The organism is Myceligenerans cantabricum (genome assembly GCF_054777735.1).
Genome location: NZ_BAAHAJ010000008.1, coordinates 1 through 112,248, shown reverse-complemented (window position 1 = coordinate 112,248; position 112,248 = coordinate 1). Strand labels below are relative to the sequence as shown.

At 72.6% G+C, this 112,248-nt stretch carries 101 protein-coding genes and 2 tRNA genes (1 of these 103 only partly in view); 48 read left to right on the top strand and 55 right to left on the bottom strand.

Translation table 11 applies throughout. The annotated features are described in order from the left end of the window. Together ACYU96_RS07715 and ACYU96_RS07710 are read left to right on the top strand one after the other, a co-directional pair. On the top strand, positions 1-543 hold the 3' portion of the coding sequence (locus ACYU96_RS07715; RefSeq protein ID WP_460751185.1) for a putative F420-0 ABC transporter permease subunit. It extends 522 nt beyond the left edge of the window; the window shows 543 of its 1,065 coding nt (coding positions 523-1,065); its start codon lies beyond the left edge, outside the window; the stop codon is at positions 541-543. After that, a complete protein-coding gene (locus ACYU96_RS07710; RefSeq protein WP_460751182.1) occupies positions 540-1,343 on the top strand; it encodes a putative F420-0 ABC transporter ATP-binding protein in 804 nt (267 codons plus the stop codon). Before ACYU96_RS07715 ends, ACYU96_RS07710 begins: the two co-directional genes overlap by 4 nt. A 21-nt stretch (positions 1,344-1,364) precedes the next feature. On the opposite strand, the gene ACYU96_RS07705 is transcribed toward ACYU96_RS07710, so the two are convergent. The 4 genes from ACYU96_RS07705 to ACYU96_RS07690 are packed head-to-tail and all read right to left on the bottom strand — an operon-like array spanning position 1,365 to position 5,222. After that, a complete protein-coding gene (locus tag ACYU96_RS07705; RefSeq protein ID WP_460751180.1) occupies positions 1,365-2,219 on the bottom strand; it encodes a PaaX family transcriptional regulator in 855 nt (284 codons plus the stop codon). Further along, positions 2,216-3,496 (bottom strand): kynureninase, encoded by a 1,281-nt coding sequence (locus ACYU96_RS07700; RefSeq protein ID WP_460751177.1) that lies wholly within the window; start codon positions 3,494-3,496, stop codon positions 2,216-2,218. The genes ACYU96_RS07705 and ACYU96_RS07700 overlap by 4 nt, the downstream gene beginning before the upstream one ends. Beyond that, the gene (locus ACYU96_RS07695) at positions 3,493-4,365 is read right to left on the bottom strand and encodes a hydrolase (protein ID WP_460751174.1); all 873 of its coding nucleotides are present in this window, start codon (positions 4,363-4,365) and stop codon (positions 3,493-3,495) included. The genes ACYU96_RS07700 and ACYU96_RS07695 overlap by 4 nt, the downstream gene beginning before the upstream one ends. Next, a complete protein-coding gene (locus tag ACYU96_RS07690) occupies positions 4,365-5,222 on the bottom strand; it encodes a tryptophan 2,3-dioxygenase (RefSeq protein ID WP_460751171.1) in 858 nt (285 codons plus the stop codon). Before ACYU96_RS07690 ends, ACYU96_RS07695 begins: the two co-directional genes overlap by 1 nt. A gap of 113 nt (positions 5,223-5,335) precedes the next feature. On the opposite strand from ACYU96_RS07690, the gene ACYU96_RS07685 reads away from it, so the two are divergent. Continuing rightward, positions 5,336-5,752 carry a PNPOx family protein gene (locus tag ACYU96_RS07685; RefSeq protein WP_460751168.1) on the top strand — a complete coding sequence of 139 codons (417 nt, stop codon included), beginning with the start codon at positions 5,336-5,338 and terminating at the stop codon, positions 5,750-5,752. Further along, positions 5,745-6,230 (top strand): GNAT family N-acetyltransferase, encoded by a 486-nt coding sequence (locus tag ACYU96_RS07680; RefSeq protein ID WP_460751165.1) that lies wholly within the window; start codon positions 5,745-5,747, stop codon positions 6,228-6,230. The genes ACYU96_RS07685 and ACYU96_RS07680 overlap by 8 nt, the downstream gene beginning before the upstream one ends. Before the next feature lie 36 nt (positions 6,231-6,266). On the opposite strand, the gene ACYU96_RS07675 is transcribed toward ACYU96_RS07680, so the two are convergent. Then, entirely contained in the window at positions 6,267-9,422 is a 3,156-nt protein-coding gene (locus ACYU96_RS07675) for a DUF5979 domain-containing protein (protein WP_460751162.1), read from the bottom strand. 305 nt (positions 9,423-9,727) lie between these two features. Here ACYU96_RS07675 and ACYU96_RS07670 point away from each other — a divergent pair, with 305 nt between their 5' ends. After that, positions 9,728-10,546, top strand: coding sequence for a hypothetical protein (locus ACYU96_RS07670; protein WP_460751159.1), 819 nt, complete (start codon positions 9,728-9,730; stop codon positions 10,544-10,546). A gap of 72 nt (positions 10,547-10,618) precedes the next feature. Here ACYU96_RS07670 and ACYU96_RS07665 read toward each other — a convergent pair whose 3' ends face one another. Continuing rightward, positions 10,619-10,885, bottom strand: coding sequence for a hypothetical protein (locus tag ACYU96_RS07665; RefSeq protein ID WP_460751156.1), 267 nt, complete (start codon positions 10,883-10,885; stop codon positions 10,619-10,621). A 146-nt stretch (positions 10,886-11,031) separates the two neighbouring features. Here ACYU96_RS07665 and ACYU96_RS07660 point away from each other — a divergent pair, with 146 nt between their 5' ends. Beyond that, entirely contained in the window at positions 11,032-11,163 is a 132-nt protein-coding gene (locus ACYU96_RS07660; RefSeq protein WP_460751153.1) for a hypothetical protein, read from the top strand. 4 nt (positions 11,164-11,167) lie between these two features. Beyond that, positions 11,168-11,734, top strand: coding sequence for an HhH-GPD-type base excision DNA repair protein (locus ACYU96_RS07655; RefSeq protein ID WP_460751150.1), 567 nt, complete (start codon positions 11,168-11,170; stop codon positions 11,732-11,734). Positions 11,735-11,814: 80 nt separating this feature from the next. On the opposite strand, the gene ACYU96_RS07650 is transcribed toward ACYU96_RS07655, so the two are convergent. From ACYU96_RS07650 to ACYU96_RS07640, 3 genes are all read right to left on the bottom strand, one after another. Continuing rightward, positions 11,815-12,063 (bottom strand): nucleotidyl transferase AbiEii/AbiGii toxin family protein, encoded by a 249-nt coding sequence (locus ACYU96_RS07650; protein WP_460751147.1) that lies wholly within the window; start codon positions 12,061-12,063, stop codon positions 11,815-11,817. A gap of 38 nt (positions 12,064-12,101) precedes the next feature. Next, entirely contained in the window at positions 12,102-13,199 is a 1,098-nt protein-coding gene (locus ACYU96_RS07645) for a fatty acid desaturase family protein (protein WP_460751144.1), read from the bottom strand. 61 nt (positions 13,200-13,260) lie between these two features. Next, positions 13,261-14,475: a sensor histidine kinase gene (locus ACYU96_RS07640; protein ID WP_460751141.1), complete on the bottom strand. Its 1,215-nt coding sequence runs from the start codon at positions 14,473-14,475 to the stop codon at positions 13,261-13,263. A gap of 126 nt (positions 14,476-14,601) precedes the next feature. On the opposite strand from ACYU96_RS07640, the gene ACYU96_RS07635 reads away from it, so the two are divergent. Beyond that, positions 14,602-15,291: a response regulator gene (locus ACYU96_RS07635; RefSeq protein ID WP_460751138.1), complete on the top strand. Its 690-nt coding sequence runs from the start codon at positions 14,602-14,604 to the stop codon at positions 15,289-15,291. A gap of 49 nt (positions 15,292-15,340) precedes the next feature. Here ACYU96_RS07635 and ACYU96_RS07630 read toward each other — a convergent pair whose 3' ends face one another. After that, positions 15,341-16,213 (bottom strand): aldo/keto reductase family oxidoreductase, encoded by an 873-nt coding sequence (locus tag ACYU96_RS07630; protein WP_460751135.1) that lies wholly within the window; start codon positions 16,211-16,213, stop codon positions 15,341-15,343. A 132-nt stretch (positions 16,214-16,345) separates the two neighbouring features. Between ACYU96_RS07630 and ACYU96_RS07625 the strand changes: the two genes are divergently transcribed. Continuing rightward, positions 16,346-16,789, top strand: a complete 444-nt coding sequence (locus tag ACYU96_RS07625) for a winged helix-turn-helix transcriptional regulator (RefSeq protein WP_460751132.1) — start codon at positions 16,346-16,348, stop codon at positions 16,787-16,789. Between the two features lie 29 nt (positions 16,790-16,818). On the opposite strand, the gene ACYU96_RS07620 is transcribed toward ACYU96_RS07625, so the two are convergent. After that, the gene (locus ACYU96_RS07620; protein ID WP_460751129.1) at positions 16,819-17,373 is read right to left on the bottom strand and encodes a TetR/AcrR family transcriptional regulator; all 555 of its coding nucleotides are present in this window, start codon (positions 17,371-17,373) and stop codon (positions 16,819-16,821) included. 91 nt (positions 17,374-17,464) lie between these two features. On the opposite strand from ACYU96_RS07620, the gene ACYU96_RS07615 reads away from it, so the two are divergent. Beyond that, complete coding sequence (locus ACYU96_RS07615) at positions 17,465-19,030, top strand: MFS transporter (RefSeq protein ID WP_460751126.1); 1,566 nt, start codon at positions 17,465-17,467, stop codon at positions 19,028-19,030. Between the two features lie 102 nt (positions 19,031-19,132). Here ACYU96_RS07615 and ACYU96_RS07610 read toward each other — a convergent pair whose 3' ends face one another. Beyond that, positions 19,133-20,056 (bottom strand): glycoside hydrolase family 19 protein, encoded by a 924-nt coding sequence (locus ACYU96_RS07610; RefSeq protein ID WP_460751123.1) that lies wholly within the window; start codon positions 20,054-20,056, stop codon positions 19,133-19,135. Positions 20,057-20,295: 239 nt separating this feature from the next. On the opposite strand from ACYU96_RS07610, the gene ACYU96_RS07605 reads away from it, so the two are divergent. The 3 genes from ACYU96_RS07605 (at position 20,296) to ACYU96_RS07595 (ending at position 22,100) form a co-directional block, all read left to right on the top strand. Continuing rightward, positions 20,296-20,910: a DUF4126 domain-containing protein gene (locus ACYU96_RS07605; protein WP_460751120.1), complete on the top strand. Its 615-nt coding sequence runs from the start codon at positions 20,296-20,298 to the stop codon at positions 20,908-20,910. Positions 20,911-20,991: 81 nt separating this feature from the next. Beyond that, positions 20,992-21,621 carry a 1-acyl-sn-glycerol-3-phosphate acyltransferase gene (locus ACYU96_RS07600; protein WP_460751117.1) on the top strand — a complete coding sequence of 210 codons (630 nt, stop codon included), beginning with the start codon at positions 20,992-20,994 and terminating at the stop codon, positions 21,619-21,621. Continuing rightward, the gene (locus tag ACYU96_RS07595; RefSeq protein WP_460751114.1) at positions 21,618-22,100 is read left to right on the top strand and encodes a GNAT family N-acetyltransferase; all 483 of its coding nucleotides are present in this window, start codon (positions 21,618-21,620) and stop codon (positions 22,098-22,100) included. Before ACYU96_RS07600 ends, ACYU96_RS07595 begins: the two co-directional genes overlap by 4 nt. A 64-nt stretch (positions 22,101-22,164) precedes the next feature. Here ACYU96_RS07595 and ACYU96_RS07590 read toward each other — a convergent pair whose 3' ends face one another. The 4 genes from ACYU96_RS07590 to ACYU96_RS07575 all read right to left on the bottom strand — a co-directional run bounded on the left by ACYU96_RS07590 (position 22,165) and on the right by ACYU96_RS07575 (position 24,383). Beyond that, entirely contained in the window at positions 22,165-22,878 is a 714-nt protein-coding gene (locus ACYU96_RS07590; RefSeq protein WP_460751111.1) for a hypothetical protein, read from the bottom strand. A gap of 64 nt (positions 22,879-22,942) precedes the next feature. Then, the gene (locus ACYU96_RS07585) at positions 22,943-23,260 is read right to left on the bottom strand and encodes a YkvA family protein (protein WP_460751108.1); all 318 of its coding nucleotides are present in this window, start codon (positions 23,258-23,260) and stop codon (positions 22,943-22,945) included. A 76-nt stretch (positions 23,261-23,336) separates the two neighbouring features. Then, on the bottom strand, positions 23,337-24,017 hold the full coding sequence (locus ACYU96_RS07580; RefSeq protein ID WP_460751106.1) for a YdcF family protein: 681 nt from the start codon (positions 24,015-24,017) through the stop codon (positions 23,337-23,339). Between the two features lie 156 nt (positions 24,018-24,173). After that, positions 24,174-24,383, bottom strand: coding sequence for a helix-turn-helix domain-containing protein (locus tag ACYU96_RS07575; protein ID WP_460751103.1), 210 nt, complete (start codon positions 24,381-24,383; stop codon positions 24,174-24,176). A 215-nt stretch (positions 24,384-24,598) separates the two neighbouring features. On the opposite strand from ACYU96_RS07575, the gene ACYU96_RS07570 reads away from it, so the two are divergent. From ACYU96_RS07570 to ACYU96_RS07560, 3 genes are read left to right on the top strand one after another with little or no spacing between them, the layout of a single operon-like run. Beyond that, entirely contained in the window at positions 24,599-26,068 is a 1,470-nt protein-coding gene (locus tag ACYU96_RS07570; protein WP_460751100.1) for a DUF3375 domain-containing protein, read from the top strand. Continuing rightward, the gene (locus tag ACYU96_RS07565) at positions 26,065-26,832 is read left to right on the top strand and encodes a DUF4194 domain-containing protein (RefSeq protein ID WP_460751097.1); all 768 of its coding nucleotides are present in this window, start codon (positions 26,065-26,067) and stop codon (positions 26,830-26,832) included. Before ACYU96_RS07570 ends, ACYU96_RS07565 begins: the two co-directional genes overlap by 4 nt. Positions 26,833-26,834: 2 nt before the next feature. Then, positions 26,835-30,137, top strand: a complete 3,303-nt coding sequence (locus ACYU96_RS07560) for an ATP-binding protein (RefSeq protein WP_460751941.1) — start codon at positions 26,835-26,837, stop codon at positions 30,135-30,137. Between the two features lie 16 nt (positions 30,138-30,153). Here ACYU96_RS07560 and cofE read toward each other — a convergent pair whose 3' ends face one another. Both cofE and ACYU96_RS07550 read right to left on the bottom strand, forming a co-directional pair. Then, positions 30,154-30,942: a coenzyme F420-0:L-glutamate ligase gene (gene cofE / locus ACYU96_RS07555; RefSeq protein ID WP_460751094.1), complete on the bottom strand. Its 789-nt coding sequence runs from the start codon at positions 30,940-30,942 to the stop codon at positions 30,154-30,156. Positions 30,943-30,983: 41 nt separating this feature from the next. Continuing rightward, positions 30,984-31,973: a TIGR03557 family F420-dependent LLM class oxidoreductase gene (locus ACYU96_RS07550; RefSeq protein WP_460751092.1), complete on the bottom strand. Its 990-nt coding sequence runs from the start codon at positions 31,971-31,973 to the stop codon at positions 30,984-30,986. A gap of 241 nt (positions 31,974-32,214) precedes the next feature. Between ACYU96_RS07550 and ACYU96_RS07545 the strand changes: the two genes are divergently transcribed. Next, positions 32,215-32,727, top strand: coding sequence for a hypothetical protein (locus ACYU96_RS07545; protein ID WP_460751089.1), 513 nt, complete (start codon positions 32,215-32,217; stop codon positions 32,725-32,727). Positions 32,728-32,864: 137 nt separating this feature from the next. Further along, complete coding sequence (gene valS / locus ACYU96_RS07540; RefSeq protein WP_460751939.1) at positions 32,865-35,597, top strand: valine--tRNA ligase; 2,733 nt, start codon at positions 32,865-32,867, stop codon at positions 35,595-35,597. A 112-nt stretch (positions 35,598-35,709) separates the two neighbouring features. Here the strand turns inward: valS and ACYU96_RS07535 are convergent, their stop codons facing one another. The 3 genes from ACYU96_RS07535 to ACYU96_RS07525 form a co-directional block, all read right to left on the bottom strand. Then, a complete protein-coding gene (locus ACYU96_RS07535; RefSeq protein ID WP_460751087.1) occupies positions 35,710-36,249 on the bottom strand; it encodes a DUF1877 family protein in 540 nt (179 codons plus the stop codon). 202 nt (positions 36,250-36,451) lie between these two features. After that, on the bottom strand, positions 36,452-37,687 hold the full coding sequence (locus tag ACYU96_RS07530) for a baeRF2 domain-containing protein (protein WP_460751084.1): 1,236 nt from the start codon (positions 37,685-37,687) through the stop codon (positions 36,452-36,454). A gap of 175 nt (positions 37,688-37,862) precedes the next feature. After that, positions 37,863-38,207: a chorismate mutase gene (locus ACYU96_RS07525; protein ID WP_460751081.1), complete on the bottom strand. Its 345-nt coding sequence runs from the start codon at positions 38,205-38,207 to the stop codon at positions 37,863-37,865. A 195-nt stretch (positions 38,208-38,402) separates the two neighbouring features. Here ACYU96_RS07525 and ACYU96_RS07520 point away from each other — a divergent pair, with 195 nt between their 5' ends. Then, complete coding sequence (locus ACYU96_RS07520; protein ID WP_460751079.1) at positions 38,403-40,232, top strand: AMP-dependent synthetase/ligase; 1,830 nt, start codon at positions 38,403-38,405, stop codon at positions 40,230-40,232. A 58-nt stretch (positions 40,233-40,290) separates the two neighbouring features. Here the strand turns inward: ACYU96_RS07520 and clpX are convergent, their stop codons facing one another. The 4 genes from clpX to tig all read right to left on the bottom strand — a co-directional run bounded on the left by clpX (position 40,291) and on the right by tig (position 44,906). Continuing rightward, entirely contained in the window at positions 40,291-41,580 is a 1,290-nt protein-coding gene (gene clpX / locus ACYU96_RS07515; protein WP_460751076.1) for an ATP-dependent Clp protease ATP-binding subunit ClpX, read from the bottom strand. Between the two features lie 293 nt (positions 41,581-41,873). Beyond that, positions 41,874-42,587 (bottom strand): ATP-dependent Clp protease proteolytic subunit, encoded by a 714-nt coding sequence (locus ACYU96_RS07510; RefSeq protein WP_460751074.1) that lies wholly within the window; start codon positions 42,585-42,587, stop codon positions 41,874-41,876. 37 nt (positions 42,588-42,624) lie between these two features. Beyond that, a complete protein-coding gene (locus ACYU96_RS07505; protein ID WP_460751071.1) occupies positions 42,625-43,257 on the bottom strand; it encodes an ATP-dependent Clp protease proteolytic subunit in 633 nt (210 codons plus the stop codon). A 254-nt stretch (positions 43,258-43,511) separates the two neighbouring features. Continuing rightward, positions 43,512-44,906 carry a trigger factor gene (gene tig / locus ACYU96_RS07500; protein ID WP_460751068.1) on the bottom strand — a complete coding sequence of 465 codons (1,395 nt, stop codon included), beginning with the start codon at positions 44,904-44,906 and terminating at the stop codon, positions 43,512-43,514. Positions 44,907-45,197: 291 nt separating this feature from the next. Between tig and ACYU96_RS07495 the strand changes: the two genes are divergently transcribed. Both ACYU96_RS07495 and ACYU96_RS07490 read left to right on the top strand, forming a co-directional pair. After that, a complete protein-coding gene (locus tag ACYU96_RS07495; RefSeq protein WP_460751065.1) occupies positions 45,198-45,635 on the top strand; it encodes an Lrp/AsnC family transcriptional regulator in 438 nt (145 codons plus the stop codon). A gap of 113 nt (positions 45,636-45,748) precedes the next feature. Beyond that, on the top strand, positions 45,749-46,972 hold the full coding sequence (locus ACYU96_RS07490; protein WP_460751062.1) for an MFS transporter: 1,224 nt from the start codon (positions 45,749-45,751) through the stop codon (positions 46,970-46,972). Here ACYU96_RS07490 and ACYU96_RS07485 read toward each other — a convergent pair. Then, positions 46,871-47,779, bottom strand: coding sequence for a helix-turn-helix domain-containing protein (locus ACYU96_RS07485; protein WP_460751059.1), 909 nt, complete (start codon positions 47,777-47,779; stop codon positions 46,871-46,873). The genes ACYU96_RS07490 and ACYU96_RS07485 overlap by 102 nt on opposite strands. 191 nt (positions 47,780-47,970) lie before the next feature. On the opposite strand from ACYU96_RS07485, the gene ACYU96_RS07480 reads away from it, so the two are divergent. The 7 genes from ACYU96_RS07480 (at position 47,971) to ACYU96_RS07450 (ending at position 54,245) form a co-directional block, all read left to right on the top strand. Beyond that, the gene (locus tag ACYU96_RS07480) at positions 47,971-48,615 is read left to right on the top strand and encodes an MBL fold metallo-hydrolase (protein ID WP_460751057.1); all 645 of its coding nucleotides are present in this window, start codon (positions 47,971-47,973) and stop codon (positions 48,613-48,615) included. Between the two features lie 894 nt (positions 48,616-49,509). After that, positions 49,510-50,211 (top strand): CHRD domain-containing protein, encoded by a 702-nt coding sequence (locus ACYU96_RS07475; protein ID WP_460751054.1) that lies wholly within the window; start codon positions 49,510-49,512, stop codon positions 50,209-50,211. A 50-nt stretch (positions 50,212-50,261) separates the two neighbouring features. Beyond that, positions 50,262-50,882 (top strand): class F sortase, encoded by a 621-nt coding sequence (locus ACYU96_RS07470; protein ID WP_460751052.1) that lies wholly within the window; start codon positions 50,262-50,264, stop codon positions 50,880-50,882. Positions 50,883-51,256: 374 nt separating this feature from the next. After that, positions 51,257-51,733, top strand: coding sequence for a GbsR/MarR family transcriptional regulator (locus ACYU96_RS07465; protein ID WP_460751050.1), 477 nt, complete (start codon positions 51,257-51,259; stop codon positions 51,731-51,733). A gap of 3 nt (positions 51,734-51,736) precedes the next feature. Beyond that, a complete protein-coding gene (locus ACYU96_RS07460) occupies positions 51,737-52,654 on the top strand; it encodes an ABC transporter ATP-binding protein (protein WP_460751047.1) in 918 nt (305 codons plus the stop codon). Next, positions 52,644-53,420, top strand: a complete 777-nt coding sequence (locus ACYU96_RS07455; protein WP_460751044.1) for an ABC transporter permease subunit — start codon at positions 52,644-52,646, stop codon at positions 53,418-53,420. Before ACYU96_RS07460 ends, ACYU96_RS07455 begins: the two co-directional genes overlap by 11 nt. Before the next feature lie 3 nt (positions 53,421-53,423). Next, positions 53,424-54,245, top strand: a complete 822-nt coding sequence (locus tag ACYU96_RS07450) for an ABC transporter permease subunit (protein WP_460751041.1) — start codon at positions 53,424-53,426, stop codon at positions 54,243-54,245. A gap of 257 nt (positions 54,246-54,502) precedes the next feature. On the opposite strand, the gene ACYU96_RS07445 is transcribed toward ACYU96_RS07450, so the two are convergent. Continuing rightward, a tRNA-Pro gene (locus ACYU96_RS07445) sits at positions 54,503-54,576 on the bottom strand. A 220-nt stretch (positions 54,577-54,796) separates the two neighbouring features. Here ACYU96_RS07445 and ACYU96_RS07440 point away from each other — a divergent pair. After that, positions 54,797-54,867: transfer RNA gene (locus ACYU96_RS07440), tRNA-Gly, on the top strand. 94 nt (positions 54,868-54,961) lie between these two features. On the opposite strand, the gene ACYU96_RS07435 is transcribed toward ACYU96_RS07440, so the two are convergent. From ACYU96_RS07435 to ACYU96_RS07425, 3 genes are all read right to left on the bottom strand, one after another. Then, positions 54,962-55,213, bottom strand: a complete 252-nt coding sequence (locus ACYU96_RS07435; RefSeq protein ID WP_460751038.1) for a hypothetical protein — start codon at positions 55,211-55,213, stop codon at positions 54,962-54,964. 91 nt (positions 55,214-55,304) lie between these two features. Next, positions 55,305-55,718, bottom strand: a complete 414-nt coding sequence (locus ACYU96_RS07430) for a nitroreductase/quinone reductase family protein (protein WP_460751035.1) — start codon at positions 55,716-55,718, stop codon at positions 55,305-55,307. Further along, entirely contained in the window at positions 55,718-56,497 is a 780-nt protein-coding gene (locus ACYU96_RS07425; protein ID WP_460751032.1) for a glucose 1-dehydrogenase, read from the bottom strand. The genes ACYU96_RS07430 and ACYU96_RS07425 overlap by 1 nt, the downstream gene beginning before the upstream one ends. A gap of 113 nt (positions 56,498-56,610) precedes the next feature. On the opposite strand from ACYU96_RS07425, the gene ACYU96_RS07420 reads away from it, so the two are divergent. The 3 genes from ACYU96_RS07420 (at position 56,611) to ACYU96_RS07410 (ending at position 62,265) form a co-directional block, all read left to right on the top strand. Further along, the gene (locus ACYU96_RS07420) at positions 56,611-57,234 is read left to right on the top strand and encodes a TetR/AcrR family transcriptional regulator (protein WP_460751029.1); all 624 of its coding nucleotides are present in this window, start codon (positions 56,611-56,613) and stop codon (positions 57,232-57,234) included. A gap of 247 nt (positions 57,235-57,481) precedes the next feature. After that, entirely contained in the window at positions 57,482-61,432 is a 3,951-nt protein-coding gene (locus ACYU96_RS07415; protein WP_460751026.1) for an NACHT and WD repeat domain-containing protein, read from the top strand. A 296-nt stretch (positions 61,433-61,728) separates the two neighbouring features. Further along, a complete protein-coding gene (locus tag ACYU96_RS07410) occupies positions 61,729-62,265 on the top strand; it encodes a putative immunity protein (protein ID WP_460751023.1) in 537 nt (178 codons plus the stop codon). 58 nt (positions 62,266-62,323) lie between these two features. On the opposite strand, the gene ACYU96_RS07405 is transcribed toward ACYU96_RS07410, so the two are convergent. Next, the gene (locus tag ACYU96_RS07405) at positions 62,324-62,818 is read right to left on the bottom strand and encodes a hypothetical protein (protein ID WP_460751021.1); all 495 of its coding nucleotides are present in this window, start codon (positions 62,816-62,818) and stop codon (positions 62,324-62,326) included. Between the two features lie 145 nt (positions 62,819-62,963). On the opposite strand from ACYU96_RS07405, the gene ACYU96_RS07400 reads away from it, so the two are divergent. Continuing rightward, on the top strand, positions 62,964-64,349 hold the full coding sequence (locus ACYU96_RS07400; protein ID WP_460751017.1) for a glutamate decarboxylase: 1,386 nt from the start codon (positions 62,964-62,966) through the stop codon (positions 64,347-64,349). An 84-nt stretch (positions 64,350-64,433) separates the two neighbouring features. Here ACYU96_RS07400 and ACYU96_RS07395 read toward each other — a convergent pair whose 3' ends face one another. Continuing rightward, positions 64,434-64,979, bottom strand: coding sequence for a YbhB/YbcL family Raf kinase inhibitor-like protein (locus ACYU96_RS07395; RefSeq protein ID WP_460751014.1), 546 nt, complete (start codon positions 64,977-64,979; stop codon positions 64,434-64,436). A 187-nt stretch (positions 64,980-65,166) separates the two neighbouring features. On the opposite strand from ACYU96_RS07395, the gene ACYU96_RS07390 reads away from it, so the two are divergent. The 5 genes from ACYU96_RS07390 to ACYU96_RS07370 all read left to right on the top strand — a co-directional run bounded on the left by ACYU96_RS07390 (position 65,167) and on the right by ACYU96_RS07370 (position 72,918). Beyond that, a complete protein-coding gene (locus ACYU96_RS07390; protein ID WP_460751012.1) occupies positions 65,167-66,390 on the top strand; it encodes an MFS transporter in 1,224 nt (407 codons plus the stop codon). A 179-nt stretch (positions 66,391-66,569) separates the two neighbouring features. Continuing rightward, entirely contained in the window at positions 66,570-67,025 is a 456-nt protein-coding gene (locus ACYU96_RS07385) for a MarR family winged helix-turn-helix transcriptional regulator (RefSeq protein WP_460751936.1), read from the top strand. Positions 67,026-67,199: 174 nt separating this feature from the next. Continuing rightward, complete coding sequence (locus ACYU96_RS07380; RefSeq protein ID WP_460751009.1) at positions 67,200-70,988, top strand: hypothetical protein; 3,789 nt, start codon at positions 67,200-67,202, stop codon at positions 70,986-70,988. A gap of 105 nt (positions 70,989-71,093) precedes the next feature. Further along, entirely contained in the window at positions 71,094-72,587 is a 1,494-nt protein-coding gene (locus ACYU96_RS07375) for a hypothetical protein (protein WP_460751006.1), read from the top strand. 76 nt (positions 72,588-72,663) lie between these two features. Beyond that, on the top strand, positions 72,664-72,918 hold the full coding sequence (locus ACYU96_RS07370; protein ID WP_460751002.1) for an acyl carrier protein: 255 nt from the start codon (positions 72,664-72,666) through the stop codon (positions 72,916-72,918). 88 nt (positions 72,919-73,006) lie between these two features. On the opposite strand, the gene ACYU96_RS07365 is transcribed toward ACYU96_RS07370, so the two are convergent. From ACYU96_RS07365 to ACYU96_RS07345, 5 genes are all read right to left on the bottom strand, one after another. Next, the gene (locus ACYU96_RS07365; protein WP_460750999.1) at positions 73,007-73,954 is read right to left on the bottom strand and encodes a carbohydrate ABC transporter permease; all 948 of its coding nucleotides are present in this window, start codon (positions 73,952-73,954) and stop codon (positions 73,007-73,009) included. Next, positions 73,944-74,783 (bottom strand): carbohydrate ABC transporter permease, encoded by an 840-nt coding sequence (locus tag ACYU96_RS07360; RefSeq protein WP_460750996.1) that lies wholly within the window; start codon positions 74,781-74,783, stop codon positions 73,944-73,946. The genes ACYU96_RS07365 and ACYU96_RS07360 overlap by 11 nt, the downstream gene beginning before the upstream one ends. A 101-nt stretch (positions 74,784-74,884) precedes the next feature. Continuing rightward, positions 74,885-76,195 carry an ABC transporter substrate-binding protein gene (locus ACYU96_RS07355; protein WP_460750994.1) on the bottom strand — a complete coding sequence of 437 codons (1,311 nt, stop codon included), beginning with the start codon at positions 76,193-76,195 and terminating at the stop codon, positions 74,885-74,887. Positions 76,196-76,272: 77 nt separating this feature from the next. Beyond that, the gene (locus ACYU96_RS07350; RefSeq protein ID WP_460750991.1) at positions 76,273-77,898 is read right to left on the bottom strand and encodes an FAD-dependent oxidoreductase; all 1,626 of its coding nucleotides are present in this window, start codon (positions 77,896-77,898) and stop codon (positions 76,273-76,275) included. Beyond that, complete coding sequence (locus ACYU96_RS07345) at positions 77,895-79,001, bottom strand: LacI family DNA-binding transcriptional regulator (protein ID WP_460750988.1); 1,107 nt, start codon at positions 78,999-79,001, stop codon at positions 77,895-77,897. Before ACYU96_RS07345 ends, ACYU96_RS07350 begins: the two co-directional genes overlap by 4 nt. Before the next feature lie 241 nt (positions 79,002-79,242). On the opposite strand from ACYU96_RS07345, the gene ACYU96_RS07340 reads away from it, so the two are divergent. Next, on the top strand, positions 79,243-80,271 hold the full coding sequence (locus ACYU96_RS07340) for an ArsR/SmtB family transcription factor (protein ID WP_460750985.1): 1,029 nt from the start codon (positions 79,243-79,245) through the stop codon (positions 80,269-80,271). Between the two features lie 17 nt (positions 80,272-80,288). On the opposite strand, the gene ACYU96_RS07335 is transcribed toward ACYU96_RS07340, so the two are convergent. Together ACYU96_RS07335 and ACYU96_RS07330 are read right to left on the bottom strand one after the other, a co-directional pair. Next, positions 80,289-81,701, bottom strand: a complete 1,413-nt coding sequence (locus tag ACYU96_RS07335) for a PepSY-associated TM helix domain-containing protein (protein WP_460750983.1) — start codon at positions 81,699-81,701, stop codon at positions 80,289-80,291. Between the two features lie 271 nt (positions 81,702-81,972). Beyond that, positions 81,973-82,677: a hypothetical protein gene (locus tag ACYU96_RS07330; protein WP_460750981.1), complete on the bottom strand. Its 705-nt coding sequence runs from the start codon at positions 82,675-82,677 to the stop codon at positions 81,973-81,975. A gap of 118 nt (positions 82,678-82,795) precedes the next feature. Between ACYU96_RS07330 and ACYU96_RS07325 the strand changes: the two genes are divergently transcribed. Further along, positions 82,796-83,455 (top strand): SDR family oxidoreductase, encoded by a 660-nt coding sequence (locus ACYU96_RS07325; protein ID WP_460750978.1) that lies wholly within the window; start codon positions 82,796-82,798, stop codon positions 83,453-83,455. Positions 83,456-83,486: 31 nt separating this feature from the next. Here ACYU96_RS07325 and ACYU96_RS07320 read toward each other — a convergent pair whose 3' ends face one another. Then, on the bottom strand, positions 83,487-84,098 hold the full coding sequence (locus tag ACYU96_RS07320; RefSeq protein WP_460750975.1) for a TetR family transcriptional regulator: 612 nt from the start codon (positions 84,096-84,098) through the stop codon (positions 83,487-83,489). 106 nt (positions 84,099-84,204) lie between these two features. Between ACYU96_RS07320 and ACYU96_RS07315 the strand changes: the two genes are divergently transcribed. Next, positions 84,205-86,139, top strand: coding sequence for an RICIN domain-containing protein (locus ACYU96_RS07315; RefSeq protein WP_460750973.1), 1,935 nt, complete (start codon positions 84,205-84,207; stop codon positions 86,137-86,139). Between the two features lie 3 nt (positions 86,140-86,142). On the opposite strand, the gene paaE is transcribed toward ACYU96_RS07315, so the two are convergent. From paaE to ACYU96_RS07285, 6 genes are all read right to left on the bottom strand, one after another. Next, positions 86,143-87,222: a 1,2-phenylacetyl-CoA epoxidase subunit PaaE gene (paaE, locus tag ACYU96_RS07310; RefSeq protein WP_460750970.1), complete on the bottom strand. Its 1,080-nt coding sequence runs from the start codon at positions 87,220-87,222 to the stop codon at positions 86,143-86,145. Next, the gene (gene paaD, locus ACYU96_RS07305; protein WP_460751933.1) at positions 87,222-87,806 is read right to left on the bottom strand and encodes a 1,2-phenylacetyl-CoA epoxidase subunit PaaD; all 585 of its coding nucleotides are present in this window, start codon (positions 87,804-87,806) and stop codon (positions 87,222-87,224) included. The genes paaE and paaD overlap by 1 nt, the downstream gene beginning before the upstream one ends. Before the next feature lie 38 nt (positions 87,807-87,844). Next, positions 87,845-88,798: a 1,2-phenylacetyl-CoA epoxidase subunit PaaC gene (gene paaC / locus ACYU96_RS07300; RefSeq protein ID WP_460750967.1), complete on the bottom strand. Its 954-nt coding sequence runs from the start codon at positions 88,796-88,798 to the stop codon at positions 87,845-87,847. 14 nt (positions 88,799-88,812) lie between these two features. Continuing rightward, complete coding sequence (gene paaB / locus ACYU96_RS07295) at positions 88,813-89,109, bottom strand: 1,2-phenylacetyl-CoA epoxidase subunit PaaB (protein ID WP_460750965.1); 297 nt, start codon at positions 89,107-89,109, stop codon at positions 88,813-88,815. 82 nt (positions 89,110-89,191) lie between these two features. Then, entirely contained in the window at positions 89,192-90,187 is a 996-nt protein-coding gene (gene paaA / locus ACYU96_RS07290; RefSeq protein WP_460750962.1) for a 1,2-phenylacetyl-CoA epoxidase subunit PaaA, read from the bottom strand. Between the two features lie 259 nt (positions 90,188-90,446). Continuing rightward, a complete protein-coding gene (locus ACYU96_RS07285; protein WP_460750959.1) occupies positions 90,447-91,094 on the bottom strand; it encodes an RICIN domain-containing protein in 648 nt (215 codons plus the stop codon). A 297-nt stretch (positions 91,095-91,391) separates the two neighbouring features. On the opposite strand from ACYU96_RS07285, the gene ACYU96_RS07280 reads away from it, so the two are divergent. The 4 genes from ACYU96_RS07280 to epsC all read left to right on the top strand — a co-directional run bounded on the left by ACYU96_RS07280 (position 91,392) and on the right by epsC (position 95,247). Beyond that, entirely contained in the window at positions 91,392-92,450 is a 1,059-nt protein-coding gene (locus ACYU96_RS07280) for a lytic polysaccharide monooxygenase auxiliary activity family 9 protein (protein WP_460750957.1), read from the top strand. A gap of 232 nt (positions 92,451-92,682) precedes the next feature. Next, entirely contained in the window at positions 92,683-93,423 is a 741-nt protein-coding gene (locus ACYU96_RS07275; protein WP_460750954.1) for a recombinase family protein, read from the top strand. 289 nt (positions 93,424-93,712) lie between these two features. Then, a complete protein-coding gene (gene cysK, locus ACYU96_RS07270; RefSeq protein WP_460750952.1) occupies positions 93,713-94,648 on the top strand; it encodes a cysteine synthase A in 936 nt (311 codons plus the stop codon). Further along, positions 94,648-95,247, top strand: coding sequence for a serine O-acetyltransferase EpsC (epsC, locus tag ACYU96_RS07265; protein ID WP_460750949.1), 600 nt, complete (start codon positions 94,648-94,650; stop codon positions 95,245-95,247). Before cysK ends, epsC begins: the two co-directional genes overlap by 1 nt. A 149-nt stretch (positions 95,248-95,396) precedes the next feature. On the opposite strand, the gene ACYU96_RS07260 is transcribed toward epsC, so the two are convergent. Further along, entirely contained in the window at positions 95,397-95,783 is a 387-nt protein-coding gene (locus tag ACYU96_RS07260) for an MmcQ/YjbR family DNA-binding protein (protein WP_460750947.1), read from the bottom strand. Between the two features lie 127 nt (positions 95,784-95,910). Between ACYU96_RS07260 and ACYU96_RS07255 the strand changes: the two genes are divergently transcribed. Beyond that, the gene (locus ACYU96_RS07255) at positions 95,911-97,065 is read left to right on the top strand and encodes an LLM class F420-dependent oxidoreductase (protein ID WP_460750944.1); all 1,155 of its coding nucleotides are present in this window, start codon (positions 95,911-95,913) and stop codon (positions 97,063-97,065) included. A gap of 52 nt (positions 97,066-97,117) precedes the next feature. After that, positions 97,118-97,585, top strand: coding sequence for an MGMT family protein (locus tag ACYU96_RS07250; protein ID WP_460750941.1), 468 nt, complete (start codon positions 97,118-97,120; stop codon positions 97,583-97,585). A gap of 243 nt (positions 97,586-97,828) precedes the next feature. Here the strand turns inward: ACYU96_RS07250 and ACYU96_RS07245 are convergent, their stop codons facing one another. Both ACYU96_RS07245 and ACYU96_RS07240 read right to left on the bottom strand, forming a co-directional pair. Next, positions 97,829-98,854 carry an Fpg/Nei family DNA glycosylase gene (locus ACYU96_RS07245; protein ID WP_460750939.1) on the bottom strand — a complete coding sequence of 342 codons (1,026 nt, stop codon included), beginning with the start codon at positions 98,852-98,854 and terminating at the stop codon, positions 97,829-97,831. A gap of 1 nt (position 98,855) precedes the next feature. Further along, the gene (locus tag ACYU96_RS07240; protein ID WP_460750936.1) at positions 98,856-99,305 is read right to left on the bottom strand and encodes a ribose-5-phosphate isomerase; all 450 of its coding nucleotides are present in this window, start codon (positions 99,303-99,305) and stop codon (positions 98,856-98,858) included. A gap of 85 nt (positions 99,306-99,390) precedes the next feature. On the opposite strand from ACYU96_RS07240, the gene ACYU96_RS07235 reads away from it, so the two are divergent. Then, positions 99,391-101,379: a M13 family metallopeptidase gene (locus tag ACYU96_RS07235; protein WP_460750933.1), complete on the top strand. Its 1,989-nt coding sequence runs from the start codon at positions 99,391-99,393 to the stop codon at positions 101,377-101,379. Positions 101,380-101,714: 335 nt separating this feature from the next. Here the strand turns inward: ACYU96_RS07235 and ACYU96_RS07230 are convergent, their stop codons facing one another. The 6 genes from ACYU96_RS07230 to ACYU96_RS07205 form a co-directional block, all read right to left on the bottom strand. Further along, positions 101,715-106,052 (bottom strand): GH92 family glycosyl hydrolase, encoded by a 4,338-nt coding sequence (locus tag ACYU96_RS07230; RefSeq protein ID WP_460750930.1) that lies wholly within the window; start codon positions 106,050-106,052, stop codon positions 101,715-101,717. A 180-nt stretch (positions 106,053-106,232) separates the two neighbouring features. Further along, positions 106,233-107,210, bottom strand: coding sequence for a LacI family DNA-binding transcriptional regulator (locus ACYU96_RS07225; RefSeq protein ID WP_460750927.1), 978 nt, complete (start codon positions 107,208-107,210; stop codon positions 106,233-106,235). A gap of 41 nt (positions 107,211-107,251) precedes the next feature. Further along, the gene (locus ACYU96_RS07220) at positions 107,252-108,487 is read right to left on the bottom strand and encodes a sugar ABC transporter permease (RefSeq protein ID WP_460750925.1); all 1,236 of its coding nucleotides are present in this window, start codon (positions 108,485-108,487) and stop codon (positions 107,252-107,254) included. A 142-nt stretch (positions 108,488-108,629) separates the two neighbouring features. Continuing rightward, on the bottom strand, positions 108,630-109,364 hold the full coding sequence (locus ACYU96_RS07215) for an ATP-binding cassette domain-containing protein (protein WP_460751931.1): 735 nt from the start codon (positions 109,362-109,364) through the stop codon (positions 108,630-108,632). Between the two features lie 134 nt (positions 109,365-109,498). Then, on the bottom strand, positions 109,499-110,671 hold the full coding sequence (locus ACYU96_RS07210) for a substrate-binding domain-containing protein (protein ID WP_460750922.1): 1,173 nt from the start codon (positions 110,669-110,671) through the stop codon (positions 109,499-109,501). Continuing rightward, positions 110,668-111,786, bottom strand: coding sequence for an ROK family transcriptional regulator (locus ACYU96_RS07205; RefSeq protein ID WP_460750920.1), 1,119 nt, complete (start codon positions 111,784-111,786; stop codon positions 110,668-110,670). The genes ACYU96_RS07210 and ACYU96_RS07205 overlap by 4 nt, the downstream gene beginning before the upstream one ends. Positions 111,787-112,248: the final 462 nt, after the last annotated feature.

Genomic DNA, 112,248 nt, shown 5'->3' with positions numbered 1-112,248 from the left:
GCGATCAGCCAGATGTGCTCGGCGGCCGTGTCGTTCGTGATCTTCTGGTCGGTCAAGGGTGACGCGTTCCGCGAGGTGATGAGCTGGCTGATGGGTTCGGTCGGGTCCGCGGACTGGGTCTCCGTGGCCGTCACGGGCGCGGCGACGCTGGTGCTGGGGACGGGTCTGATGCTGTGCGGGTCGATCCTGGACGCGTTCACGTTCGGCACGACGGCGGCGGCGACCCTGGGCATCGACGTGCAGCGGGTGCGCTGGGGGCTGCTGGTCGCCGTCGCGCTGCTGACGGGTGCGCTCGTCTCGCAGAGCGGGTCGATCGGGTTCGTCGGGCTGATCCTGCCGCACGCCGTGCGGCTCGTGACCGGCGCCCGGCACCGGCTCCTGCTGCCGCTGTCCGCGCTGGCCGGGGCGTCGTTCCTGGTCTGGGCGGACACCCTGGCCCGGACGATCTTCGCCCCGCGTGAGCTCCCGGTGGGCATCGTCACGGCCGCGATCGGTGCCCCGGTCTTCGCGTTCCTCCTCTGGAAGGGCAGGACCCGCACATGAACGACGACGACCGGCCCGCCGGCGGGCTCGCGGCCGAACGCGTCTCGTGGGGCGTGGACGGGCGGCTGATCCTCGACGGGATCGGCGTGCGCGCGCCCGCCGGGAGCGTGACCGGGCTGCTCGGGCCGAACGGGTCCGGGAAGTCGACCCTGCTGCGGGCCGTGGCGGGCGTCGTGCCCCCGGACGGTGGCGACGTCGTGTTCGACGGCGACGACCTCCTGCGCATGGGCCGCCGCGCCCGCGCCCGGACGCTCGCGTTCGTCGAGCAGGACGCGAGCACCGACCTGCCCGTCACCGTGCGCGACGCCGTCCTGCTGGGCCGTATCCCCCACCGCGCCCTGCTCGCGGGCAGCTCCGGCGAGGACCGCGAGGTCGCCGGCCGCGCCCTGCGGCGGGCCGGTGCCGCCGACCTCGCGAACCGCGACATCGCCACGCTGTCCGGCGGCGAGCGCCAGCGCGTGCACCTGGCCCGGGCGCTCGCCCAGACGCCGCGCCTGCTCCTGCTGGACGAGCCCACCAACCACCTGGACGTCGCGGCGCAGCTGCACACCATGGCGGTGCTGCGCACGCTCGCCGACGACGGCGTCAGCGTGCTCGCGGCCCTGCACGACCTCAACCTGGCGGCGACGTCCTGCGACCACGTGGTCCTGATCGCGGCCGGGAGGGTCGTCGCGGCCGGCCCGACGTCCCAGGTCCTGACGCCGGAGGTGATCGACCCGGTCTACGGCGTCAGCAGCGACGTCCTCACCCATCCCCGCACGGGGCTCCCGGTCCTCACCTTCGCCCCCGCTCGCGCCTGAGCTCCGGACGTCACTCCCCGCTCAGCGGAAGGCGGCGGCGGCGATCTGCGTGGCGTGGGTGTTCGCCGCGTCCCGGGCCACGTGGGTCAGGCGGGCGAACAGGTCCGCGCTGCGGGCGCCCGGCCAGTCCGGCGGCAGCAGGGACGGCGGCAGCCCCGGGTCCCGGTACGGGACGAGACGCCAGGCGTCCAGGGCGCGGATCCAGGTGCGGAACGCGTCGGCGGGCTCGGGCTGCGGCCCCTCGTCGAGCAGGCGGGCGATCGGTTCGGCGTGCCCCTCGAGGAACCGGTCGTGCAGCTCCCGGAGCGCGGGCAGGTCCCACCAGCGGGCGACGGCGGCCGCGGGGCCGCCCGGGTAGCGGATCTCGGAGGCGAGGAAGATCGTCGCCCGGCCCGTCATCCCGAGCTCGTCGAGGACCAGCGCGACCTCGTCGGCGAGGCGTTCCGGGCAGATCCACAGCCCCGACGACACGGAGCCGCAACCGATCATCGCGAGCCGTCGCCGGAGCCGGTGCCGCAGGTCCCGCTTCTCCTCGGGCACGCTCCATGAGACGAGGCACCAGCGGCCGGCGTCGTCCCCCGCGCCGCGCGCGCCGAAGATCCGCTGGTCGCCGCGGGCGAGCATGTCGCGCGCGGCCGGGGCGACGGCGTAGCCGGCGACCCCGTCGCGGGGCTCGGCGACCAGCAGCCCCTTGGCCTTGACCCGTCCGAGGGCGGTGCGCGTCCGCGTGGCCGGGACACCGAGTTCGGACATCAGCGTGACCGTCGCGGAGACCGGCATCCATCCGCCCTGGTCCCGCAGGGTAGCGCCGACGACGGTCCGCAGCAGCGACGTGGCGCTGCCCGGACGGGACTCGAGGTCGTCGAGGACCGTCACGGCCGGGCGTCGGCACCGGGATCGCGCAAGGCCTCGGCGACCAGCGCCAGGCCCCGCGCGACCTCGGTGAAGGACGTGCTCAACGGCGACAGCCCGATCCGCATCCCGGCGGGCGGACGGAAGTCGGGCACGACGCCCCACTTCCACAGCAGCGCCGTCGCCGCCCGGAACCCCGGGTGCTCCAGCATGACGTGGCTGCCGCGCTCGGCGGCGTCGCGCGGCGAGACCACGCGGACCCCGAGGGGAGCGAGGTGCTCGTCCGCGGCCTCGACCACGAACTCGGTCAGCGCGACGGACTTGGCGCGGACCGCGTCCACGCCCGCCTCCTCGATCAGGGCGAGCATGTCCCGCATCGGCAGCATCCCGAGCACCGGCGGCGTCCCGCTGACGAAGCGCCGGATCCCGGCCGCGGGCTCGTAGTCGGGACCCATCTCGAAGGGGTCGGCCGCCCCCATCCAGCCCTGGACCGGCTGGCGCAGCTCGTCCTGCAGCTCGCGCGCGACATAGCCGAACGCGGGCGCGCCCGGCCCGCCGTTGAGGTACTTGTACGTACATCCCACCGCGAGGTCCGCGCCGCAGGCGTCGAGCTCCACGGGCACCGAGCCCGCCGAGTGGCACAGGTCCCACAGCACGAGCGCCCCGGCGTCGTGCGCGACGCGCGTGATCGCCGGCATGTCGGCGACGTAGGCGGACTTGAACGCGACGTGGCTCAGCAGCACCAGCGCGGTGCGCTCCGAGACGGCGGCCGCGGCGTCGTCCACCGTCACGCCGCGCGCCGGGTCCGGCTCGATCCAGCGGACGGTCATCCCGCGCTCGGCGGCGATGCCCTCGAGGACGAACCTGTCGGTCGGGAAGTTCTCGGTGTCGGCGACGATCTCGTCGCGGCCGGGGCGCGCCCCGACGGCGGCCCGCGCGAGCTTGTACAGCATCACGGTGGTCGAGTCGGCGACCACCGTCTGGCCCGCGGCGGCGCCCAGCGCCACCCGGCCGATGGTGTCGCCGAGCTCCGTGGGGGCGTCCATCCAGCCCTCGTCCCACGCGCGGATGAGGCGGGACGCCCAGACCTCGTCCAGGAAGCCGGCGAGGCTGTCGCGCGTGGCGCGCAGCGGGCGCCCGAGCGAGTTCCCGTCGAGGTAGGCGACCAGGCCAGGGCTGTCGGCGAACCGGTCCCGGTGGTGCGCCAGCGGGTCGGTGGCGTCGAGCGCGGCAGCCCGCTCCGCGAGCGCGGGCGGCGTGAGCGCGACGGCGTCCGGCACGTCCGTGTCCGGTGCCGTCACGACAGCGCCTCCAGGTCCGCGGGGGTGAGGCGGCGGGCGTCCGCGAGCCAGGTGACCAGCTCGTCGGCGGTCTCCGGACGGGAGTGCGGCGAGATGAGCGCGCGCCCGGGGACGATCCGGTCCGGGTCGCCGCCCACCACGGCGCGCAGCAGCGCCTTCCCGGCCAGGCCGGCCTCGCCCAGCAGCTCGATCTCCCGCTCGTGCACGCCGACCGGCGCATCCCCGTTGCCCATGTCCGTGCCGTACGCGACGGCGCCGCCGGCGGCGGCGAACCGGCTCACGTTGTCGAGTGCGGTCGCGAGCGCCTCGCCGTCGTGGAGCGCCAGCGTGGAGATCCAGGTGGTGCGGCCCGCCGACGCGCGCAGCAGCTTGTCCGGCAGCGGCTCCGACCACGGCGCGTGCACGAGCACCTCGGCGCCGGCACCGAGCGCGCGGGCGGCCTGGCCGGTGCCCTCGGCGTGCACCACGGCGGGGAGCCCGGCCGCGCGGGCGGCACGGACGAGGGCCACCAGCGTGACGTCGTCGAGCAGCGGCATGCCGGCATGCAGCGCGATCTTCACGAACGACGCGCCCGCGGCGACGACGTCGGCCACCGCGCGCCGCGCGTCCTCGCGGCCGGACACGGACCGGACGGCGGCCCGGGGCGCCCAGGCGCGCCCGCTCGGGTAGCCCCCGGGGGCGGTGTGGAACGGGCCGGCGAAGCGCACGACGACCCCGGCGGGCGGCGCCTTCGCGATGGCCGCCACGATCATCGGGTCCCAGCCGAGGTCGTGCACCTCGGCGAGCACGGACCCGGCGAGCCGCTCCGGGTCCACCAGCCCGAGGTGCACGTGACGGTCGACAACGGCCGGCAGCAGCGACTGCGCCATCAGGCACCGACCTCCGTCCGCACCGAGATGAGCTCCGGGAAGAACGTGAGCTCCAGCGCGCGCTGGAGGAAGTCCACGCCGGAGGACCCGCCCGTGCCGGTCTTGAACCCGATGGTGCGCTGCACCGTGCGCAGGTGCCGGAACCGCCAGAGCTGGAACGCGTCCTCGAGGTCCACGAGGTCCTCGCACGCCTCGTAGACGTCCCAGTGGGCCGTGGGCTCCTGGTAGATCCCCTGGAGCACCGGGATCAGGTCCGCGTGCTCGACCCAGGGCTCCGTCACGTCACGGTCCAGGATCGCCTGCGGCACGGCGTGGCCGCGCCGGGCGAGCAGGCGGAGGAATGCGTCGTAGATCGTGGGCTCGTGCAGCAGCCCGTCGAGCATCTCGTAGGCCGCAGGGTTCCCGCGGAACACCGGCAGCATCTTCGCGTTCTTGTTGCCGAGGACGAACTCGACCGCACGGTACTGGTACGACTGGAACCCCGAGGACGAGCCCAGCACGCCCCGGAACTCGGCGTACTCGCTCGGCGTCAGCGTCGCCAGGACCGACCACTGCTCGGTGATGGTGCGCTGGATGTGCTTGACGCGCGCGACCGCCTTGAGCCCGCGCAGCAGGTCGTCCGCGTCGAGGTGCGCGCGGGCGGCACGGAGCTCGTGGAGCACCAGCTTGAGCCACAGCTCGGTGGTCTGGTGCTGGATGATGAACAGCAGCTCGTCGTGGTGCTCGGGATCGCTCGCCGGGTGCTGCGCCGCCAGGATCTCGTCCAAGGCCAGGTAGGAGGCGTAGTCCATCTCCTCCCGGAAGTCTGTCCGGATGCCTTTCTCCAGGGGGCGTACCCCCGCCGTCGTCGTCTTCATCACGCCCTTTCCCTTCCCAACCGACCATAACGCCAACCTGACGACCGGCACGAATCTGAGAGACGTCGCACGGCGGCTCGCCACGGGACCCCCTTCTCGCCATGATGTACGGCATGGACCTTCCTGAGCCCGTCGCCGCCCTGGCCAAGACCGTCAACCCCGCCTTCGAGAAGGTTGCGCACGGCTTCCCGCCGTTCGCCGTCGTCCACCACACCGGCCGCACCACCGGACAGGACTACACGACACCGGTGACCGCGTTCGCCGGCCGCGACCCCGACTCCGCGGAGATCCTCGCCGTCGTCCCGCTCCCCTGGGGCCCGCGGACCGACTGGATGCGGAACATCACCGGCGCCGGGTCGTTCGTGATGACCCGGGGGTCGGACGACTTCTCCGTCGACCTGCTGCGCGTCCTGCCGGCGGAGGAGGCGGTGACGATCCTCGCGCCCGTGCCTCGCCAGCTGCTGCAGACCTTCGCCGTGGAGGAGTGCCTGGTCGGCCGGCTGCGCCGGGTACCTTCGGCACATGCCTGAGCTCACGCTGCGCGACGCCACCATCGACGACGCCCCCGCGATCGCGGCCGTCCACTGGACCGGCCGGCGCGCCGTCTACCTGCCGCTCGTCCCCGAGGAGCGCTGGGCCACGGACACGCAGCAGGCGAGCATCGAGGGCTGGCGGCGCCGGCTCGTCGCGGGCGAGACGCCGCTCGTGGCCGAGGTGGACGGGCTCGTGGTCGGGTTCACCGTCGTCGGACGGGCGGCGCCGCGGCTCGGGCACGCGCCGAAGCGCGACCTCGCCCTGCACGAGCTGTGGGTGATGCCCGAGGCGCACGGCAGCGGGGTCAGCCGCACCCTGCTGGACGCCGCCCTCCCGCCCGCGCGGTCCGCCGAGCTGTGGATCGCGGCCGCGAACACGGGCGCGCGGAAGTTCTTCCAGAAGAACGGCTTCCTGCCCGACGCCGCGAACGCCACCGGCGAGGACGGTGTCCTCGAGGTCCGGCTCGTGCGCTGAGGTCCGCCGCGGCGCGTCCGTGGCTGGTCCGGGCCGTCAGGGGTGGCGGCCGCGGAGCGTCACCAGGGCGCCGCCGATCAGGAGGAACGCCGCCGATGCCGTGATCAGCACCAGGAGGCTGGCCGCGCCCGTGACCGGCATGCCCGTCCCGGGGGCCGACGCCTGGGCGGCTGAGGTCGGGCTCGGGGCCGGATCCGGCGGAGCGGGGGACGGCGAGGGTGACGCCGGATCGGGGCCCGGGGCGGGCGCCAGGCCGGGAACCGTGGCCGGCGACGCCGCCGTCTCCGCCACGACCACGCCGACCTCGGCGCCCGCCCCGATCTCGAAGGCGACCGTGTCGCCGTCCACCGGGACGCCGTCCACCGTGAGGGCCGGATCGCCCCGGACCACGCCGTCGACCTCCGGCAGCACCACCTCGGAGACCGTGATCTCGGCCCCGGCAGCCAGCTCGTCCGAGGTCCAGGTCTCGCCGACGACGACGGCGGCCGTGGCGGGCTCCCCCTCGACGGCGTACCCGACCGTGAACTCCGTACCCGGCGGGACGCCCCCGGCCGACTCTCCCGCCGCTGCCTTCTCCACCGTGAACGTGCCCGGCAGGTGCTCGGCCGTGCTCGTCGCGACGACCTCGGCCACGGTCCCTGCCCCGATCAGGAACGAGGCCCTGTCGCCGTCCACCGGATCGCCGTCCACGCTGAGCACGACGTCGCCCCACTCCACGCCGGGCACGTCCGGGCGGTCCCCGGTCTCCCGCACCACGACCCCGGTCCCGGCCGGCAGGTCGCCGGACGTGACCACGGCTCCGCCGGCGGTCACCACGAAGGGCTCCCAGGTGCCGCCGCCGTCGGCCGAGTACTCCAGCGCGAGCTCCGTGCCCGGCGGCACGTCGCCGGCCGCCTCGCCCGCCAGGGCCCTGCTCGCCGCGAACGCCCCGGGCGCGAGGTGCGCCGTGCCGGTCACCGACACCCCTGTGGTGGTGCCCGCCCCCAGGACGACCCACGACGGGGCGACGACGGGATCGCCCCACTCGACGCCCTCGACCTCCGGCAGCGGGCCCTCGCGCAGCAGCACCTCGGTGCCCGGCGGCAGGTCGCCGGACGTGACGGACCGGCCGACCGGCACGGACAGGCCCGCCCAGGACTCGCCGCCGTCGAGGGAGTACTCGACGACGAGCTCCGTCCCGTCCGGCACGGTGGCGGCGGCCTCGCCCTGGAGGGTCGTGGTCACGGTGAACCTGCCCGGCGCGACCGCGGCGGTGTCGGCGATGGTGACCTGCGACACCGGCTCGTCACGGGGCGCGGGCCGGGCGACGTTCGCGAGCCCCACGTCGACCACGGTCCCCTCACCCCGGACCATGAACGACGCGCACCCGGTGCCGGGATCGACCCGCACCCCGTCGCCGGACGACGTCGGATCGCCCCACTCCACACCGGGGGGCGGGGCCGGCAGGTCGGTCTCGCACAGCAGCACCCGCGTGCCCGTCGGGAGGTCCGGAGACACGGCCGGCGCGGGCGTGCCGTCGCCGTCGCCGTCGTACGGCACCGGAAGGTCGGTCCAGGTGGCGCCGTCGTCCACGGAGTACTCCGCGGTGAACACCGCGCCGTCGGGCACCTGTCCGGCGGCCTCGCCCGTGACCGATGTCGTCACCGAGAAAGCCGCCGCGGAGAGCCGGCTGGTCACCTGGACCGTGAGCGGCGTCGCCCCGGCGGCGTCGATCAGCGTGACCGGCCCCTCCGGTACGGAGGTGACCTCCTTGACGGCGTCCGGCACGGCCCCGGCGACCTCGACCGTCGTCCCGAGCGGGAACCAGACCGTGGTGGCGGGTACCGTCCCGTCCTCGCCGACCTGGACGGTGAGGACGCCGTCGGCGACACCGTCCGGGTCGGCCACGGTGACGAGGTCGGCGTTCGCCTCGAACCCCGCCACGTCGTCGAACGTGAACGCCGCGGCCTCGTCCGGCGCGTCCGGCACGTCCGGCCCGACGGCCAGGCCGCGGAAGTCGGACGTGTCCAGCGTGAGGTCGAACGTGGTGCCGGGCAGCGCGGCCCCGCCCTCCGGATCGATCAGCTGCTCGACCCGCAGCGGGGCGTACGCGACGAACCCGGCGTCGATCGAGTGGTCGTCCTCCCCGGGACCGCCCGGCGTGAAGCCGTACTCCCCCGCCGCCGTGTCCGGGTCGGAGTCGTGCCGGTGGGCGTCCTGCGCGTCGTCTGCCGGGTCGTGCGGGTCGTCGCCCGCCGTCACCTGCGTCTGCGTGAACGGCACCGTCGCCCACGGCGCCGTGACGGTGGTGCCCCACAGGACGACGGTCAGCTCGCCGTCCTCGGGCTTCACGAAGCGGACCGTGTACGCGGCACCGGGCTCCAGGGGCACGGGGCGCGCCTCGCCGGACTCGCGCGACGAGAAGGAGTAGGTGCCGTCCTCCCGCGTGGTCCGCGTACCGACGACGTCGCCCGCGGCGTCGAGGAGCTCGACGGTGACGCCGCCGATGCCGGGCTCGTCCGCACCCTGGAGGCCGTCCTGGTCGGCGTCGAACCAGACGCGGTTGCCGATCCCGACCGGAGCCGGGGGCGGGATCACGTCGAGCGGATCGGTGCGGTGGTCGCCGGGACGCACGAGGCCGTGGTCGACGGTGCCGGACCCGGCCGGCACGAACTGCACCGAGGTCGCGCCTCCGGCGAGGTCCCCGGCGAACCACGACTGGTAGCCCTCCGGGGCGTCGGAGAACGTGACCCGCAGCCGTGCGGTGCTCTCGCCCTCCTTGACGAACGGCACCGACCCGGTCTGCTCGGTGAACTCGGCCTCGGTCATCGACCAGTGGCCGTCGGACTCCCAGTACCAGTGGCCGGGCGTGACGTCCGGGTCCGCGGGGTCGTTCGGGTCCTCGGGGGTGTCGGCCGGGGTGCCCGGCTCCCACGCCTGCGCCCGCTCGGTGCGGGTGGTCGCGGAGCGGCCGAGGGCGTCCGTCACCGTCACCGTGACGTCCCCGACCCCGCGCTCCCGGAAGCCGTCGGTGGCGTCGTCGTCGAAGACCCCGTCGCCGTCGGCGTCCTCGAAGGCCCGTCCCGCCGCGACCACGTCCTCGGGTGCCGCCAGCGTCGGCGGTACGGCCGCCGGAGCGACCACCAGCACCGCGGTGAGGATCAGGACGACCGCCGTCGCTGCACGGCGCGGGTGTCGAGCGCTTCCGGACATCACACGACCCATGGTTCTCCCGTGGAACGGTAGGGAATATCGAATCCGTCAGACCGGAATTGACGGTAGCGGCAATTCATCGGATGCGCTCAGCGAAGAGATGCCTACACTTCAGCCATGGCACCGAAGAGGGCATTCGCGTCATTCATCAGGCATTCCTGCGCCTCCGGACCAGCCGATTCCGGAATTTACGGAGGACAATGCGTCAAGCACGACAGCATTGTGCGCGGCAATACCGTGACCGGCGACGAGCTGCTCCGCGGCGTTCCCGCGACCGCTCGCCCCGCCGACCCGGGCGGTGCCCGGTGAGCCGGGGCGACGGGCGCCGCGAGCGCCCGCCCCTGCGCGTGGCCCGGCCCGCGGCGGGCGCCGTGGTCGCGGTGCTGCTCCTGGTCCTGACCGCGGCCGGCTGCACCAGTGGCAGCGAGGCGTCCGCCCCGTCGCCGGGCCCGGCCCGCCCGGTGACCGTCGCGGAGTCCGAGCTGCTGGCGGGCGTCCGCTCCGGGAACGTCGAGGCGGGCAGCCGCGCGATCACCGCGGAGTACGACGAGCAGGGCCACGAGGTGCGCCTCGAGGGCTGGGTCGACTACACGACACGCACGGGCTACGGGCTCGTGTCGACCGACGGCAGGGCCACCGACCGCGTGATGTGGGACGGCCGCCTCGTCGCCATGACCGACGGCGACCGGCTGGGCAAGCCGCTGAGGTCGCTCGACGGCTGGGCCGCGGCCCCGCTCGACCCGAGCACGTCCCCGCTCTCCGCCGTGCTCGCGGTGCTCGCCGGGCTCGGCGCGGACCGGCCCGAGGACCCGCGGCTCGTCCGCCAGGGCGGAGCGCTGTGGCTGCGGGCGGACGAGGCGGCGGGGCACGAGGTGCAGGTCTTCGCGGGGCCGACGAGCGCGCCGGCGAAGGCCGGGGGCAGTGAGGGCGGCAGCGCGGGCGACGTCGCGCCGGTCGACCCCGACGACGCCGGCATCCGGTACTGGGTGGGCGACGACGGCCTCGCGCACCGCGTGGACGTCCGGCTCGGGGACGAGTGGGCCGAGGTGACGCTCGAGAACGACGACGTCAAGGTCCCGCCGCTGCTCGCCGACATCGACCTCGACGAGCAGCGCCGTTCGTGAGCGCGGTCCCGTACCGTGCGGCGCCGAGCCCACCGGCGCCGAGGGCACGGCCGGGAGCCGCCGTACGCCGCGTCAGTCCTTGTCCACCGGCGAGCCCGGGTCCTCCCCGGAAGGCGTGGCCTCCTCGCCGTCGTCCGGCCGCCTGGTGCGGAAGACCATCGCGAGCACCGGGAACAGCCCGATCCCGAGCGCCATGAACGCCATGTTGTCGAGCGCCACGCCCAGAGCGACTCCGATACCCACCCCAAGCGCGACACCCAGGCCCCAGTTCCAGTCGTTCGTCGAGGTCGCCGAGCCCTCAGCACTCCTGGGCCGTTCCTCCGCGTCGTCGTCCGCCATCCCTCCACGGTAGGCGGTCGCCGCGGCCATGACCTCCCTCGTCAGGCGGAGTTCTGGGCAGCAGCGGGCGGCAGCGGGCGGCAGCGGGCGGCGCTCGCGCACGATCAGGCGCGCCTGCCGGAGGCTGCCGGAGTGACAATGGGCTCATGGCTACCGAGCTCTGGATCACCGGCGACCCCGACACGGCCCGATTGCCGAGCGACGACCCGATCGCGTTGCTCACGGGGATGTTGTTGGACCACAAGATCCGCCGGCCATGCACAGCATTCGGAGGGTGACTACATGTCTTTCCAGGTCACAGGACTACCCGAGGCCGACGCCGTCCTCAATGAGCATCCCTTCGCGGTGATGGTCGCGATGCTGCTGGATCAGCAGTACGGGATGGAGCACGCGTTCCGGGGGCCGTGGAAGATCAAGTCCCGGCTCGGGTCGATCGACCCGGGCGTGATCGCCGAGACCGACCCCGACGAGTTCGTCACCATGGCCACCACTGCGCCCGCGATCCACCGCTACGGACGCTCCATGGCAGGCCGGGTCCAGGACCTTGCCCAACACGTCGTCGACGAGTACGACGGCGACGCCACCCGCATCTGGCGCGAGGCCACCTCCGGCGACGACCTCTTCGCCCGGGTCCGGGCCCTGCCCGGATACGGCGACCAGAAGACCAAGGTCTTCATCGCCCTCCTCGCCAAACAGATGAACATCCGCCCCGAGGGCTGGGAGAAAGCCGCCGGCGACTACGCCCTGGACGGCTACCGCTCCGTCGCCGACGTCACCAGCCCCGAAACCCTCCAGAGGGTCCGCGACTTCAAGAAGGCCAAGAAGGCGGCAGCCAAGGCCGCGGGCTGATGCAGACGCTCAGGCCGGTCCTGGGTACCGGTTGCGCGGGCTTGCGTGAGCCCGCGCGACCGGCGATCCGTCGGAGACACCTACGCGGTCGCCGAAGCCACCCCGTGGCACCCGCCACGTGCGTGCCTCGGGATCCCACGTGCGGCCCTCGGAGCTGCCGTCAAGTGCTGGGCCTGTGAAGTCGCGGCAGCCAGGTCGGACTGGCGGATGTACCGAGTCCGAGCGACGGCGGCGACGTCGACGAGGTCTCGCCGGCGAGTGTTCGCGGTGCCGCGTTCGACGGCGGTGACGATCTTCTCGGCGAGGACCATGTGATCCGGGTAGCCCATCAGCCGCACAACACCACCGAGCAACCCTCGACGCCCGGTCAGCGGTACTGCGCCGCGATCGGGCACTCCATCGGGTCGGAGTGGCCGAGCCCCACACGGTTGAGGTACTGGATCACGATCCGGTAGGACTCCAGCAGCCCGGTCTCCGTGTACCGGATGCCCCGCTCGGCGCAGAACTCGCGCACGATCAGGCGCGCCTGCCGAAGGTTGCCGGACGACATGCGCGGGAACACGTGGTGCTCCACCTGGAGGTTGAGGCCCCCCATCGCCCAGTCGACGAACCGGCCGCCGCGGATGTTGCGAGACGTGAGCACCTGCCGGCGCAGGAAGTCCACGTCGGCGTCCTTCGGGAGCAGCGGCATGCCCTTGTGGTTCGGGGCGAACGCCGCACCCATGTACAGGCCGAACGCCATCAGCTGCACCACGAGGAAGGCTGCGCCGAGCCAGGGCCCGAGGGTCGCGATCACGAGCAGCGGGAAGCCGACGAGCCGGATGCCGAGCAGCCAGCCCTCGGCGGCCCGGTGCTTGATCGCCGGCGTGGTGACCAGGCTGTGGATGGCGGTCGCGTGGAACACGGGCCCGAACATCGTGAGCAGCGGGAAGAACAGCCAGCCCTGCCGCCGGGTCACCCAGCCGAGCAGGCCGGTGCGGCCCGTCTCCTCGCCGGGGACGAACACGAGCGCGCCGGTGGCGATGTCGCCGTCCTTGCCGATCACGTTGGGGTTGCCGTGGTGCTTGTTGTGCTTGCGGGTCCACCACCCGTAGCTGAGCCCGACCACGAAGTTGCCGATGATCCGGGAGTACCAGGCGTTGCGGGACCCGCTGACGAAGATCTGCTGGTGGGCGCCGTCGTGCGCGAGGAACGCGCCCTGGGTGAAGACCACGGCGAAGCCCACGGCCACGAGCAGCTGCCACCACGTCTGGCCCAGCGTCAGCAGCAGGACGAGCATGACGGCCAGCTCGGCGGCGAGGGCCACGGTCCGCCAGACGTACCAGCCGGGCCGGCGCGCCATGAGACCCGCGTCGGAGACGCGGCGCATGAGATCGAAGTAGTCGTTGGTCTGCGGATTGCGGGCAGAGCGGGTCCGGGCCGGCCGGACCGGCCGTGCCGCGCGAACCGGGGCATCGATCGTCATAGGTGCAACGTAGAAAGGAGGTGGTGCCGAGCGCGTCCCTCCCGGGAGCCAACTTCGCCCCCTACCTGAGTAGCGGGTCCTCGTCCTCGACGACGGGGATGACGGCGGTGAGCTCGAAGCCACCGCCGGCCGTCTCGCCCGCCGTCACGGAGCCGCGGAGGGCGCCGACGCGCTCGCGGATGCCGGCCAGCCCGAGCCGGGCGCCGGGGGCGGGCTCGGCGACCCTCTCGGGGGCGGTGTTGGTGACGCGGACGGTGACGTCGTGCCCGTCCTCGGACACGGTGACCACGACGGACGAGCCCGGGGCGTGCCGCAGGGCGTTGCTCAGGGCCTCCTGGACCACTCGGAACGCGGTGAGCCCGACGGCCTCGGGAACCTCGGCGTCGGTGCCCGAGTAGGCGATGTCGGCGCCGGAGGCGCGGGTGGAGTCGACGAGGCCGGCCACGTCGGGCAGGCCGGGCAGGGGCGCGGTGGGGGCGGTGTCGTGCCCGCGCAGGATGCCGAGCAGGCCGCGCATCTCCCCCAGCGCGCGCCGGGACGAGGCGGCAATCTCCTCGAACTCCTGCTGGACGCCGTCGTCGAGGCCGGCGCGGCGGTAGCGGGCCGTGGTGGCCTGGACAGTGATGACGGACATGGAGTGGGCGACGATGTCGTGCAGCTCGCGGGCGATGCGGTTGCGTTCCTCGAGCTCACGGCGCCGGGTGACCTCGGCGGCGCTGAGCCGCTGGGCCTCCTCGACGCGGCCGACGCTGGCGATCCAGAGCCGGACGAGCAGCCCGACCAGGGCGAACGCACCGCTCACCGAGAGCAGCACGACGCCGTTGGCGACCACGGCGTCGTCGGCGTCGTGGTGGATGGCGGCCGGTGCCAGGACGGTGAGCATCGCCCCGGCCGACCAGAGGGACGCCGCCCAGTACCAGGAATGGCGCAGCGCGAGGACGAACACGGTGAGGCAGTGCGCGAGCAGCACGGTGACCGGCCAGGGCCACGGCCACTCGGGCGCCGCGCCGGCGGTGATCGGGATCAGGATCAGCGCCCCGGCGATCGACGCGCCCAGGCCCGCCCAGGGCCACCGGACCGCCAGGGGGGCGGCGGCACAGTGCAGGAGGGTGCCGGCCATGGCCGCCGAGGGGTGGGTGCCGTAGCCGGACGCCGTCAGCGGCCAGCCGACGGCGACGAGCACGACCGTGCCGACCGAGACCACCGTCCACAGCCACACGACCGCGCGGCGTTCGGGCGAGACGGTGACGCCGTCGGTCCGTGTCAGGGCGCGCATGACCGCAGAGAAGCGGGATTCGTGAGGGCGGTCCATCACCGTCAGACTAGGCGCCCGGCAGGGCCGCCGCGTCACTCTGGAGTATCCACTTCGGGGAGCGGCAGGACACCGGGATAGGTTGAGATCATGGTCCCCACCTCCGACACACCCGAGCGGGACGTCCGGGTCCTGGTCGTCGACGACCAGTCGATGATCCGCGCCGGCTTCGCCGCGCTGCTGGACGCCCGCCAGGGCATCACGGTGGTCGGGACCGCCGACGACGGCGCGGGCATCACCGACGTCGTCCGCCGCACCCGCCCCGACGTCGTGCTCATGGACATCCGTATGCCGAAGGTGAACGGCCTGGACGCGACCCGCGCGATCCTCGCCATGCCCGGCACGCCGCCGAAGGTGATCATGCTGACCACGTTCGACGCCGACGACTACGTGTTCGCCGCGCTGCGGGCGGGCGCGAGCGGGTTCCTGCTGAAGGACTCCCCGCCGGAGGAGCTCACGCACGCGGTCCGCGTGGTGGCCGACGGCGAGGCGCTCCTGTCCCCCAAGGTCACGCGGGCGCTCATCGCCGACTACACCGCGGTGCCGGACGCCCGCGCCCAGCCCGACACCACGCTCTCCGGCCTGACCGACCGTGAGCTGGACGTGATGCGTCAGGTCGCCACCGGGCTGTCGAACGCCGAGATCGCCGACACCCTGGTCCTCGCCGAGCAGACGGTCAAGTCGCACGTGTCACGCATCCTGAACAAGCTCGGGCTGCGCGACCGGACCCAGATGGTCGTGCGGGCCTACGAGTCGGGGCTGGTCCGCGCGAAGCGGTAGGACCGGCCTCCCGGGGAGGGAGGCCGGTCGGCCCGCCCGCGCCCGGGAGCTACCGGCCGATCCGGTCCAGCGTCGCGAGATCGTCGTCCGAGAGCACGAGCCCCGCCCCGGCGACGTTCTCGCGCAGGTGCGCCACGGACGAGGTGCCAGGGATCAGCAGGATGTTCGGCGAACGCCGCAGGAGCCAGGCCAGGGCGACCGCCATCGGCGTGGCGTCCAGGCGGGAGGCCACCGCGGAGAGCGCCGAGGACTGGAGCGGGCTGAACCCGCCCAGGGGGAAGAACGGCACGTAGGCGACGCCGTCCGCGGCGAGCCGGTCGACCAGGGCGTCGTCGTGCCGGTGGGCGAGGTTGTACCAGTTCTGCACGCAGACGACCGGTGCGATCGCCTGCGCCTCCGCCACCTGCTCCGGCGTCGCGTTGCTCACCCCGAGATGGCGGACGACGCCCTCTCGTCGCAGCTCGGCGAGCGTCTCGAAGGCCTCGGCCAGCGGCTCGGGCCGGGGGCCCGTGGCGTCGCCGAGGCGGAGGTTCACGACGTCGAGCACGTCCGTGCCGAGGGACTCGAGGTTCTCCTCCACGGCACGGCGCAGGTCGTCGGGACGCCGGGCCGGCGGCCATCCGCCCTGCGCGTCCCGGGTCGCGCCGACCTTGGTGACCACGTGCAGCGACCCGGGGTACGGGTGCAGGGCCTCCCGGACGAGCCGGTTGGTGACCCGGGGCCCGTAGGCCTCGCTGGTGTCGATGTGGGTGATGCCCAGCTCGACGGCCTCCCGGAGCACGGCGAGCGCGCCGTCGTGGTCGGCGGGCGGGCCCAGGACTCCGGGGCCGGCCAGCTGCATCGCGCCGTACCCGAACCGGGTCACCGGGAGGTCGCCGAGCATCCAGGTGCCTCCGGGAAGGGGTGTCGAAGCGGTGTTCATCGCGCAGTACCTCTCGTCAGGGATCAGGGGTGGCGCCTCGCGGCTCCGTGCCCCAGTATTCGAAGGTGACTTCCTGAGGGGAAGTAGCCACCTCGAAGTGTGTAACCCACCCACGAGTACCTGGAGTCAGTGATGGCCACCACGACCGCGAGACAGCAGAAGGCCGACGCGAAGGCGCGGTACGACGCGTTCCTCGCCGCCTGTCCCAGCCGCCGGCTGCTCGACCGGATCTCCGACAAGTGGGTCACCCTGGTCCTGTGCGCGCTCGGCGGTGACGCCGTAGCCCACGCCGAGCCGGGCGAGCGGGGCCGGCCGCGGCCGCTGAGGTACTCCGAGCTCGCCCGCCTGATCGCCGGCGTCAGCCAGAAGATGCTGACCCAGACCTTGCGCTCCCTGGAACGCGACGGCCTGGTCACCCGCACCGTGACCCCGACCGTGCCGGTCACGGTGACCTACGAGCTGACCGACCTCGGCCTCTCCCTGCACCACCTGACCCGCGGCCTTCGCGCGTGGGCCGAGACCCACATGGACGAGGTCCTGACGCACCGCGCGGCCGGCGACGGCGCCGGCGGCTGAGACCCGGCGGGGCGCCCGCCGACCCGCCGCTACACGTACGTCATCTCCAGCAGCCGGTCCCGCAGCGTCGCCAGCTCGGCCGGGGACGGCTCGTCGCCCCACATCGGCTGGGCGGCGGCGCCGTCCGCTGCGGCGACCACCAGCGACAGCAGGCCGTCGGGCAGGCCGTCCTCCCGGAGATCCCGGCGCCACCGGCGCGAGTCCTGCTGGGCCAGCTCGCCCACCGCCTCGATGGTGGACAGGTGCGCGATGAGCGCCAGCTCCTCGCGGGCCGCGGCGGCGTCCTTCGCTGCGTCGACGCTCGCGCGGACATAGGCCCGCACGAGCCGGCCGGGCGCCTCGTCGTCCGCGTCGACGTCGGCCAGGACGGCGGCTCGGAACCGCTCCAGGCGGTCGACCACCAGGGCTCGCAGCAGCGCGTCCTTGCCCGCGAAGTGGTACAGCAGGCCGCCCTTGGACACCCCGGCGCGGCGTGCGACGTCGTCGAGCGATCCGGAGACGCCACGATCGCGCACCACGCGCGCCGCCGCGTCCAGCAGCGCGCGGCGCGTCGCTTCCCGGTCCCGTCCCGCAACCCTGCTCACCCGCTGCACCCTCTCCCGGCTCGGCCGCCCCACCCTGTCACAACAACCCCGTGAGCGCTTACTGTACCGTCCAGACGGTACAGTAGCGCCCATGATCACGACCGTGCACGCCACCGAGATGTCCACCAGGCGCCGGTGGGCCGCGCTCGCCGTCCTCGTCCTGGCGGTCGGCCTGCTCGCGATCGACGGGACCGTCCTGTACCTGGCCGTCCCCTCGCTCACCCGCGACCTCGCCGCGACCGCCACCCAGGTGCTCTGGATCGGCGACGTCTACTCGCTCGCGATCGCCGGCCTCCTGGTCACCATGGGCACCCTCGCCGACCGGGTCGGGCGCAAGCGGCTCCTCCTGGTCGGGGCCTGCGCCTTCGGTGCCGCCTCGGCGCTCGCCGCGTTCGCACCCACCGCCGAGGTGCTCATCGCCGCCCGGCTGCTGCTCGGCGTCGCGGGGGCGACCCTCATGCCGTCGACCCTGTCCCTGATCCGCACGATCTTCCCCGACGCGGGGGAGCGCACGAAGGCCATCGCTATCTGGTCCGCGGCCGCCGGAGCGGGAGCCGCGGCCGGGCCGCTCGTGGGCGGCGCGCTGCTGGAGCACTTCTGGTGGGGGTCGGTCTTCCTCGTCAACCTCCCGGTGGTCCTGGTCCTCGTCGGCGCGGGGAGCGTCCTGCTGCCGGAGTCGCGCGACCCCGCCCCGGGCCGGCTCGACCTGGTCTCGGCGGCGCTGTCGTTCGCCGCGATCATGCCGCTGGTCTACGGCGTCAAGCACGCGGTGAGCGACGGCCTCGACGCCACCACGGCCGCCGCGCTCCTGGTGGCGGTCGGCGCCGGCGTCACGTTCGTCCGCCGTCAGCGGCACCTCCGGGCCCGCTCGCGCTCACCCATGCTCGACATCGACCTGTTCCGCGTGCCCGCGTTCACCGGGGCGGTGCTCGCCAACCTCATCGCGATCTTCGCCCTCACCGGCCTGCTGTTCTTCTTCTCGCAGTACCTCCAGCTCGTGCGCGGGTTCAGCCCGCTGGTGGCCGGGCTGGCGGAGCTGCCCGCGACCATCGCCTCCATCGCCGTCGTGGCCCTGGTGGGCGTGGCCGTGACACGTCTGGGGCGCGGGCGCGCGATCGCCGCCGGGCTGGCGGCCACCGGTCTCGGCATGGCCGCGGTCGCGGCGGCCGAGGGCGCCGACCACTACGCGTGGCTCGCTCTCGCCCTGGTGCCCACGGGACTGGGCGTCGGCCTGGCGATGACCCTGACCACGGACGCCGTCGTCTCTGCGGTCCCGCCGGCCAAGGCGGGCGCCGCGTCCGCGATCTCCGAGACCGCCTACGAGCTGGGCGCCGCGTTCGGCATCGCGCTGCTCGGGTCGCTCGTCACGGTGGGCTACCGCGCCCGCGTGACGGTCCCGCAGGATGTGCCCGGCGACGTCGGCGCGCGCGTGTCCGACTCGCTCGCGTCCGCCGTAGCCGCCGCGGGCGACCGGCCCGAGGTCCTCGATGCCGCCCGCGACGCCTTCGTGGGGGCGCTGCAGACCGCCTGCCTGGTGGCCTCGGTGCTGACCCTGGCCGCCGCGGTCGTGTCCTGGCGGCTCATCCCGTCCGAGCCCGCCACCCGGTCCCGCCCGGCCGCTCGGGCGCGGGACCGGGCCAGGAACCGGACGCCGTAGCGAGCCCGGCCGGATGCGGGAGAGGGCTCGGGCGTGCAGCAGTGCGAGCGGGGCGGGTGCCGGTCCGGCACCCGCCCCGCCCTGCGACTCGGACCTGCCGGATCAGCAGCTCAGGTTGCCCCCGGGATCCACCCCGAGCAGCCCGGTGAAGTGCCGGTAGGTGTCGATCCGGCTCTGCACCTGGGCCGGGTTCCCGCCGTTGCACTCGATGGAGCCGTTGATGCTGCGGATCGTCTCGCCGAACCCGGCACCGTTCACCATGGCCGCGTGCGGCGTCATGGTGCCCGGCCCGCTCTGGGTGTTCCAGTACCAGAGCCCGGTCTTCCAGGCGACGGCCGAGTCGTTCTGCACCAGGCTCGGGTTGTGCAGCAGGTCGAGACCGAGCGCGTCACCCGCGGCCTTGTAGTTGAAGTTCCAGCTGAGCTGGATCGGGCCGCGCCCGTAGTACTGGGCGTTGCCCGCCGGGCAGCCGTAGGGCTGCGACGTGTCGCAGTAGTGCGGGTAGTTCGCGGTGTTCTGCTCCACGATGTGAACCAGGCCGCCCGTCTCGTGCGAGACGTTGGCGAGGAACGCTGCCGCCTCCCGCTTCGCGACGGCGTCACCACCGGCCGAGGCGAAGTCCGGGTACGCGCTCAGCGCGGCGACGAGCCCGCCGTAGGTGTAGAACGAGTTCCGCTGGGGGAAGAACTGGTTGAACTGCGCCTCGCTGACGACGAAACCGTCGCTGCCGCCGTCGTCACCGCCACCATCGTCACCACCGCCGTCGCAGGCTCCGATCCGCTCCCACACGCCCCACTCACCCGTGGTGCCGGGCTCCTCGCCCTGGGTCCACCACTTGGCCCGCCAGGCGCTGCCGTTGTGGGTCGCGGAGTCGCCGCCGACATACACGGCGCCGCTGTTCCAGCCGCCCGCGCTGCACTCGGCCGGCGCGGCCTGGGCCGCGATGCCCGGAATGAGGGCCGCTCCTGTCGCCAGGATCGCGGCAGTGAGAGCTGCGAGCAGGAAAGGCTTTCGACGGGATCTCACGTAAACCACCTCGGTCCGTGTTCTGAGGGTGCCGCAAAATGTTCTGCGGCCTATTTGTTTGCGACCCTAGCAACAGCTTTGACCAGCACGAATGAGGGATTCCCACATGAGCGGCAGGGCCGGGAGCGTACGGTCCGTCGCGACGCGCCGCAGCGAGCGGGCCGGACGCGCAAGATCACGGATCGGACAAGGACGGCATTTCGTGGTGCGGTGTCGGTGTCCCGTGGAACACTCGGCGCATGCTCGAACTTGCCACCGGTAGTGGCCTGGCCATGGCAGCCGGGGTCAACGCCTGGATCCCGCTGCTCCTGCTCGGACTGCTCTCCCGGTTCAGCGACCTGCTCACGCTGCCGTCCGGCTGGGGCTGGCTCGAGAACCCCTGGGTGATGGCGATCCTCGCGGTGCTCCTGGTGCTGGAGATGACGGCCGACAAGATCCCCGCCCTGGACTCCTTCAACGACGTCCTGCAGACGTTCATCCGGCCGACGGCGGGCGGCATCGCCTTCGGCGCCGGGTCGGCGTCGGAGACGGTGACGGTCCAGGACCCGGAGGCGCTCCTGGCGGGCGGCGAGTGGATCACCGTGGTCATCGGCATCGCGCTGGCGCTCGTCGTGCACGCGGCCAAGGCGGGCGGCCGCGTCATCACGAACACCATCAGCGGTGGGACCGCCGCGCCGGTGATGAGCACGGTGGAGGACGTCGCCGCCGTCGGCGTCTCGTTCCTCGGGATCACGCTGCCGTTCCTCATGATCCCCGTGCTCATCCTGTTCGCGGTCGGGCTGTTCATGATCGTGCGCGGGGTACGCAAGCACCGGCGTCTGAAGCAGATCGACCAGGCGTACGAGACGGCCTGAGCCGGCGGGCCACCCGGTACGGCCGGGCGGCGCAGGTCTGCCAGACTGGGATACCGCTCTCCCCCGAGACCAAGGAAGCCCATGCCTCGCACCAGCCCGTCCGCCGTCACCCGCGCCCTGGGGCGCGCGGGAGCGCGACTGATCTGGCTCTCCACCGGGTATCGACTCTCTCCCAGCACGGCACCGGACCGGCCCACGATCTTCGTCGGTGCGCCGCACACGTCGAACACGGACTTCTTCCTGATGCTCGCGATCGCGTGGGAGATGAACCTGCACATCAAGTTCCTCATCAAGGACTCGTGGCTGCGCGGCCCGTTCGGCGGGGTGATCAGGGCGCTCGGCGGGGTCGCCGTGGACCGGAGCGACCCCTCCGCCGTGGTCGACCAGCTCCTGCACGGCATGCGGTCCGGCACGGTGTCGCACCTGGTCGTCACCCCGGAGGGGACGCGCGGTGCGGGTTCTGGCTACTGGAAGTCAGGCTTCTACCGGATCGCCCGCGCCGCCGGGATGCCGGTGACGCTGGGCTACGTCGACGGCGACCGGCGGCTCGTGGGCCTCGGCCCGTCCCTGGAGATGACGGGCGACGTGCGGGCGGACATGGACCGCGTCCGCGCGTTCTACGCGGACAAGTCGGGTGTGCGGCCGGAGAACCGCGTCGAGCCCCGCCTCCGTTCGGAGGACGGCCCGCAGGAGAACGAGGCCGCTGCGTGAGGCTGCGGACGGCCCGGCTCGCCGACGCCGCCGCCGGCGCCCGGGTGCACCATGCCACCTGGGTCGCCACCTACGGTGACGTCCTCCCCGCCGAGTTCTGGGAGACCAACACGCTCGAGGCGCGGGTCAGTGCCTGGCAGCGGCTGCTCGTGCGCGGCTTCGCGCCGACGCTCGCCGAGGTCGACGGCGAGGTGGTCGGCCTGGCGCACGCCGCCGGGGCGGCCACCCAGTACGGCGTGACGCCGGTCCGCGACACACAGCTCTGGATGCTCTACGTGCTGGACGCGCACCACGGGACGGGTGTCGGCCAGGCGCTGCTCGACGCCGTCGTCCCGCCGGACGAGCCGTGCCAGCTCTGGGTCGCCGAGGACAACCCCCGCGCCCGGCGCTTCTACGAACGCAACGGGTTCGCCCTGGAGGGTGCCCGGATCACCGGAGAGGACCTCCCCGACGTCACCGAGCTGCGCATGACCCGCTGACGCCCCTGGGCTTCGACGTCATGGACTTCGTCGACGACCCGTTCGTCCACAGGCGGCCTGGCGGTCACTCCTCGAGCTTGCGGGCTTCCTCTTCCGACTTGGCGGCGCCGTCCTCGTCGCCGCCCCGGCGCAGCAGCCCGGCGAGAGAACGCAGCGAGAGCGCACTGTCGGACTTCGCCAGCGACGCCGCCGCGCCCGCCGCACCGGCCACGCCGCCTCCGGCGTTCTTCCACAGCCCCATGGCCTCCTGCGCGACGTCCACCACCTTGTCGCGCTCCTCCGCGCCCACGAGGTTCGCGCCGAGGTCGGAGATCGCCTTCTCCATCGCCTCGCGCTGCTTGCTCGGGTCGTCGTCGAGGCTCTTGAAGAGCTTGACCGCGTCGGTCGCGAGGGCCGAGGTCTCCTTCTTGTCGTCACCTCGCTGCGTCATGGCGCTGCCGAAGGACAGGAGTGCGACCGCGAACTTCGAGACCGCGCCGCCCTGGTCGCCGGGGATCCGCTCGGCGCCCCGCTCGACGAGCGCGTGCAGGCGCTCGGCGGCGTGACCCTGGAGACCGTTGCCGGCGCGATCGGTGTCGGTGGGCTCCACCTCCGCGGGCTCCACCGCAGCGGCGGGCGCTGCGGTCGTGTCGTCGGCTGGGGCCGCGTGCGTCGCGACGTCGTCCTCGTGACCGGCGTCGACGTCGGGTGCCTCCGTCCCGACCTCGGCCGGCTCCACGGCCTCCGCCACACTCTGCTCCGCACCCGGCTCGTTCACCGTCTCACTCCCCTTAGTCATGATGGAAGTGAAAATACCAGAACCGGGCAAACAGCCGGGGTCACTACATGTCCCGCAAGGACGCTTACTTCCGCCTCTTCCCCGGGACGGCGCCCGGGTCCACGATGATCTTGGCCCCCTTGCCCGTGGGCCCCTGCGAACCCGTCGGTTTCGCGGTGCCCGGCGCCGCGTCCCCGGCACCCTTGGCGCCGCCGCCCCCCGCCTTCGCGGCCCGGGCCGCGCGGAACGACTGGACTGCCTTGTAGAGGGTGAACCCGGCGACCACCACGGCCACCGCGTCGTCGGACAGGCCGAGGATCGGGATGGCATCGGGGATCAGATCGATCGGGCTCGCAATCGTCCCGATCGACGCCGCGAGCGCGATGATCTGCTTCCAGTTCATGCGTGCGAACGTAACGGAATTCTGTGCGACTCGCCAGGCTTGCCCTCAAAGTCCGTGATGCGATCTCGCGACGGCGTCAGACGTGCACCGGCTCCTCGGGCACCAGCCGGCTCGTGTAGCCGGCCGCGACGAGCCGGTCGAACGCGCTCTGCACGTCGCCGGGCACCTCCTGGCCGCCCGCGATGAAGCCCTTCTCGGCGTACACGGTGAGCCGCTGGGTGTCGCCGACGAGCATGTCGATCACCCGGTCCACGTCGCCGATGCTGGACACGTACTCGTCGAGGGGCAACGGCGGGGAGACGCAGTAGGCCTCCACCTCCGGCCACACGATCTGGCACGTCGCATAGACGCGCCGCTGATGGTACGGCTTGGTGACGAACATCACCGAGCCCGCGTGGATCTGGTGCTCGCGGAGCAGCTTGCGGCTGTACTCGACGTTCTCCGCCGTGTTGCGCGCCAGCGGCTCGATCAGGACGGCGTCGTCCGGCACGCCCTGCGCGACGGCCCGGTCGCGGTATCCCACCGCCTCGCCGTGCGGGAACGCCTCGAGCGTGGTGGTCGCGTTCGCACCGGTAAAGAGAATCTTGGGGAAGTACCCGCGGTGGTACAGGTCGGCCGTGTAGTCCGCCACCCCTGTGTCGTGGCCGCCCAGGCCGATGCACACGTCGACAGGACGGGGAGCCTGCTGCAGGTCGTGGAACGCCCACAGCATCTCGACGTCCTCCCGCACAGCGGCGGGGATCATGACGTTCGGCATATCTGGACCATACGACCCAGAGCGCCGCACGGCATGGGCAGACGACATGGCCTCTCCCGGATACCGTGGGTCACGGGCCTCTTCATTCATGTCGCGAGCGCTTCCGATCGTTGACCAGCGGCATGCGGATACAACGTAGCGGAAGAAACGCGCATCTCACGACTCGTTCTCCTCCTCGGGCTCCGCGTCCAGGTCGAACCCGCCGGCCTCCACGACCCGCTGCAGCAGCGCGAAGGTCGGCTCGAACTTCCCCGACTCGATCCGGCTGACCGTGGACCTCGAGACGCCGGCCAGGTCGGCGAGGAGGCTCATGCTCAGCCCTCGTTCCCTCCGGATACGAGCGACGATCTCGGATGCTGTGCTCACGGGTATTCCTCCGCGCTGTGGTGCCTGCCTGGACGCACGACAAGGTCTGCCGGTCGATTCCCCGCCGGCAGACCTTGTCTAGCCCTGAGCCTATTCATCTAGTTTTCCGCTGTCACGTCCAAAGGTCCGACGTCCCGCGAAATGTTGCGGCCCATAACGACGTCAGGTATTGCTTCCCACATAACGGTCAGCGAAACCCAGTACCCTCTGCGCGTATGAGCACCGTCTCGACCGCGCGCACCGCGCGCCGCCTCGCCGCCGAGCATCCTGCCTGGATGCTGCTGCGATCGAGGCACGCGGCGGGCGCCGTCGCGCTGCTCGGACGGCACCTCGCCCGCGGCACGCGGCGCATCGGCGAGAACGAGCTCGTCACGCGGCTCGAGGACGACATCGCCGAGCTGCGGCGCCAGGGCTTCGAGCTCGCGCACTCAGCGAGACCGCAGGTCACCGAGTGGCTGCGCGACGGCGTCCTGGTGCGCCGTCCGACGGTGCGGCCCGACGGCGCCCCTGGCCCCGAGCAGCTCGAGCTGTCCGACGGCGGCCTCGCCGCGGTCACGTTCGTCGCCCGTCTCGCGCGCCCGCACCCGGTGGCCACCCCCACCCGGCTCGCCATCGTGCTGGACGCCCTGCGTGACCTCGCCGACGCCGCGGAGACCGACCCCGAGGCCCGCCTCGCGGCCCTGCGCGCGCAGCGGGACCGGCTCGACACCGAGATCGACCGCGTCCGGCGCGGTGCCGCCCCGCCCCTGCACCCCGCCGACGCCGCCGAGCGCGCCCGCGAGGTCCTCGCGCTCGCCACCGACATCCCGGCCGACCTGCTGCGCGTGCGCGCGACGCTGGCTGCCACCGACGCCGAGCTGCGCCGGGGCCTCACCGAGTCGAGCCGTACCCGGGACGCCTTCGTCGACGACGTGTTCCGCGGCGTCGACCACCTCGCCGAGACGCCCGCGGGGCGGAACATCGCGGGCCTCGGTGACGTGCTCGACGCCGGAGAGCACGACGCCGTCGAGCACGTCACCCGGCTCCTGCGCGCCCCCGGCACCGCCGCGGAGCTCACGCCGTCCGAGGTGAACGCCCTGCGCAGACTGGTGCCGGAGCTGCGCGCGGCCACGGACGACGCCACCGGCACGATGACGGCCCTGCGCCGCGCGCTCCAGCGCGCCGCCAGGTCCGGCGACCTCCCCCAGGAGCAGGCCCTCGCCGGCCGGCTCCGCGAGGCCGAGGCCACCGCCCTGGAGCTCGCCGACGACGTGCTGCCGCAGGTGCCGACCCGTCTGACCCTGAGGCTCGGCGCCGTCGCCCCGGCCTCCCCCGCCGGCCTGCGGCCGCACGATCCCGCCGACGACCGCCCCGCACCGCTCGTGCGCCCCCGGCCGCCGGCCCCCGGCGCCCCCGCCGACCTCTCCGCGCTGCGCGCGCTCGCCCGGTCCGCCGAGATCGACGAGGACGAGCTGCGCGGCAACGTGAACGACGTCGTGACCCGCCAGGGCACCGCCACGATCGGCGAGGTGCTCCGCGCCCACCCCGCGACGCAGGGCCTGGCGAGCGTCGTCGGGCTGCTCTCGCTCGCCGAGCGCCACGGACGCCGTGGCAGCGGCAGCGAGGACATCGCCTGGCCGGGCGCCACCGGTAGCCTGCGGAACGCCCGCATTCCCCGCCACCGCTTCGAGGAGCCCGTCCCGTGACCGGACCCATGGAACATCTGAGCAGCTCCCGCCCCGGCGGGAGCGGGCAGGCCCGTGTCGTGCGCCCTCCCCGGTCCGACGACACGGCGCAGCACCCCGTGGCTCCCGCTGCCGCGGTCACGGCCGAACCCGGCCGTGACCTCCCGGTGCCGACGGCGGAGCACGACCCGGCCGGGGACGAACCGGCCGCGCGCCTCTGGCAGGGCGATCCCGGCACGCTGCCGGCGGCCGCCCGGCGGGCGCTGGCAGCCCTGGTCCGCGGCCCGTACCTGTCGGGCGCGGACGACGACGAGACCTGGCGCGACCTGCTGGCCCACCTCGACGCCGTCCGCGCGCGGCTCGCCGACATGTACCTGGACGTGGTTCTGGACCACGACGACCAGATCGCGTTCGTGCGCGACGCCACGGCCGCGACGGACGCGCCGCCGGTGGTGCGCGAGGTGCCGCTGTCGTTCCTCGACACCGTCCTGCTGCTGCACCTGCGCACGCGCCTGCTGGAGTCGCCCGGCCAGGACGTGGTGGCCGACCTCGACGACGTCAGCGACCGCCTGCACCCGTTCCGGCGCCGCAGCGGCGTCGACGGCATGGGGTTCGACGCGGGGCTCGAAGCCGGGTGGGACCGGCTCGTCGCGGCGGGGATCCTCCGGCCGTCCGGCTCGGGCCGGCGCTGCGTCGTGTCACCCGTCCTGCGCACCCTCTTCGGAGCCGACGAGATCCAGGCCGTCCAGGCCGAGTACGCCCGACTCAGCAGGGAGGGGCTGTGAGCATGCAGAGCACCGGCACGCACCCGGGACAGTGGCGCCTCGCCCGCGTCGAGGTCGTCAACTGGGGGACGTTCACCGGCCACCACCGCATTGACGTCGCACGGCAGGGCTTCCTGCTCACGGGGCACTCGGGCTCGGGCAAGTCGTCGCTGGTCGACGCCGTGGCCGCGGTCCTCACGCCGCCCGCGGACCTGCGGTTCAACGCCGCCGCGGCCGCCGCCGTCGCGGGCGGGCGGGGCGACCGGTCGGTGACCAGCTACGTGCGCGGCGCCTGGCGGCACCGCACCGACGACGCCACGGGCGAGGCCGTCGCCGAGACCCTGCGTCCCGGGACGACGTGGAGCGGGGTCCTGCTGCGCTACGACGACGGCACCGGCCAGGTCGCGACGCTCGTGCGCCTCATGCTGCTGCGACGTGCCGCGGCACAGGCCTCGGACATGTACGTGTATCAGCCGGGCGCGGTCGACCTGCTCGACCTCGAACCGTTCGTGCGCACCGGGCTCGACGCCCCCGGACTGCGCGCGCACCTTCCCGAGGCCACGGTGTCGGACCGGCACGCCGGGTTCGCGTCGGCGTTCAGCGAGCGCCTCGGCGTGGGCGACCCGAGCGCGCTCGTGCTGCTGCACCGGACACAGTCGGCGAAGAACCTGGGCAGCCTGGACAGCCTCTTCCGGGACTACATGCTCGACGAGCCGATCACGTTCGGCCTGGCCGAGGCCGCCTCGCAGCAGTTCGCCGAGGTGTCGCGCGCCCACACCCGGATCGCGGAGGCGCGGCGCCAGCTCGAGGCCCTCGACCAGCTCGCGCCCCTGTGCCGGCGGTACGACGACGGCGCCGCCTCCGCGGTCCAGGCCGCGACGCTGCACGGGTCGCTGGAGCCGTACCGGGACGCGCTCAAGCTGGAGCTCGCCACGGCCGCGCTCGGTGACGCGCAGCGCTACGAGGACACGGCCGCCCACGACCGTGACGCCGCCGACGCCGAGGTGGAACAGGCACTGAGCGCGCACCGGCAGGCGGTGAACGTCACGCAGGTGCGCGGCGGCCAGGCGATGGCGACGCAGGGCGACCGCCTGCAGCGGGCGGGCGAGATCGCGGCGGGCATCCGCACCCGGCGCGGGGAGCTCGCGGCGGACCTGCGGTCGGTGGGCCTGGCCGCCCCGGACTCGTACGCCGAGTTCTCGGCGCTCCGCGAGCTCGCTCGCTCGGAGCTGGCCGCCGGTGAGGGCGCCGACGCCCTGACGGGGTCGCTGCCCGTGCTCACCGGGCCGGTGGCGCAGATGCGCAAGGCGCACGAGACGCGGGCGGCGGTCGCCATCGCGCACGCCGAGATCTCCGCACAGGTGCAGGCGCTGCGGACGTCGGGCAGCAACCTCCCGGCCGACCTGCTGGCCGCACGGCGCGCGCTGTGCGAGGCGACGGGGATCGCCGAGTCGGCGCTGCGGTTCGCCGCGGAGCTCATCGAGATCCGGCCCGGCGAGGAGCGCTGGACGGGCGCCGTCGAGCGGGTGCTGCGTCCGCTCGCGACGACCCTGCTCGTGCCGTCGGCGCACCGCGAGGCGGTGCGGTACGCGGTGGACTCCGCGGACCTCGGCACGCGCCTGGAGTACCGGGTGGTGAGTGTGCGCCAGGACGCACCGCGCGCGGCGTCGGCGCCGGACTCCCTGATCCACAAGGTCCGGGTGGCCGACGGCCCGGCGTCGGGCTGGCTGCAGCGTCACCTGTCGGACTACGACTACCTCTGCGTCGAGGACGCCTCCGGGTTCGACGACGCGGAGCGCGCGGTCACGCCCGCCGGCCAGGTCAAGCACGCGAGCGACCACGTGACCAAGGACGACGCGGCGGGCGACCCGGCCACGTGGATCCTCGGCACGGACGTCACCGACAAGCTCGACCACCTGCTCGGCAAGGCCCGCGACGTGCAGGCCCGCCTCACCGCGGCCGAGGACGCGGTCGCCGCCGCGACGAACGCCGAGCGAGACCGCCTGCAGCGCGCGTTCGCCCTGCGACAGGTGCAGCGCCGCGAGTGGCGCGACGTCGACATCGAGACGGCCGAGCAGGACCTGGCGGAGGCACAGCACACGTTCGACTCGCTGCTCAGCGGCACCCAGGACCTCGCCGCCGCCGAGCACGACGTCGCGGCCGCCGAGCGACGGCTGACCGCCGCACGCCTCACCTCGGCCGCCGCCGCGGACGTGCTCGCCGAGGCCCGGGCCGCGCGGCGCGCGATCGAGCGGGTGGTGAAGGAGCTGCGCGGCACGGGGTCCGGCACGATCCCGGACGCGCACCGGGCCGAGCTGGAGCGGCGCTACGCGCAGGTCCGGCCGACGGTCACGCACGAGGTGGTGGACGAGGTCTCGCTCGTCGTGTCCCGCACGCTCGACGGCGAGCGGGAGGCCGGGCTGCGCACGTCGGGCGCGGCCGAGCGGGAGATCAGCGCGCTGCTCGGGGAGTTCCGGCGGAGCTGGCCCGCGCTCACGCGCGACCTCAGCGGGAACGTCGGGGACCGCGGGCGCTACCTCGGGCTCGCCGAGGAGATCCGCACCCGGCGCCTGCCCGAGCTGGAGGCCGAGCTGGAGCAGATGCTGCTGCGGGGCGCGCAGCGCGCGCTCGACCGGCTCGCCGCCGAGATCCGGCAGGCCCCGTCGGTGATCCGGGAGCGGATCGTGCCGGTGAACGAGTCGCTGCGCCGCTCCGCGTACGGTCCCGGCCGCTACCTGGAGATCCGGGTCAAGGAGCAGCAGCCCGCTGCCGTGCGGGAGTTCCTGGACGCGCTGGACGGTCTCGCGGCGGACCGTGCCGCGTCGATGCCCCGGCTGGAGCGCCTGATGCGCCGGCTCGCGTCGGCGGACCCGGCGGACCGGGCGTGGCGCGACCTGTGCCTGGACACGCGGCGGCACGTGCGCTTCACGGGCGTCGAGCTGGACGGCGCGGGCATGACGCTGGACGTGCACGAGTCGTCCGCCGGGCTGTCCGGCGGACAGCGCCAGAAGCTCGTGGTGTTCTGCCTGGCCGCGGCCCTGCGCTACCGCCTCGCGGTGTCGGACGACGGCACCCCTGCGTACGGGTCGGTGATTCTGGACGAGGCCTTCGACAAGGCCGACACCGCGTTCACGCGCACCGCGATGGACACGTTCCGGGACTTCGGGTTCCACATGATCCTGGCGACCCCGCTCAAGCTGCTCCAGACGCTGGAGGAGTACGTGGGCGGCGTCGGCCTGGCGACGTGCACGGACGGGCGTGACTCGCGGATCGACGTCGTCGCCCTGGACCGGGCCCAGGTCGCCGAGCCCACGCCCACCGCGTAGCGGTCCGCCGCGACGGTCAGCGAGGTCCCGCCGGGGTCCGGGCGTCGGCGAGACCGCGCTCGTAGGCCTCGCGGGAGCCCTCTCGGAAGAGGTCGTCGGTGCTGGGGCGCACCAGGGAACGCGCGCCCGGGCCGTCGTCGTCGGACACGTACCGCGCGAGGCCGCGGACGACGGCGACCGCGCGCCCCGTCGCCTTGCCCCGGACCAGCTCCGTGGCGGAGGCCACCTCGTCGGCCACGGCCGTGACCGTGACGTTCAGGGGCCTGCCGTGGCTGTCGGTGCCGCCGCGCAGGTCGTCGGTGGGTGAGAGGCCGGCGGCGCCGACGGCGATGTCCACGAGGGCGTCGCGCCAGGGCCGGCCGGCGGTGTCCGTGACGACGACCCCCAGCCGGTCCAGCCCGAACCGGCCCTGCAGCGCGGCCCGGATCCGGCGCGCGGACTCGTCCGGGTCCTGCGGCAGCAGCAGGATCGTGCCCTCGGGGGTGTTCGACGCGTCCACCCCCGCCGCGGCCATCACCAGGCCGAGCCGGTTCTCCACGATCCGCAGCGGCGGCACGCCGGGGCGCTCGCGCGTCGCGACGACGCGGACGGTCTCGTCGGTGATCGCCTGCTCACGGTCGTCGGCCGCGACCACCCGGCCCTCCGCCTTCGAGACGATCTTCGAGGTCACGGCGACGACGTCGCCGTCGGCGGGCCGGTCGTCACGGTCCTGCGCGGCGAGCAGGTCGCCGATCACGACGCCGAGGTCGGTTCCGGGTGCGATCTCGGGCAGCCCGTCGGGCGCCCATACGCTGAGGCGGTGCATGGCGGCATTGTCTCCCGCGTGCCGTCCGGTCCCGGTAAGGCTCAGTGCGTGAGCCCCGGCAGGACCTCGGCCGCGTAGGCGTCGACCCAGGCCCGGGTGCCGGGGCCGGCGTCGTGCACGTAGATCCGGTCGAACCCCAGGTCGAGCAGGCTCTGCAGGTGCTTGCGGTGCGCCGCGAGATCGTCGGAGACGAGCACGCGGCCCGCGAAGTCCTCCGGCCGGAGCAGACGTGCCACGACGGCGACGTCGTGCGGTGAGCGGAGGTCGGAGCGGGGCAGGCGGGCCGACCCGACGGGCGGGTTCGCCAGCAGGTTCTCCTCGGCCTGCGCGGGGTCCGGCGCCCACGAGACCGGGACCTGGACCACCTTCGGCATCGTGTCCGGGTCCTTCCCGGCCTCGCGTGCCCCCGCGGCGAACCGGTCCAGCAGCACCTGGAGACGTTCGGGCGGCGCGGCCATCGTGATCAGGCCGTCGGCCTGGCGGCCGGCGCGCCGCGCGGTGACGGGCCCGCCCGTGGCGACGAGGACCTCGGGGGCCGTGTCCGGCGCGGTCCACAGCCGGGTCGCCTCCAGCCGGAAGTACTGGCCGGCGAACCGGACGTCGCGCCCGGAGGGTGCCGCGAACAGCTTCTTGACGAGGTCGACCGCCTCGAACAGCCGCGCGATCCGCCCCGGTGCCTCCGGCCAGTAGCCGCCGGTGACGTGCTCGTCGACGGCGTCGCCGCTCGCCACGCCCAGCCAGTGCCGCCCGGGGTTCATCGCCGCGAGCGTCGCCGACGCCTGCGCGAGCACCGCCGGGTGCATCCGGTTCCCGGGGACGGCGACCGGGCCGAGATCACCGGCGGTCCGCTCCCCCACGGCACCGAGCACGTCCCAGACGAACCCCGCCTGCCCCTGCCGCGGCGTCCAGGGCTGGAACCGGTCGGTGGCCATGACGCCGGACAGGCCCCGCGCCTCCGCGTACGCCGCCAGTTCCACCGCGTCCCGCGGGTGCAGCGTCTCGAGCATCGCCGCCAGACCGATCGTCGCCACGGTGCGACCCTATCCCGACCGCCCGAGCAGGTTCACGAAGACACCGATCACGGTCACGGTCGGGGTCGGGGTCATCTCCACGCGACGACACCCACGGCGGGACGGGGAGAAGTCCCCGCTGCGCACACCATGCCTGGCCACGACAAGGCGCGACGCGCCCTGGTAGCGTCCCCGACCTGAGGGGCAGGGACGTCACCTGGCCCGATGCTGGTGAACGCGACCAAGGAGACGGATGCGGTCCATGTTTCAGCTGCGACGGACCGGCGTGGTGCTGTTCGGCGTCGGTGTGCTGGCGTCGTGCTCGGGCGGCTCGGAGGCCGGGCCCCTGGAGCAGCCGCCGGAGCCTGCTTCCGCGACGACGGAGTACACCGCCGCCTACGACGACGTCGTCGACGCGCTCGAGCACTCGGCTCCCGACGTCGAGTGGACGGCGGAGGACCGCTTCCCGCAGCTCACCGAGCAGGACGACGGCCGGTGCGTGCTCGTGCTCGCCGAGAGCCTGAGCGAGGGCGACCTGTACGAGTCCACCGGAGGTCTCGCCGACCTGGCCGCCGATCTCGACCCGGTGCTGGAGAAGCACGGCTTCGACCCGCTGTCCGCCGTGATCTACCCCGAGAACGGGGGCGACGTGTACGTGTCGGCGACCGACCCGACCGGCTGGGAGCTCGAGGTCGCGGCGTACCCGCCGGTCGTCGAGATCTCCGGACCGGTCGAGACCGACGAGTGCGACGAGAGCGTCCTCGGGGAGTCGTGAGACCCTCGCGGACCCGAGAGGCCCGCACAGCGGTCGGATCCCATCCGGGCTGTGGATGACGGAGCGCCGGGCGGTGCGGAGTCTGGGACACTTGTCGCATGAGTACTCCGATCCCCGCCGGGCACACGGACCCGGCCATGACCACCGCCGACGCATCTGAGACGACCCTGTCGCACCCGGCCTCCGCGGCCGCCGGTGCCGACGTCGTCCGCGCGGTGGTCAAGGGGGTACCCGATCGGGTGAGCACGGACGGGCTGGAGGAGAAGCTCGACGCGCGCTGGAGCGACGAGAGCACGTTCGCGTTCGACCGCAGCAGGACCCGTGAGCAGATCTTCTCGATCGACACGCCGCCGCCCACGGTGTCCGGCGCGCTGCACGTGGGCCACGTGTTCTCCTACACGCACACCGACGTGGTCGCCCGCTACAAGCGCATGTGCGGGTACGAGGTGTTCTACCCGATGGGCTGGGACGACAACGGCCTGCCCACCGAGCGCCGCGTGCAGAACTACTACGGCGTGCGCTGCGACCCGTCGCTGCCCTACGTGGAGGGCTTCGAGCCGCCGCACGAGGGCACCGACGGCAAGAACGTGAAGCCCGCCGACCAGGTGCCGGTCAGCCGCCGCAACTTCATCGAGCTCTGCGAGCGCCTCACGACGGAGGACGAGCAGAAGTTCGAGGAGGTGTGGCGCCGGCTCGGCCTGTCGGTCGACTGGTCGCAGACGTACCAGACCATCGAGGCGAGCTCGATCGCGACGGCCCAGCGGGCGTTCACCCGCAACCTCGCGCGCGGCGAGGCCTACCAGGCCGAGGCGCCGGGGCTGTGGGACGTGACGTTCCAGACGGCGGTCGCGCAGGCCGAGTTGGAGGCGCGGGACTACCCGGGGCACTACCACAAGGTGGCGTTCGGCCGGCCTGACGGGGAGAGCGTGTTCATCGAGACCACGCGCCCGGAGCTGATCCCGGCCGTGGTGGCGCTCATCGCCCACCCGGACGACGAGCGCTACCAGCACCTGTTCGGCACGACGGCGACGTCCCCGCTGTTCGGCGTCGAGGTGCCGGTGCTGGCGCACCACGCGGCCGAGCCGGACAAGGGCGCGGGTATCGCGATGTGCTGCACCTTCGGCGACCTGACCGACGTGCAGTGGTGGCGTGAGCTGCGGCTGCCGATGCGCTCCATCGTGCAGCGCGACGGCCGGATCACCCGCGAGGTGCCCGCCTGGATCGAGGGCGGTGCCGGCGAGGCCTTGTTCGGCGAGATCTCCGGCATGACGACGTTCAGCGCGCGCAAGGCGATCGTCGATGCGCTGCGTACCTCGGGCGACCTGGCGGGCGAGCCGGTGGCGACGCAGCGCATGGCGAACTTCTACGAGAAGGGCGACAAGCCGCTGGAGATCGTCACGTCGCGCCAGTGGTACATCCGCAACGGCGGCAAGGACGTGAAGCTGCGCGACGAGCTGCTGGCCCGTGGCAAGGAGCTCGACTTCCACCCCGACCACATGCGCGTGCGCTACGAGAACTGGGTGGGCGGGCTGAACGGCGACTGGCTGATCAGCCGGCAGCGGTTCTTCGGCGTGCCGATCCCCCTCTGGTACCCGGTGCTGGCCTCCGGCGAGGTGGACCACGAGAACCCGATCGTGCCCCCCGAGGAGCACCTTCCGGTGGACCCGACGTCGGAGGCACCCACGGGCTACGCCGAGAACCAGCGCGGCCAGGCCGGCGGGTTCGTGGGCGACGCCGACGTGATGGACACCTGGGCGACGTCGTCGCTCACCCCGCAGATCGTGGGCGGCTGGGAGCGCGACGAGGACCTGTGGCCGCGCGTGTTCCCGATGGACCTGCGCCCACAGGGCCAGGACATCATCCGCACCTGGCTGTTCTCCAGCGTGGTGCGCGCGCACCTCGAGAACGACGCGCTGCCCTGGAAGAACGCGACGATCAGCGGCTGGATCCTCGACCCGGACCGCAAGAAGATGTCGAAGTCCAAGGGCAACGTGGTCACGCCGATGGGCCTGCTCGTGGAGCACGGCTCGGACGCGGTGCGCTACTGGGCCGCGTCCGCTCGGCTCGGCGCGGACGCCGCGTTCGAGGTGGGCCAGATGAAGGTCGGCCGCCGCCTGGCGATCAAGGTGCTCAACGCGTCGAAGTTCGCACTGTCCTTCGGGCTGGACCCGGAGTCCGGCACGGGAGAGGTCCTGCTGGACCCGTCCGCCGTGACCGTCGACCTCGACCGTGCGATGCTCGCCGGCCTCGCGACGGTGACCGAGCAGGCCACGGCCGCGCTGGAGGCGTACGACCACACGCGGGCGCTCGAAGTGACCGAGACGTTCTTCTGGACGTTCTGCGACGACTACCTGGAGCTCGTCAAGGACCGGGCCTACGGGGGCGCGGACGCGGAGCCCTCGGCCGAGACCGTCTCGGCGCGCACCGCGCTGGCGATCGCGCTGGACACGGTGCTCCGCCTGCTGGCACCGTATCTGCCGTTCGCCACGGAAGAGGTGTGGTCCTGGTGGCGTGAGGGCACCGTGCACCGCGCCGACTGGCCGACGGCGGAGCCCCTGCGGGCGGCCGCCGCGGGTGCCGAGGCAAGCCACCTGGCCGCGGCAGGCAACGCGCTGGCGGCGCTCCGCAAGGTCAAGTCGGAGGCGAAGACGTCGATGCGGGCCCCCGTGCTCGCCGCCACCCTCACCGTGCCCGCGGAGAGCCTGCCGGCCGTCGAGGCGGCCGTCGGCGACGTCCGCGCGGCGGGCCGGGTGACCGGTGACCTGACCCTGGTCGCGGCCACCAGCGGCGAGTTCGACCTGACGGTCCAGGGCGGCATCGTGACGTCCGGCGTCGAGCTCGGTGAGCCGGAGCCCCGCAAGAAGGGCTGACACGACGGCGGGTCTCGCCGCCTCCGGCCGTCGTGCCCGAGGCGGCGAGACCCGCCGTCCTGCTGTACCGAGGCGACCGGCCCCGTCGGTCGAGTCAGTCGAGTCAGTCGAGTCAGTTGAGCATCAGGACGACCGCGTCGCCGGCGTCGGCGGCCGCGGTGAAGAACTGGCCGAGCTCGTCATAGACACCGGCGAGGACGTCGATCCGCTCCTCCGGCGGGTGCTCCGTCGGGTCCGGACAGCCCTCGCACACCGCGACGTCGTAGTGGGTCGCCAGCTCGTCGAACGGCGTCCCGGTGAAGAACCCGGCGGCGACGGCGACGGCGTCGGACGGGAGCAGGCGGGCGGTGCCGATCGCGCCCGGGAGGCCCAGCGGTTCACCACCCTGGACGACGTCGATCCCCAGACCGCCGTGCTCCCGCAGGAGCCCGTGCAGGCCACCCCAGGCGAGGCCGATGGTGAAGTACTGCGCCTCGGTGGGCGGGACGTCGCGCTCCACCCACTCGTCGGCGAGCGCTTCGACGCGCGCAGCCACCCACTCGTCGTCGCCGGACGCCCTGGCCGCGTCGTCTGCGCCGAGCCGTGCGTATTCGCAGTGGACTCCGCTCAACGCCGCGGCGAGGCTCGGTCGGTACCCCTCGTAGTTGCCCATGGCCGGGCACGCTAGCGACTCACGTCACACGGCGGGTCGGGCATAACGAACAGACCGTCCGCAACGCCTCTGAACGCCAGCACCCTTTACAAACGCTTCACATTCGTGGGCGTTTGCGAAGCGGCTTCACAGAAGGCACACCGGACGTAGCGGTCAGAGGCGTCGCCGACGGGGACGTCGCGGCCGGACGGTCCCGAGCCGTTCAGGCGCGCTCACCACGCAGCCGGACGTCGTCCCCCGACATGGCCGCCGCGACCTCGCGCGGGGTGTCCTCGTCGTGCCAGCGGAGCGTCGCGGCGACACCGTCGGTGATGCCGCCAGGCCCCACGCCCACCGAACCCTCGGGAGAGAACGTGAGCCCGGCGTCCTGGCCGATCGCCGCGCGGACCAGCGCCACGGCGGCCGGCAGCTCCTCGATGCCGTCGCGCACCCCCAGCGCCTCGAGCCCCGCGCGGTCCTGCGCGATGTGTACCGGGTCCGGCCCGATCCAGAGGGTGCGCCCGTTCATCCGCCCGGTGCCGGCCCCGTACTCCTCGTCCAGGACGAGCTCTGCCACCTGCCCGCGCCCGAGCACGGCGACGACGTCGCCCACCGACGCGACCGCGCCCTCGTCGCGCCCGAGACCCTGCCGCAGGTCCGCGAGCACGCGCTCGCGCCGTCGCTCGCGAAAGCTGTCCAGCGCCTCGGCGACCCGCTCGGCGAACACGCTGCCCGCCGCGCCGTTCGACCCCGTGCCGCCGACGTCCGCGAGGCCGCCCCGGACTCCTCCGGGAAGCTCGACGCAGCTGTCGGAGACGAGGCGGTGCAGAGACTCGCGCACGCGCGAGACGCTGCGCGTGTCGCCCGTGAGGACCACGAGCTCAGGCTTGTGCTCCTCCACACGGCGCCCTATCTCGGCCGCGACCGCCGTCGCGTTCCGCTCCCAGGAGTCCTCGGCCCGGGCCTCGATCCGCGCTTGCCCCGTGCCGGGCGAGCCAGGCTTCCCGATCTCGTCGTGCGGGGCGGTGTACTGCTGGTGCGAACGACCGTCCCTGCCCGCCCGCGTGAAGTCGACGCCCTGCCGATCGATGGCCGCCACCAGCAGCTCCACCGTCTCGTCCGCGGCGCGCACCGCCTGGAGCAGCTCGGGCACCGGGGACCAGGTCGCCGTGGTCGACGTCGGCGGCTCCTGCAGCACGCGGTCCACCAGCACACCGGTGTCGTCGGCGATCACGACGCGGCCGTGGGGTCCCGCCTGCCAGGTCGGTCGGTCGACCGCCTCCTCGACACGGTCCAGCACACCGGCCGGCGCCCCCTGTGCCGCGAGCGACTTCCGCGCGGCGCGCCACCGGTTCGCGACGTCGCGATCAGCGGCCTTGTCGGACGGCGTGGCGTCCAGGTACAGGGTGGCGAACGGTCCCGGGTGTCCGAGGAGCGGCTTGAGCCAGTCGATCTTCATTCCGGCCTCCTGGTCCGACGGTGATCCTCATCGATCCCTCCAGCCTCCGACGAATCGCTGGCCGACGCCACCCCTGAACCAGGATTTTTCTTGGCGATCTCATGACAATGAGGAGGACGCCGGGTGCCGCCTGCGGCTCCGGGCAGAGAGCTCCCCTCGATCAGAAGGCATCTCTTCAAGCGTAGGTGTCGAGCTCCGGCATCGTCTCCCCGGCGTGCTCGCGCGCGATCAGCTCGTGTCGCCGGATGACCTCGCTGACGATGAACTGCCGGAACTGCACGGCGAAGTCCGGGTCGAGCCCCGAGGCCTCCGCGATCCCCGTGAGCCGGTCGATCTGCTGGGCGTCGCGCGAAGGGTCCGCCGGCGGGAGGTGGCCCACGGCCTTGAGCTCCCCCACCTGACGGGTCAGCTCGAAGCGTTCAGCCAGCAGATGCACCAGGGCCGCGTCGATGTTGTCGATGCTCGCGCGCAGGCGGAGGATCTCCGTGGGCATCCGCGAAGCGGCAGGATCCGAGGTCATGAACACGAGGCTAACCCCGCGCGCGAGGTCGGGCTCGCTCGTGCCGGTCCTCGGACCGCAGGACCTGTGCGAGTTCTGTCACGGGTCGTACCCGGGGGTACAGTCTGGTTCGCACGCCTGCGACCGGAGGCCGGTGCGCGGGAAGCGCGACCCGGCCCCGTCCCACACCCCCTTCATCCAGCGGAGCTCAGCACCATGACAGCAGCCTCCACACCGGCCGTGGTGAACGTGCCCGAGGGCACCAGCATCAACACGATCCTGCGGGACCGTGTCGCCCGGGCCGGCGGCGAGACGCTGATCGAGCGTCGCGACACCCTCGACGGTCCGTGGATCCCGGTCACCGCGACCGCGTTCGAGCACGAGGTCCTGGCGGTGGCCCGCGGGTTGATCGCCCGGGGCGTCGGCCAGGGTGACCGGATCGGGATCATGTCCCGCACCCGCTACGAGTGGACGCTGCTCGACTTCGCGATCTGGGCCGCCGGGGCCGTCCCCGTCCCGGTGTACGAGACCTCCTCGGCCGACCAGGTCCGGTGGATCTGCTCCGACGCCGGAGTCCGGCTGGTCTTCGCCGAGTCCGCCGGGCACGACGAGACCATCGGGCGGGTCCGGCACACGCTCCCGGGTCTGGAGGACGTCCTCGTCATCGACGACGGCGCGGTGGCCGACCTGCGCGACGCGGGCTCGCACCTGCCCGTGCTGGCCGTCACCGAGCGCCGCGACGCCGTGCGCCGGGACGACCTCGCCACGATCATCTACACCTCGGGCTCCACGGGTCGCCCCAAAGGCGTCGAGATCACCCACGGCGCCTTCGCGCACCTGACGATGAACGCCGCCGTGGCGATCCCGGAGATGCTCGCCGCCCCGGGGTCCCGCACCCTGCTGTTCCTTCCGCTCGCGCACGTGTTCGCGCGCTTCGTGCAGGTCGCCGTCGTCGCGGGGAACTCGGTGCTCGGCCATGCGCCGGACGTCAAGAACCTCGTCGCCGACCTCGGCACCTTCCGGCCCACCTACCTGCTCGCCGTCCCGCGCGTGTTCGAGAAGGTGTTCAACTCGGCGGAGGCCAAGGCGTCCGCCTCCCCCGTGCGGCGCGCGATCTTCTCGTGGGCGGTCCAGGTCGCCGCGAGCTTCTCGACCGCCCTGGACACCCCGTCGGGACCGGGAGCCCGCCTGCGTCTGTCGCACGGCATCGCCGACCGGCTCGTCTACTCCCGGCTCCGCGCCGGCCTGGGCGGGCGCCTGGAGTGGGCGGTGTCCGGCGGCGCGCCGCTCGGCGAGCGGCTCGGGCACTTCTTCCGTGGCGTCGGCGTGACGATCCTCGAGGGCTACGGCCTGACGGAGACCACCGCGCCGACGTCGGTCAACCGGCCGGCGCACACGAAGATCGGGACGGTCGGACCGCCGCTGCCGGGCACGTCCGTCGCGATCGCCGACGACGGCGAGGTGCTGCTCGCCGGGCCGCACCTCTTCCGCGGCTATCACCATCAGCCGCAGCTCTCGGCGGAGGCCCTGGTCGACGGCTGGTTCCGCACCGGCGACCTCGGGACGCTCGACGAGGACGGGTTCCTGCGGATCACGGGACGCAAGAAGGAGATCATCGTCACCGCGGGCGGCAAGAACGTCGCGCCGGCTCCGCTGGAGGACGCCGTGCGCTCGCACCCGCTCGTCAGCCAGGTGGTCGCCGTGGGCGACCAGCGGCCGTTCGTCGGCGCCCTCGTCACCCTGGACCCCGAGATGCTGCCCGGCTGGTGCGCCAACCGCGGGCTGCCGCACCTGAGCGTCTCCGAGGCGCGGGTGCACCCCGCGGTGCTCAAGGCGCTGGACGAGGCGGTCCAGCAGGCGAACGCCACCGTGTCCCAGGCCGAGTCGATCCGCAAGGTGAACGTCCTGGACTTCGACTTCACCGAGCAGAACGGCTACCTGACGCCGTCGACCAAGGTGAAGCGCGGCATGGTGATCGAGGACCTCGCCCACCTGGTGGACGAGCTCTACGCCACGAGCGACCCGGCCCCGGCCGCCGCCCCGTAGGGCTCGGCCGGCCGCCGGGGCCGCGACGTCTCCGGTGCGAGGCAGCCTCGCGCGGCGGTCAGGCCGACTTCTCGCGGGGCTGGCGGCCGCGGACCGTGCTGCGTCGCGGGACCACCGTCGGGTTGACGTTCTCCAGCACGACGTCACGCGTGATGACCACGCGTTCGATGTCGTCCCGGCTCGGCACGTCGAACATGACCTGCTGCAGCACCTCTTCGAGGATGGCTCGCAGGCCGCGGGCGCCGGTGCCCCGGAGCAGAGCCTGGTCGGCGATCGCCCCGACGGCGTCTTCCTCGAACTGGAGCTCGACACCGTCGATCTGGAACATGCGCTGGTACTGCTTCACGAGCGCGTTGCGCGGCTCCGTGAGGATGCGGACCAGGGCGCCCTGGTCGAGCGGCGACACCGACGCCACGACCGGCAGGCGCCCGATGAACTCGGGGATCAGGCCGTACTTCTGCAGGTCCTCGGGACGGACCTCGGCGAACAGGTCCTCGTCCGTCCCCGTCTCCATCGGCGCGGCGAACCCGATGCCGCGCTTGCGGGCGCGGGACGCCACGATGTCGTCCAGCCCGGCGAACGCGCCGGCGACGATGAACAGCACGTTCGTGGTGTCGATCTGGATGAACTCCTGGTGCGGGTGCTTCCGCCCGCCCTGCGGCGGGACCGAGGCGCTCGTCCCCTCGATGATCTTCAGCAGCGCCTGCTGCACGCCCTCCCCGGACACGTCACGGGTGATCGAGGGGTTCTCCGCCTTGCGGGCCACCTTGTCGACCTCGTCGATGTAGATGATCCCGGTCTCGGCCTTCTTGACGTCGAAGTCGGCGGCCTGGATGAGCTTCAGCAGGATGTTCTCGACGTCCTCGCCCACGTAGCCGGCCTCGGTCAGCGCCGTGGCGTCGGCGATGGCGAACGGGACGTTGAGCATCTTGGCGAGCGTCTGGGCCAGGTATGTCTTGCCCGTGCCGGTGGGCCCGATCAGCAGGATGTTCGACTTCGCGATCTCCACCTGGTCGGCGTCCTCCTGGCTCCCGGGCGCCTTCGGGCCGGTGCTCGCCTGGATCCGCTTGTAGTGGTTGTAGACCGCGACGGCCAGGGCCCGCTTGGCGGAATCCTGGCCGATGATGTATTGCTCGAGGAACTCGAAGATCTCGCGAGGCTTCGGCAGCTCGATGAGCCCGACCTCCGCCGACTCGTTCATCTCCTCGTCGATGATCTCGTTGCAGAGCTCGATGCACTCGTTGCAGATATAGACGCCAGGGCCCGCGATCAGCTTGATGACCTGCTTCTGGGACTTGCCGCAGAAGTTGCACTTCAGCAGCTCAGCGCCGTCGCCGATACGCGCCACGTGTTCGTCTCCTCGCTCCTGCGCTCTTCCGAGCGGTCCGGGCTCTGGTCGGGCGATCCTGTCTCGTCGGGAAACTTCCAGATCTCCAGGCGGGGCCGCCGGCCCCAGGTCGACTACCTTCTATTGGACACCACCGGAGGCCGGGTTGTCAGCCAGCCCTTCGGCGGGTCGTACAGGTGCAGTTTTCGCCCGCACCCGCAAGATTGCCATGATTTCGGCGGCGTGTCTCGTTTTTCCGCCCGCCGTGTCGCGGTGTGCCGGGGAGCGACCTCCCCGGCACAGCGCGACCGTGGTCAGGAGGCCGGGAGGGCCAGCGGCTTGCGCGACTCCAGCACCTGGTCGACCAGGCCGTAGTCCTTCGCCTCGGCGGCGGTGAGGATCTTGTCGCGCTCGATGTCGTCGCGGACCGCCTCCTGGGACTTGCCGGAGTGCCGCGCCAGGGTCTCCTCGAGCCACTCCCGCATCCGGATGAGCTCGTTGGCATGGATCTCGATGTCCGACGCCTGCGCGTAGCCACCGCCCTCCATCGCCGGCTGGTGGATGAGCACGCGGGCGTTCGGCAGCGCGAGACGCTTGCCCGGCTGGCCCGCCGCGAGCAGCACGGCCGCCGCGGAGGCGGCCTGCCCGAGGCAGACCGTCTGGATCTGCGGCTTGATGTACTGCATCGTGTCGTACAGCGCCGTCATGGCCGTGAACGAGCCGCCGGGGCTGTTGATGTACAGGATGATGTCGCGGTCCGGGTCCTGGGACTCCAGGACGAGGAGCTGCGCCATCACGTCGTCGGCGGACGCGTCGTCCACCTGGACGCCCAAGAAGATGATGCGGTCCTCGAACAGCTTGGTGTACGGGTCCTGCCGCTTGAATCCGTAGGCGGTGCGCTCCTCGAACTGGGGCAGCACGTAACGGTTCGACGGCGCGCCGTACGGCAGTCCGACACCGCCGGGACGGCGTGCGGACGAACCGGCCAGGCGTTCGGCCGCCGCCAGGAACTGGGCTTCAGGGCTCACTGTGGTCTCCTCGATCCTCGAAGTCTTCTCGGCGCCGTCAGGACGCGCTGTTCATGCCGCCGCCGCCGGCCAGGGCCGCGTTCTCGACGACGTGGTCGATGAAGCCGTACTCGAGCGCCTCGGGCGCCGTGAACCACTTGTCCCGGTCGCTGTCGCGGGTGACCTCCTCCAGCGTGTGGCCGGTCTGCTCCGCCGTGAGCCCCGCGAGCACCTTCTTCATGTGCATGATCAGCTCGGCGTTGATCCGCACGTCGGTCGCGGTACCCCCGATGCCGCCGGAGGGCTGGTGCATCATCACCCGGGCGTGCGGGGTCGCGTAGCGCTTGCTCTTCGCGCCGGAGCTGAGCAGGAACTGACCCATCGAGGCCGCCATGCCCATGGCCACGGTCGCCACGTCGGGCTGCACGAACTGCATGGTGTCGTAGATCGCCATACCGGCGGTGATGGAGCCGCCGGGGCTGTTGATGTAGAGCCAGATGTCCTTGGTCGGGTCCTCGGCCGCGAGAAGCATCATCTGGGCGCAGATCGCGTTGGCGTTGTCGTCACGCACCTCCGAGCCGAGCCAGATGATGCGTTCCTTCAGGAGCCGGTTGTAGATCGAGTCGTTGAGGCCCAGGTTCGACCCCTCCCCCCGCGCCACCGGCCCAGCGTCTGTCCGCAGATCGTTCACGTCCCACTCCTCAGTGTCCGGCAGGTTCCTGGTCAAGCATGTCGATCGACCCTAACGCGCCCGCTGCCGCCGGAACTCCCTCGTAGGCCTTCGTTTCGCCGACAGCGCACGTGCGCTGCCCTCGGCGTAATCCGGAGGGTCGCGCGGGCGCGCCCGCCGCCGATCGCGGCCACCCGGGGACGACGACGCCCGGGGCCCCTCCCTGCGGAAGGCCACCCCGGGCGTCGTCGTGCACGGCCCGGCGGACGGTCAGGTCACGCCTTGGCCGGGGCCTCGGACTGCTCGCCCTCCGGCTGCTCGCCCTCGCCCTCCGCGTCGGCGGCGGCCTGCGCGTCGGCCATCGCCTGCTCCAGCGCCGACTGCTGGTCGTCGATCTCGTCCGAGCCGATGAACTCGGCCAGGTCCACGACGTTGCCCGCCGTGTCCTTGACCTCGATCTGGCGCAGCGCCACGGCCAGCGCCTTCGAACGCGCGACCTCGCCGACCATCGCCGGGACCTGGCCGCCCTGCTCGAGCGTCTGGATGAACTGCTGCGGCTCCATGCCGTACTGCTGCGACATGCTGACCAGGTACTCCACGAGCTCGCCCTGGCCGACCTTGACCTCGAGCTTCTCGGCGAGCGTGTCCAGCAGGATCTGGTTCTTCAGCGCCTTGGTCGCGTCCACGGTGACCTCGGCACGGTGCTCGTCGTCCTCCAGGCGGCTCTCCTGCTCCAGGTGACGGTGCACCTCGGCCTCGACCACGCCGGACGGGACCGGGACCTCGACGGTCTCGAGCAGCTTCTCCAGGAGGGCGTCTCGCGCGGCGACGGCCTGGTCCGAGCCCTTGCCCTGGGCGGCCTGCGTGCGCAGGTCCTCCTTGAGCTCGTCGAGCGTGTCGAACTCGGAGGCGAGCTGGGCGAAGTCGTCGTCGGCCTCGGGGAGGTCGCGCTGCTTCACGCTGGTCGCGGTGACGGTGACGTTCGCGTCCTGGCCCTCGTGGTCGCCGCCGGCGAGCGGCGCCGTGAAGGTGGTGGTCTCGTCGGCCGACAGGCCGGTCAGCGCCTCGTCCAGGCCCTCGAGCATGTTGCCCGAGCCGATCTGGTAGGACACGCCGGAGACCGAGTCGACCTCCTCGTCGCCGATCGTGGCGTTCAGGTCGATGACGACGTAGTCGCCGTCGGCGGCCGGGCGGTCCACGCCGACCAGCGTGCCGAACCGCTCACGGAGCGCGTCGAGCCGCTCGGTGACGTCCTCGTCCGTGACGGCCGCCGCGTCGACCCGCAGGTCGATGCTGTCCAGCTCGGGGAGCTCCAGCTCCGGGCGGATCTCGACGTCGGCCGTGAACTTCAGCTGGCCCTCGCCGGCCTTGACCGGGACCTCGGTGACGTCCACCGACGGCTGCGCGAGCGGGCGCAGCTCGTTCTCGGTGAGCGCCTGGCGGTAGAAGTCGTTGAGACCGTCGTTCACGGCGTGCTCCACGACGGCGCCCCAGCCGACCCGCTGGTCGATGATGCGCGGGGGGACCTTGCCCTTGCGGAAGCCGGGAATGTTCACCTGCTCCGCGATGTGCTTGTAGGCGTGGTCGATGCTCGGCACGAGCTCGTCGTAGTCCACCTCGACAGTCAGCTTGACCTTGGTGGGGTCCAGGGTCTCGACGGCGCTCTTCACTTCGTTGGTCTCCAGAGGATCGGTGGTGCGCTCACCCGGGAGCCTGGGGCCGTAGAGAAGTCACGACGACAGGAGCCACCTGGCGGGCGCGGGGATGCAGAATCGTGCGACAGGTGCACGGCTATCCCGATGATCTTACGCCCCACGGCCGTTCCTGCCGAATGCGCCGGACAACGTCACGACGCGGCCCTCCCACGCCCCACGGATGCTCGATCGCCGACGACGCCGGGCACCGGGCGCGCACGCGACCGGCGGCTTGCACCCGCCTCCCGCACGGCACACCATGCGCACATGGACGAGCTGAACCGGGCGATCGTCGAGCACCTGCTGCGCGACGGGCGTGCCACGTACCAGGAGGTCGGCAACTCCGTGGGGCTGTCGGCACCGGCCGTGAAGCGCCGCGTCGACCTCATGGTCGCGCGCGGGGAGATCGCCGGGTTCACCGTGCACGTCACGCCGGAGGCGATGGGCTGGACGCTGGAGGGCTACGTCGAGATCTTCTGCGACGGCATCGTCGCTCCCGCCGTGCTCCGCCGCGACCTGTCCCCGATCCCGGAGGTGGTCCGGGTGGCGACCGTCACCGGCGACGCCGACGCCATGGTGCACGTCGTCGCCGCCGACATGGCCGGGATCGAGCGCACGGTGGAGCGCATCCGGTCCGCCACGCACGTCGTCAAGACCCGCACCTCGATCGTGATGTCGCGCGTGGTGGACCGGCCCGAGGCCTGAGCCCACCGGGCACGGGGACGCCCCCGCCCGGGCCGGAGCGCGGCCGGCCGGTCGATCAACAACGTCCGCCGTACGATCAACCACCGCACGCACACCACGCCCAGGCTCGAGACATGCCTACACAGAGCGCCACCCCGGCCGGCGCGCCCCCGCCGGCCGCCCCGCCGGCCGCCCCGGCCATCCCGACCACGACGGAGCCGACCGCTTCGCCCCGGACGAGCTGGACGCCGCTGGTCGCGCTCAGCTCCGGGATCGCGATCCTCGTCGCGAGCGAGTTCCTGCCCGCCAGCGTCCTGCCGTCGCTCGCGGCCGACATCGGGGTCAGCGAGGGCACGGCGGGCCTGGCCGTCGCCGTGACGGCGATCGCCGGGGCGTTCACCGCACCGAGCATCGCCGTCCTCCTCCCCCGCACCGACCGGCGCACGGTGCTGGTCGGGCTGCTCGCGGCGGCAACCCTGTCGAACCTGGCGGTCGCCGTCGCGCCCGGCTTCGCCCTGCTGCTGATCGGCCGGCTCCTGCTCGGTGTCGCCGTCGCCGGATACTGGTCGTTCGCGTTCGGCGCCGGCACGCACGCGGTACCCGGCAAGGAGCGCGTGGTGTCGTCGGCGATCTCGTTCGGCGTCAGCATCGCGACCGTGCTCGGCGTCCCCCTCGGCTCCCTCGTGGGTGACGCCGTCGGCTGGCGGACCGCGTTCGGGGGCGCCGCCGTGCTCACCGCGCTCAGCGCGGTGGCGCTCGCCGTCGCCATGCCCTCCGTCCCGGCCCATCCGACGGCCGGCCTGCGGATGCTGCGGGAGGCCCTGCGCAACAGGCGGCTGATGGCCGGCATCGGCTGCGTCGTCCTCGTCGCGTTCGGCAACTTCGCGGCCTACCCGTACATCCGTATCGCGATCGAGCGCGTCGAGCCTGGCGCCGCGACCGGGATGCTCCTGGCATGGGGTGCGGGTGCGGTCGCGGGGACCGTCGTCGCCGGGCTGCTCGCACGGTGGCTGCGGCCGCTGGCCGCGGCCGCGCCCGTCGCGCTCGGCCTCGCCCTGGTGCTCGCGGCGACCGCGGAGTCCGTGCCGGTCCTGACGCTCGCGGTGGTCCTGTGGGGGTTCTCGTTCAACATGATCCCCGTCATCACGCAGCTCTGGGGTGCGCGGGTCGAGCCCGCGCGGGCCGAGTCGGCCATGTCGCTCACCGTCACGGCGTTCCAGGTGGCGATCACCGTGGGCGCCGCGCTGGGCGGGACCCTACTGGACGGGTACGGCGTCGGGCCGCTGCTGATGGTCGGCGCGGGGGCCGCGGTGGCGGCGGGGCTCGGCTGGGCGTTCCTGCGGATACCCCAGCGCTGACCGTCCGGAGAACGCCGTGCCGGCCAGCGCGGCCGCACCCGGTGCCACGGCGTCGGGTGCGGCCCGCCAGGCGAGCGGCGAGCTGCCGTGGTCGGCGGCGAACGCCCTGCTGAACGCGGCCACCGAGCCGTACCCGACCTCGAACGCGACCCGCGTCACCGGCAGGCACTGCCGCGCGAGCAGCGTGCGGGCGTGGTTCATGCGGGCCTCGCGCAGGATCCGCATCGGGCTGTACCCGGTCGCGCGGCGGAAGCGCTCCGTCAGCGCGGAGCGCGACAGGTGCACCAGACCCGCCATCCGGTCGAGGGTCCACTGCTCGCCCGGCGCGGCCGCGAGCGCCGCGACCACCTCGGCGACCTGCGCGTCGTCGGCCGCGCCGCGCGGCTCCGCGCCCCGGCCACCGAGCCCCTCGGCCTCGTGCCACACCGATGAGATCGCCGCACCGAGGAGGCCGGCGTAGGCCTCCGCGAACAGGTCGGCCTTGCACTGCACCGTGAGCGGGCAGGTCGTCACGAGCGTGACGATGGCGTCGTGCTCCCGTGCGAAACCGCGCAGGAGCAGCGGGCGTGGCAGCGGCGTGTCCGGGACGGACCGCCGCAGGTCTCCGTACACGAGGTCCGTCTCGACGTCGGCCGTGAGCCGGTGCGCCGTCCGCGGGCCGACGAGGACGGCGTCGCCCGGCAGGACCTGCGTGCGACCGTCCGCCGTCTCGAGCGTCACGGCACCGGACAGGACCAGCGCCCACAGCGCGGCGGGCCCCGACGGGGCCGTACCGACCGACAGCTTCTCGCGCCGCAGCGCCGTCATCTTCCACTCCACACGAGACGGAGCCACGACGGGGCGTCCGGTATTCCCGGCAGTCCCGCGGCCCCGGGCTCGGGCTCGGGGCCGTCTTCTCGTTTCGCCGCCGTCTCGCCCGCTCTGCCCCGGTGGCGACCCCGGACGTCTTCCGTTCGAACCCGCATAGTCTGAGGCCACCCGACGGAAGGACCGAGGCCATGGACCTGACCAAGCACGCCCACGCGTGCGTGAGCCTGGACAAGGACGGAGGCCGGCTCGTGGTCGACCCTGGTGCGTTCACGCCGGACGCCGCGCAGGTGGTCGCCGCGGCCGACGCGGTGCTGATCACCCACGAGCACGCCGACCACGTCGACGAGGACGTGATCACCGCTGCCCTGGCCACCCGTCCGGGGCTGACCGTCCACGGCCCGGACGCCGTGGTGAGCCGGTGGCGCGGCGAGCACCCCGGCCAGGTCGTCGCGGTGGCCGGCAGCGACCGGTTCACGACCGCGGGGTTCGACGTCGTCGCGCACGGCGCCACGCACGCGGAGATCCACACCGACATCCCCCGCCCGGCGAACGTCGGCTACCTGATCGACGACACCGTCTACCACCCCGGCGACGCGTACCACGTCCCGTCCGCGGCGGTCGGCACGCTCCTCCTGCCGACCAGCGGCCCCTGGACCAAGCTGAGCCTGGCGGCGGACTACGTGCGCGCGGTCCGGCCCGGGCGGCTCGTCCAGATCCACGAGGCCATGCTCAGCGAGATCGGGCAGCAGGCCACGGCACGGTTCCTCAGCCCCGCGATGCTGACCGAGGTTCCCCTGACGATCCTTCCGCCCGGCACGACCATCACGCTCTGACTCAGCACGGTCCAGCGGGAGGACCGCCCACCGGACGAGGTCCTGCCTCGTCGCCGAGAGGTCGGTCTCGTCCAGGGCGCCGACGAAGTGCTGCACGCCGGCCGCAAGAACAGGAGCATCCTTCCCGGGAAGGCACCTGCCGGCCGGGTGGTCCAGGTGCTGGGCTCGGGCCGGGGCGATGCCGTTCCGGTAGCCCCCACCGCGGCCTGCAGCCGGGACCTGACGCCGTCGGACATTCCCCGTTCGCGGCGCTCCCGTGCAATCAAGAATTCCTTGAATCCGACGATATTCAGCTCAGATCTCGTGTGACCTGGCGAGCCAGGTTTCGGCGCATTTGTTTCCGATCCGATCGGCTCCTCCGGCAGTGCTGACAATTTGACCTCTGACCCAGCCTGACTTTCGTGTCGTACCGGCATGTCGGAGGCGGTCGTGAATGGCATTCGGCCGATTTGCGTCGCGCGCGGCCAGGGTCGTCGATATCGACGAATGGCGGATCTCGGCTGAGCGCGGGCTGGCGGCCGACGCCCTCGACGCACCGCGAAACGTGGGTCGGGGAGGGTCGACCTCGCCAGCGGTCGCCGGCCGGATCGCGGGGATTCTCCGCTCGCACGGCACGACGGCGCGCAAGCCAGATCATCGACCGGATCGACGAAAACAGTGCGATAAGGGCATCCTGCCGGAGATAGAGCCAGCCCTCTCAAGACAACCTTGTGCGCTCCGCCCTTTTTGAGGTGGGTAAATGCCTTTCGACATGCGGGCGAAGGAGCCCCGTTCTATGTTGAGTTGGCTTTGTCCGTTCAGTCGGCACTTGTTGCCGGTATCCAGGAGGACTCGTTTATGCGTACGTCACGACTCAGCGTTTTCGCCGCCAGTGCGGCCCTCGTCGGATTGCCCTTGGCGGCGGCGCCTGCCAGCGCCGATGACCACGTCGGCGAGCTCACCGCCGAGCTCACCCAGCTCAACGACTCGGGTGCCTCGGGAACGGCCTGGGCCATGGTCGACGGCACCACGGTCGAGGTCAAGGTCGAGACTCAGGGTCTGCTCGGGGACGCGCCGCATGCTCAGCACATCCACATCGGTGGGCAGAACACCTGCCCGTCCAACGACCAGGAGGGCAGCGGCTTCGAGGGCGCCCTGCAGACCACTGACGCGGCCGACCAGTACGGCGGCATCGCAGTGTCGCTGACCATGGAGCCGGGCGAGACCGGCCCGGACGCCGGGTTGGACGTCGACAACTTCCCCGTCGGGGCCAGCTACTCCTACTCGCGGACCATCGAGGTCTCCGACGAGGTGGCGCAGCAGATCGCGGCGGGTGACGGTGTCGTCGTCGTCCACGGTGTCGACCACGACGGCTCCGGCGCCTACGACGGCGACACGGAGTCCGACCTCGACCCGAGCCTGCCGTCCGAGGCGACCGACCCGGCCGCCTGCGGCGAGCTCAACGCTGCTCAGATGGATATGCCGGAGGGCGGCGTCGAGACCGGTGGGGTCGACACGTCGGGCATCGAGTACCCGGTCGCGCTCACCCTCGGCGCCCTGGCGCTGGGCCTCGGCGGTATCGGCCTCTTCGCCGCCCGCCGCCACACCACCAAGTGAAGCAGACGGTTTCTGGGCAGAACGGCGCACGCCGCCACCACTCTCCGGTGGTGGCGGCGTGCGCCGCGCTGCTCGTCGCCGGCGGCGGCGCCATGGGCTGGGCGGCCACACAACAGGTGGGACCGCCTGCGGCGCCGCCTCCGGCCACCGACGGAACGGAGGGCGACTCTCGCGCGCCGCGCTCAACAGCGTCGCCCGGGGTGCAGCCGCTGCCCGCCTCGCCGCCCGTCGCGGTACGCATCCCGGGCGTCGGCATCGAGTCGCCCGTCCACGGGCTCGGGCTCGACGAGCAGGGGAAGCTTCAGGTCCCCTCGGGGGAGCGCTACCACGAGGTCGCCTGGTACGACGGGTCGCCCACGCCCGGTGAGGTCGGCCCCGCCGTCCTTGAGGGGCACGTCACGGGCACCAGCTACGCCCCCTCGGTCTTCTTCGAGCTCGGGAACACCCGGAAGGGTGACCGGATCGAGGTCGACCGAGCAGACGGCAGCACGGCGACCTTCGACGTGACCGAGGTCAGGAGAAGCCCGAAGGACGACTTTCCTCGCATCGACGTCTACGGCGCGACCGACGGCCCCGAGCTGCGGGTCATCACCTGCGGCGGCACCTTCGACAAGGACGCCGGGCGGCACCTCGACAACGTGATCGTCTTCGCGAAGCTCGTCAAGGGCTGACCGTCCACGACGCCGTATGGCGCGCGATCGAAGGGCATCAGCTTCCGGAGTCGTGACCGTGGCCCTGATGGGTGTCGTGATCATGGGCAGGTCCCATCAGTACTCGAACCGGGAAGTCGTCGCTGTCGGCCGGGTATGTGTTGGCGGTGGTCGCTGTGTTCCACGTCCCCGGCACGGGCCCTGCGCGTCTCCCGCTGCCTCCCCGCTCTCGTCGTAGCGAGCGAGCCTCCCATCGCAACCCGATCGAGCCGTTCGCGTTGCACGAGCGGGCAGTTACCGGCCAGACGGCGAGCTGCGGCACGCCCGGTCAGGCAGCCGGACGCAGGACGCCCGAGACCTTGACGCTTCATTTATTTCACTCTATCGTGAGATGAATGAAGAGCGAGCAGGAGGCGGCGGGAGCCGCGATGCGACAGTTCGTCGAGGACATGGGCCTGGTGCTGGAGTCCGCCGGGCTGCCCCGAGCAGCCGGTCGCATCCTTGGACATCTCCTCGCCTGCGATCCGCCAGGCCAGCAGGCGCAGCAGATCGAGGAGGCGCTGGAGGCGAGCAGCGGGAGCGTGAGCACCAACCTGCGCATGCTCGTCCAGCTCGGATTCGTCGAGAAGATCGCGGTGCCCGGCGACCGGCGCGCCCACTACCGGGTCGGGCCCGAGGCGTGGGACGCCGTGATCAGCGACCAGCTCCGCGTGTCCGGCGCGCTGCGCCGGGTCGCGGAGAAGGGGCTGGAGGTCCTGTCCGGCGCGCCTGAGGAAGATCGGCGTCGGCTCCAGGACACGGTCGACTTCTTCACCTTCCTCGAAAAGCATCTGCCAGAGCTCATCCACCGCTACCACGACGAGAGGGCATGACCCATGGCCGAACCTGCGGTCCACACCCGGGCGCTGAGCAAGAAGTACGGGCACTTCACGGCGCTCGACTCCCTCGACCTGTCCGTGGAGCCAGGAGAGATCTTCGGGTTTCTCGGCCCCAACGGCGCCGGGAAGTCGACCACCATCCGGATGCTCCTCGACCAGATCCGTCCCAGTGCCGGACAGGCCAGCGTCCTGGGCCGCGACGTGCGGAGCGGCACCCTCGACATCCGCCGACGGGTCGGCTACGTGCCTGGCGACCTCGCGCTGTACCCGTCGATGACGGGTGCGCAGACGCTGCGCTACTTCGCCCGTCTGCGAGGCGGTGTCGAGCAGCGCAAGATCGACGAGCTGGCCGAACGGCTTCAGGCGGACCTGACCAAGAAGATCAGTGAGTACTCCACGGGTAACCGTCAGAAGATCGGTCTGATCCAGGCGTTCATGCACCAGCCCGACCTGCTGATCCTCGACGAGCCCAACTCCGGGCTCGATCCGCTCGTGCAGCAGGAGTTCATGGAGATGATGCGGGAGGTGCGCAGAGCGGGCCGGACCGTCTTCCTGTCGTCGCACACCCTGTCGGAGGTCGAGCGGGTCGCCGACCGCGTCGGCATCATCCGGCACGGCCGGCTGGTCGTGGTGGAGAGCGTCGAGGGCCTCAAGAAGAAGGCGGTGCGACGCCTCGACTTCGAGTTCGGGGTGCCGGTTCCTTCCACGCTGTTCGACGGCGTCGACGGGGTGCGCGACGTGCAGGCCCGCGAACGGAGCGTGTCAGTCTCGTTCGACGGGTCCGTCAACGGCGTGCTGCGTGCCGCCATGGAGCACGAGGTGGTCAACCTCCACAGCCGCGAGGCCGACCTGGAGGAGATCTTCCTGGCCTACTACCGCGACGAGGCCCCGGCGGGTGGCGCCGATGTCTCCTGACGTGCTGCGCCACGACCTGAGCGAACGGCGTACCGGCGTGCTCGTGCTCGGCCTGGCCCTCGGAGCCCTTTCCTTCTTCGCGCTGGCGATGTCGATCCCGATGGCCGACATGCTCGACGCCATCACCGACAACCTCACACCGGCGCTGCAGGCCTTCCTCGGGGCCGATACCCCCGGCGGCTACGTGGTCGGCGAGGTGTTCAACCTGATCGCACCGATCGCCGTCGTCGCCTATGCCGTCGCCGGCGGCGCCTCGATCCTCGCCGGTGAGGAACAAGGCAAGACCATGGGGATGCTCTTCTCCCACCCCGTGTCCCGAGCATCGATCCTCTGGGCGAAGGCCGGAACCCTCGCTCTGGCACTGACCGCGGCCGTGGCGATCTTCTGGGCCGGACTCGCCCTGGGTAGCCTGCTGTTCGACGTCGAGCTCTCCCTCGCGCAAGCCGGCGCCGGCAGTGTCCACCTGTTGTTCCTCGGCCTCGCCTTCGGCATGCTGGCCTTCGCCGTAGCAGCGGCAACCGGCCGACCCCAGATCGCCTCGGCCACCGCCGGGACGATCGCGGTCATCGCCTACTTCATGCAGGCCATGCTCCCCCTGGCCGGGTACGACACTGCCGCAGAAGCGAGCCCCTGGTACTACTACCTCGGCAGCGACCCCCTCAACGACGGCGTGGACCTCGTGCACCTGTTCGTCCTGGCAGGGATCGCAGCCATCGCCCTCGCCGTGGCCGCCTGGGCATTCCCCCGCCGAGACCTGAAGGGCTGAGCGATGACCATCACCGACACATCCGCCCCACGAGCATCAGCACCGCTACGGGCGATCGCAGCGCACGCCTTCGCCGCTCAGGTCAAGCTGCTGGCCATCTTCGCGTTCTACGCGATCGTGATGGGACTCGTGATCGGCCTGCTCTGGGAACCACTCCAAGACGCGTTCTCCTCGTTCGACATCCCGCCGACCCTCATGGAGATCCTGCCCGGCTCCGACCTGACGACAGCCGCCGGCTGGGCCAACGCAGAGCTCCTGTCCATGGTTGCCCCTGGCGGCATCATCGCCCTGGCCGTGATCAGCGGACTCCGCGCCACGGCTGCCGAGGAAGAAGCCAAGACTCTCGGCATGTCCTTGTCCGCTCCCGTGACACGCACCCGCTTCCTCACCGCCAAGGCGGTCGCCGTGTCCGGCTATGTGGTCATCATGGGTGCGATGGTCTACCTCGGGCTGGTGACCGCCGACGTGACCGGATCGCTCGACCTCTCGGAAGCCGGCATGGTCGCTGCCGCAGTGCACACGACCTTCTTGGGTCTGTTGTTCGCCGCGATCACCATCGCCGCCGGCGTCGTGACAGGGCGCCGGAAGCCCTCCATGGGCATCGCCGCAGGAATCGCCGGTCTCTCCTTCGCCGTGGCGTCGTTCTTCCCGCTCAGCGATTCCCTCGCCGACTGGGCGAAGCTGAGCCCCTGGTACCACTACAACGCCCACAACCCGCTCGTGGAAGGAGTCGACCCCACCTCCATCCTCGTCCTCACGATCGCGACGATCGCGGTGGGCGCCGTGGCGTTCATACAGTTCCCCCGCAGAGAGCTCCGCGGCTAGCGACGCGAACAGCGACACCGGGCCGCGCCCCGCGGCCGGTGTGTCGAGGCCCGGGTCCCGTGGAGACTGGGTGAGTGGTTTCCAGGCCCGCCGCGGGCGGGTCGGCCGCAGCGTGCAGGGCTATTTGCTCAGCGGGTGGATGGACGGGGATCAAGTCCGGGAAGCTCTCGGCGCGCACACGCCACTCTTTCTGGACAGTAGATCAAGTCCTCAGACTCCAAAGGCCGCGGAAACCTTGAGTCTCCGCGGCCCGTGAGTCGGGGTGACTGGATTCGAACCAGCGACCCTCTGCTCCCAAAGCAGATGCGCTACCAAGCTGCGCCACACCCCGCGCGCCCGGCGGGCCGGGCGAGAGCAAGTGTAGTGCCACTGGTCACGGTCGCGAGAACGACGCGGCGACGACCCGCCGGACCGACCGTTGTGACGGATCGCCGTCCCCGAGGCGGCACGAGACGCTGCACGTTTGCTATCGTGAGCGCGCGGTTCGACGGCGGTACGGTGCGCTCGGAGGGGTTGCCCCAACCATGGCACATACCGTCGTCGGGACCCGCGCGGGCGTAGCTCAATGGTAGAGCCTCAGTCTTCCAAACTGATTACGCGGGTTCGATTCCCGTCGCCCGCTCGCGATGCGGACGGGCAGGTCAGAGGCTGTTTCTGACCTGCCCGTCGCGTGCTCCGCGGGGCTTGGAAGCTCTTCTCCAAGCCCGTATACACCCTCAGGCCTCGGCCGCAGCCGAGACGAGCGCCGTCCCGCGACAGATCCGCTCCGGCGCTACCGCCCGGTAGGACCGCACCGCCAGCACCAACGTCGAGGTAGCGAGTCGGGTCACGACCGGCCACGATAGACTCCGCTGGAGGTGACTATGAGAGCAGTGGTATATGACATGTTCGGCCCGCCGGACGTGCTTCGAGTCAAAGAGGTCGAGAAGCCCGTTCCCGGGGACGACGAAGTCCTCATCAGGGTCCATGCGACGACCGTGACATCGGCATGCGCCGACCATAGTCGCCGATCAGTGGCGCGATGACAGACGCGTTCGCCGCTCGACCGAGGGATCACCCTCAGTCGAGGAAGGTCACCTCGACCAGCTTGCACTGCCGCTCCCAGTCCTCCAGCCGCACCGGCTGGGCCAGGGTGCCCGGGTTGGACGGTTGGTTGAGGTCTTCCACCATCTCGCCGAGCACCGCATGACGCTCCTGCACGTCGGTGACCGGCCGCGCGGTGGCGCGCAGGTCCGCTCGCACGCCGTGCTTGAGGTGGAAGGTGAACTCGGGGTTCGCCACCAGGTTCACGTACCAGCTGGGTGAGATCACCGTGCCGCTGCACAGGTAGGTACGACCCGCCACGTGGTAGAAGAAGATCTCGATCCGCCGCGGCAGCCCCGTGCGCCGCCCCGTGGTGGTGATGTCGACGAGGCGTTGCCGGGTGGTGGCGGCGGGCGTGATCTGGATCGCCGCCCGGATCGCGGGATCCATCAGGCCGCCTCGTACTGCAGGGCGGGCCCCAGCAGCAGGCCGCCGTCGACGACGAACTCCGAGCCGGTCGCGTACGACGCGTCGTCGGACGCGAGGAAAAGGACGAGGCGGGAGATGTCCTCGGGCTGCCCGACGCGCGGGATCGCGAACGGGTCCGGCGAGTAGAAGTCGGATATCGGGCGCCCACCCGGTTCGGCCGGGGTGTTGATCAAGGGTGTGGAGACGACGCCGGGGTGGACCGAGTTGACCCGGATCCCGTCCCGGCCGAGCTCGAGCGCAGCGGTCCTGGTCAGTCCGCGTACCGCCCACTTGCTGGCGGTGTAGGCAGAGTAGTGCGCCGTACCCACGTTGCCCATGACCGATGCGATGTTCACGATCGAGCCTCCGCCGCCGTCACGCATCGACGGCGTCACAGCACGGATACCGAGGAACTGGCCCGTCACGTTGACGTCCATGGCACGCCTGAACGTGCCAAGCCCGGTGTGCTCGATCGGTGCCGCCGCGTGCTGCAGCCCTGCGTTGTTCACCAGGACGGACACCGGCCCGAAGCGATCCTCGGCCGCCGTGACCGCTGCCGACCACTGCGCCTCGCTGGTGACGTCCAGCCGCACGTTCAGGGCCCTCGGGCCCAGCTCCGCGACGAGCTGTTCGCCGCGCTCCACGTCGCGGTCGGCGACCACGACGTTGGCGCCCTCTGCGTGAAAGGCGCGGGCATGGCTGCTCCCCATGCCGCCCCCCGCACCGGTGACGACGACTGTCCTGCCCTCGAATCGCTGCACGGACGGAACCCTTTCGCTAGATGCGAGTCGGTTGACTCACCTTGCAATCAAGGTACGGCGCACCGTGAGGTGAGTCAAGTGACTCACCTCGCATCGTGCGGCATCATGGGCTCATGGCCACGGGCACCGGGACGTATCACGAGCAGCTCGCGCTGCAGAAGCGCACGGCGATCATCGGCGCCGCCACCACACTGTTCATGGGCGACGGCTACGCCGGCACGTCGCTGGCCGGCGTGGCCGAGGCCGCGCAGGTGTCCAAGGCCACGCTGTTCAAGCAGTTCCCCACCAAGGCGCGCCTGTTCGAGGCGATCGTCACCGAGCACTGGAACCCGGACGACGACGAGCAGCCCGCGCCTCGGCCCGGGGATCTCGAGCGCGGCCTGCGGGAGTACGGCCGCCGGTACGCGACGCTCATGTCCCGGCCGGAGATGATCGGCCTCTACCGCATCGTCATCGCCGAGATGCCCCGATTCCCCACGCTCGCCAGGACCCACTTCGACCTCGGCAAACTGCCCTTCTTCGAGTCCGTCCGGCGCTACCTCACCGCGGAGTGCGGCGCCGGAACGGCGCGCATCGAGGACCCGACGATGGCCACCACCCAGTTCATGGGCATGATCTCGAACTATGTCTTCTGGCCGCGACTGCTCGTCAGCGGCTGGTCCCCCGGTGTCGCCGAGGTGAACGCCGCGGTCGACGACGCGGTCGACACCATGACCGCGCGCTACGGCGTGCCCTAGGCACCGAGCCCGGCCGCGACGTCGCCGACCGACGGTGCCGCGACGGTGCCGCGGCGCGCGGACCAGGCAGCCGGTGACACGACTTGCCGGGAAGGGTGTTGCACGACTTGTGTGGATGTGTACTGTATGGCGCAGCCGCACCCGGAGAGCTGCTGACCAGCAGGTTTGCCGCGTTCCCGGAGTTGGGTGGCGATGTTCCGCGTGCACTGCTGAGAGTCCCCCGTCTCTTCCAGATGATGGAACCCTGATGCCTGATGCGGTACCGAGCAACGAAGCATGGACCGAGCGCCGCAGGATCTTCGAGGAGGCCGCCGACGGTGGCCCCGATGCTGTGGCGCAAGCACTGAACACTGTTCGTGAGCGCAAAGGGCTGAGCTACGGTCAGCTGAGCAAGATGGCTGCTCTTGCCGGGAAGACGACGATCCAGAACTGGCTGACGGCTGCGTCCGTGCCTCAGGCGGGCAACCGTGAGTCGTTCGACAAGCTGCTGGACGTTCTCGACGTGGTCGACACGCCTGATGCTCGTGGTGGTGTCGGTCACGACGACTGGTGGGATGCTCTGCGTCCGGCGAGACACGGCTGGGCCCGCAGGTCGGGCGTCGATTCTCCGTATCCTGGCGTGCGGCCGTTCGATCTGGAGACCGCACGGTCCTTCCCCGGGCGGGCGGCGGTGGTCGACGGGCTACGTGCACGGATCCGGCGACGGCTGGACGGTGCGGAGCGGCCGCTGCTGCTGGTGACCGGTCGTTCCGGGATCGGCAAGTCGTCTCTGGTGGCCGCCGCGGTGCGGGGACTGGGCGTCGAGGACCAGGCGCCCGTGATCGTCACGCCGTCGCCGTCGGCCGTCACGGCACTGGCATCGGTGCGCGCCGCGGAACAGGCCGCGCCCGCGGTGCTGGTCCTGGATCAGGCGGAGTCGTTGTGGTCCGGGGACGACGAGGACGAGCGCGCCGAGATCCTGCGGGCCGTCACCGAGATCCAGGAACAGCGCGAGCGGTTCGCCGTGGTGATGATCCTGCGGTCGGACGGGATCGAGCTGGCGTCGGACAACGCGACGTTGCGTGCTGCCCTGGAGCATGCGCATCACGTGGTCGGGCCGATCACTCGCGACGACGCGCGGCAGATCATCGTGGGCCCCACCGGTGACAGCGGGATCACGGTCGACCCAGGCCTGGTGGACGTGATCCTGAAGGATGCCGGGGCCGATCCGGCGTTGTCGGACCGGGCCGCGGTCAAGGCTCTGGCGGGGGCGCTTCCGCTGTTGTCGCAGACGATGCGCAGCCTCTGGGAGCAGCGAGCCTTGGCGGACCGGATCACGCTCGCCGACTACGCGCGGGTCGGGGGCGTGACGACGTCGATCCAGGCTGCCGGGGAGTCGGCCTACGAGCAGCTCTCCAGCGCCGCGCGAGAGGTCTGGTGGCCGGTGCTGCGAGAGATGATCCGTGTGGAGTCAGACGGCGTCGGACGTCGCACCGTCTCCTACGAACGATTCGCTGATCCCGCCTCGATCGAGGTCGTGCGCACGCTGCGCGACGCGCACCTGCTCATGAGCGACGGTGACGGCGTCACGATCGGCCACGAGTACCTCCTGACCGCCTGGCCACGACTGGCCAAGGAGCTTGATTCCGTCCGGAACTGGAGCGACGCACGCCGTCGGCTCGCCGGATACTCCTCCCTCTGGGAGGACGCCGGACGTCCCGCGGACATGCTCGCCACCGGCACGGCGCTGAGCGTCCTCGCCGCAGGGCAGAACCCGGCGGACGGCGACGGCCGGGACGACGGCGACCTCACCGGCAGCGAGCGGGAGTTCCTCGCAGCGGTCGAGGACGCACGAGACGAGCAGCTCCGTGCGTCCCGGCGGGAGAACACACGCCTGCGGAGACAGACTCGCCGGCTGCGCATCGCGACCCTCACCGCGTCCGCTCTCGTGGTGGTCGCCATGATCTCCGCGGTGACGGCGGGCGCGGTCGTGGCGAGCCTGAACGACGCGCGCACCGCCACGAGCGTCGCCGAGACGGCCGACAACGCACGTGACATCGAAGCCACGCTGCCGGCGCAGGCCGCCCAGCTCGCGATCGCCGGGTACTCGATGCACGACACGCCCCAGACACGGTCGACCCTGCTCTCTCTGACCGCCACGGCGCATCCGCGCCGCCTCGTCGGCGCGGCGGGGCCCGGCACCCTGGCTGCGGCCGGCGACGTGATCGTCGAAGGCGGCACGAACTCCCCGATCAAGGTGCTCGCCCCGGACTCGGGGGAGGTGCTGCAGACGATCGAGGCGCCCTCGTCGCACGTCTACGCTCTTGACGTCGTCGATGCCGGTGAGCGACGCCTGCTCGCGGCCAGCGGCGAGGACGTCTCGGGAGACTCCGGGCAGGGTTGCGTCTGGGACGTCTCCGACCTCTCTGCGGACCCGCAGCGGCTCGGTTGCGTCGAGACCCTGTCGAAGTCCGACTCCGCGACGATCCTTCCTGACGGCAGCGGGGCCTTGTTCGGTGGCGCGGACGGCACGATCCAGCGCCTGGGGATCGACGGCGGGCAGGCCTCCGACCTCGGCCCGATCCCGGGACCGCAGCGTGACGACGAGCAGCCGCCCGCCCCCGTCCTGGGGCTGGACGCCGCCGGCAGGACCGTGGTCGCCGCCGGCGGCGACGGCGTGCTGGCCACGCTCACCGATCCCCTCGGACGGGCACGATGGTCGCGCCCGTTGGAGGTGCCACCGGCCTTGTCGGTCAGACTCTCGGCCGACGGCGAGCGATTCGCCGTTCCGACCACCCAGGCCACCGTCACCGTGGGATCCGTCGGCAGGAACGGGCGCCTGACGGTGACCGGGACCGCTACCGGGTTCGAGTCCTGGGTCAACCAGGTCGCGTTCCTCGCGGACGAAGGGATCGCCGCGGTCAGCTCGGACCAGACCCTGCGGTTCTTCACCTCCGACGGCGGCGCACCCACACACACCCGCGTGCTGGCCTCCATCCCGACTGCCGTGGCGGTCACGGACACGGTCGTGGCGACCTATGAGACCGGTGGGGTCACCATGCTCTGGCCGCAAGAGTCCTTCCCCGAACCCGATGCACGCGGCCGTGTCTTCGCCGTCGAGACGGACGCCGTCGACAGCACGATCGTCGCGACCGTCGGCGCCGACGACGGGCTGCTCCGCGTGGACCGCGTCGAGTCCGACGGGTCACGAACCTCGCTCGACGTCCCCGACACACCCGTTCAGACACCCTACGCGGTGGACGTCTCGCCCGACGGCGAGTACGTCGCCAGTGCGGGAGACGGCCACCTGCAGATCTGGCGGGTCGACGACACCGCGCTCAGCGAACCCACCAGCACCGAGGTCGCTCCCGACGACTCCAACATCGTCGGCGCGACCTACTCCCCCGACGGAACACGCATCGCGCTGATCGACGCCCAGGGCCCCTCGCTGATCGTGTACGACATCGAGGCGGACCCTGCCGACGACGGCGCGGGTGCTCGCCTCACCAGGAGCGCGACGATCCCGGTGAACACCGGCTACGTCGCCTTCACGGACGACGACACTCTCCTGGTCACCGACGAGGACAACGTCGTCGACGACGACGTCGTCACCTGGCGGCTGGTGCTGTGGGACCTGTCCGCGGACCGCGAGACCGGGTCCGTCCAGATGGGCGACCAGCGCACCGTGGCGCTCGCCGCCCGCCCCGACCATCCAGGGCAGGTGGCCTTCGCGACCGAGAGCCGCGAGGCCGGCATCCTCGACCTCACCGACCCCGCCGCACCCCACGTGCTCTCCCGGATCTCCCAGCTCACCGACACGCCACGCGACATCGCCTTCGACTCCGCCGGAGCCCGCATCGTGATCGCCACGGCCAGCAGCGTCGAGACCCGCACCGCCAGCGACGACGGGCAGGAGATCTCCGAACCCGAGCTCCGCCTCGTCGGACCGCTGCGCACCCAGATCGCCGACGCCGCCTTCCTCGACAACGACTCCCGCATGGTCGCCTCCACCTACAGCGGCCGGCTCTGGTGGTGGGACCTCAGCCCGGAACGCGCCATCAACACCATCTGCTCGAGCATCGGGACGCCGATCACCCTCACCGAAGCGCAAGCCCTCGCACCCGCCGTCCCCGACGACACCCGCATCTGCCAGGACCCGGCCGTTCGGGATCGTTCGGACTCCACGAAACCCGCCGATCAACGCTCTGACCTGGGATAGCGTCCAGATCGTCCCCGGGAAGCACCGAGCGGATCGCCGGCGGCTCCCCATGACCCTCGTCTGAAGGAGAAAGCGGATGGCCTGTGCCTGCGTGGCTGCGGACACGCCCAAGTGCAAGTGGTGCCTCGAGGCGGAACGCTTCGGCCACTCGACATCTCGTCACAGCTGCCAGTGGGGCAGCTGCTCGTAACGGACCGACCACCGCGACGACGGGCCCGACGGCTCGTCCCGTCGCTCGACACCACGACGCCGCCGGGCGCGACCGGCTCCCTGCCCGCGTGTGCGAGAGTGGCGCCATGCCGTCCCCGCAAGCGCTCGGCGAGGCCGACCGCCGGCTCGTGTCCCTGTGGGCCGCGGACTGCGCGGAGCGCGTTCTCGCCCTGTTCGAGGCCGAGGCACCGGCAGACGACCGCCCGCGAGACGGCATAGCACGGGCGCGGGCGTTCGGCCGCGGTGAGCTCAGCGCTGCCGGCGAGATTCGTCGCCGCTTCGTCGCGGGCCGGGGAGCCCGGTCGGCGACGACTCCCGCCGCGGTGGCGGCCGCCCGGTCGGCCGGCCAGGCATCGGGGGTCGCCCACATGGGCGCGCACGCCCTGGGCGCGGCGGCCTACGCCGCGAAGGCCGCCGCGCTGGCCGCGCCGGACCGGACGGATGCCCGCGACCACGAGGTCCGCTGGCAGCTCGGCCACATGACGGCGGAGGTCCGTACCGCGCTCCGTCGCCTCCCCGGGCTGGGAGAGAGCTCGGCCGGGCCGCTGGGGTCGGGGCTGCTCGCCTCCGGCGTGCTCGCGACGACGATCCGTGAGATCCAGGCTGAGCTGTCTCCGCTCTGACCCGGTCGCCCGACCGGGCCGGCGCTGACCGCCGCGCGGACTGCGGGCAGACGCCGGTTCAGAGCGCCCGCGCCCGGCCCGCACCCGCGGCGGCGAGCGCGACGGCACAACCCGCCGCGACCGCCACCGTCTCCACCATGGCGTATCCCGGGTCGGCCGGGGTGGTCGTGAGCTGGAGCGCGCCGGTGGCCAGCACGAACCCGACGGCTGTCCCCGCGGCCAGGGCCATGCCCCAGGCCCGCGCGAGGGCGGCGAAGCCGACGACGATCAGCACGAGGTGCACCGCCTCGAGCCCGGTGAGCCCGAGCATCGTCACCACGACGACGAACACCGGCGCGAGCACCCGCCCCCGCACCGACCCGTCCCAGGGCAGCTCCGCCCACAGCACGGCCGCCGCCACCAGGCTCGCCGCCGAGAGCGCCACCGACGGCACCGACAGCCAGGACGAGCCCGTGACCAGCAGCGCGACCGATACGACGATCGCCGCCCAGAAGACGACCGCGAACGCGACGGGCCGTTCGGGCGCGCTGAGCAGGTACGGCAACCGAGGCATGGCCTCACTCTGCCAGCCTGCGACGACGCCGGTCCAGACCCCTCCGGCACCCGGTGCCGCCGGTCCCCGCCGGCGCGGGGGTGCGGACCTGCGCACGGACGGGCAGTGTGGATCCCGGATCACCGCCGAGAGACCGGAGCCCGCCATGGACCGCCGTCGTCCCCGTGACATCGAGCTGAACCCGATCTTCGCCCGGCCGGGCGAGACGACGTCGGCCCCGCGGGACCGCTTCCCCGGCGGCCCGATGCTGCCCGAGACCGCCTACCAGCTGGTGCACGACGAGGCGATGCTGGACGGCAACGCCCGGCTCAACCTCGCCACGTTCGTCTCCACCTGGATGGACGAGCGCGCCGACCTGCTCTACGCCACCGCCTACGACAAGAACATGATCGACAAGGACGAGTACCCGGCCACGGCCGCGATCGAGACCTACTGCTGGAAGATGCTCGCGGACCTCTGGCACGCCCCGGACCCGGAGCACGCGGTCGGGTGCTCGACGACGGGCTCGTCGGAGGCATCCATGCTCGCCGGGATGGCGCTGAAGCGGCGGTGGGCGGAGCGCCGCCGGGCCGCCGGGCTGCCGGCCGACCGGCCGAACCTCGTGCTGAGCTCGGCCGTCCAGGTCTGCTGGGAGAAGTTCTGCAACTTCTTCGAGGTGGAGCCCCGGTACGTGCCGATCAGCGCGGAGCACCCGACGCTCGACGGCGACGGGGTGCGCGCCCACGTGGACGAGAACACCATCGGTGTCGTCGCGATCATGGGCGTGACCTACACGGGCATGTACGAACCGGTCGAGCGGATCGCGGCGGCGCTCGACGCCCACGAGTCGGAGACGGGGATCGACGTGCCGGTCCACGTCGACGGCGCCTCCGGGGCGATGATCGCGCCGTTCGCCCAGCCGGACCTGGCCTGGGACTTCCGGGTCGGGCGCGTGGCGTCGATCAACACGTCGGGGCACAAGTACGGGCTCGTGTACCCGGGCGTGGGGTGGGTGGTGTGGCGCGACGCCGGGCTGCTGCCGGAGTCGCTCGTGTTCCGCGTCAGCTACCTGGGCGGCGACATGCCGACGTTCGCCCTGAACTTCTCCCGCCCCGGCGCGCAGGTGCTGCTGCAGTACTACATGTTCCTGCGGCACGGGACGAGCGGCTTCGCGGCCATCCAGGGCGCGACGCTCGACGTCGCCCGCCACCTCGCCCACGAGATCGGCGCGATGGGACCGTTCGAGCTGTGGAACGACGCCTCCGACATCCCCGTCTTCGCCTGGCGGCTGCGGGACGACGACGGTCGCGAGCGCGCCTGGACCCTCCACGACCTGTCCGACCGGCTGCGCACGCACGGCTGGCAGGTGCCCGCCTATCCGATGCCCGCCGACCTGGAGGACATCACTGTGCAGCGCATCGTGGTGCGGAACGGGCTGGGGACGGACCTCGCCGACCGGCTGCTGGACGACGTCCGCGCCGCCGTCGCCCACCTGGACGCCGCACCGCCGGCGCAGCCGGGCACGGGACGGGCCCGGGCGTTCCACCACTGACGAGCCGGGCCGCACCGGCCGGCGACCTGCCCGCGGGAACCGCCCTCGGCCCGCCCGTGCCGCCGCTCGCGCGACGTGCCGCGCTCAGCCCTCCGCGGGGATCTCGGCGGTGACCTCGAGGTGTGCCCGGCCGAGGGTGTGGCCGAACAGGTTGAAGCCGAGGAACGCGGGGGTCGACCCTGCCGGGACGCCGACGGACTCGACGTCGACCGCGTGGACCACCACGAAGTAGCGGTGCTCACCGTGCCCGGCGGGTGGCGCGGCGCCGATGTAGCGTGCCGCGCCGGCGTCGTTCGGGAGCTGCAGGGCGCCCGCCGGCAGGGCCGTGCCCGCCTCGTCCCCCGCGCCCTCGGCCAGCTCCGTGACGTCGGCCGGGATGTCGGCCACCGCCCAGTGCCAGAAGCCCGACCCCGTCGGGGCGTCGGGGTCGTAGACGGTGACCACGTAGCTCTTGGTACCTTCCGGAGCGCCGGTCCAGGCCAGGTGGGGTGAGACGTCCTCGCCCCCGGGCACCCCGAACGCGCCCGACATCTGCGCGGCCGGCCACCGGCCGCCCCCGGTGACGGTCTTGCTGGTGAGGGTGAACGCCGCAGCCTCGGGGAGACGGGCGAACGGGTTGTTGCCGCTCATGGCGTCGATCCTTTCCATCGGCCTCTCCATCGGGCCGGCCGTGCTGACCGGCCCGCCCGGCACGATCCGGCCAGGTGACGCAGACCGTAACACTTAACTTCGATGACACATAAACCGCTTGTGGTGATAGCCCGCGCGTGCAACTATCGAGATACGTGCATCACCAGGAACTACGAGAGGATCTGCCATGCCTATCGGGTTGATCGCCCTGGCACTGGGAGGGTTCGGCATCGGGCTGACCGAGTTCGGGATCGTCGGCCTTCTGCCGGAGATCGCCGAGGAGTTCGGCGTCACCGAGTCGGTCGCCGGCCTTCTGGTCTCGGGCTACGCGCTCACGGTCGCCGTCGGAGCGATCGCGCTCACCGCCGCCGTCGTACGGTTCGACCGCAAGACCGTACTGGTCTCCCTCATGGTGCTGTTCATCCTGGGCAACCTCATCTCCGCGGTCTCCCCCGACTACCTGACGATGCTCGCGGGCCGGATCGTCGCCGCGCTGTGCCACGGCGCGTTCTTCGGTGTCGGTGCGGTCGTCGCCACGCAGATGGTCAAGGAGAACCAGCAGGCGAGCGCCATCGCGCTGATGTTCGGCGGCCTCACGGTCGCCACGGTCGCCGGCGTGCCGCTCGGCACGTTCCTCGGCCAGCAGCTCGGATGGCGCTCGACGTTCTGGGCCATCACCGCGATCGGTGTCATCACGCTCGTCGGGATCCTCGTGCTCGTCCCGGCCATCGAAGCCGCCAAGGGGAGCAACCTGCGGCAGGAGCTGGTGGCCTTCCGGAAGTTCCAGGTCTGGATCTCGATCCTGGTGGGCGTCCTCGCCTTCGGCGCGGTGGTCGGCGCGTTCACCTACATCGCGTTCACCCTGACGGAGGTGGGCGGGTTCCCGCCCTCGGCGGTCCCGTGGCTGCTCGTCGTGTTCGGTGTCGGCGCCTTCGTGGGCAACCTCGTCGGCGGACGGCTCGCCGACCGCGCCCTGACGCCCTCGCTGATCACGCTGCTGGCGCTGCTGACCGCCGTGCTCGCGACCTTCGCCCTCACCGCGCAGAACCAGGTCGCCACCGTCATCGGCCTGGTCCTCATGGGCGCCGTCGGCCTGGGCACCGCGCCCGGCCTGCAGCTGCGGATCATGACCTTCGCGCCCGAGGCGCCCACCATGGCCTCCAGCGCGAACGTCGCCGCGCTCAACGTCGGCAACGCCTTCGGGGCCTGGCTCGGCGGCGTGACGATCGCCGCCGGGTACGGGTTCGTCTCACCCCTGTGGGTCGGCGCGTCGCTCGCGGCGGGCGGCCTGGTGGTGCTCCTCGTCGGTACGGCGGCGATGCGCCGGACGGCCGCGGGACCTCCCGGGGCCGTGGAGGCGGAGCCCGCCGTGGCGGAGCAGACGCCCTCGACCGTCACGACGTCGTCCTGACCGGCGTCGCACCGGCCGCCGCCATCTCCGGGCGCCGTCGTCGTACCGGCCGCTCCCGCTGCCGGTCGCGGTGGCCGGAGAGCGGGGCCGCACCGCCCGCCCACCAGGGAGGTCTCCGGAGGTCGGGGCCGTGTTACGGTCAGGGCCCAGCCGGTCGCTCTGGAGGTCGATCCGTGGTGATGCCAGATGACGACGTCGAAGCCCTCGTGCACGGATGGCGTCTCCTGGCGGTGCTCCACTCCAGGATCGAGGTCCGCCTGGAGCGCATGCTCCAGGAGCGCTACAAGCTGAGTGTCAACGAGTACGGCGTCCTCGAACTGCTCTCGCGCCAGGAGAAGCACCACCTGCGCATGGGCCAGCTCGCCATGGCGATGGTGCTCAGCCAGGCAGCGACGACCCGCCTGGTGACGCGGCTCGAGGGCCGTGGGCTGCTGGCACGTGCCCTGTGCGACGACGACCGCCGGGGCATCTACACGAACGTGACCTCCGACGGTCTCGCCCTGCTCGACCGGGCCCGGCCGGATCATGACTCGATCCTGAGCGACGCCCTCGACGAAGCCTCGCGCAACTCCGACCTGGCCCCCATCGTGGCAGGCATCCGCGCGGCCGAGTCCCAGCCGGCCTCCTGCTCCTGAGGCTCCCCCGCTGATCGGCGGCCGCGTTCCCGGCGGCCGCCCTACCCCCCGTCACACCATCCGCCCCCGCAGCGCGCCGGCTGCGCGCGGGGGTCACTGCGCCATGCACTTTCCCGCCTCCCGACGGCGGGCGTCCCAGAAGACAGCACCATTCCTCGGTAAGGAGTGTGCACCATGGCTCACGCAACGTCGACGATCTCGCTCGCGCTCGGGCGCGCGATCGCGGCCTACCTCGGCTCGGCCGACACCGACCACAGCAGCGTCGTCGAGTCGCTGTACCGCAAGGACCTGGCAGGGGCCTCCCCCCGCTCGATCACCGAGTACCTCGCGCAGGGCCGCGAGGCCCGGCTGGTCGGGCTGTTCCCCGGCCTCGGCAGCCGCGCCGCGTACCGCGACCTCGTCCCGTCCCTGCTCACCTCCGGGATCGACGAGGTCACCGCGATCTACCACGAGGCCGCCGGTGCCCTGGGCATCGCGCCCGAGCGCCTCCTCGGCGCCCCCGGGGACCTGCCCGCCGGCCGGCTCGAGCGCCAGGGCCACATCGGAGCCCTCGTCGTCACGCACAGCCTGGCCCTCGAGGCGTACCTGCGCGCCACGGCGAAGCAGCACGGCGCGGCGCTCACCTTCCGCGCCTATACCGGCGAGAGCTTCGGCATCCTCAGCGCCGCGGTCGCGAGCGGCAGCCTCTCCGTCGCCGACGGGGTCCGTGTCGCCCGCGTGTTCACCCCGCTGTCGCTCGTCGCGGCCGAGGGGATGCACGACGGCGAGCCGCTCGCCCGTGAGCTGTGCGACTACCTCCCCGAGTCGGCGGTGGGGACGCCCGTGGTGGGCGAACCGTTCCACGTGCTCGGCGTGCGGGGCACCCCGGACGCGCTCACCGCCGCCTTCGAGGCCATCGGCGGCGCGTTCGACCGGCAGGACGTGGAGGTGCACAAGCGCTACTCCCCCACCCAGACCAACGTCTACGTCCGCGGCAGCGTCCGGCACACCTTCGACCGCCTGCTCGGCGATCTCGGCCGGGTCGAGGTCTCGGAGCTCAAGGAGCCGACGACGTTCCTGGCGCACTCCGCACGCATGGCGGCCGTGCGCACCGGCCTGGAGTGGTTCATGGAGGCTCACGGGGTCCGTGCCACCGTCCCGCGCGTCCCCGTGATCGCGAACCACCAGCGCGGCGTGCTCACCTCCGCCGAGGACGTCCATGACGCCGTCCTCGCCATGACCGACAAGGTCATGGACTCCCACGCCACCGTGGAGACCCTGGACGGCATGCACGCCGACCTGGCGATCGAGCTCGGCCCCGGCGGGAAGTCCGTCCAGCTCCTCCAGGACTGCAACGTCCGCACCCCGGTGACCGCGTACACCGGCACCTCCGCGGAGGCCCAGCGGATCTTCCGCGCGATCAACGGGGTCAGCGGCCTCAAGCGCGAGCTGGAGCAGATCCGTCCCGAGGGCGAGCACCTCGAACCGCGCCACCAGGACATGCTCCGCACGCTGTTCCGGTCCTTCGCCGGCGACCCGTTCAACGAGGCGTACACCACGCGCGCCATCGGCCGCATCGTCACCCGCGAGATGCTGCGGGCCGAGCAGGACGGGTCCCCGGCGTACTACCGGCTGCTCGAGGCGTTCCAGCACACGCTGGCGCACCGCGACGTCATCGACGTCGACGCCGGCGAGCTCGTCCTGCGGTCCCGCCGGAAGAAGCGCACCACCGGCGACGCCGCGCACCTCGGCCGGAACTACCTCGAGCTGCGGACCGCGGACGCGCGCGGCACCCTGTCGGACCGCTGCGTCGACGCCACCGGCAGCCCCGAGACGCTGGTGCTGCGCTTCACCGGCCTGTCCGGGGCCGACGACATCGCCCTGCGCCGGCAGGTACGGCGGCTCGTCGCCGACCAGCCCCTCGCCCGCATGGTCCGCGAGAGCCTCGGCGTGCCCGTCGCCGGGCACGCGGCCCCGGCGACGGGCACGGTGGACCGGATCACCTACCACTACGCGCTCTACCACCTCATGCGCCTGCACCGCCCTGCAGTGCTGGCGCAGCGTGACCGCTACCTGCGGGGCGACGACCCGCTCGGCTGGCTCTCCGCGCTCGCCGTGTCCGGGGCCGCCTCGCCGGCCGACGTCGTCGAGCTCTTCGACCTGCGGCTGGGCGGCGCACACGACCGGGACGTCCTCGGCCGCGCGCTCGGCCGCCTCGCGGCCGCGCTGCGCGACGCGGTGGTCCCGCTGATCGGCCCGGACGGAGTGCCCCTCTACGCCCGGCGGGACCTCGACGCGGCGACGCGGTCCGTGTTCCTCGACGGCGCGCTGGCACGAGAGACCCGGGCAGCGCACCTCGCCGGGGACACCTGGACCGTCACGTTCGACCCGTCCGCCGCCCCGGGCCTGCGCGAGGCACCTCAGGGGACCATCGTCCTGGCGTCTGACCTCGACCTGTCGCAGCGCGGCGTCAACGCCCCGCTCGACCGGCTCGAGGACGCCTCCGCGCTCGACCTCACCGTCGAGAAGCGGATGATCCTCGAGCACGCGCAGGGCCGTCGGATCCTCAGTACCACCGTCAACGGCTACATCGAGTCCGACGAGCGCGTCGTCGGGTTCGGGAAGGGCGGCAGCGAGTCCATGACCGTATTCCTGGTCAAGGACGGCACCACGCGCACGGTCGTGCGCAAGATCCTCAGCGAGGCCCTCGTCACCGCCGCCTGGCAGGCCGACGGCACCGGCGTCATGCTGCCCCCGTTCGCCAAGGCCCGCCAGCAGGCCGAGTTCCTCCGCCACCTCCCGAAGCCGGTGGACCAGCACTTCCCCGAGGTGTACGACGTGCTGGAGCGCGAGCTGCCCGCCCCGGGGCGGCCGCACGAGGAGCGGGCCACCCACCAGGAGGTCATCTATGAGATGAGCTTCGTCGCGGGGGACGAGGTGAGCCGGTACATCGAGCGCTGCTCGCCGCCGCCGCGCGTCGTCGCCAAGATCTACCAGGCCGTCTACCAGGTGCTCGAGCGCGACATCCACGCGGTCAACCGCGTGCCCGCCCCCGGCGGAACCCTCGAGGAGTCCTACCTCCGGAAGATCGAGGACCGCCTGGACGTGTGCCGCCGGACGGCGCCGCGGACCTTCGGCCCGCGGCTGCTCGACCCGGAGACCATCACCGTCAACGGGATCACGCAGCGCAACGCCACGGCACTCGTGCGCTGGTTCCGGGAGCACCCCGAGCACCAGAAGGTCCTCGAACCCCGGTTCCACTCGCTGGTCATGGGTGACACCAACACCGAGAACATCAAGCTCACCCACACCGGACCGCTCCGGACGGCCCAGAGCCTGATCGAGCAGGGCGCCTCCCGGCGGGAGGTGGACGCGGCGCTCGCCGCGATCACCCCCGCGACCCTCGGGATCAGGTTCCTGGACCCGCGCGCGATCGGGTACCGCAGCACCGGGCGGGACACCATCGACGACCCGATGTACGACAACAAGCCGTGGCACAACTCGATCGGCCACTACGACGAGATCCACTTCGAGCACTTCCAGCTCGACGTGCAGACCCCGGAGACGGGACCGCTGGTGCGGATCGAGTTCGACGAGGGGAACCCGTTCCAGCGTGCCTACCGGGTCCGTGACGTCGTCGCGCGGGGTCTCGACGTGGACCCCGCGCGGCCGCGCGGCATGGAGGACCACTTCGCGCAGGTCATGACCGCGGCCCTCGGCCTGGACGACCCGGAGGCCCCCTACCTCACCGACGACCCGTACTGGCTGGTGCGGTTCGTCTTCATGATGGGCACCCACTTCACCGCGATGCCGCCGTTCCACTTCCAGGCCGAGCTCGACGGCACGCTCACCGACAGCCATCACGTCCAGCGGCGCCCCGTGGCGATCTACTGCGAGGGCGTCAAGTGGCTGAACTGGGCCGTCGAGATCCTGGAGGGCGAGCGGACGTCGTTCCTCGGCATCCCGGTCCCGGCGATGCCCTGACCGGCGGCCCGGGCCGCCGGCCGACCCTGCCCGCGGCACGGTCCCGCCCACGGAACCACCCTGACCACGGAACCACCCGAACCACGGCACAAGGGGAGATCCACGATGGGAACAGCTTCGACCACACCACCCGTGACCGGGCTCGGCGACCTGGGGAACGAGTCCCGGGCGATCGCGACGCTGTGGAGCCGGCTGGTCCGCGGCATCGGCCTCGGCCAGCACCCGGTCCGCTTCGACCCGCGGGCCGCGGACCAGGTCCGCACCGCGTTCGCCCTGATCGGCGAGCGGGTGACGGACACCAACGCCTACCACCGGTTCAGCCGGCTCATGGCCGGCCTCGCCCTCGATGTCGCCGACCCTGCCACCGGCCTCGGACACCCGGAGACCGGCCGGCGGGTCGACGCCGTCCTGGAGGCGGTCCGTGACGTCAAGGACCCGTACTGGCGGGTGATGGCCGGCTGCATCCTCCTGGACGGCGTCGCCAAGCTCGGCCTCGACCTGTCGCTGGTCGTGCACGACGCCGTGGACGTGCCCGCCGAGCTGGTGGCCACGGTGGACGAGATCGAGCCGGACCGCATCCGGGACGAGAACCAGGGGCGGCACGGCGACTACGAACGGCTCTCGGCGAGCACGGCGATCCTGCTCGCCCACGGCCAGCTCGGCCTCCAGGAGCGGCTGGTGACGGGCCGGCGGAACTTCGTCCTGGAGAGCCTGGACCTGCTGGAGCGCATCCCGGGACCGTTCTTCCGCGGTCGCGGCGGCTCGATGCTCCTGACGGCGACCTCGCTCCTGGGCTTCGAGGACCTCGCGCTCGACGGCGGCCGGGACCGCGTGCGCGAGGTGCTGGACTACCTCGACCGGTCGGACGAGCTCGGCCTGCCTCCGGCGTTCCCGCAGCCGATGACGGAGGCCTTCGGGCGGATCTACCCGCTCCTGACGATGCTCAACGCGATCGCCGCGACGGGCCGCGAGGAGTACCTGCACCACGGGCGGGACCGGCTCGCGGAGGCCCGCGACCTGTTCGACGCGATCTCTCCGGCGGAGCGCACGCACATGGGGCTCTACCACATCGTGGCGCTGCACAACCTGGGGCGGACGCCCGGGGAACCGGGGTCGATCGACCGTCTGGTGGAGGAGATCGTGGGCACATGGCGGAGCATCGACCCCGGGGACAACTTCTTCCTCAACGGGATCGCCTACCCGTACATGATCCAGACCGCGATGGTGACCGGCCGCACGGACCTGGTGACGGACGAGATGCTCGACCGCGTCGTCGACTCCTACCCCGACCTCGAACGGAACGAGATCGACCGGACGAACCGGCCGTACCCCTTCGGCTACCTGGTGAACGTCCTCGGTGAGCTCGGCGCCGTGGACCGGCTCCTCGAGCCCCGGGACCGGTACGCGGGGCGGTCGGCGTTCGCGTGGGTCGCGGCCCACCTCTCGCCCGACGCCACCGAGGAGGGGAGCCGGCTGCACATCCTCGACCACGCGCTGATCGGCTACGCGCTGCGGCAGCGCGGGCCGGAGGCCGCCGAGACCGGCATGTTCGGGAGCTTCACGTTCGCGCTCGCCGAGCGGTCGGGCCACGCCGCATGACACCGACGACGACACCACCCGAGAGCACGACCCTTAAGGTTGGAACCAACCCGATCACGATTGCATGGGAGCGAACGTGTCGAGTCTGGATGACACCACCGAGAGGTACATCAAGAACCTGATCTGCGACATCCTCGACGTCGCCCCGCCGGACGTCTCCGAGACCAGCCCGCTCGAGCACCACGGCGCCGACCCGCTGTCCATGATCGAGATCGTCACCAGGCTGGAGAGGTCGCTCGGCATCACGATCGAGCGGCAGGACCTCCCGAGACTGGCCGACCTGGGCGGCATCTACAGCGTCGTGGCGGAGGCTCGGCGCCGGAAGGACTGAGAGAACCACCGCAGGTGACCGGCCGCCGCCGGCCGGTCACCTGCTACCGGCCGGCGGCGGTCCCACGGTCGTGCCGGGGCGGCACCGGTCACCCCTTGAGGCCGGTGTGCGCCAGTCCCTGCACGAACTGCTTCTGCGCCACCAGGAACACCGCGAGCACGGGCAGCACGGTGAGCGTGGTGGCCGCGAGCTGGACGTTCCACATCGGACCGCCGTAGGCGTCCACGTACTGGGTCAGGGCCTGCGGGAGCGTGAAGTTGTCCTTGCTGGACAGGTACACGATCGGCTCCAGGTACAGGTTCCAGGACTTGAGGAACGTGAAGATCGCGACCGCCCCGAGCGCCGAGCGCGACAGCGGGAGCGCGATGCGCCAGAAGATGCCCCAGCGCCCGAGGCCGTCCATCCGCCCGGCCTCCTCGAGCTCCACGGGGAGCGCGAGGAAGAACTGCCGCATGATGAACACCGCGAGCACCGCGGGCGCGCCGAGCATCGGGATGACGATGAGCGGCCAGTGCGTGTCGATGAGCCCCAGGCTGTTCACGATCCGGAACAGCGGCACGATCGTGACCTCGGAAGGCACGAGCAGGCCCATGAGCACGAGCACGAACAGCGCGTTGGCGCCGGGGAACCGGATGCGTGCGAACGCGTAGCCGGCCATGGCCGCCACCAGCATCGTGCCGATCGTGACGACGGCCGCGATGTACAGCGAGTTCCAGTACTGCTGGGCGAACGGCTGGAGCGCGAACACCTGGCCGTACGCCTCGAAGGTCGGGTCCTGCGGCCAGATCGTCGGCACCTTCTGCAGGATCTCGCTCATCGGCTTGAGGCTCGACGTCGCCATCCACCAGGTGGGGAACACGAACGGGAGACTGAGCAGCACGAGCAGGGCGACCAGCGAACCCCGCGCCCAGCGCCGGCGGGCCCGCAGGCCCGCCCGCGACACCGGCCGGCGCCCGGACGGCGGCCGGGCCGGCCGCGGCCCGCCCAGCACCATGGACACGCTGTCGCCCGCCGGGGGCATGACATCAGACTTCATGGAAGACCCACCTCTTGCGCGACTGCCACTGCACGAGCGTCAGCACGAGGACGATGACGAACAGGAGGACGGCGATCGCGCTGGCGTAGCCGAACTCGTTGAACCGGAAGGCCTGCTGGTACAGGTAGTAGACGAGCACGGTGGTCGAGTCCCCCGGGCCGCCGCCGGTCAGGACGTCGATCTGCGCGAAGACCTCCAGCGAGCCGACGATCGTGATGATCGAGACGAGCAGGATCGTCGGGCTGATCATCGGCAGGGTGATGGACCGGAACCGGCGCCAGGCGCCGGCGCCGTCGAGCCGCGCCGCCTCCTGCAGCTCCACCGGCACGCCCTGCAGCGCCGCGAGGAACAGGATCATGTTCAGCCCGACGTTCTTGAAGACCTGCACCACGATCACCGAGAGCATCGCGGTGGACCCGTGCCGCAGCCAGTTCGGCCCCTCGACACCGAGCGTCTCGAGGAAGCCGTTGATCCCGCCGTCGGCCTGCAGCAGGAAGCTCCACACGATCGTCCAGGCGACGAGCGACACGACCACCGGTGAGAAGAAGAACGTGCGGAAGGTCGTGGTGCCGGGAAGCCTCTGGTCGAGCAGGACCGCGAGCAGCAGCGCCAGCGAGATGTTCAGGACGACGAGCCCGATGGAGAACCACAGGCTCGCCAGCAGGGAGCTCGCGAGCCCGGGGTCCGCCAGCATCCGTTCGTAGTTCGCCGCGCCGGCGAACGTGAACGTGTTGGCCAGGACGTTCCACTCGTGCAGGGAGTACCAGACCACCATCCCGAGGGGGACGACGACGAAGGCGAGCGCGCCCAGGACCACCGGGGCCACCATCGCGTATCCGACGGCCCAGTCACGGCGCGCGGCCCTCGACCGCGCCCCCCTCCTGGACGCCGGTGCTGTTCCTCGCACCGGCACTGACGCCGCTGTCACGATCACTCCTCCAGGAGCGGCTGGATCACCGCGCAGGTGTCGTCGAGGACTGCCTCGACGTCGGCGTCCTCGGTCCACATCGCGTCGAGCTCGGCCCGCACCGTCTCGGAGAGCTTCGCGAAGTTCCGGTGGACCGGCTTCGTGACCGAGTCCTGGATCCCGTCGACGACGACGGCCTGCAGCTGCTCCTCGCTCAGGAGCGGGTTGGCGGCAGACAGGGTCTCGGCGGTCAGGAGCGACTCGCGCGGCGGCGGGAAGTAGGCGGCGAGCTTCTCGGCGTTCTCCGGGTTGGTGAAGTACGCCAGGAAGTTCGCGGCGATGTCGGGGTGCTCCGCCTGGGTGAAGGCGCCGATCCCTGCCTGGCCGATGACGCTCTGCGCGCCGGCCGGACCCTCCGGGAGCGGGAGCAGGTCCCACTCGAACGAGTCGTCGAGCGACGACGCACGGCTGATCTGCGTGATCGTCATCGCCGCGTCGCCCGCGAAGAAGTCGGCCGTCGTGCCCGGACCGGGCAGCGCGCCGTCCTCGAACGTGGCGTCGTGGAGCCACTGCATCGCGTCGACCATCTCCGGGTCCGCGAACGTGCACTGCGTGCCGTCCTCGCTCCACGGGCCGGCGCCCCAGCCGTCCCACACGGTGGCCAGGTTCTCCCAGAGCTGGTAGTCGAAGTCGCGCACCACCAGGCCCTGCTTGCCGGAGTCCTCGGCCGTGGCGGCCGCGATGTCGCGGGCGGCGTCGAACGTCCATCCACCGGACCCGACCAGGCCGGCCGGGTCGTCCTGGCCCGCCGCGGAGATCTGGTCGGTGTTCACGAACACGCCGAACGGGCTGTTCGAGAACGGGTAGGCGTACAGGGCGTCCCCTTCTTCCCAGAGCTCGAGCGTGCTGGGGATCAGGTCGTCGGCGTCGTAGCCCTCGGTGTCCTCGAGCACGGGCCGCACGTCGGCGAGCGCCCCGCTGGAGACGAACTCTGGCGCGTAGCTCTCCAGGACCCAGGCGAGGTCGGGCGGGTTGCCGCCGGCGAGCTGGGTGGTGAGCGTGGTCGTGTAGTCCTCGAACGGGATGGTCTCGAACGTGACGCTCGAGACGAGGTCCGGGTTCTCCGCGACGTAGGCGTCGCCGATCTCCTGGAACAGCTCGAGGTGGGCCTCGTCGGCGGTCCACACGGTCATGCGCAGGTCGACGGGGTCGGAGGGCGCGTCGGGCTCGCCCACGGCGCCGGGCTCCCCGGCGGAACAGGCGGCCAGGGTGAGTGCCGCGGTGAGCGTGGCGGCCGCTGCGGCGGACCGCCGGCGGCGGGTGGTGGTGTGCATCAGTGCTCCTTCGGACTGAGGTGGGGGTTTCCGGGATGCGGCGGGCTCGTCTGCCACGGCCGTGCCCCGGGGGCGTTTCAGTAGGGGTGGACCTCTCCCTCCGGCCAGCGCAGCTCGACCCCTGTGGCGGTGAGCTCGCGCTGGTAGTCGGTGAGCAGGTCGGGCTTCTCCTGCACCTCGTGGGGGGTGTGGCCGGTGGCGAGGCAGTGCGCGGCGAGGTGTCCCGCGGCCTCGCCGACGTTCCACTCGACGGGGTGGAGGCGGTAGCACCCGTTGGTGATGTGGGTGGTGCCGATGTTCTTGTTGCCGGCCAGGAGGTTCGTGGTCCGTCGCGGCAGGAGTGCGCCGAGGGGGATCTCGAACGGCGTCGAGGGCACGTCGATGTACGTGTCGCCGCCGGTGGACGGGTGCAGGTCGATCCGGTACATCCCGACGCCGACGGAGTCGTCGTAGCGGGTGGCGCCCCGGTCGCCGCGCACGGCGTGGGAGACGTCGTTCTCGGTCACGGTCGTCACGGCGCGGATGCGGCGGGACTCGCGGTGGTAGACGGCCTGTGCGAGGCCGTCCGGGCTGCCCATGACGTCGGGGCGGAGGCGCAGGCCCGGGAAGCCGGTGCCGCCGTCGGCACGGGGCGCCTCGCTCTGCATCCAGTACAGCATCGACAGGCTGAGCTGCCGCGCGTCGGCGATGCGGGCCTGCTCGACGTCGCGCGGCACGTCGAGGACGTGGCCGAGGAAGTAGTCGATGCTGGGCCAGTTCACGAGGCACAGGTCGCTGGTGCGGAACCCGGGTGCGGCAAGGTCCCGGGCGGCGATGCGGCGGAACAGCCAGAGGTTGCCGTCGCCGGCGTTCTTCGACTGGTCGGCGTCGACGAGGAGCGGGTCGTCGCCCGGGTTGGGGGTGAACGTGCGTTCCTCGAGCGCGAGGGTGCGGGGGTTCGGGGCGGTCCACGACAGGAGGCGTTCCCCGCCCCAGGCGCCGGGCGCGTAGGTCTGCCAGAAGTCGTAGCGCTCGGGCTTGTCGATGGTGTGGTCGCCGTCGACGTGCTCGACGGTGAAGCAGACGCTCAGGGCCTGCACGTTGTCGGGCTGCGCGGCGGCGGGGGCGCTCGGTTCGCCGGTCTCGGCCGCCGACTCGAAGCCGGTGACGTACTCGGTGCCCGTGAGCGGGAGGAGCTCGCCGGTCTCGGTCGCGTCGATCGTGTAGGCGGCGCTCACGACGACCTCCGGGCCGCCGACGACGGAGCCGAGCGTCACGGACGTCACCCGGTCGCCGTCGGTGGTGGCGGCCGTGGGCCGCACCCGCTCCAGGAGACGGATCCGGCCGGCCGAGCGGTACGGCGCGAGCAGCTCCTCCAGGACGCCGACGGCGACCCGCGGCTCGTGGCACAGCTTGGACACCCACCCCGCACCGGGGTTCAGCGCCGGCCACGACCGCGCGGCGTCCGTGAGCGGGTACCGGCGGCGGTAGACGTCCCGGATGCCGTCGCGCAGCTCCCGGTAGCGGGCGGTCACGCCGAACCGCTCGACCCAGGGATGCTCGTCGGGCGGCACCCCCTGGGAGGTCAGCTGGCCGCCGATCCACGGGTGCTCCTCGGTGAGGACGACGCGGGCGCCGCGCCCGGCGGCGGCGAGCGCGGCGGCGATGCCACCGAGCCCGGCGCCGACGACGAGCACGTCGGTCTGCAGATCTTGCTGGGTCACGCGAGGTCCGTCCTGTCGTCGGTGAGGGGATCGCTGCCAGGGCGTGGCGGGGCGACGGTCGCGCCCTCCACGTCCGGGCACGCGAGGATCTGATGGAGCTCGGCGTCGGGTACCGCCGCCGAGCGTCGCGGTTCGCCGTCCCGCTTGCCGCCGTCGTCGGCGACGAGGCGGGAGAGCAGGTACAGTGCGCGGACGCCGAGCTCCTCGCGCGGCACGGAGAAGCCGGACCAGCGCCGGCCGCCGCGCCGGGGATGGTGGGGCTGGCCGAGCAGCAGCACCGACACGTCCTCGGGGACACGCATGCCGCGGCCCTCCAGCTCGTCGGCGAGCTCCTCGGGGCGGTTCTCGGGCGCCACGAGGACGGCGGTGAGCGAGCGGCCCGCGATCTCGCCGGCGGCGGCGAAGGGGTCGTCGGACTCGACGAACCAGGTGGTCAGGCCCTTTTCCTTGAGCGCCGTGCGGTAGCCCTCGAGGCGGTCGAGGGTCGGCTGGTCCGTGCCGCGCACCCCGACGTACCCGATGTTCCGGTGCCCGAGCGCGACGAGCCGGTCGACCTGCCGCACCGTGGCCCCCACGTAGTCGGCGCCCACGTAGGGAAGGCGTCCGCCGTCGCTGCCGCGCTTGCCGATGAAGACGAACGGGTAGTTGGTGTCGAGCAGGTGCTGGAGCTCGCCGCGGTCTTCGTGCTGGCCGAGCAGCAGGCAGCCGTCGGCCACGCCGAGCCGCTGCCAGCCGTCGCGGGTGAGCTGACGGCGCCCGTCCACGGCGGGGGCGCTCGTGAAGAGCAGGAGGTCGATGCCGAGCCGTTCGGCGGCGTGCTCGATCCCGACGAGGAACGGGCCGTAGAAGTCGCGGCTCGCGCGGGGGAACGTGGCCTCGTAGGTGAACACGCCGAGGATCTGGGTGAGGCCGCCCGCCAGGCGCTGCGCGACCGGGTTCGCCGTGTATCCGGTGATGCGGATCGCGTCCAGCACGCGCTGGCGTGTCTCCTCGCCGATGCGCACGCCGGCCGGCGTGCTGCCGTTGAGCACGAACGAGACGGTGGCCTGGCTGACGCCCGCCATCGCGGCGACGTCCGTCTGGGTGATGCGGCGACGCGGCACGGTTCCTCCTCGAACGCCTCGGGCCTGTCCTCGATGACGCCTTGAGTGTTGCCGCACGCCGATCGTGCGGTCAATGCGGTAATACGCATTATTAGCGGGTGCCGGCGGATCTGCTGGCCTGAGCCGACCCCCTGTGCGGGTCCGAGGTCGGCGGATGAAAGCGAGATGAAGTTCCCGGCTGGTCGACTGGGTCCAGCACCGTGGGGCCGCGGTGCGTGAGCCGCACCCAGGAGGACAGGTCATGCTGCGCATCCACTTCACGGCCGAGGATCTCGGACGGGTTCTCCTGGCCCCCGGACCGGACCCCCTGTGGGAGACCCGGCTCAGCGCGCACCTGATCAACGACCCCCACGGCGCCCGCGGGTTCATCGGGTGGCGCACGCGCGTCGTCGAACGGCTGCCGCGCCAGACCCTGCCCTACCTCCATCTCGTCGCGCCGGACGGGAGCTCCCCCGACTTCCTCACCCCCGAGACCGGGTGCACCGACTTCGAGTCCGGCGTCCTGGACGTCGTCCTCACCGGCCAGGACCGGCTCGCGGCCGAGCTCGGGCGGCTGACCGTGCGCAAGCACGCGACCGCCTGGGTGGGGCGGCTCGCGGCCGGGTCGCCGCAGGCTCTGCAAGGGCTCCGCAGCAGTATGACCGCCTACTACCGGCACGCCGTCGCGCCGGTCTGGGCCGGTGTCCGGACCGTCGTCGAGCGCGAGCGGGCCACGCAGTCCCAGGCCCTGGCGGGCCGGGGCGTCGAGACCGCGCTGTCGGCGCTGCACGTCACGACGTCCTGGTCGGACCGGACGCTGACGGTCGACGACGGCACCGCGGACCGCGACCTCCACCTGGACGGTCGCGGGCTCCGGCTCGTGCCCTCCTACTTCTGCCGGCCGGCGCCCGTCACGTTCGCGGACCCGCGCCTGGTCCCCACCCTCGTCTTCCCCGCCGCCCGGACCGGACAGCTGACCAGGGGCACGACGCACCCGGACGGCTCCCTCACGGCCCTCCTCGGCCGGACGCGCTCGATGGCGCTCCAGGTGATCGCGGCGACGGCGATGACGACGACGTCCCTCGCACGCCGCCTGGAGATCTCGCCGGCGTCGGCGTCGCAGCACGCCGCCGTCCTGCGCGACGCCGGGCTGATCACGTCACGGCGGGACGGGCGCTGGGTAGTCCACATGCCCACCACGCTCGGCGCGCGGCTGCTCGACGGACGGGCGGCCCGGCCCGCCGGGACCGCGAGGACCGGCCGGCCCGCGAGGGCCGGCCAGCCCACGTAGCGGCGACGGCGCCGCGATCAGTCCGACGAGCGCCCGCCGGCCGCGCCCGCCGTCGCGCCCCGGCGGGCCCGCCCCCGGGCGCGTGCCGCGAGCGCCATGTCGAGCACCAGGAACCCGAGCAGCGGGATCCCGAACAGCGGGACGAACCAGCCGGCGACCGCCGCCAGGCCGAGGAGCGTCACGCTCAGCCACAGCGGCGCCCGGCGCAGCCCGCCCCTGGGCATCCCGGGCAGGGAGGCCGTCCCGCGTGCCGTCCCCGGACGCCGCAGCCACCACATGCGGTAGCCCAGCACCACGAGCGTGATCAGCCCGATCGCGACGGCGGCGAGGGCGAGCTGGTTCCAGATGCCGAACAGGAGCCCCATGTGGGTGTCGATCCCCCAGCGGGTGAGCTTGGCGGGAACGGAGTAGTCGGCGAAGTCGACCCGGTCCGCGACCGCTCCGGTCGTGCCGTCCACGGCGATCGAGTCCTGCTGCGTGGGCCAGCTCCGCTGGACCTCCTTCACCGTCCAGGCCTGCCCCTCCTCGGCCGGCGGCAGGACCTGCACCGGGTCCCGCAGCCCTTCCTGCCGGGCCGTGGCGAGCACGCCGTCGAGCCCGATGCCGGCGGCGAGCGCCGCGTCGGGCGAGTCGCCGGCCGCGGCGCCGTGGCCGGCGTGCTCGTCGTGCCCGCCGTCCGTCGCCGCGGCACCGAGCGTCGTGTCCACGGACGGCGTCTCCCAGGCCAGGGCGGCACGCAGGTCGGCGATGTTCGCGCCGGCGTAGGTGGACCACGTCAGGCCGGTGGCGGAGAGCCCGAGCAGCGCGAGGGCGACGACGGTGCCGACGGCGCCGTGCCAGGAGAGCGTGCGGCGGCGGCCGCCGGGCGCGCTGGCCTCGGGGACGACGAGCCGGCGCAGCTTGCGGGTGCGCGCCACCTTGGCGACCCACATCGCGAGCCCGCCGAGCACGACCACCCACAGCCAGGACGCGGCGGTCTCGGAGTAGATCCGGCCCGTGTCGCCGAGGTGGAGGCTCCGGTGCGTCTCGGAGAGCCAGGCGCGCAGCGGGAGCCACTCCCCGCTGGTGGTGAGTGCGCCGCGGACCTGGGTCGTGTACGGGTCGACGAACACGGTGCGGTGGTCGCCCTCGGGCACCCCGTCGACGGCGAGCACGACACGCGTGGTGCTCTCGTCCGAGGCCGGCGGGCGCACCTCGACCACCGATCCTTCCGGGTGAGCGGCGCGCGCCGCCGCGACCTGCTCGCTCAGCGCACGGGGCTCGGCGCCGGTGTCCTGGACCCGCAGCTCGTCCTGGTAGACGGCCGACTCGAGGGTCGGGGCGAACGCGTAGGCCAGGCCCGTCACGGCGGCGACCAGCAGGAACGGTCCGATCAGGACGCCCGCGTAGAAGTGCAGCCGGAGGATCAGGGGACGGAGGTACCCCCACATCCCACCGGGTCGCGGGCGCTGCGGAGCCGGCGGGCCAGCGCCCGCACCGGTGCCCGGGCGCTCGCCGGGCGGGGGTTCGTGGGCAGAGGCTGGTGTTTCGAGGGTCGAGGAGGACATGGTTCACCACGGCTTTCTGCACGGCACGCGGACGCCCGGGCGGCGGTGCGTGACTCGTCGCGCGGCCGGCGGGCGTTCTCGTGCGGGGTTCGGAGACCGGACGGGGCCGCGGCAGGGACGTCGTCGGACCCCTCGAAGGGGCCGCGACGCACTCTCAGGCCACGGCAGGCACGACGGACGGCGGGCCGCGGCGCGGGTCGCTGCGCGACCCGAGGATCACGCGGGCCGTCGCTCTGGTGCGGCGGACGACCGGCCGTGGGCCCTGCCGCGGAGGCACGACGGGCCGGAACAGGCCCGCGAGCGCCGGCAGCAGGCACCCCCACACGTGGAACGCGGTGCCGGCGGTGCGCTCGGCGAGGACGATCAGGGCCGTCGTCGACACGGCGGCCAGGACGTGGAGGCAGAGCATCGCGGGGGAGGCGTGTGCCGCGTGCGCGGCGCCGGTCGCGTGGGCGGCGGCACCGGCGTCCATGGTTGCCGCGGCGTCGCTCGCGGCGTCGCGCAGCCCGGCGGCGGGGCCGGGCGCCGTGCCGCCGGGGCCTGGTGACAGGGTCGCGCCGTGCGTCCCGTGCACCCCGCCGTCCGCCGGGGCCCGCGCGGTGAGGACGAACCCGTGGTGCAGGGCCGTCTGGGCGGCGCCGAAGTAGAGCACCAGCACCCAGGCGCGTGTCCGGGCGAGGCCGACGAGGCCCGAGGCGAACAGGGTGAGGACGGCGAGGACGACCACACCCACGGCCGAGGGCAGCGCGCCGCCGCCGAGGAGGTGCGCGCCGGCCGCGAGGGCGAGCGTCGTGGACGCGAGCAGCACCGTGCGCGCGGCGTGCACCGGCTGCTCGACCCGCTCGACGTCCGTCATCACGAGAAGCACCCTAGCCGCGAGGGCCGGACACGGACCGGCGCCGGGTGCGAACGAAGCGATTAGGGGGCGCGTGACGGACGCGAGGTGTCCGGCCGGATCCCCGCGTATGTTGGCTCTCATGCGCATCGCCATCGTCGGCGGCCACGGCAAGGTCGCACTGCAGCTCCATCCGCTCCTGGTGCGGGCGGGCCACTCCCCCGTCGCGCTCGTGCGGAACGACGCCTATCGCGGCGAGCTCGAAGGGCTCGGCGCCGAGGTCCGCCACCTCGACATCGAGAACGCCGCCGCCTCCGCGTTCGCGGCCGCCTTCGCCGGGTGCGACGCCGTGGTGTTCGCGGCGGGCGGCGGCCCGGACGGCAACATCGCGCGGAAGCGCACCGTGGACCTCGAGGGTTCGGTGAAGTCGGTCGACGGCGCACGGGAGGTGGGGATCCGGCGGTTCGTGCAGGTGTCGGCGATCGGCGTCGACGACCCGCCCCCGGCCGACAGCGGCGAGGTGTGGCAGGCGTACGTCGAGGCCAAGCGCGACGCCGACCGCGCGGTCCGCACGTCGGACCGGGACTGGACGATCATCCGCCCCGGCCGCCTCACCGACGACGCCGCCACCGGCCTGGTCGCGCTCGGCCCCGGCGTGGTGCGCGGCGACGTCACACGGGCCGACGTCGCCGCGACCCTCGCGGCGGTCCTCGACGACGACGCCACGATCGGCCACCAGTGGAACCTGATCAACGGCGACACCCCGGTCCCGGAGGCGATCGGCCGGGCCGTCTCCGCCTGACCGCCCCGGCCCTGCCCGGCGGTCCCGGCCGTTACGGGAGCGGGCGGCCGATGAGGTGCTCGATCGTCGCCTCGGTGGCCTCGGCCATGTCGATCTCGGCGGGCTCCAGGAGCCACTGGACCTGGAGCCCGTCCATCGTGGCGATGATGATGCTCGCCGTCGTCCCGGCGTCGATGTCCCGCGGCACCTCGCCCTGCCCGCGGGCCTCCTCCAGCGCGTCGACGAGGATCGTGCGCAGCCCCTGGTACCGGCCCTGGAAGTAGTCGCGCGCGGGGTGCCCCTCGGTGACGCTCTCCGCGGCGAGCACGGCGTACAGCCGCACGATCCCCTCGCGTGCCGCGTTGCGGCGTGCGGTCTCCACGAGGTGCCGCAGGAACGCGAGCCCGCGCGGCCGTTCGGTGCCGAGCTCGGAGATGTCCGTCTCGTCGCGCAGGTCGAGCACGCCGGTCAGCAGCCCGGCCTTGGACGGGAAGTGGTGCAGCAGGCCTGCCTGGGTGAGGCCGGCGCGCGCGGCGATCTCGGCGAGCGACGCCTTCTGGTACCCGCGCGTCGCGAACGTCTCCATGGCGATGCGCAGGATCTCCGCCCGGCGCTCCGCCGTCGGGCGCCGGACCCTGGGTCGCTCGACCGCCTCGTTCGTCACCCGACGAGTCTACGGACCGGCGGCACGCGACCGACCCCGCTACCTACCGACCACTCGGTAAGTAGCGCTATGCTGTCCGCGCAGACCATCGACCGAGGGAGTCGCAATGAAGCGCACCACTCGCCCATCGCCCGCCAGGATGCCGCTCGCGGCGCTGAGCGCCGCCGCCGTCGCGGTCGCCGGCGTCACGTTCGCCACCGTTCCCGCGGACGCCGTCCCCGGCGGGGCCGACCCGGCCGCCGCACGGGCCGCCGCCCCGACCGGCGCCGACGTCTGGATCACGACGGCCGACGGCGGCAGCCGGCTCGAGAACGCCGGGTCCGTCGCGTTCGACGCCGCCCCGCAGCCCACCGACATCGCCGTCGACGCCGGCACGACGCACCAGCGGTTCACCGGCGCCGGAGCGTCGGTCACCGAGGCCTCCGCCGCGCTCGTCAACGACCTGCCCGCCGGCGACCGGGCCGACCTGCTCCGCTCGCTGTTCTCCCGCGACGGCGACGGCATCGGCCTCAACTACCTGCGCCAGCCGCTCGGCAGCAGCGACTTCAACTCCGGCGGCTTCTACACCTACGAGGACACGCGCGGCAGCTTCAGCATCGCGCGCGACGAGCAGGAGATCCTCCCCGTGCTGCGCGGCGCGCTCGCGGTGAACCCCGGCATCCGGTTCATGGGGTCGCCGTGGTCGCCGCCCGCGTGGATGAAGTCCGGGGGCTCGCTCCACGGCGGCAAGCTGCTGCCCGAGCACTACGAGGCGTACGCCGCCTACCTGGTCCGCGCGATCCAGGCGTACGAGGAGCAGGGCGTCACCCTCGCCGACCTCACCGTGCAGAACGAGCCGCTGTTCGCCACGAGCTACCCGTCCACCGACATGCAGGCGGCCGAGCAGGCCGCCTTCTTCCGGGTGCTCGACGCCGCGCTGACCGACGCCGGCCTCGGCACGCGGCTGTTCGCGTACGACCACAACTGGGACCAGCCCGGGTATCCGCTCGAGGTGTTCGCGAGCACCGGCGACATCGACCGCGTCGAGGGCGCGGCGTTCCACTGCTACGGCGGCTCACCCGACGCCCAGCAGCAGATCGTCGACGCCGGCAAGCGTGTCTACTTCACCGAGTGCTCCGGCACCGACAGCGCGGACCCGTCCGCCACGTTCGGCGACACGCTCCTGTGGCACGCGGAGAACCTCGTGGTGCGGAACATGCGCCACGGTGGCGAGACCACCATCAACTGGAACCTCGCGCTGGACGAGCACGGCGGCCCGCACCAGGGGCACTGCGAGGACCGCTGCAACGGCGTCGTGGAGATCGCCGGCGGGAACGTGACCCGCAACGCCGAGTTCTACACGCTCGGCCACCTCACCAAGTTCGTCGACGCCGGCGCCCGGCGGGTCGGGTCCACCGGCGGCTCGGATGACGTGCGGCACGTCGTCTTCCAGAACCCGGACGGCACGCGCGCCGCCTACGTGGTCAACACCTCCGGCGGCGACCGGACGTTCTCGATCACGGACGAGGGCCGCTCGCTCTCGTCCACGCTGCCCGGCCGGTCCGTCGCCACGTTCACCTGGGACCCGCAGTCGACCGACCCGGGACCGACGACCGGGATCGACCCCGCGGCCTGGTACCAGGTGGTCCCGGAGGCGAGCGGCAAGTGCCTCGACGCGGCGGACTGGGGCACCACCGACGGCACCGGCCTGCAGCAGTGGACCTGCGGCGACGCCGGCCAGGCCAACCAGCGCTGGCAGTTCCGCCCCACGTCGGACGGCCACTACCGAGTGGTCAACGAGCACGCCGACAAGGTCTGGGACGTCGACGGCGGCCCGGGGGCCACCGCCGACGGCACGCCGGTCCACCTGTGGTCCTCCGTGGGCGGGACCAACCAGCAGTGGCTGCCGTCCGAGAGCGGAGACACCCTCACGTTCACGGCACGCCACAGCGGGAGCTGCCTGACGCTCGACGGCGCGGCCGGGGCGAACGGCACGGGCCTCACCCAGCGACGGTGCGCAGGCACCGCGGCCCAGCGGTTCCGGCTCACCGAGGTCGGCTGACCCTCACGCGTCGTAGTCGACCGTGACCTGGTCGCTGACCGGGAAGCTCTGGCAGGTGAGCACGAAGTCGCGCGCGACCTCGTCGGGTTCGAGGGCGTAGTTGCGGACCATGTCCACCTCGCCGGAGCCGACCCGCGCCCGGCACGTGCCGCACACCCCGCCCTTGCACGCGAAGGGCAGGTCGCCGCGCGTCGTCTGGGCCGAGTCGAGGATCGTCCTGTCCCGCGCCATCGGCGTCGTCGAGCTGCGGCCGTCCAGGACGACGGTGACGTCGCTGGTCACACCCTCGATCACGGCGTCGGCGTGGCGTACCTGCGGCGGCGGCTCGTCCACGTAGAACAGCTCGAGGTGCACCTTCTCGCGGGGCACGCCGAGCTCGTCCAGGACCCGGCGGGCGTCCGCCAGCATGCCGAACGGCCCGCACAGCCAGACGTGGTCCATGTCCGGTGCCGGCACCAGGGTGGTCAGCAGCAGGCGGAGCCGCTCGGCGTCGAGCCGGCCGGAGAACAGCTCGACGTCGCGCGGCTCCCGGGACAGGACGTGCATCAGGTCGAACCGGCGGTGGTGCGCGTCCTTGAGGTCGGCGAGCTCGTCGGCGAACATCACCGAGGCCACCCTGCGGTTCCCGTAGAGCATCGTGACGTGCGCGTCCGGGTTCGCCAGCACCGACGTGGCGATCGAGAGCATCGGCGTGATGCCGGAGCCGGCCGCGATGCACAGGTGCCGGCCGCCGGCCGCCGGGTCGGCGCGGAAGCTGCCCGACGGCGCCTGCACCTCGACCCGGTCACCGGGCCGCACCTCGCGGACCAGCCAGGTGGAGAACAACCCGTCCGGGACCTCACGGACCCCGACCCGGGGCCGAGAGCCCGCGGGAGCGCAGATCGAGTACGTGCGGCGGTGCTCGACGCCGTCGATCACGCGGCGCAGCGTCAGCGACTGGCCCGGGGCGAAGTCGAACACCCCGCCCAGCCCGCCGGGCACGTCGAAGGTGACGGCGACGGCGTCGTCGGTGAGCCGCTGCACGTCCGCCACGGTCAGCGTGTGGAAGGCCGTCCGGGCGGACACCTCGGGCGCGAGCGCCATCAGATCTCCTTCACGTGGTCGAACGGCTCCAGGCAGGCCCGACAGCGGTACATCGCCTTGCACGCCGTCGACCCGAACTCCGAGGTCAGCTCGACGTCTGCCGCGTCGCAGCGAGGGCAGCGCACCGCGCGCCGGGTCGGGCCCAGGCGGAGCGGGACGGCGACGCGGGCGGAGCCCTCCGCCGCCGCACCTCCCGCGGCCCCCGGGCCCGGCCCGGCGGCAGGGCCCGTGGCGACCCGCTCCGCCGGCGGAGAGATCCCCGCCTCCGCGAGGGCCGCCCGGCCCTCCGGGGTGATCCAGTCGGTGGTCCAGGCGGGATGCAGCGCCACCCGGACGCGGACGTCGTCGTACCCCGCCTCGTGCAGGCTGCGCACGATGTCGTCGCGCATGGTGGCCATCGCGGGACAGCCGGAGTAGGTCGGCGTGATCGAGACGACGACCGCGCCGTCGTCAGAGGTCTCGACGTTCCGCAGCACACCGAGGTCGGCGAGCGTGAGCATGGGCAGCTCCGGGTCGACGACGCCTCCGGCGACCGCACGGGCCCGCTCGGCACGCGTCGGAGCCGCGGGCGACGGCGGAGCCACGACCGCGGCAGCCGCACGGGTGCGCGTCGGGGTCACGGTCACCACCGGCCCCTCGGGTGGGCACGGGCGACGGACTGCGTCTCGGCGAGCATCCGGCCGAACGCCTCGGTGTGCAGGCCGTCCCGGCCACGGCGCCCGCGGACGCCGGCTCGCCGCCCGGCCTCGGGTCGCTCGACGGCGCTCGCGGACAGCACCTGGTCGAGCACGCCCTCGACCTCGCCGGCGACCTGGCCGGGGTCCACCCCCGCGCCCGACGCGGCGGCCGCGGCCTCGATCTCGTGGGTCTCGAACAGCTCGCCCCAGAACGGCAGCAGCTCGGCGAGCGCGTCCGTCACACGACGTCGCGACTCGTCGGTGCCCTGCGCGAGGGTGAGGAACCAGCGGCCGGCGAAGTCGCGGTGGTAGGTCAGCTCCTTGACGCCCTTGGCGGCGACGGCGGCGAGCACGGCGTCGCGGCTGTCGGCGAGCCGCTCGAACAGGGCCAGCCGCCAGGTGGAGAACAGCAGGACGCGGGCGATCGTCTCGGCGAAGTCGCCGTTGGGCAGCTCCGCGAGACGCACGTTGCGGAACTGGTGCGGGTCGCGGAAGAACGCGAGGCGGTCCTCGTCCGGCACGGGTGAGCCCTCAGGGAGCGCGGGCACGACGGCTGGGTCGGCCGCCGCGGCGCGGGCGAGCAGCAGCCGGGCCTGCCCGAGCAGGTCGAGAGCGATGTTCGCGAGCGCGATGTCCTCCTCGAGGTCCGGCGCGCGGCTGCACCACTCCGCGATCCGCTCGGACGCCACGAGGGCGTCGTCGCCCAGCATCAGGCAGTACGCCGCGAGCACGGACGGGTCCACGCCCTCGGGGACCGTGGTGTCGACCCCGGCGAGCGGGTCCTCGAAGTCGGTGCCGAACGCCCAGTGGGCGTCGTTGACGAGCAGACCGGCGTAGGCGTTGTCGTGCTCGCCGGGCTCGGGGACACCGGTGCGGCCGGCGGCGGGGACGTCGGGCATGGTGGTTCTCTCCGCTACATGTGGGGGACGTTCTCGGGGATCTCGTAGAACGTCGGGTGCCGGTAGACCTTGTCGCCGCTGGGGGCGAAGAGCGGGTCCTTCTCGTCCGGGCTGGACGCGGCGATCGCGTCGGAGCGCACCACCCAGAGGGAGACCCCCTCGTTGCGCCGGGTGTACACGTCGCGCGCGTGCCGGAGCGCGAGGGCGTCGTCGGGAGCGTGCAGCGAGCCCACGTGGACATGGTTCAGGCCGCGCTTGCCGCGCACGAACACCTCGTACAGGGGCCACTCGGCCCGCGTCCCGCCGCTCATGGCGTCTCCTCCCGCGCCGTGCGGGACGCCGGCGACCGATCGGTCGGCGTGACCGCGGTTCCGTCGTCGGTTCCGTCGTCGTTCATGCCGCCTCCTCCTGCTCGGCCTGCTTCCGGGCGAAGGCGGTCGCCGCCTCGCGGACCCACGCACCGTCGTCCCACGCCTTCTTCCGGTGGGCGACGCGCTGCGCGTTGCACGGGCCGTCGCCCTTGACGACCTGCCAGAACTCGTCCCAGTCGACCTCGCCGAAGTCGTGCGCCCGACGCTCCTCGTTCCACGCCAGGTCCGGGTCGGGCAGCGTCACGCCGAGGGCCTCGGCCTGCGGGACGGTCATGTCGACGAACCGCTGGCGCAGCTCGTCGTTGGTGTGCGTCTTGATGCCCCACGCCATCGACTGCTCGGTGTTCGGGGAGGCGTCGTCGGGCGGGCCGAACATCATCAGCGACGGCCACCAGAAGCGGTCCACGGACTCCTGCACCATGGCGCGCTGCTCGTCGGTGCCGCGCATCATCGTCATGAGCAGCTCGTAACCCTGCCGCTGATGGAAGGACTCCTCCTTGCAGATCCGGATCATCGCGCGCCCGTACGGGCCGAAGGAGGTGCGGCACAGCGGCACCTGGTTGCAGATCGCGGCGCCGTCGACGAGCCAGCCGATCGTCCCGACGTCGGCGTACGACAGCGTCGGATAGTTGAAGATCGACGAGTACTTCTGGGCGCCGGTGACCAGGCGCTCGGTGAGCTCGTCGCGGGTGACGCCCAGGGTCTCCGTCGCGGAGTACAGGTAGAGCCCGTGGCCGGCCTCGTCCTGCACCTTCGCGAGCAGGATCGCCTTGCGGCGCAGCGACGGCGCGCGGCTGATCCAGTTGCCCTCGGGCTGCATACCGATGATCTCGGAGTGGGCGTGCTGGGCGACCTGGCGCACGAGCGTCCTACGGTACTTCTCGGGCATCCAGTCCCGCGGCTCGATGCGGTCCTTGCGCCGGAGGGTGGCCTCGAAGTGCGCCTCGAGGTCCGGGCTGCCGCCCGCGGTGCCGGGCGTGCGCCGGGGCGCACCGCCCGCTTCGATGGCCGACGTCATCGTGACCTCCGTGATCCCGCGAATTACTGACCGAACGTTCGGTTCCTAAGGTGTCACAGAACCGGCGCCCGGCGCAACGCCCGGGCGAGCGTGCGCAACCGCCGCCGAGGCGGCAGGGCCACGCCCGGTCGGTCCTTCGTTGAATGATCGGCAGCTCAATCTGCCGATCATTCAACGAAGGACCGACCGTGCACCCGGCGGGGCCGACGACGGCGGCGGGCGCGCTCGCCCCTCCCGGCCTGCGCCGGGAGAGCAGTCCTCAGCCGATGCTCCACTGCTGGTTGGCGCCCGCGTGACACTCGTAGACGTTGAGGGGGGAGCCGTTCTCGGTACCCGCGCCCTCCACGTCCAGGCAGAGACCCGTCTCGATGTTGCGCACGGTGCCGTCCGTCCCGGCGCTCCAGCGCTGGTTCGCCCCGCCGTGGCACTCGTTGATCGCGACGCCGACGCCGGACGCCCCGCCGCTGGGATCGTCCAGGCACTTCGTGCCGCCGACGCGGAGCTCGCCCGTCGCGCTGACGGTCCACCGCTGGGCGACCGAGCCGTTGCAGTCGTAGATCTGCAACGTGGCGCCGTCGTTCAGGAGGGCTTCGGGCACGTCCACGCAGCGGCCCGACCCGACACCCTGCAGCGCGACGACGGGCGGGTCCGGTGGCGGCGGGGGGGGCGTCGGGCTGGGTACGGGGCTTGGCTCGCTGCTCGGGGTCGCGGAGACCTCTGCCGCACCGGACGTACGCGCCACGGCCTCCGGGGAGGCCGTCGACGTCGCGCCGGCCGACGGCTCGACGCCGTCGCGCGAGAACAGCCACAGCATGCTGACGACCGCGACGAGCACGAGCGTGCCCGCGACCACCCACGAGCCCACCGCCACGGTGCTCGTCCGGGCAGGAGGTCCGGCGTCGTACATCGTGATGCTCCATCCCTTCCCGACGAACCGAGCAGACCCTACCGCGCAACACCCACAACGCCCGTCCCACGGCTCAGCGATCACGGGGAAGAAACGCCGACGAGGTAGGGGTGAGTGCCCAGGTAGGCACCAGGGGGCGCTCCCCACGCCCCTACCTGAGCACCCACCCCTACCTCGCTACGCCCTACCCGCGCGATCTCTAAACGATTCGGCCTCTGGCTCGCACTGGTGCGGCTCGCGGAACCTGGCGGCACGTCAACCCGGCCGGCCCGTCGGCCGAGCTCAAGGAGGAGCCCCATGTCAGTCCGTGCGCGAACGCGCAGCCTCGTCCTCATCGCCGCCATGGCGCTGGCCGTACCGCTCGGCCTGGTCGCCGTCGTCACCGCGGACACCGTGACCGCCCCGCCGGCGGCCGCCCACGGCAGCGTCACCGACCCGCCCACCCGCAACTACGGCTGCTGGGACCGCTGGGGCGACGACTTCCAGAACCCCGAGATGGCAACCATCGACCCGATGTGCTGGCAGGCGTGGCAGGCCAACCCGAACACCATGTGGAACTGGAACGGCCTGTACGTGAACGGCCTCGGCGAGAACTACGAGTCGGCCATCCCGAACGGGCAGCTCTGCTCGGGCGGGCACGCCGAGTCCGGCCGGTACGACTCCCTGGACAACCCGGGCGAGTGGGTCGCGACCGGGGTCGACCAGCAGTTCCACCTCACCCTGACCGACGGCGCGCAGCACGGTGCCGACTACATGCGGATCTACGTGTCCCGCCCCGGCTTCGACCCGACCACCGAGGCACTCGGGTGGGACGACGTCGAGCTGGTCCAGGAGACCGGCTACTACCCGTCGCAGGGCGCGTACGAGACCGACGTCGACCTGGGGAACCGCAGCGGTCGCGCCGTGCTGTTCACGGTGTGGCTGGCCGGGCACCAGGACCAGAAGTACTTCCTCTGCTCGGACATCAACATCGGCGGCGGCGACCTGTGGCCGGACGAGCCCCAGCCGGAGCCGACCGACCCGAGCCCGGAGCCGACCGACCCCGAGCCGACCGACCCCGGTCCCACGGACCCGACCGACCCCGCCTGCGACGCCGAGGTGAACGTCACCAACTCCTGGGGCGGCGGCTTCCAGGGTGAGGTGACCGTGACCGCCGGCGCCGGAGCCATCGGCGGCTGGGAGGTCGTGGTGGACGGTGCCACGATCACACAGGCATGGAACGCGACGCTGTCGGGCACGAACACCCTCACGGACGCGGACTGGAACGGCACCCTCTCGGCCGGGGCGTCGACGACCGCAGGGTTCATCGCCGACGGCGACGGGAGCGACCTGAGCGCCACCTGCTCCGCCACCTGAGCGGGCCGAGACCGCCGCGGGCCTCGGCCCCGCGGCGCGCCGGGAGGCGACGGCGTTCCAGGTACGCCGTCCTTCCCGGCGACCCAGGGCACCGGGGTGACGACCCACACGCGCGGGTCGTCCCCCGGTGCCCGCTCGTTGCGCCCGTCCGTCCCGTCCATCCGTGCACCCGTCCGTCCACCCCGTCCGTGCAGCCGAGCGCGGCACCGGCCCGGAAAGGTATCGTCCAGACATGCCGGAGCCCGCCAAGCGTGTCGTGATCTACGTCCGGCACGCCGACGACGTCGACCCCGGTCACGTCCAGGAACAGCGATGCCGCGCCTGGGCGGCGGACGAGGGGCACGAGGTCGTGGCCACGTTCACCGACGAGGCCCCCGGCAAGCCGTCGGACGCGGACCGCGGCCGGCCGGCGTTCGAGAGCATGCTCGAACGCGTCGGCGCCGGTGACGCCGACATCGTCGTCGCGCTGTCGCTCGACTGCCTCGCGCAGGACGGGCAGGACCGAGCCCGGCTCGGCGGGCTCCCCGCCGACGTCGTCGTCCGGCACCGGTGCGGGTCCGACGACGGCGAGGCCCCCTGGTACATCGCGCCGATGGTGCTGGGCACGATCGCGACCGGGATCGGCGTCTTCCACACGCTCGCGAACGCCTGGGCGTCCACGACGGCCGCGTCCGTCGTGGCGATCCTCACGGCCGTCGCCCCGATCGCCGTGGCGGCGCGCACCGTCGCCCGCGCGCCGTCGCCGTCGCCGTCGCCGTCGCCCGTCACCAGCCTCGCTCCGCTCCTGCTGTGCACGACGACGGTCGCGCTCCTCGCCGCCCTCGGGTTCGGCGTGCATCCCGGTCTCGCCCCGGCAGGCCTCGCTGCGCTCGGCGGCGTGCTCGCCCCGGTCACGAGCGTTCTCGGCGCGCTGCGCATCCTGGCCACGCCGACCGGCGAGAGCTGGTCGGTGGTCGGTCACCCATCGACGTGACCAATCAGTGAGACCGATCTTGTCGATCGATTGTGTCGGAGCTAGGCTCGCCCACATGCGCATCGTGCGAAGGTGCCGCGTCTGTCGGTAGAGCGTCCACGCCACGTCGGACCCGTGTCGAGACCGTGCCCCGCGCGGACCACCGGTCGTGACGCCCGTGCGACGCTCCCGCACCGTTCCGATCCGCACCGACCCCAGGAAGACGGCGGCGTCACGCACGGCTGTGCCGGCACGCCGCCGGCCACGCGAACCACCTGTCACCGCCGGACGACACGAAGGAAAGAGAATCATGGCCCGCATCTATGACGACGCGACCAAGCTCATCGGGAACACCCCGCTGGTGAAGCTGAACCGGCTCACCGAAGGCCTCGAGGCGACCGTCCTCGCCAAGCTCGAGTTCTACAACCCGGCCAGCTCGGTGAAGGACCGCATCGGCGTGTCGATCATCGACGCCGCCGAGGCCTCCGGAGAGCTCAAGGAGGGCGGCACGATCGTCGAGGGCACCTCGGGCAACACGGGGATCGCCCTCGCCTGGGTGGGCGCCGCGCGCGGCTACAAGGTCGTCCTGGCGATGCCGGAGACCATGTCCAAGGAGCGCCGCGCGCTGCTGCGCGGGTACGGTGCCGAGCTGGTCCTGACGCCGGGCTCCGAGGGCATGAAGGGTGCCGTGGCCGCGGCCGAGAAGATCGCCCAGGAGCGCGAGGGCGCCGTCCTGGCACGCCAGTTCGCCAACGAGGCGAACCCGAAGATCCACCGCGAGACCACGGCCGAGGAGATCTGGGCCGACACGGACGGCGTGGTGGACGTCGTCGTGGCCGGTATCGGCACCGGCGGGACCATCACGGGCGTCGGCCAGGTGCTCAAGGAGCGCAAGCCCGACGTGAAGATCGTCGCGGTCGAGCCGGAGGAGTCGCCGATCCTGAACGGTGGCGAGCCCGGTCCGCACAAGATCCAGGGCATCGGCGCCAACTTCGTCCCGGAGATCCTCGACACCACGGTGTATGACGAGGTCATCGACGTGAACGCGGGCACCGCCATCGAGTTCGCCCGCCGCGCCGCCCGTGAGGAGGGCCTGCTGGTCGGCATCTCGTCGGGGGCGGCACTCTCCGCGGCCCTGGACGTCGCGAAGCGCCCGGAGAACGCCGGCAAGACGATCGTCGTGATCATCCCCAGCTTCGGCGAGCGCTACCTGTCCACCCCGCTGTTCGAGGGCCTGGTCGACTGATGGCCACGTCCTGGGCGCCACCCTTTCTCCAGCTCCTCAAGGAGGACGCCGAGACCGCGCGCGCCCAGGACCCGGCCGCGACCTCGCTGAGCGCGGTGGTCGTGACCTATCCGGGCGTCCACGCGGTCTGGCACTACCGCGTCGCGCACGCCATGTGGCAGCGGCCGGCACTGCGGCTCCCCGCGCGGATCCTCTCCCTGGTCTCCCGGCTGTTGACGGGAGTGGAGATCCATCCGGGCGCGAGGATCGGCCGGCGGCTGTTCATCGACCACGGCATGGGCGTCGTCATCGGCGCGACCGCCGAGGTGGGCGACGACTGCCTGCTCTTCCACGGCGTCACGCTGGGCGGCCGGTCGATGCGCCCGGGAAAGCGCCACCCGACGCTCGGCGACCGCGTGCTGGTCGGGTCGGGTGCGAAGGTGCTCGGGCCGCTGTGGATCGGCGACGACGCGAAGGTCGGCGCGAACGCGGTGGTGACGCGTGACGTGCCGAACGGCGCGGTGGCCGTGGGGATCCCGGCACGGAACCGGACACCGTCGCCGGCCCGGACGTCGACGCCGCTGGAGGACCCGTCACAGCTGATCGAGTACGTGATCTGACACCACGCCGTCCGCCTCCGGGGAGACCTTCCCGCCTCTCCCCCAGCGCGAACACGCCCATGAAACCCAGCACGACGGCGGTGGCGCCCCAGTCCCCGGGCGGCACCGGCGCGGCGAGCGGATTTCGGACGAGGCCTCGTCCGGGCACGTCACCCGGGCCGGTGGCGCTCCGCCAGGTCGTCCGGAGCCTTCGAGAGCCAGGCGTCCTGGAGCGCCTCGGCGAGGTGCTCGTCCGCGACCACGTCGAGCTGCACCAGCACGGCCGGGAAGCCGTCGAAGTGCTGGATCGTGAAGAGGCCGGGCCGTCCCGCGGCCAGCACGGCGTCCTTCTCCCCCAGGTCGTCGACGGTGACGGCGAGGATCGGTCCGGTGGGCACCGGCTCGTCGCCGAACCGCTTGATGTCGGCCTTCGAGAAGGACCGTTCCCAGGCGAAGGCGGTGCCCGCCACGAACCAGGACCGGCCGCGGTAACGGGTCCCCTCGGTCGTCTCCGGGAGGTCCGCGACGAGTCGGGCCACATCCTCGTAGGTCGCCATGGTCCGAGGGTATGCCCGTCGCGACGCCGGCGGCACCCCTGGCCGCCGTCGGACACGCTAGGGTTGGCGCAGTACCTGGGACGCGCGGTCCCAGGCAAACCCGCCCGCTCGACGACGAGGACTCACCATGCGTATCGGCATCCAGACCGGCTACTGGTCGCGCAAGCCCCCGAAGGGCATCCAGCAGTCCATCCTGGCCGGCGACAGGCTGGGCCTCGACTCGGTCTGGACCGCCGAGGCCTACGGGTCGGACGCGTTCACACCGCTCGCCTGGTGGGGGTCGCGCACCAGGAACGTCCGGCTCGGCACGGGGATCGCGCAGATGGCCGCGCGCACGCCCACCGCCACGGCGATGCAGGCGATGACGCTGGACCACCTGTCGCACGGACGCTTCGTGCTGGGGCTCGGCGCCTCCGGCCCGCAGGTCGTCGAGGGCTGGTACGGGCAGCCCTACCAGCGACCGCTCGCCCGCACGCGGGAGTTCGTGGAGATCGTGCGCGAGGTCGTCGCCCGCGAGCGCCCCGTCACCTATGACGGCGCCTTCTACCGGATGCCGCTGCCCGACGACGCCGACGGCGCCACCGGGCTGGGCAAGGCACTCAAGCCGACCGTCCACCCGTACCGCCCCGAGATCCCGATCGTGCTCGCGGCACAGGGGCCGAAGAACATCGCGCTCGCGGCGGAGATCGCGGACGGCTGGATGGGGTCGTTCTACGCACCGCGCCTGGACGGGGAGTTCCAGGAGCTGCTGGACGCGGGGTTCGCGAAGCGTCGTGACGAGCGGTCCCCGGCGGGCGAGTTCGAGGCGATCGCGACGGTGCCGGTGTTCGTGCGGGACGACGTCGAGGCGGCCGCGGACATGATCCGGCCGTTCGTCGCGCTGTACGCGGGCGGGATGGGCGCCAAGGGCGCGAACTTCCACAAGCAGTCGCTGGACCGGATGGGGTACAAGGACGCGATGGACGAGGTCCAGGACCTGTACCTGGCGGGCCGCAAGGAGGATGCGGCGCGCGCGGTGCCGACGGAGCTGGTGGACGAGGTCGCGCTGATCGGCCCGGCGAAGCGGATCCGGGAGCGGTTCGGCGCCTGGGAGGACACGCTCCTGACGACGATGCTCGTCCAGGGCGACCCGTCGTCGGTGCTCACGGTGCTGTCGATCGCGCAGGAGCACGCCGCCCGGGCCGCGGGCACGTCGTCCGACCGCCGCGCCGCCCGTGCGCGCTCGGTCGCGGGGCGCGCGCTGGCGAGGCTGGCGCCGTCGAAGGTGCCCGGGGCGCGCTGAGAACAGGCACGGGACCGGCCCACCCGCCCGGCGGCCGCCTACGATGCGTGCCATGCCCGATGAGGAGTCGTCCGACGCCGAGCTCACGCCCGCCGAGGAGTATGCCGCCGTCGTGCTGGGACTGGTACGCCGGATCCCGCCCGCCCGTGCGATGACGTACGGGCTGATCGCGGAGATCGTCGCCGAGGACCTCGGGCGCGGCGGGCCCCGGCAGGTCGGGAACGTGATGGCGGCGTCCGGGGACCGTTACCAGCATCTGGTGCCGGAGGACGCCGTCGTCGTCGGGCCCGCGCAGGACACCTTCGAGGTGCCCTGGTGGCGGGTCGTCAATGCGGCGGGCTCGCCGCCGGCGAGGCACCTCACCGCCGCCCTCGACGCGCTGCGCGCGGAGGGCTGCCCGCTCACCCGGGACGGACGCCGCGTCGACCTGAAGCGCGCCGTCTGGTTCCCGGGCGCCCCGGACCCGGTGGACCGGCCCGTCACCAGACCCAGCCGGAGACCGGGGCCACCGGCCACCTGAGCGCCGCGGCCGCCGCCGGCGAGGGCGCCCCCGGCGTGCGCTCCGTGATCAGGCCGGCGCCGCGAGCGCGGCCGGGCGACGGCTTCGGCGACCGCGGCCGTGCCGCGCGGGCCGAACGTCTTCCGGTCGAGCGTCCGGCGAGACAGGGCGGACAGCGGCTCGCCGACGCGACCATTTCGACGGACCACGGCGGGCCGGGCCGCCGTGCGCCACGTGGCCGGCTCGCCGGGCAAGCCGCGGCCGTCAGGTCTGGCAGGTGCCGCACCAGAAGAGGTTGCGGCCCGCGAGCTCCTTGAGCAGCACCGGGCTCCCGCACACGCGGCAGGCCAGACCGTCGCGGTGGTAGACGTAGAATGCCTGGTCGGCAGGGACGGCATCGGGGTTGCCGTCAGTGTTCTGCCGGGTCCGCCGCCTGTCCGGCGGTGGTGGCCCGGTCCCCCGCCGCGACTCTCCGTCCGGGGCCGCGGCGCGGTCCTCCGGGCGGGTGGTGACGATCGCGCCCGTGCGGGCGCCGTCGCGCAGGAGGACGACCAGGTCGTCCCAGATCGCGTGGGCCGACGACGGCGGGACGTCCCGCCCGGGCCGCAGCGGGTCGACTCCGGCCCGGAACAACGCCTCGGCCCGGTAGATGTTCCCGACCCCGGCGATCACCGACTGGTCCATGAGGAGCTGCCCGATCGTCACCCGGGAGCGGCCGGCCTGCGCGACGAACCGGCCGGCGTCGTGCCCGGGCTCCCCGGCACGGATCGGGTCGGGCCCGAGCCGGGCGGTGACGGTGTCCTTCTCGGCGGGCGTGATGACCTCGCAGGCGGCAGGCCCGGTCAGGTCGGCGACGGCGTGCGCCCCCAGCATCCGCACCCGTACCTTGCCCCGCGGCTCGGGCGGCTCCCACCCGCCGCCGTCCGAGCCGGCCGTCGCCGCGCCCACCGGGAGGCCCGGCGTCGTCTCGCGCTCGCCGATGCGCCTGCGCGGGGCGCCGATCGCATGGGCGACCCCGGCGGCTCCCGGTGCGCCGGCGAAGGTCCACGCCCCGTAGAGCCCGAGATGCGTCCGGAGCCAGAGCGTGTCCGCGCCCACGCCGTCGTCGTCGGAGGCGAAGCCGCAGAAGAGCTGCTTGCCCCAGGCCTCGACCGCGACCAGCCGCCGCCCGGAGAGGACGGCGGCGCCGCCGTCGAACCTGCCCTGCGGGCTCGTCACCCGCGGGCGCTCGCCGCCGAACAGGTCTCGCAGGGTCCGCGCGAGGCGGTGGACGGTGTGGCCCTCGGGCAACTCAGCGGGTCTTCTCGTAGGCGGCGAGCTGGTCGATGCGGCGCTGGTGACGTTCGTCGCCGCTGAACGGCTCGGCGACGAAGGCATCGACGATCGCCGTCGCCTCGTCCACGGTGTGCATGCGGCCACCCACCGCGACGACGTTCGCGTCGTTGTGCTGACGGCCGAGCGTGGCGGTCTCGACGGACCAGGCCAGGGCCGCGCGCACCCCGTTCACCTTGTTCGCCGCGATCTGCTCGCCGTTGCCGGAACCGCCGATCACGATGCCGAGCGAGCCCGGCTCCGCAACCACCGCCTCGCCGGCGGCGAGACAGAAGGACGGGTAGTCGTCGAGCGGGTCGAGCTCGTGGGCGCCGTGGTCGGTGACCTGGTGGCCGGCGTCGGTCAGGTGCCGCGCGAGGTGAGACTTCAGCTCGAACCCGGCGTGGTCAGCGGCGATGTGCAGATGCATGCCCTCATCCTCTCCCACGGCCGGGCGCCTTCTCCACCGCGGCCCGTACCATGGACGACCGAGGCCGCGCGCGTACCCTGACGCCATGACGACCGAATCCATCCCCGTGAGGTCGGGAATCGACCTCGCTGCCCTCGACCCCGGGGTCCGTCCGCAGGACGACCTGTACCGCCACGTCAACGGCCGCTGGATCGACGCTCACGAGATCCCCGCCGACCGCGCGATGGACGGCGCGTTCCGGGCGCTGCACGACCAGGCCGAGGAGCACGTCCGCGAGATCATCACGGACGCCCCCGCCGGATCCCGGATCGGCGACCTGTACGCGAGCTTCATGGACACCGAGCGCATCGAGGCGCTCGGCGCCGAGCCGCTCGCCGACGACCTCGCCCTGATCGCCGGCGTCACGGACCACGACGACCTCACCCGTGCGCTGGGCGCGCTGCAGCGCACCGGTGGAGCGAACGCCATCGGCTTCTGGGTGGACAACGACGCCAGGGACACCGAGCGCTACGTCGTGTACCTGGTGCAGTCCGGTATCGGGCTGCCCGACGAGACGTACTACCACGACGAGCAGTACGCCCCGGTGCGCGAGAAGTACGCACCCCACGTGGCGCGCATGCTCGCGTTCGCGGACGTCACCGGCCGGTGGGGCATCTCCGCCGAGGACGCCGCGGCGCGCGTCGTCGACCTCGAGTCCCGCCTCGCCGAGCACCACTGGGACGTGGTCAAGCGGCGCGACGCGACCCTCACCTACAACCCGATGACGCTGGACGAGCTCGCCGAGCGCGCGCCAGGGTTCGACTGGCGCACCTGGGCCGAGGCACTCGGAGCCCCGGAAGGCGCGCTCGACCGGCTGGTGGTCCGGGAGCCCGGCTTCGCGGACGGGTTCGCCGCCCTGTGGACCGGGGCCGCGCTGCTGGACTGGCAGCTGTGGATGGCGTACCACCTGGTCACGGCCCGTGCCCCGTACCTGGCCGACGAGATCGTCGAGGCCAACTTCGACTTCTACGGCCGCGTGCTCACCGGCGCGCAGGAGGTGCGCGAGCGGTGGAAGCGCGGGGTGTCGGTGGTCGAGGGCGCACTGGGGGAGGCCGTCGGCGCGGAGTACGTGGCGCGGCACTTCCCGCCGGAGCACAAGGAGAAGATGGACCGGCTGGTCGACGCCCTCGTGGCGGCCTACCGGGAGTCCATCGAGAGCCTTGACTGGATGACGCCCGAGACCAAGCCCAAGGCCCTGGTCAAGCTGGAGAAGTTCACGCCCAAGGTGGGCTACCCGGTGAAGTGGAAGGACTACTCCGGGCTCTCCGTGGACCCGGCGGACCTGGTGGGCAACGTGCGCCGGTCGAACGCGTTCGACCAGGACCGCGAGCTCGACAAGATCGGCCGGCCGCTGGACCGCGACGAGTGGTTCATGACGCCGCAGACGGTCAACGCCTACTACAACCCGGGGATGAACGAGATCGTGTTCCCGGCCGCGATCCTGCAGCCGCCGTTCTTCGACCCGTCCGCCGACGACGCCGTGAACTTCGGCGGCATCGGCGGCGTCATCGGGCACGAGATCGGCCACGGCTTCGACGACCAGGGCTCCAAGTACGACGGCGACGGCCGCCTCGAGAACTGGTGGTCGGACGCGGACCGCGCCGAGTTCGAACAGCGCACCAGCGCCCTGGTCGCACAGTACGACGCCTTCCGCCCCGCGCAGCTGGACGCGGCGGAGCACGCGGACGTGCACGTCAACGGGTCCCTCACGATCGGCGAGAACATCGGCGACCTGGGTGGCCTGTCGATCGCGATCAAGGCGTACCGGATCGCGCTCGGCAGGCCGCTGTCCGAGGCGCCGGAGATCGACGGCCTGAGCGCGCTGGAGCGGATCTTCCTCGGCTGGGCGCAGGTGTGGCAGTCCACGGGCCGGGACGAGGAGGTCGTGCGGCGCATCGCCATCGACCCGCACTCCCCCAACGAGTTCCGCTGCAACGGCGTCCTGCGCAACATCGACGAGTTCCACGAGACCTACGGGACGACGCCGGGCGACGCCCTGTACCTCCCGCCGGAGGACCGCGTCCGCATCTGGTGACACGCACGCGAAGCGGCCGGGGTGGCCGGCCTTTCCTGGCTGACCACCCCGGCCGCTTCACGCGCCCCTCGCTGCTGACTTGCGTTCATCAGCCCCTGAGACCCACATAGAGATCGCGCGGGAAAAAGCCGCCGGCGAGGTAGGGGCGAGTGCTCACGTAGGGGCGTGGGGAGCACCCCCTGGCGCCTACCTGAGCACTCGCCCCTACCTCGCCGGCGTTCCTCCCCGCGAGGTCGCCGGGGCGGGAGGAGCCGGGGGGCGGGGTGGCAGGAGGGCGCCGGGGGTGTCGGCGCCCTCCTGGGTCGGGCTGGGTCAGCCCTGGGCCGGGTCGGGGGTCAGCAGGTGGCCGACTCGTACGGGGCCCTGAGGGTCGCCGTGGTCCCCGCCGTCTTCGCCTCCCCGGTGGTGACGCCCGGGCCGAACGACGTGATGCCCGGTTCGAGCGTGATCGTCTCCTCGGTGCCCGGCCTCAGCGTCATCTTCTCCGTGCCGAAGTCGGATGCGACGTCGACCGTGCTGGTCGCGTCGCCCCTGTTGTGCGCGACGACGGTGAGGGTGGCCTCGTCACCGGTGCACTGCGGCACCGCCGAGAGGTCGATGGCGTCCGCCGGGTCGGTGGTCACCGAGGCGTCCTGACCGCCGGCGTCCCGGCCGCCACCCGGACCGTGACCGCCACCCGGACCGTGGCCACCGCCAGGACCGTGGCCACCGCCAGGACCGTGACCGTGACCACCGCCATGCCCCGGCCCGCGCCCGTCGTCGGGCTCCGCGAGCAGCTCGAGCTCGGCGAGCACCGGCTCACCCTCCCCCGCGACCTCCTCGATCACGAGACGCACCTGTTCGTAGTCCTTGCGCCCGTCGATCGTGAACGGGCGCAGCTGCCGCGCCCAGCGGAACTCCTCGTTCGAGCGCTCGTCCAGCGTGCGCCACCGTCGGCCGTCGTGGGAGCCCTCGAGCCGCCACGCGCTGGGCGTCGCGGTCCCGGCCGTACCCGAGGTGAGCGTGTACCCCACCAGGTCCGGCTTCTCGCCCTCGCTCTCCCAGGTGACCGTCGGCGTGGACGTGGAGAACTCCGCCTGCGTCCCGGAGGTGTCGTCCACCAGGCCGTCGGTGGCCGTCCCGTCGTCGGTGACGATCGTCCCGGACGAGGTCACGTCGGCGGCCGGCTCCGGAGCGTCGCCGCCTCGGGTGAGCGACGGCGGCGCGTCGCGGCGTCCCGTGCCCCAGTCGGACGGCTCGGGCCCCATGACGAAGTCGAGCCGCGCCCCGCCGGACAGGTCCTTCTGGGACAGCGACGTCGACGAGGTCCGCCGGCCGTCGACGGCGAGCGACTGCACGTACACGTTCTCCTGCGAGTTGTGCGCGGCGTCGATCACCAGGTCACCGTCCGGCAGGTGCACGGTGGCCCGGTCGAACAGCGGCGAGCCGACGGCGTACTCCGCCGAGCCGACCTGCAGCGGGTAGAAGCCGAGCGCGGCGAACAGCCACCACGACGACATCTCGCCGTTGTCCTCGTCGCCGGGGTAGCCCTGGCCGATCTCCGACCCCACGAACAGCCGCTGCGTGACCTCGCGGACGATCTCCTGCGTCTTGTGCGGCGCGCCTGCGGCGTCGTACAGCCACGGGATGTGGTGCGAGACCTGGTTGCTCATGCCCCACTGGCCGAGGCGCACGTCGCGCGCCTCGCGCATCTCGTGGATGACGCCGCCGTAGCTGCCGGTGCGGGTGGCGTCCTCCGGCGTCGCGAAGAACTCGTCGAGCTTGTCCTCCAGGCCCTCGGTCCCGCCGTACAGGTTCGCGAGGCCGTTCGGGTCCTGCGGCGCGTGGAACGCGAAGTTCCAGCCGTTGGTCTCCGTGTAGCCGTTGCCCCAGACCCGCGGGTCGTAGTCCCCGGGCGCGGTCGCGAACTCGCCGTCCGCGTGCCGCGGCGCGAAGAACTCCGTCTCGGAGTTGAACGACCCCACGTAGTGCGTCGCCCGCTCCAGGAAGTACTCGGACTCCTCCCGCAGCCGGGCCCGGCGCTCCCGCGGCACGTCCCGGTCCTTGGCCAGCTTCGCGGCCATGTTCCCGATGCCGTAGTCGTTGATCAGGCCTTCCAGGCCCCAGGACACCGACTCGTGCGTCTCCTCGGGCGTGAAGCCGAGATAGGTCGACGTCTCCAGGCCCTTGCGCCCGACGGCGGAGCTGGTCGGCGCCACCGTCGCGTTCCTCAGCGCGGCGTCGTAGGCGTCGAGCGCCTGCTCGGTCGGCAGGGAGCCCTTCAGGTAGGCGTCCGCGAAGGCGACGTCGGAGCTGGTGCCGGTCATCAGGTCGGCGTAGCCCGGCGAGGACCAGCGCGCCACCCAGCCGCCGTCGCGGTACTGCTGCACGAACCCGTCGACGAGCTCGCCCGCCAGCTCGGGGTACAGCAGCGAGTAGGCCGGCCAGGCGGTGCGGTAGGTGTCCCAGAAGCCGTTGTTCACGTAGATCTTGCCGTCGACGATCTCGGCGTTGGTCTCGGTGTCCGTCGGCTCGCCGGTCGGCGCGGTGACCGGGCTGGCGTACCGGTACTCCGGCGCCTCGGCCGTGCCGGTGTTCTCGAACTGCGAGTTCGGGTACAGGTTGAGCCGGTACAGGCTGGAGTACAGCGTGACGAGCTCGTCCTCGCTCCCGCCCTCGACGTCGATGACGCCGAGCCGGTCCTCCCACTGCGCCGCCGCGGCGGCCCGCACGTCGTCGAAGGACCTGTCGGTCACCTCCAGGTCGAGGTTGGCGCGCGCCTGCTCGAGCCCGATGAACGAGGTCGCGACGCGCAGCTCGACGGTGTCGTCGTCGGACACGTCGAACGTGGCGTACCGGGCCGACGTGCGGTTGCCCGCGGCCTGCCCGACGGCGGTCGGGGTGCGGTCGAACGTGCCCGCGACGTACATGCGGGTACGGCCCACCGACAGCCCGCTGCCGTTCTCGACCCAGCCGCTGACCGTCCCGGTCCCGGCGTCGACGGTGAGGTTCGAGCTGCCGGCGACCTGGTCGACGAGCACGTGGCCGGTGCCGTCGGCGGCGTCGTCGGGGAAGCTGAACCGGAGCACGGCGGAGTGGTCCGCCGGGGTGACCTCGACGGCCTGGCCGTCGGCGAACTCCACGCCGTAGTAGTCGGGGCGGGCCGTCTCGTCGTCGTGGTCGAAGGCGAGGCCGCGCGCGTCGAGGCCGGCGTCGGGCGTCCCGGAGCCGACGGCGGGCTGGAAGGCCAGCTGGTTCCGGTCACCCATCCACGGGCTGGGCTCGTGCGAGATGCCGACGCCCTCCAGCACCGGGCGGTTCTGCTCGTCCGTCGCGGTCTGGTACTCGTACAGCCAGCTCTGGGAGGACGCGTTGGTCATCGGGACCCAGAAGTTGAACCCGTTCGGGACGGCCGTGGCGGGGATCATGTTCCCGCGCGAGAACCCGCCCGAGGAGTGGGTGCCACGGCGCGTGTCGACGAAGTTCAGGTCGGACGAGCCGTCGATGGTCTCGGGCTCGGCCTCGACGGCGATGTCGTCGAGCCAGCCGGAGAAGCGCGTGCCAGCCGCATCGGTGTCGTTGTCGTAGCCGACCAGGATCTGGTCGATCGTCTTCCCGCCGGCGACCGCGCCGACGTCGACGCGCACCGAGTTCCACTGGTCCGCGTACAGGATCTTGCCAGCACCCTGCTCGGCCGCCGTGGCGGTGACGCCGTGCGCGTCGGTGGCGCCGAGGTCCGAGAGGAACGTGCCGTCGGTGAACCGCAGGTCCATCGCAGCGTACGTCGACGGGTAGCCGAGGTCCTCCAGCAGCTCCGGGAAGATCTTGTAGCTCAGGCGGGTGTCGGGGCCGACGGCGAGGTCGACGTCGTCGTACAGCACGTTCGTCGCGTGGGCCGGGGCGTCGGCGAGGTGCGAGCCGGAGTACTGCAGCGACCGCACGCCGTCGAAGCCGACGCCGGACCTGCTGGTGTAGGACGCCGACGTGGGGCCGCCGCCGACCTCGGTGGTCATCGGCTCGGCGACCGGGTCGGTCGGGGTGAGGTCGACGGAGAGGTCCCAGTCGGCGATCTGCAGGATCCCGTCGCCGTGGTTCTCGGTGACGTCGAGCCGGAAGAACCGGTACTCGCCGGTCGGTGCGTCGAGCTCGAAGATGCGCTGCTCGCCGCGGGACCCGAAGCTCTCGCCGGAGCGCTGGTCGAGGTCCGTCCACGTCTCGCCGTCGGACGAGCCCTGCACGGTCCAGGCCTGGGGGTCACGGCCGGCGGCGTCGTTGCCCGAGGTCAGCGCGTAGGCGGACACGGAGGCGGGCTCGGACAGCTCGTAGGCGGCCCAGCCGGTGGACTCGAACACGAGCCACTTCGTGGACGCGCTCGAGTCGGCCAGCTTGTCGACGCCCTCGTTGGGCAGGTTCTCGCCGCTGGCCGTCACCTCGGACACGGTGCCGAGGATGCTGCCCGGGAGGCCGGACAGGAACGTGCCGATGTTGTCGTACCAGGGTTCCCCGTCGCGCTCGGCCGGCTCCGACTCGAGGGGCGCGGCGTCGGACTCCTCGAAGGAGCTGGCGAAGTCGCCGGGTTCGGCCGCGTGGGCGGGAACGGTCAGCAGGACGGTACCTTGCACGACGAGCGCGAGAACCGCTGCTGCGGAGACGGCTCCCCGGCGCTCGTGGCGCCGGGCGATGGCATGTCGCATTCGATCTCCCTCGATCTCTGGTGACACCGCTGTCACTCCTAGGTTCAAGAATTGAACGTAGACGTCCGCCAACGCGGATGTCAACGTCCCGGGCGGCAGGCCGCCGAGTCCGCGCCACGGGTGGGTCCCGGCCGTGGCGGCCTGGTCCGTGGCGCGCCCTCAGCAGGCTACCCGGGCGGGTCAGGGCCGAGGCGGGCGCTCGCCGGTGCCACGCGGGATCAGGCGGGTCTCCAGGGTGACCGTGCGGGGCTCCGTCCCCGCGGCGCGGGGCGTGATCGCCAGGGCCGCGGCGCGGCGGCCCATCTCCACGGCGTCGTACGACACGACGGTCACGCCGAGCAGGTCCGCCAGGTCGAAGTCGTCGAAGCCGACCAGCGCGACGTCCTCGCCGCCGGGGAACTCGTCGAGCGCACGCAGCGCGCCCGCGGTGACCCGGTTGTTCTCGGCGAGCACCGCGGTCGGCGGCTCGGGACCGGTGAGCAGGGCGGACACCAGCATCCGCGCGCCGGCCGCGTCGTGCGCGCCGGACCGGACCCGGTCCTGCGCGCCCGGGTTCCCGAGCTCGGCCATCGCCTCCAGGAAGGCCGCGCGCCGCTCTCGGAAGGTCCACACGTCCGGGTTGTCGCCGACGAACGCGATGCGCCGGTGCCCGTGGTCGCTCAGGTGCCGCACCGCCGCGCGGATGCCGCCCCGGTTGTCGATCACCACCGTGTCCGCGTCCAGCCCCGAGGCCGGACGGTCCACGAACACCACGGGCGTGCCCGCCGCGAGCTCGCCGGCCAGCCGGGCGTGGTCGCCCGTCGTCGGCGTCACCACGAGGCCGCCGACGCGCCGCTCCAGCAGCTCGTCCGTGAGCAGCCGCTCCCGGTCGGTGTCCTCCTCGCACGACGTCGTGATCAGGTGCATGTCGTTGTCCCGCGCCACCCGCTCGATACCGCTCGCGAGCGCCGAGTAGAACGGGTTCGCGATGTCCCCGGAGATGAAGCCGAGCAGCCGCGACGCCCCGCCGCGCGCGAGGTCGGCCGCCACCGCGTTGCGCCGGAACCCGAGGGCCTCCGCCGCCGCGCGCACCCGCTCCCGCGTCGTGTCCGCCACGTTCGGCTCGCCGTTCAGCACGCGTGACGCCGTCTTCAGGCTCACTCCCGCGCGCTCTGCCACTCCCGCCAGCGTCGGCCGACGCGTACCCTGCACCGACATCCTCAGACCTCCTGACGCCGGCGCCGCACCAGCATGTCCACGATGATCGCACCCAGCAGCACCGCACCCGTCACCATGTAGCGGGTCGCCTGGTCGAGATCGAGCAGCGTGAGCCCGTTCGTGACGGACTGGATGACCAGCACGCCCAGCAGCGCGGACCAGGCACTGCCCCGGCCTCCGAAGAGGCTCGTACCCCCGATCACGGCCGCCGCGATCGCCGTGAGGTACGTGTCCGCTCCTCCGGTCCCCTGGTTCGCGGCGCCCAGCCGCCCGGCCGCGAGGATGCCACCGAGCGTGGCGAGCGTCGAGCAGGCCACGAAGCACGAGATCACGGTCCGGTGCACCGCGACGCCCGACAGCAGCGCGGACCTCCGGTCGCTGCCCACCGCACGCACCGAACGGCCCCACCGCGTGCGGCGCAGCGCCACGTCCGCGACGATCACCAGCGCCACGAACAGCACCACCGAGTAGCCGACGCCGCGGGCGGTCGAGAGGTAGCCGACACCCGTCGCCAGCACGGCCGCGAGAGCACCGGTCCGCAGGACGACCTGGGACCACGGGACGCAGGAGAGGTCGGCCCGCCGGCGCCGCTCCCGCCCCCACACCTGCAGGCCCAGATAGGCGACCACCCACACGACCACGAGCGTCCACGCCACGGCGGGATCCAGGAACCCCTGCTGGACAGCACGCACGAAGCCCGACTCGAACGGCAGGTTGATCGATCCCAGCGGGCCGAGCACCCGCAGCTGCACCCCCGCGAAGAACAGCAGCCCGGCCAGCGTCAGGACGAAGCTCGGCAGCCCGAGCCGTGTCGCCAGCACGCCGTAGAAGAGGCCGATCGCCATGCCGCAGACGAGCGCGACGAGCACCGCGAGAGCGAACGGCCAGCCGGCCGTCACCGTGCCGACCGCCACGATCGCGGCCGCCAGCCCGCTCACCGAGCCGACGGAGAGATCGATCTGCCCGACCATGAGCACGAGCACCACGCCGAGGGCGATCACCCCGACGGGGACGCTTTGCAGCGTGAGGTTGACCAGGTTCTCCGCGGAGAGGAAGTCCGGCTCGATCGCCGCGAGCACCACCCACACGAGCACCAGGCCGACGGCGATCGGCGCCATCCCGTGCTCGCCGCGGAACCACTGCCGCAGCACCGCTCCGAGCCCGACCCGCGGCGGCTCCTCCTGCCCGACCGCGGCGGCGATGGTGCTCCCGCCGCCACGCTTCCCGTCTGCGTTCATGGTCTCACCCGCCGTCCCTCGTCCAGCACGCTCCGCGCGGCCCGCCTGCATCCATGGTCCTGCCCACCGTCCGTCGTCCCGCCCGCCGCGGGCGGCCCGGAGACGGCCGGGGCCCCGTCAGCTCCCGCGCGTCCCGTCGTCCTCATCGTCCTCCCCAGTCGGGCCGCACCGCGCCGGTCATGGCGGCGAGCAGGTCCTCGTAGGACGTCTCGCCGGCGTACGTCCCGTGGACGCGCCCGAGCCGCAGCACGAGGATCCGGTCGGCCACGGCCTGCAGGTCGCCGGCCTGGTGGCTGACGAGCACGACGGCGTGCCCGCGTGCGCGCAGCCGCATGATCAGGTTCAGGACCTCCGCGGTCTGCCGCACGCCGAGGGCCGCCGTCGGCTCGTCCAGGACGACGACGCGCGGCGACCCGAGCAGCGCCCGCGCCACCGCGATCACCTGCCGCTGCCCGCCCGACAGCGTCCGCACCGGGTCGCGCACCGACGGCACGCTCGCGGCGAGCTGGTCGAGCACCTGCCACGCCCGGCGCTCCATCTCGATCTCGTCGAGGAACGCGCCCCGTCCCACCTCGTGCCCGAGGAACAGGTTCTCCACGACGTCGAGGTCGTTGACGAGCGCCAGCTCCTGGAACACGGTGGCGATGCCGAGCGCGCGAGCCGCCGCCGGGGAGTCCAGCACGACGGGCGCGCCGTCGATCAGCACCTGCCCGGAGTCGGGGCGGTGCGCGCCGGCGAGCACGCCCGCGAGCGTGGACTTGCCCGCGCCGTTGTCGCCGACGACGGCGAGCACCTCGCGCTCGTGGACGTCCACGTCCACGTCCACCAGGGCGCGGACGCCCCCGAACCGCTTGCTGACCCCGCGCAGCGACACCACCGGGACTGCCGGGGCGCGCCGGGTCGCCGGACCTGGGTCCGCGGGCTCGGCCGTGCCACGCGGGAACGCGCCGCCCGGCCTCCCGGGTGGCGCCGAGGCGGGCGGGAACGTGCCGCCGGGGTCGATGGGCTCTGTCATCCTGTCTCCTGCTCGGACCCCGCGACGAGGCCGCGCGCCTCGCACGCGGTCAGGTACGCGGTGGTGCAGATCTCGTCGGTCGAGTACACGTGCCCGTCCACGATGACGTGCTCGACGTCGTCGGCCCCGACCGCGCGGGGGGCGAGCAGCATGGTCGGCACGCCCTCGGTGACGGCGGTGGTGCGCGGGGCCTCTCCGCGCAGCACCCGCACGGCGAGCTCCGCGGCCGTGGCCGCCTGCTGGTCGGTGGCCTTGTAGATCGTCATGTACTGGTCGCCGGCGACGATGCGCTGCACCGCCGCCAGCTCGCCGTCCTGGCCGGTGGTCGGGGGGACGGGGTCGAGCCCGGCGGCCTTCGCGGCCGCGACGGCGCCGCCCGCGACGCCGTCGCTCGCCGCCAGGATGCCGTCGACCTGGCCCCGGTACCGGGTGAGCATCGCCTCGACCCACTCGGTGGCCTTGTCGGGGCTCCAGTCCGGCGTGTGGTACTCCGCGAGCACCTCGACGTCGGAGGACCCCAGCGCCCGGCGGGCGCCGGCCGCGATGGCGCGGGAGTTCGGGTCGGTGACCGCACCCTGCACGAGCAGCACGCCGGGCGGCCCGCCGCCCGGCGGGGCCTCGGCGTCCGCGGCGGTGCGGGCCTCGAGCGGGGTGCGGGCGGGTACGGCGTCCGGGCCGAGGGCCCCGAGCAGGGCGGAGCCCATGAGGTAGCCGAGGAACTCGTAGTCGTAGGACACGTAGTAGTCCGCGCCGTCGACGAAGCGGTCGTAGGCGACCACCTTCGCGCCGAGCCGGTGCGCCTCCTCGACGATCCCGACGGCGGCCACGGTGTCGACGGCGTCCAGCACGAGCACGTCCGCTCCGCGGGCCAGCATCGACCCGGCCTGCTCCTGCTGGGCGGCGGCGTCCTGGCCGGCGTTGGCGTAGAGCACCTCGCAGTCCGGGCACCGGCTCTCGGCCACCCTGTCGAAGGTGGGATGGTCGGACGCTTCGTAGCGCGCGGTCTGCGCCTCGGGCAGGAGGAGCCCGACCGTGCCCTCGTGCTCCGTCGCGCCGTCCGACACCGCCGTGCACGCCACCACCGACGCGACGAGCGCGACCGCGACCGCGACCGCCCACCAGCGCCGGTACGACGGCACGACGTCCGCTCCCGCGCGCCCCGGGCTCATGCTCCCACCCCCAGGGCTCCGGCCGAACGTGCCGAGTCGAGCGCGACGGCCAGCGCCCCGCGCACGCCCGCGGACCCGCCGAGCTGGGAGGGGACGACGGCGGCCGGCCCGCGCGACGTCGCGACCACCCGCTGGCCGAGCGTGGTCCGCAGCGGGTCGAGCAGGAGGTCGCCCACGTCGACGAGCTGCCCGCCGACGACGACGATCTCCGGGTCGACGATGTTGCACAGGTTCGCCAGCGCCACGCCGAGGTGGCGTCCGGCGTCGTACACCACGCGGCGGCAGCCGGGGTCGCCCTCGACGGCCCGCACGACCAGGTCCGCCAGCGTGAGGTGGCCGGTCTCGGCGGGGAGCATGCCGAGCAGGCTCGACGCCCCGACCAGCATCTCCAGGCAGCCCCGGTTCCCGCAGCGGCAGACCGGGCCGTTCTCGTCGACGGACACGTGGCCGATCTCGCCGGCGACGCCGGACCGCCCCCGCACCGCACGCCCGCCGATCACCAGGCCCGCGCCCACGCCGTGGGAGACACGCACGTACGCCATCGAGTCGAACCCCTGGCCGGCGCCGTACCGGGACTCGGCCAGCGCCGCGAGCGTGGCCTCGTTGCCGACGGTGACGGGCACCCCGAGCTCGCCCCGGAAGAGCGCCGCGACGTCGACGCCGTCCCAGCCGCGCATCATCCCGACGGTGACCACCTCGCCGCTGTCCGGGTCGACCGGGACGGGCACGCCCACGCCGACGGCGAGCAGCTCCTGCGGCGACGCGCCGACGGACTCGACCATCTCGGCGACCAGCAGCGCGGTGCGACGGGTTCCGGCGTCCGCCCGGTGGTCGGCGGCCAGGGGCATGCGCTGGTCCGCGAGGATCCGCATCGAGGCGTCGGCCAGCGCGACGCTCACGGACCGCACCCCGAACCGGACGCCGGCGACGAGGCCGAGGTTGCGGGCGAGAGTGACCTGGAGCGCGCGGCGGCCGTTGCGGACGGACTGGGCCGTGGTGAGGACACCGGCTGCCGAGAGCTCCTTGACGATGTTCGAGATGGTGGCCGGGGACAGCCCGGTGACGCCGGCCAGCTCGATCTGCGTGAGGGAGCCACGCTGCTGGACGGCGCTCACGATCCGGGCTCGGTTGGCCTCACGGAGTGAGGTCTGCGAACCCGGGGTCACCCGATCCGCGCGCACAGCCACACAGTACTTGCTCGAGGGCGAGCTGCTGGTGCGCGCCTCATCTGCGACGTCGCAGCCTCACCCGGGACGGTAACCGTTGAATACACGCGATGAACCGAGTCTTACCAGGGAACCCACCTTGCGTTCACTTCTTGACATCAAGGCTGGATCCCCGTTTGATAGGGCGCGGTTCTTGGGCGCCTCAGACGCCCGACCGTCTCCTGACGTGCCACGGTCCTACCTCGGGCTCGTGTCGCTCGGACGACGGGTCCGATCCAACGACCAACGAAGGTTTGAGGGAAACGAGATGCGAATCAACAAGAAGTCGGCCGGTGCGGCCGCTTCGGTCGCTGTGCTGGGTCTGATGTTGGCGGCGTGTGGTAGCGGCGCGGAGTCGGATGGTGCTGGTTC

What these genes read in the sequence shown, in the direction of transcription:
- ACYU96_RS07710 (WP_460751182.1), top strand. Translation starts at nt 540, where the DNA reads ATGAACGACGACGACCGGCCCGCCGGCGGGCTCGCGGCCGAACGCGTC.
- ACYU96_RS07695 (WP_460751174.1), bottom strand. Translation starts at nt 4,365, where the DNA reads ATGGCGCAGTCGCTGCTGCCGGCCGTTGTCGACCGTCACGTGCACCTC.
- ACYU96_RS07690 (WP_460751171.1), bottom strand. Translation starts at nt 5,222, where the DNA reads ATGAAGACGACGACGGCGGGGGTACGCCCCCTGGAGAAAGGCATCCGG.
- ACYU96_RS07685 (WP_460751168.1), top strand. Translation starts at nt 5,336, where the DNA reads ATGGACCTTCCTGAGCCCGTCGCCGCCCTGGCCAAGACCGTCAACCCC.
- ACYU96_RS07680 (WP_460751165.1), top strand. Translation starts at nt 5,745, where the DNA reads ATGCCTGAGCTCACGCTGCGCGACGCCACCATCGACGACGCCCCCGCG.
- ACYU96_RS07675 (WP_460751162.1), bottom strand. Translation starts at nt 9,422, where the DNA reads ATGTCCGGAAGCGCTCGACACCCGCGCCGTGCAGCGACGGCGGTCGTC.
- ACYU96_RS07665 (WP_460751156.1), bottom strand. Translation starts at nt 10,885, where the DNA reads ATGGCGGACGACGACGCGGAGGAACGGCCCAGGAGTGCTGAGGGCTCG.
- ACYU96_RS07660 (WP_460751153.1), top strand. Translation starts at nt 11,032, where the DNA reads ATGGCTACCGAGCTCTGGATCACCGGCGACCCCGACACGGCCCGATTG.
- ACYU96_RS07655 (WP_460751150.1), top strand. Translation starts at nt 11,168, where the DNA reads ATGTCTTTCCAGGTCACAGGACTACCCGAGGCCGACGCCGTCCTCAAT.
- ACYU96_RS07650 (WP_460751147.1), bottom strand. Translation starts at nt 12,063, where the DNA reads ATGGGCTACCCGGATCACATGGTCCTCGCCGAGAAGATCGTCACCGCC.
- ACYU96_RS07645 (WP_460751144.1), bottom strand. Translation starts at nt 13,199, where the DNA reads ATGACGATCGATGCCCCGGTTCGCGCGGCACGGCCGGTCCGGCCGGCC.
- ACYU96_RS07640 (WP_460751141.1), bottom strand. Translation starts at nt 14,475, where the DNA reads ATGCGCGCCCTGACACGGACCGACGGCGTCACCGTCTCGCCCGAACGC.
- ACYU96_RS07635 (WP_460751138.1), top strand. Translation starts at nt 14,602, where the DNA reads ATGGTCCCCACCTCCGACACACCCGAGCGGGACGTCCGGGTCCTGGTC.
- ACYU96_RS07630 (WP_460751135.1), bottom strand. Translation starts at nt 16,213, where the DNA reads ATGAACACCGCTTCGACACCCCTTCCCGGAGGCACCTGGATGCTCGGC.
- ACYU96_RS07625 (WP_460751132.1), top strand. Translation starts at nt 16,346, where the DNA reads ATGGCCACCACGACCGCGAGACAGCAGAAGGCCGACGCGAAGGCGCGG.
- ACYU96_RS07615 (WP_460751126.1), top strand. Translation starts at nt 17,465, where the DNA reads ATGATCACGACCGTGCACGCCACCGAGATGTCCACCAGGCGCCGGTGG.
- ACYU96_RS07605 (WP_460751120.1), top strand. Translation starts at nt 20,296, where the DNA reads ATGCTCGAACTTGCCACCGGTAGTGGCCTGGCCATGGCAGCCGGGGTC.
- ACYU96_RS07600 (WP_460751117.1), top strand. Translation starts at nt 20,992, where the DNA reads ATGCCTCGCACCAGCCCGTCCGCCGTCACCCGCGCCCTGGGGCGCGCG.
- ACYU96_RS07590 (WP_460751111.1), bottom strand. Translation starts at nt 22,878, where the DNA reads ATGACTAAGGGGAGTGAGACGGTGAACGAGCCGGGTGCGGAGCAGAGT.
- ACYU96_RS07585 (WP_460751108.1), bottom strand. Translation starts at nt 23,260, where the DNA reads ATGAACTGGAAGCAGATCATCGCGCTCGCGGCGTCGATCGGGACGATT.
- ACYU96_RS07580 (WP_460751106.1), bottom strand. Translation starts at nt 24,017, where the DNA reads ATGCCGAACGTCATGATCCCCGCCGCTGTGCGGGAGGACGTCGAGATG.
- ACYU96_RS07570 (WP_460751100.1), top strand. Translation starts at nt 24,599, where the DNA reads ATGAGCACCGTCTCGACCGCGCGCACCGCGCGCCGCCTCGCCGCCGAG.
- ACYU96_RS07560 (WP_460751941.1), top strand. Translation starts at nt 26,835, where the DNA reads ATGCAGAGCACCGGCACGCACCCGGGACAGTGGCGCCTCGCCCGCGTC.
- cofE (WP_460751094.1), bottom strand. Translation starts at nt 30,942, where the DNA reads ATGCACCGCCTCAGCGTATGGGCGCCCGACGGGCTGCCCGAGATCGCA.
- ACYU96_RS07545 (WP_460751089.1), top strand. Translation starts at nt 32,215, where the DNA reads ATGTTTCAGCTGCGACGGACCGGCGTGGTGCTGTTCGGCGTCGGTGTG.
- valS (WP_460751939.1), top strand. Translation starts at nt 32,865, where the DNA reads ATGACCACCGCCGACGCATCTGAGACGACCCTGTCGCACCCGGCCTCC.
- ACYU96_RS07535 (WP_460751087.1), bottom strand. Translation starts at nt 36,249, where the DNA reads ATGGGCAACTACGAGGGGTACCGACCGAGCCTCGCCGCGGCGTTGAGC.
- ACYU96_RS07530 (WP_460751084.1), bottom strand. Translation starts at nt 37,687, where the DNA reads ATGAAGATCGACTGGCTCAAGCCGCTCCTCGGACACCCGGGACCGTTC.
- ACYU96_RS07525 (WP_460751081.1), bottom strand. Translation starts at nt 38,207, where the DNA reads ATGACCTCGGATCCTGCCGCTTCGCGGATGCCCACGGAGATCCTCCGC.
- ACYU96_RS07520 (WP_460751079.1), top strand. Translation starts at nt 38,403, where the DNA reads ATGACAGCAGCCTCCACACCGGCCGTGGTGAACGTGCCCGAGGGCACC.
- ACYU96_RS07495 (WP_460751065.1), top strand. Translation starts at nt 45,198, where the DNA reads ATGGACGAGCTGAACCGGGCGATCGTCGAGCACCTGCTGCGCGACGGG.
- ACYU96_RS07490 (WP_460751062.1), top strand. Translation starts at nt 45,749, where the DNA reads ATGCCTACACAGAGCGCCACCCCGGCCGGCGCGCCCCCGCCGGCCGCC.
- ACYU96_RS07485 (WP_460751059.1), bottom strand. Translation starts at nt 47,779, where the DNA reads ATGACGGCGCTGCGGCGCGAGAAGCTGTCGGTCGGTACGGCCCCGTCG.
- ACYU96_RS07480 (WP_460751057.1), top strand. Translation starts at nt 47,971, where the DNA reads ATGGACCTGACCAAGCACGCCCACGCGTGCGTGAGCCTGGACAAGGAC.
- ACYU96_RS07465 (WP_460751050.1), top strand. Translation starts at nt 51,257, where the DNA reads ATGAAGAGCGAGCAGGAGGCGGCGGGAGCCGCGATGCGACAGTTCGTC.
- ACYU96_RS07460 (WP_460751047.1), top strand. Translation starts at nt 51,737, where the DNA reads ATGGCCGAACCTGCGGTCCACACCCGGGCGCTGAGCAAGAAGTACGGG.
- ACYU96_RS07455 (WP_460751044.1), top strand. Translation starts at nt 52,644, where the DNA reads ATGTCTCCTGACGTGCTGCGCCACGACCTGAGCGAACGGCGTACCGGC.
- ACYU96_RS07450 (WP_460751041.1), top strand. Translation starts at nt 53,424, where the DNA reads ATGACCATCACCGACACATCCGCCCCACGAGCATCAGCACCGCTACGG.
- ACYU96_RS07435 (WP_460751038.1), bottom strand. Translation starts at nt 55,213, where the DNA reads ATGGACCCTGATGAGGACTTCGTCGTCCCCGGGAACGGGCTTCTCGAC.
- ACYU96_RS07430 (WP_460751035.1), bottom strand. Translation starts at nt 55,718, where the DNA reads ATGGATCCCGCGATCCGGGCGGCGATCCAGATCACGCCCGCCGCCACC.
- ACYU96_RS07420 (WP_460751029.1), top strand. Translation starts at nt 56,611, where the DNA reads ATGGCCACGGGCACCGGGACGTATCACGAGCAGCTCGCGCTGCAGAAG.
- ACYU96_RS07415 (WP_460751026.1), top strand. Translation starts at nt 57,482, where the DNA reads ATGCCTGATGCGGTACCGAGCAACGAAGCATGGACCGAGCGCCGCAGG.
- ACYU96_RS07410 (WP_460751023.1), top strand. Translation starts at nt 61,729, where the DNA reads ATGCCGTCCCCGCAAGCGCTCGGCGAGGCCGACCGCCGGCTCGTGTCC.
- ACYU96_RS07405 (WP_460751021.1), bottom strand. Translation starts at nt 62,818, where the DNA reads ATGCCTCGGTTGCCGTACCTGCTCAGCGCGCCCGAACGGCCCGTCGCG.
- ACYU96_RS07400 (WP_460751017.1), top strand. Translation starts at nt 62,964, where the DNA reads ATGGACCGCCGTCGTCCCCGTGACATCGAGCTGAACCCGATCTTCGCC.
- ACYU96_RS07395 (WP_460751014.1), bottom strand. Translation starts at nt 64,979, where the DNA reads ATGAGCGGCAACAACCCGTTCGCCCGTCTCCCCGAGGCTGCGGCGTTC.
- ACYU96_RS07390 (WP_460751012.1), top strand. Translation starts at nt 65,167, where the DNA reads ATGCCTATCGGGTTGATCGCCCTGGCACTGGGAGGGTTCGGCATCGGG.
- ACYU96_RS07385 (WP_460751936.1), top strand. Translation starts at nt 66,570, where the DNA reads ATGCCAGATGACGACGTCGAAGCCCTCGTGCACGGATGGCGTCTCCTG.
- ACYU96_RS07380 (WP_460751009.1), top strand. Translation starts at nt 67,200, where the DNA reads ATGGCTCACGCAACGTCGACGATCTCGCTCGCGCTCGGGCGCGCGATC.
- ACYU96_RS07375 (WP_460751006.1), top strand. Translation starts at nt 71,094, where the DNA reads ATGGGAACAGCTTCGACCACACCACCCGTGACCGGGCTCGGCGACCTG.
- ACYU96_RS07365 (WP_460750999.1), bottom strand. Translation starts at nt 73,954, where the DNA reads ATGAAGTCTGATGTCATGCCCCCGGCGGGCGACAGCGTGTCCATGGTG.
- ACYU96_RS07360 (WP_460750996.1), bottom strand. Translation starts at nt 74,783, where the DNA reads ATGGTGGCCCCGGTGGTCCTGGGCGCGCTCGCCTTCGTCGTCGTCCCC.
- ACYU96_RS07355 (WP_460750994.1), bottom strand. Translation starts at nt 76,195, where the DNA reads ATGCACACCACCACCCGCCGCCGGCGGTCCGCCGCAGCGGCCGCCACG.
- ACYU96_RS07340 (WP_460750985.1), top strand. Translation starts at nt 79,243, where the DNA reads ATGCTGCGCATCCACTTCACGGCCGAGGATCTCGGACGGGTTCTCCTG.
- ACYU96_RS07335 (WP_460750983.1), bottom strand. Translation starts at nt 81,701, where the DNA reads ATGTGGGGGTACCTCCGTCCCCTGATCCTCCGGCTGCACTTCTACGCG.
- ACYU96_RS07325 (WP_460750978.1), top strand. Translation starts at nt 82,796, where the DNA reads ATGCGCATCGCCATCGTCGGCGGCCACGGCAAGGTCGCACTGCAGCTC.
- ACYU96_RS07315 (WP_460750973.1), top strand. Translation starts at nt 84,205, where the DNA reads ATGAAGCGCACCACTCGCCCATCGCCCGCCAGGATGCCGCTCGCGGCG.
- paaE (WP_460750970.1), bottom strand. Translation starts at nt 87,222, where the DNA reads ATGGCGCTCGCGCCCGAGGTGTCCGCCCGGACGGCCTTCCACACGCTG.
- paaC (WP_460750967.1), bottom strand. Translation starts at nt 88,798, where the DNA reads ATGCCCGACGTCCCCGCCGCCGGCCGCACCGGTGTCCCCGAGCCCGGC.
- paaB (WP_460750965.1), bottom strand. Translation starts at nt 89,109, where the DNA reads ATGAGCGGCGGGACGCGGGCCGAGTGGCCCCTGTACGAGGTGTTCGTG.
- paaA (WP_460750962.1), bottom strand. Translation starts at nt 90,187, where the DNA reads ATGACGTCGGCCATCGAAGCGGGCGGTGCGCCCCGGCGCACGCCCGGC.
- ACYU96_RS07285 (WP_460750959.1), bottom strand. Translation starts at nt 91,094, where the DNA reads ATGTACGACGCCGGACCTCCTGCCCGGACGAGCACCGTGGCGGTGGGC.
- ACYU96_RS07280 (WP_460750957.1), top strand. Translation starts at nt 91,392, where the DNA reads ATGTCAGTCCGTGCGCGAACGCGCAGCCTCGTCCTCATCGCCGCCATG.
- ACYU96_RS07275 (WP_460750954.1), top strand. Translation starts at nt 92,683, where the DNA reads ATGCCGGAGCCCGCCAAGCGTGTCGTGATCTACGTCCGGCACGCCGAC.
- cysK (WP_460750952.1), top strand. Translation starts at nt 93,713, where the DNA reads ATGGCCCGCATCTATGACGACGCGACCAAGCTCATCGGGAACACCCCG.
- epsC (WP_460750949.1), top strand. Translation starts at nt 94,648, where the DNA reads ATGGCCACGTCCTGGGCGCCACCCTTTCTCCAGCTCCTCAAGGAGGAC.
- ACYU96_RS07260 (WP_460750947.1), bottom strand. Translation starts at nt 95,783, where the DNA reads ATGGCGACCTACGAGGATGTGGCCCGACTCGTCGCGGACCTCCCGGAG.
- ACYU96_RS07255 (WP_460750944.1), top strand. Translation starts at nt 95,911, where the DNA reads ATGCGTATCGGCATCCAGACCGGCTACTGGTCGCGCAAGCCCCCGAAG.
- ACYU96_RS07250 (WP_460750941.1), top strand. Translation starts at nt 97,118, where the DNA reads ATGCCCGATGAGGAGTCGTCCGACGCCGAGCTCACGCCCGCCGAGGAG.
- ACYU96_RS07240 (WP_460750936.1), bottom strand. Translation starts at nt 99,305, where the DNA reads ATGCATCTGCACATCGCCGCTGACCACGCCGGGTTCGAGCTGAAGTCT.
- ACYU96_RS07235 (WP_460750933.1), top strand. Translation starts at nt 99,391, where the DNA reads ATGACGACCGAATCCATCCCCGTGAGGTCGGGAATCGACCTCGCTGCC.
- ACYU96_RS07230 (WP_460750930.1), bottom strand. Translation starts at nt 106,052, where the DNA reads ATGCGACATGCCATCGCCCGGCGCCACGAGCGCCGGGGAGCCGTCTCC.
- ACYU96_RS07220 (WP_460750925.1), bottom strand. Translation starts at nt 108,487, where the DNA reads ATGAACGCAGACGGGAAGCGTGGCGGCGGGAGCACCATCGCCGCCGCG.
- ACYU96_RS07210 (WP_460750922.1), bottom strand. Translation starts at nt 110,671, where the DNA reads ATGAGCCCGGGGCGCGCGGGAGCGGACGTCGTGCCGTCGTACCGGCGC.